Source organism: Vibrio sp. MED222 (assembly GCF_000153005.1).
GTDB classification, from domain to species: Bacteria; Pseudomonadota; Gammaproteobacteria; order Enterobacterales; family Vibrionaceae; genus Vibrio; species Vibrio tasmaniensis_A.
On record NZ_CH902606.1, the window covers coordinates 1,479,004 to 1,594,346 of the forward strand.

At 44.0% G+C, this 115,343-nt stretch carries 90 protein-coding genes, 6 tRNA genes, 3 rRNA genes and 1 riboswitch (2 of these 100 only partly in view); of the genes, 49 read left to right on the top strand and 50 right to left on the bottom strand.

Going from position 1 to position 115,343, the window contains the following annotated elements; all coding sequences use genetic code 11:
• A protein-coding gene (locus tag MED222_RS15230; RefSeq protein WP_009846213.1) for a sigma-54-dependent Fis family transcriptional regulator crosses the window boundary here: on the bottom strand, positions 1 to 652 show its start. 1,088 nt of this gene lie to the left of the window's left edge; only the first 652 of its 1,740 coding nucleotides appear in the window; the start codon lies at positions 650 to 652; its stop codon lies off the left edge, out of view.
• 327 nt (positions 653 to 979) lie between these two features.
• On the opposite strand from MED222_RS15230, the gene exaC reads away from it, so the two are divergent.
• Positions 980 to 2,500 carry an acetaldehyde dehydrogenase ExaC gene (gene exaC, locus MED222_RS15225; protein WP_004732897.1) on the top strand — a complete coding sequence of 507 codons (1,521 nt, stop codon included), beginning with the start codon at positions 980 to 982 and terminating at the stop codon, positions 2,498 to 2,500.
• A gap of 141 nt (positions 2,501 to 2,641) precedes the next feature.
• Here the strand turns inward: exaC and MED222_RS15220 are convergent, their stop codons facing one another.
• The 5 genes from MED222_RS15220 to MED222_RS15200 all read right to left on the bottom strand — a co-directional run bounded on the left by MED222_RS15220 (position 2,642) and on the right by MED222_RS15200 (position 6,803).
• Complete coding sequence (locus MED222_RS15220) at positions 2,642 to 3,379, bottom strand: NUDIX domain-containing protein (RefSeq protein ID WP_009846214.1); 738 nt, start codon at positions 3,377 to 3,379, stop codon at positions 2,642 to 2,644.
• 236 nt (positions 3,380 to 3,615) lie between these two features.
• Positions 3,616 to 4,017, bottom strand: a complete 402-nt coding sequence (locus MED222_RS15215) for a hypothetical protein (protein WP_009846215.1) — start codon at positions 4,015 to 4,017, stop codon at positions 3,616 to 3,618.
• 145 nt (positions 4,018 to 4,162) lie between these two features.
• Positions 4,163 to 4,495 (bottom strand): DMT family transporter, encoded by a 333-nt coding sequence (locus MED222_RS15210; RefSeq protein ID WP_009846216.1) that lies wholly within the window; start codon positions 4,493 to 4,495, stop codon positions 4,163 to 4,165.
• 162 nt (positions 4,496 to 4,657) lie between these two features.
• A complete protein-coding gene (fghA, locus tag MED222_RS15205) occupies positions 4,658 to 5,497 on the bottom strand; it encodes an S-formylglutathione hydrolase (RefSeq protein WP_009846217.1) in 840 nt (279 codons plus the stop codon).
• A gap of 157 nt (positions 5,498 to 5,654) precedes the next feature.
• A complete protein-coding gene (locus MED222_RS15200) occupies positions 5,655 to 6,803 on the bottom strand; it encodes an S-(hydroxymethyl)glutathione dehydrogenase/class III alcohol dehydrogenase (RefSeq protein WP_009846218.1) in 1,149 nt (382 codons plus the stop codon).
• 316 nt (positions 6,804 to 7,119) lie between these two features.
• Here MED222_RS15200 and MED222_RS15195 point away from each other — a divergent pair, with 316 nt between their 5' ends.
• The 5 genes from MED222_RS15195 (at position 7,120) to MED222_RS15175 (ending at position 13,439) form a co-directional block, all read left to right on the top strand.
• Positions 7,120 to 7,464, top strand: a complete 345-nt coding sequence (locus MED222_RS15195; RefSeq protein ID WP_032555173.1) for a DMT family transporter — start codon at positions 7,120 to 7,122, stop codon at positions 7,462 to 7,464.
• Between the two features lie 319 nt (positions 7,465 to 7,783).
• Positions 7,784 to 8,662, top strand: coding sequence for a helix-turn-helix domain-containing protein (locus MED222_RS15190; protein WP_009846220.1), 879 nt, complete (start codon positions 7,784 to 7,786; stop codon positions 8,660 to 8,662).
• Positions 8,663 to 8,795: 133 nt separating this feature from the next.
• Complete coding sequence (locus MED222_RS15185) at positions 8,796 to 10,106, top strand: MFS transporter (protein WP_232281802.1); 1,311 nt, start codon at positions 8,796 to 8,798, stop codon at positions 10,104 to 10,106.
• 89 nt (positions 10,107 to 10,195) lie between these two features.
• Complete coding sequence (locus tag MED222_RS15180) at positions 10,196 to 12,235, top strand: TonB-dependent receptor (protein ID WP_009846222.1); 2,040 nt, start codon at positions 10,196 to 10,198, stop codon at positions 12,233 to 12,235.
• An 85-nt stretch (positions 12,236 to 12,320) separates the two neighbouring features.
• The gene (locus tag MED222_RS15175; RefSeq protein WP_009846223.1) at positions 12,321 to 13,439 is read left to right on the top strand and encodes a siderophore-interacting protein; all 1,119 of its coding nucleotides are present in this window, start codon (positions 12,321 to 12,323) and stop codon (positions 13,437 to 13,439) included.
• An 808-nt stretch (positions 13,440 to 14,247) separates the two neighbouring features.
• Here MED222_RS15175 and mpaA read toward each other — a convergent pair.
• Positions 14,248 to 14,988: a murein tripeptide amidase MpaA gene (gene mpaA, locus MED222_RS15165; protein ID WP_083784022.1), complete on the bottom strand. Its 741-nt coding sequence runs from the start codon at positions 14,986 to 14,988 to the stop codon at positions 14,248 to 14,250.
• Between the two features lie 174 nt (positions 14,989 to 15,162).
• On the opposite strand from mpaA, the gene MED222_RS15160 reads away from it, so the two are divergent.
• Positions 15,163 to 16,788 carry an ABC transporter substrate-binding protein gene (locus MED222_RS15160; protein WP_009846226.1) on the top strand — a complete coding sequence of 542 codons (1,626 nt, stop codon included), beginning with the start codon at positions 15,163 to 15,165 and terminating at the stop codon, positions 16,786 to 16,788.
• A 104-nt stretch (positions 16,789 to 16,892) separates the two neighbouring features.
• Here MED222_RS15160 and MED222_RS15155 read toward each other — a convergent pair whose 3' ends face one another.
• From MED222_RS15155 to MED222_RS15140, 4 genes are all read right to left on the bottom strand, one after another.
• Positions 16,893 to 18,317 (bottom strand): fructose-specific PTS transporter subunit EIIC, encoded by a 1,425-nt coding sequence (locus MED222_RS15155; RefSeq protein ID WP_009846227.1) that lies wholly within the window; start codon positions 18,315 to 18,317, stop codon positions 16,893 to 16,895.
• A 13-nt stretch (positions 18,318 to 18,330) separates the two neighbouring features.
• Positions 18,331 to 18,771 carry a PTS sugar transporter subunit IIA gene (locus MED222_RS15150; RefSeq protein WP_009846228.1) on the bottom strand — a complete coding sequence of 147 codons (441 nt, stop codon included), beginning with the start codon at positions 18,769 to 18,771 and terminating at the stop codon, positions 18,331 to 18,333.
• A 299-nt stretch (positions 18,772 to 19,070) separates the two neighbouring features.
• The gene (gene manA / locus MED222_RS15145) at positions 19,071 to 20,288 is read right to left on the bottom strand and encodes a mannose-6-phosphate isomerase, class I (protein ID WP_009846229.1); all 1,218 of its coding nucleotides are present in this window, start codon (positions 20,286 to 20,288) and stop codon (positions 19,071 to 19,073) included.
• Positions 20,289 to 20,405: 117 nt separating this feature from the next.
• Entirely contained in the window at positions 20,406 to 22,310 is a 1,905-nt protein-coding gene (locus MED222_RS15140; protein ID WP_009846230.1) for a PTS fructose transporter subunit IIABC, read from the bottom strand.
• A 378-nt stretch (positions 22,311 to 22,688) separates the two neighbouring features.
• Between MED222_RS15140 and MED222_RS15135 the strand changes: the two genes are divergently transcribed.
• Complete coding sequence (locus MED222_RS15135) at positions 22,689 to 23,528, top strand: helix-turn-helix transcriptional regulator (protein WP_009846231.1); 840 nt, start codon at positions 22,689 to 22,691, stop codon at positions 23,526 to 23,528.
• A 63-nt stretch (positions 23,529 to 23,591) separates the two neighbouring features.
• Here the strand turns inward: MED222_RS15135 and MED222_RS15130 are convergent, their stop codons facing one another.
• On the bottom strand, positions 23,592 to 24,365 hold the full coding sequence (locus MED222_RS15130; RefSeq protein WP_009846232.1) for a PTS sugar transporter subunit IIA: 774 nt from the start codon (positions 24,363 to 24,365) through the stop codon (positions 23,592 to 23,594).
• A gap of 7 nt (positions 24,366 to 24,372) precedes the next feature.
• The gene (locus tag MED222_RS15125; RefSeq protein ID WP_009846233.1) at positions 24,373 to 24,675 is read right to left on the bottom strand and encodes a PTS fructose transporter subunit IIB; all 303 of its coding nucleotides are present in this window, start codon (positions 24,673 to 24,675) and stop codon (positions 24,373 to 24,375) included.
• A 243-nt stretch (positions 24,676 to 24,918) separates the two neighbouring features.
• Here MED222_RS15125 and MED222_RS15120 point away from each other — a divergent pair, with 243 nt between their 5' ends.
• A complete protein-coding gene (locus MED222_RS15120; protein WP_009846234.1) occupies positions 24,919 to 26,784 on the top strand; it encodes a fructose-specific PTS transporter subunit EIIC in 1,866 nt (621 codons plus the stop codon).
• A 111-nt stretch (positions 26,785 to 26,895) separates the two neighbouring features.
• On the opposite strand, the gene MED222_RS15115 is transcribed toward MED222_RS15120, so the two are convergent.
• Entirely contained in the window at positions 26,896 to 27,480 is a 585-nt protein-coding gene (locus tag MED222_RS15115; protein ID WP_009846235.1) for a TetR/AcrR family transcriptional regulator, read from the bottom strand.
• Positions 27,481 to 27,607: 127 nt separating this feature from the next.
• Positions 27,608 to 27,781, bottom strand: a complete 174-nt coding sequence (locus MED222_RS22185) for a hypothetical protein (protein WP_009846236.1) — start codon at positions 27,779 to 27,781, stop codon at positions 27,608 to 27,610.
• 425 nt (positions 27,782 to 28,206) lie between these two features.
• Here MED222_RS22185 and MED222_RS15110 point away from each other — a divergent pair, with 425 nt between their 5' ends.
• Positions 28,207 to 30,186 (top strand): methyl-accepting chemotaxis protein, encoded by a 1,980-nt coding sequence (locus MED222_RS15110; RefSeq protein WP_009846237.1) that lies wholly within the window; start codon positions 28,207 to 28,209, stop codon positions 30,184 to 30,186.
• 114 nt (positions 30,187 to 30,300) lie between these two features.
• Here the strand turns inward: MED222_RS15110 and MED222_RS15105 are convergent, their stop codons facing one another.
• Positions 30,301 to 30,723 carry an organic hydroperoxide resistance protein gene (locus tag MED222_RS15105; RefSeq protein WP_009846238.1) on the bottom strand — a complete coding sequence of 141 codons (423 nt, stop codon included), beginning with the start codon at positions 30,721 to 30,723 and terminating at the stop codon, positions 30,301 to 30,303.
• A 127-nt stretch (positions 30,724 to 30,850) separates the two neighbouring features.
• Between MED222_RS15105 and MED222_RS15100 the strand changes: the two genes are divergently transcribed.
• A complete protein-coding gene (locus MED222_RS15100) occupies positions 30,851 to 31,288 on the top strand; it encodes a MarR family winged helix-turn-helix transcriptional regulator (RefSeq protein WP_009846239.1) in 438 nt (145 codons plus the stop codon).
• Positions 31,289 to 31,441: 153 nt separating this feature from the next.
• Here MED222_RS15100 and MED222_RS15095 read toward each other — a convergent pair whose 3' ends face one another.
• Together MED222_RS15095 and MED222_RS15090 are read right to left on the bottom strand one after the other, a co-directional pair.
• On the bottom strand, positions 31,442 to 32,605 hold the full coding sequence (locus MED222_RS15095) for an amino acid permease (protein ID WP_032555114.1): 1,164 nt from the start codon (positions 32,603 to 32,605) through the stop codon (positions 31,442 to 31,444).
• 251 nt (positions 32,606 to 32,856) lie between these two features.
• Complete coding sequence (locus tag MED222_RS15090) at positions 32,857 to 34,287, bottom strand: aminotransferase-like domain-containing protein (RefSeq protein WP_009846241.1); 1,431 nt, start codon at positions 34,285 to 34,287, stop codon at positions 32,857 to 32,859.
• 122 nt (positions 34,288 to 34,409) lie between these two features.
• Between MED222_RS15090 and MED222_RS15085 the strand changes: the two genes are divergently transcribed.
• Positions 34,410 to 35,309 (top strand): DMT family transporter, encoded by a 900-nt coding sequence (locus MED222_RS15085; protein ID WP_009846242.1) that lies wholly within the window; start codon positions 34,410 to 34,412, stop codon positions 35,307 to 35,309.
• A 265-nt stretch (positions 35,310 to 35,574) separates the two neighbouring features.
• Here MED222_RS15085 and MED222_RS15080 read toward each other — a convergent pair whose 3' ends face one another.
• Positions 35,575 to 36,000 (bottom strand): DUF3010 family protein, encoded by a 426-nt coding sequence (locus MED222_RS15080; protein WP_009846243.1) that lies wholly within the window; start codon positions 35,998 to 36,000, stop codon positions 35,575 to 35,577.
• Between the two features lie 258 nt (positions 36,001 to 36,258).
• Here MED222_RS15080 and MED222_RS15075 point away from each other — a divergent pair, with 258 nt between their 5' ends.
• Complete coding sequence (locus tag MED222_RS15075) at positions 36,259 to 37,896, top strand: methyl-accepting chemotaxis protein (RefSeq protein ID WP_009846244.1); 1,638 nt, start codon at positions 36,259 to 36,261, stop codon at positions 37,894 to 37,896.
• A 320-nt stretch (positions 37,897 to 38,216) separates the two neighbouring features.
• Positions 38,217 to 39,086 (top strand): LysR family transcriptional regulator, encoded by an 870-nt coding sequence (locus MED222_RS15070; RefSeq protein ID WP_009846245.1) that lies wholly within the window; start codon positions 38,217 to 38,219, stop codon positions 39,084 to 39,086.
• 176 nt (positions 39,087 to 39,262) lie between these two features.
• Here MED222_RS15070 and MED222_RS15065 read toward each other — a convergent pair whose 3' ends face one another.
• Positions 39,263 to 40,924 carry a methyl-accepting chemotaxis protein gene (locus MED222_RS15065; protein ID WP_009846246.1) on the bottom strand — a complete coding sequence of 554 codons (1,662 nt, stop codon included), beginning with the start codon at positions 40,922 to 40,924 and terminating at the stop codon, positions 39,263 to 39,265.
• Positions 40,925 to 41,197: 273 nt separating this feature from the next.
• On the opposite strand from MED222_RS15065, the gene MED222_RS15060 reads away from it, so the two are divergent.
• On the top strand, positions 41,198 to 41,710 hold the full coding sequence (locus MED222_RS15060) for an RNA methyltransferase (protein ID WP_009846247.1): 513 nt from the start codon (positions 41,198 to 41,200) through the stop codon (positions 41,708 to 41,710).
• A gap of 111 nt (positions 41,711 to 41,821) precedes the next feature.
• Here the strand turns inward: MED222_RS15060 and MED222_RS15055 are convergent, their stop codons facing one another.
• Positions 41,822 to 43,882: an alpha-amylase family glycosyl hydrolase gene (locus MED222_RS15055; protein WP_050395120.1), complete on the bottom strand. Its 2,061-nt coding sequence runs from the start codon at positions 43,880 to 43,882 to the stop codon at positions 41,822 to 41,824.
• Between the two features lie 278 nt (positions 43,883 to 44,160).
• Here MED222_RS15055 and MED222_RS15050 point away from each other — a divergent pair, with 278 nt between their 5' ends.
• The 4 genes from MED222_RS15050 (at position 44,161) to dgcA (ending at position 48,189) form a co-directional block, all read left to right on the top strand.
• Complete coding sequence (locus MED222_RS15050) at positions 44,161 to 44,997, top strand: SGNH/GDSL hydrolase family protein (RefSeq protein ID WP_009846249.1); 837 nt, start codon at positions 44,161 to 44,163, stop codon at positions 44,995 to 44,997.
• A gap of 143 nt (positions 44,998 to 45,140) precedes the next feature.
• Entirely contained in the window at positions 45,141 to 46,046 is a 906-nt protein-coding gene (locus MED222_RS15045) for a LysR family transcriptional regulator (protein WP_009846250.1), read from the top strand.
• A gap of 91 nt (positions 46,047 to 46,137) precedes the next feature.
• Positions 46,138 to 47,145, top strand: coding sequence for an N-acetyltransferase DgcN (gene dgcN, locus MED222_RS15040; protein ID WP_009846251.1), 1,008 nt, complete (start codon positions 46,138 to 46,140; stop codon positions 47,143 to 47,145).
• Positions 47,146 to 47,202: 57 nt separating this feature from the next.
• Entirely contained in the window at positions 47,203 to 48,189 is a 987-nt protein-coding gene (gene dgcA / locus MED222_RS15035; protein ID WP_009846252.1) for an N-acetyl-D-Glu racemase DgcA, read from the top strand.
• Between the two features lie 210 nt (positions 48,190 to 48,399).
• On the opposite strand, the gene MED222_RS15030 is transcribed toward dgcA, so the two are convergent.
• Together MED222_RS15030 and MED222_RS22830 are read right to left on the bottom strand one after the other, a co-directional pair.
• On the bottom strand, positions 48,400 to 53,514 hold the full coding sequence (locus MED222_RS15030; protein WP_009846253.1) for a hypothetical protein: 5,115 nt from the start codon (positions 53,512 to 53,514) through the stop codon (positions 48,400 to 48,402).
• A 328-nt stretch (positions 53,515 to 53,842) separates the two neighbouring features.
• Entirely contained in the window at positions 53,843 to 54,064 is a 222-nt protein-coding gene (locus MED222_RS22830; RefSeq protein WP_081324597.1) for an AraC family transcriptional regulator, read from the bottom strand.
• 413 nt (positions 54,065 to 54,477) lie between these two features.
• Here MED222_RS22830 and MED222_RS15025 point away from each other — a divergent pair, with 413 nt between their 5' ends.
• From MED222_RS15025 to phnE (MED222_RS14995), 7 genes are all read left to right on the top strand, one after another.
• Positions 54,478 to 56,451: an ATP-binding protein gene (locus MED222_RS15025; RefSeq protein ID WP_032555115.1), complete on the top strand. Its 1,974-nt coding sequence runs from the start codon at positions 54,478 to 54,480 to the stop codon at positions 56,449 to 56,451.
• Entirely contained in the window at positions 56,448 to 57,800 is a 1,353-nt protein-coding gene (locus tag MED222_RS15020) for a sigma-54-dependent transcriptional regulator (RefSeq protein ID WP_009846255.1), read from the top strand. The genes MED222_RS15025 and MED222_RS15020 overlap by 4 nt, the downstream gene beginning before the upstream one ends.
• A 275-nt stretch (positions 57,801 to 58,075) precedes the next feature.
• Positions 58,076 to 59,296, top strand: coding sequence for a glycerophosphodiester phosphodiesterase family protein (locus tag MED222_RS15015; protein WP_009846256.1), 1,221 nt, complete (start codon positions 58,076 to 58,078; stop codon positions 59,294 to 59,296).
• A 300-nt stretch (positions 59,297 to 59,596) separates the two neighbouring features.
• Positions 59,597 to 60,637, top strand: a complete 1,041-nt coding sequence (gene phnD, locus MED222_RS15010; protein WP_004732989.1) for a phosphate/phosphite/phosphonate ABC transporter substrate-binding protein — start codon at positions 59,597 to 59,599, stop codon at positions 60,635 to 60,637.
• Between the two features lie 129 nt (positions 60,638 to 60,766).
• Entirely contained in the window at positions 60,767 to 61,537 is a 771-nt protein-coding gene (gene phnC, locus MED222_RS15005) for a phosphonate ABC transporter ATP-binding protein (protein ID WP_004732991.1), read from the top strand.
• Positions 61,525 to 62,349: a phosphonate ABC transporter, permease protein PhnE gene (gene phnE / locus MED222_RS15000; protein WP_009846257.1), complete on the top strand. Its 825-nt coding sequence runs from the start codon at positions 61,525 to 61,527 to the stop codon at positions 62,347 to 62,349. Before phnC ends, phnE (MED222_RS15000) begins: the two co-directional genes overlap by 13 nt.
• Positions 62,349 to 63,152, top strand: coding sequence for a phosphonate ABC transporter, permease protein PhnE (phnE, locus tag MED222_RS14995; RefSeq protein ID WP_009846258.1), 804 nt, complete (start codon positions 62,349 to 62,351; stop codon positions 63,150 to 63,152). Before phnE (MED222_RS15000) ends, phnE (MED222_RS14995) begins: the two co-directional genes overlap by 1 nt.
• A 156-nt stretch (positions 63,153 to 63,308) precedes the next feature.
• On the opposite strand, the gene MED222_RS14990 is transcribed toward phnE (MED222_RS14995), so the two are convergent.
• The 3 genes from MED222_RS14990 to glgC form a co-directional block, all read right to left on the bottom strand.
• Positions 63,309 to 64,103, bottom strand: a complete 795-nt coding sequence (locus tag MED222_RS14990; RefSeq protein WP_009846259.1) for an HAD-IIB family hydrolase — start codon at positions 64,101 to 64,103, stop codon at positions 63,309 to 63,311.
• Positions 64,104 to 64,218: 115 nt separating this feature from the next.
• Complete coding sequence (gene hpf / locus MED222_RS14985) at positions 64,219 to 64,575, bottom strand: ribosome hibernation-promoting factor, HPF/YfiA family (RefSeq protein WP_009846260.1); 357 nt, start codon at positions 64,573 to 64,575, stop codon at positions 64,219 to 64,221.
• Between the two features lie 442 nt (positions 64,576 to 65,017).
• Positions 65,018 to 66,238, bottom strand: coding sequence for a glucose-1-phosphate adenylyltransferase (glgC, locus tag MED222_RS14980; RefSeq protein ID WP_032555176.1), 1,221 nt, complete (start codon positions 66,236 to 66,238; stop codon positions 65,018 to 65,020).
• 400 nt (positions 66,239 to 66,638) lie between these two features.
• Between glgC and ompW the strand changes: the two genes are divergently transcribed.
• Positions 66,639 to 67,286, top strand: coding sequence for an outer membrane protein OmpW (gene ompW / locus MED222_RS14975; protein WP_009846262.1), 648 nt, complete (start codon positions 66,639 to 66,641; stop codon positions 67,284 to 67,286).
• A 217-nt stretch (positions 67,287 to 67,503) separates the two neighbouring features.
• On the opposite strand, the gene MED222_RS14970 is transcribed toward ompW, so the two are convergent.
• Positions 67,504 to 68,223, bottom strand: a complete 720-nt coding sequence (locus MED222_RS14970; RefSeq protein ID WP_009846263.1) for an SDR family oxidoreductase — start codon at positions 68,221 to 68,223, stop codon at positions 67,504 to 67,506.
• A gap of 210 nt (positions 68,224 to 68,433) precedes the next feature.
• On the opposite strand from MED222_RS14970, the gene MED222_RS14965 reads away from it, so the two are divergent.
• Positions 68,434 to 69,339, top strand: a complete 906-nt coding sequence (locus MED222_RS14965) for a LysR family transcriptional regulator (RefSeq protein WP_009846264.1) — start codon at positions 68,434 to 68,436, stop codon at positions 69,337 to 69,339.
• A gap of 47 nt (positions 69,340 to 69,386) precedes the next feature.
• Here the strand turns inward: MED222_RS14965 and MED222_RS14960 are convergent, their stop codons facing one another.
• Positions 69,387 to 69,725 (bottom strand): winged helix-turn-helix transcriptional regulator, encoded by a 339-nt coding sequence (locus tag MED222_RS14960; RefSeq protein WP_004733017.1) that lies wholly within the window; start codon positions 69,723 to 69,725, stop codon positions 69,387 to 69,389.
• A 105-nt stretch (positions 69,726 to 69,830) separates the two neighbouring features.
• Between MED222_RS14960 and MED222_RS14955 the strand changes: the two genes are divergently transcribed.
• Both MED222_RS14955 and MED222_RS14950 read left to right on the top strand, forming a co-directional pair.
• Complete coding sequence (locus MED222_RS14955; protein WP_009846265.1) at positions 69,831 to 70,598, top strand: SDR family NAD(P)-dependent oxidoreductase; 768 nt, start codon at positions 69,831 to 69,833, stop codon at positions 70,596 to 70,598.
• 134 nt (positions 70,599 to 70,732) lie between these two features.
• Positions 70,733 to 71,386, top strand: coding sequence for a cupin domain-containing protein (locus MED222_RS14950; RefSeq protein WP_009846266.1), 654 nt, complete (start codon positions 70,733 to 70,735; stop codon positions 71,384 to 71,386).
• A 77-nt stretch (positions 71,387 to 71,463) separates the two neighbouring features.
• Here MED222_RS14950 and MED222_RS14945 read toward each other — a convergent pair whose 3' ends face one another.
• The gene (locus MED222_RS14945; protein WP_009846267.1) at positions 71,464 to 72,102 is read right to left on the bottom strand and encodes an NAD(P)-dependent oxidoreductase; all 639 of its coding nucleotides are present in this window, start codon (positions 72,100 to 72,102) and stop codon (positions 71,464 to 71,466) included.
• A 154-nt stretch (positions 72,103 to 72,256) separates the two neighbouring features.
• On the opposite strand from MED222_RS14945, the gene MED222_RS14940 reads away from it, so the two are divergent.
• On the top strand, positions 72,257 to 73,153 hold the full coding sequence (locus MED222_RS14940; protein WP_009846268.1) for a LysR family transcriptional regulator: 897 nt from the start codon (positions 72,257 to 72,259) through the stop codon (positions 73,151 to 73,153).
• Positions 73,154 to 73,281: 128 nt separating this feature from the next.
• Here MED222_RS14940 and MED222_RS14935 read toward each other — a convergent pair whose 3' ends face one another.
• The 6 genes from MED222_RS14935 to ribB all read right to left on the bottom strand — a co-directional run bounded on the left by MED222_RS14935 (position 73,282) and on the right by ribB (position 80,430).
• Entirely contained in the window at positions 73,282 to 74,145 is an 864-nt protein-coding gene (locus MED222_RS14935) for a hypothetical protein (protein ID WP_009846269.1), read from the bottom strand.
• Between the two features lie 402 nt (positions 74,146 to 74,547).
• Positions 74,548 to 76,008, bottom strand: a complete 1,461-nt coding sequence (locus MED222_RS14930; protein WP_009846270.1) for an ABC transporter ATP-binding protein — start codon at positions 76,006 to 76,008, stop codon at positions 74,548 to 74,550.
• Positions 76,005 to 76,883 (bottom strand): ABC transporter permease, encoded by an 879-nt coding sequence (locus MED222_RS14925; protein WP_009846271.1) that lies wholly within the window; start codon positions 76,881 to 76,883, stop codon positions 76,005 to 76,007. Before MED222_RS14925 ends, MED222_RS14930 begins: the two co-directional genes overlap by 4 nt.
• Positions 76,880 to 77,893 (bottom strand): ABC transporter permease, encoded by a 1,014-nt coding sequence (locus MED222_RS14920; protein ID WP_009846272.1) that lies wholly within the window; start codon positions 77,891 to 77,893, stop codon positions 76,880 to 76,882. The genes MED222_RS14925 and MED222_RS14920 overlap by 4 nt, the downstream gene beginning before the upstream one ends.
• On the bottom strand, positions 77,886 to 79,421 hold the full coding sequence (locus MED222_RS14915; RefSeq protein WP_009846273.1) for an ABC transporter substrate-binding protein: 1,536 nt from the start codon (positions 79,419 to 79,421) through the stop codon (positions 77,886 to 77,888). The genes MED222_RS14920 and MED222_RS14915 overlap by 8 nt, the downstream gene beginning before the upstream one ends.
• A 352-nt stretch (positions 79,422 to 79,773) precedes the next feature.
• Complete coding sequence (gene ribB, locus MED222_RS14910; RefSeq protein WP_004733029.1) at positions 79,774 to 80,430, bottom strand: 3,4-dihydroxy-2-butanone-4-phosphate synthase; 657 nt, start codon at positions 80,428 to 80,430, stop codon at positions 79,774 to 79,776.
• Between the two features lie 348 nt (positions 80,431 to 80,778).
• A riboswitch (FMN riboswitch) is annotated at positions 80,779 to 80,929 on the bottom strand.
• A gap of 382 nt (positions 80,930 to 81,311) precedes the next feature.
• Here ribB and MED222_RS14900 point away from each other — a divergent pair.
• A complete protein-coding gene (locus MED222_RS14900) occupies positions 81,312 to 82,058 on the top strand; it encodes a phosphatase PAP2 family protein (RefSeq protein WP_009846275.1) in 747 nt (248 codons plus the stop codon).
• Between the two features lie 178 nt (positions 82,059 to 82,236).
• Here the strand turns inward: MED222_RS14900 and MED222_RS14895 are convergent, their stop codons facing one another.
• From MED222_RS14895 to MED222_RS14885, 3 genes are all read right to left on the bottom strand, one after another.
• Positions 82,237 to 84,141: a methyl-accepting chemotaxis protein gene (locus tag MED222_RS14895; protein WP_009846276.1), complete on the bottom strand. Its 1,905-nt coding sequence runs from the start codon at positions 84,139 to 84,141 to the stop codon at positions 82,237 to 82,239.
• Positions 84,142 to 84,530: 389 nt separating this feature from the next.
• Entirely contained in the window at positions 84,531 to 85,256 is a 726-nt protein-coding gene (locus MED222_RS14890) for a sulfite exporter TauE/SafE family protein (RefSeq protein WP_009846277.1), read from the bottom strand.
• A gap of 224 nt (positions 85,257 to 85,480) precedes the next feature.
• Positions 85,481 to 86,692, bottom strand: coding sequence for an MFS transporter (locus tag MED222_RS14885; protein WP_009846278.1), 1,212 nt, complete (start codon positions 86,690 to 86,692; stop codon positions 85,481 to 85,483).
• A 639-nt stretch (positions 86,693 to 87,331) separates the two neighbouring features.
• Here MED222_RS14885 and MED222_RS14880 point away from each other — a divergent pair.
• Positions 87,332 to 87,946 carry a YitT family protein gene (locus MED222_RS14880; protein ID WP_009846279.1) on the top strand — a complete coding sequence of 205 codons (615 nt, stop codon included), beginning with the start codon at positions 87,332 to 87,334 and terminating at the stop codon, positions 87,944 to 87,946.
• 149 nt (positions 87,947 to 88,095) lie between these two features.
• Here MED222_RS14880 and sigZ read toward each other — a convergent pair whose 3' ends face one another.
• Both sigZ and MED222_RS14870 read right to left on the bottom strand, forming a co-directional pair.
• Positions 88,096 to 88,713: an RNA polymerase sigma factor SigZ gene (gene sigZ / locus MED222_RS14875; protein ID WP_009846280.1), complete on the bottom strand. Its 618-nt coding sequence runs from the start codon at positions 88,711 to 88,713 to the stop codon at positions 88,096 to 88,098.
• Complete coding sequence (locus MED222_RS14870) at positions 88,697 to 88,993, bottom strand: ArsR/SmtB family transcription factor (protein ID WP_004733042.1); 297 nt, start codon at positions 88,991 to 88,993, stop codon at positions 88,697 to 88,699. The genes sigZ and MED222_RS14870 overlap by 17 nt, the downstream gene beginning before the upstream one ends.
• 233 nt (positions 88,994 to 89,226) lie before the next feature.
• Here MED222_RS14870 and MED222_RS14865 point away from each other — a divergent pair, with 233 nt between their 5' ends.
• From MED222_RS14865 to MED222_RS14850, 4 genes are all read left to right on the top strand, one after another.
• Positions 89,227 to 90,327 (top strand): permease, encoded by a 1,101-nt coding sequence (locus MED222_RS14865; RefSeq protein ID WP_009846281.1) that lies wholly within the window; start codon positions 89,227 to 89,229, stop codon positions 90,325 to 90,327.
• A 412-nt stretch (positions 90,328 to 90,739) separates the two neighbouring features.
• On the top strand, positions 90,740 to 92,095 hold the full coding sequence (locus tag MED222_RS14860) for a diguanylate cyclase (protein ID WP_009846282.1): 1,356 nt from the start codon (positions 90,740 to 90,742) through the stop codon (positions 92,093 to 92,095).
• A complete protein-coding gene (locus MED222_RS14855) occupies positions 92,082 to 93,398 on the top strand; it encodes a glycosyltransferase family 2 protein (protein ID WP_009846283.1) in 1,317 nt (438 codons plus the stop codon). Before MED222_RS14860 ends, MED222_RS14855 begins: the two co-directional genes overlap by 14 nt.
• Complete coding sequence (locus MED222_RS14850; RefSeq protein ID WP_083784025.1) at positions 93,365 to 94,438, top strand: HlyD family secretion protein; 1,074 nt, start codon at positions 93,365 to 93,367, stop codon at positions 94,436 to 94,438. The genes MED222_RS14855 and MED222_RS14850 overlap by 34 nt, the downstream gene beginning before the upstream one ends.
• A 137-nt stretch (positions 94,439 to 94,575) precedes the next feature.
• Here the strand turns inward: MED222_RS14850 and trmY are convergent, their stop codons facing one another.
• On the bottom strand, positions 94,576 to 95,175 hold the full coding sequence (gene trmY / locus MED222_RS14845; protein WP_009846285.1) for a tRNA (pseudouridine(54)-N(1))-methyltransferase TrmY: 600 nt from the start codon (positions 95,173 to 95,175) through the stop codon (positions 94,576 to 94,578).
• 429 nt (positions 95,176 to 95,604) lie between these two features.
• Between trmY and MED222_RS14840 the strand changes: the two genes are divergently transcribed.
• The 10 genes from MED222_RS14840 (at position 95,605) to MED222_RS14790 (ending at position 102,670) form a co-directional block, all read left to right on the top strand.
• Positions 95,605 to 96,129 carry a DUF3087 family protein gene (locus MED222_RS14840; RefSeq protein WP_009846286.1) on the top strand — a complete coding sequence of 175 codons (525 nt, stop codon included), beginning with the start codon at positions 95,605 to 95,607 and terminating at the stop codon, positions 96,127 to 96,129.
• A 611-nt stretch (positions 96,130 to 96,740) separates the two neighbouring features.
• Positions 96,741 to 98,293, top strand: a 16S ribosomal RNA gene (locus MED222_RS14830).
• 123 nt (positions 98,294 to 98,416) lie between these two features.
• Positions 98,417 to 98,492, top strand: a tRNA-Glu gene (locus MED222_RS14825).
• Between the two features lie 20 nt (positions 98,493 to 98,512).
• Positions 98,513 to 98,588: transfer RNA gene (locus MED222_RS14820), tRNA-Lys, on the top strand.
• Positions 98,589 to 98,613: 25 nt separating this feature from the next.
• Positions 98,614 to 98,689 (top strand) — tRNA-Val (locus tag MED222_RS14815).
• A gap of 24 nt (positions 98,690 to 98,713) precedes the next feature.
• A tRNA-Ala gene (locus tag MED222_RS14810) sits at positions 98,714 to 98,789 on the top strand.
• A 68-nt stretch (positions 98,790 to 98,857) separates the two neighbouring features.
• Positions 98,858 to 98,933, top strand: a tRNA-Val gene (locus MED222_RS14805).
• 452 nt (positions 98,934 to 99,385) lie between these two features.
• Positions 99,386 to 102,279: ribosomal RNA gene (locus MED222_RS14800) — 23S ribosomal RNA — on the top strand.
• Positions 102,280 to 102,379: 100 nt separating this feature from the next.
• A 5S ribosomal RNA gene (gene rrf, locus MED222_RS14795) occupies positions 102,380 to 102,495 on the top strand.
• Together the 16S, 23S and 5S rRNA genes with 6 tRNA genes alongside form the textbook arrangement of a ribosomal RNA operon.
• An 84-nt stretch (positions 102,496 to 102,579) precedes the next feature.
• A tRNA-Ser gene (locus MED222_RS14790) sits at positions 102,580 to 102,670 on the top strand.
• Positions 102,671 to 102,868: 198 nt separating this feature from the next.
• Here MED222_RS14790 and MED222_RS14785 read toward each other — a convergent pair.
• From MED222_RS14785 to ppsA, 6 genes are all read right to left on the bottom strand, one after another.
• Entirely contained in the window at positions 102,869 to 104,191 is a 1,323-nt protein-coding gene (locus MED222_RS14785; RefSeq protein WP_009846288.1) for a CoA-disulfide reductase, read from the bottom strand.
• 77 nt (positions 104,192 to 104,268) lie between these two features.
• The gene (locus MED222_RS14780; protein WP_009846289.1) at positions 104,269 to 105,675 is read right to left on the bottom strand and encodes a cation:dicarboxylate symporter family transporter; all 1,407 of its coding nucleotides are present in this window, start codon (positions 105,673 to 105,675) and stop codon (positions 104,269 to 104,271) included.
• Between the two features lie 37 nt (positions 105,676 to 105,712).
• Entirely contained in the window at positions 105,713 to 106,096 is a 384-nt protein-coding gene (locus MED222_RS14775; protein ID WP_009846290.1) for a RidA family protein, read from the bottom strand.
• 23 nt (positions 106,097 to 106,119) lie between these two features.
• Positions 106,120 to 106,785, bottom strand: coding sequence for a helix-turn-helix transcriptional regulator (locus MED222_RS14770; protein WP_009846291.1), 666 nt, complete (start codon positions 106,783 to 106,785; stop codon positions 106,120 to 106,122).
• 489 nt (positions 106,786 to 107,274) lie between these two features.
• On the bottom strand, positions 107,275 to 108,612 hold the full coding sequence (locus MED222_RS14765) for an MATE family efflux transporter (protein ID WP_017096987.1): 1,338 nt from the start codon (positions 108,610 to 108,612) through the stop codon (positions 107,275 to 107,277).
• 202 nt (positions 108,613 to 108,814) lie between these two features.
• A complete protein-coding gene (gene ppsA / locus MED222_RS14760) occupies positions 108,815 to 111,187 on the bottom strand; it encodes a phosphoenolpyruvate synthase (RefSeq protein WP_009846293.1) in 2,373 nt (790 codons plus the stop codon).
• 178 nt (positions 111,188 to 111,365) lie between these two features.
• Here ppsA and ppsR point away from each other — a divergent pair, with 178 nt between their 5' ends.
• The gene (ppsR, locus tag MED222_RS14755) at positions 111,366 to 112,199 is read left to right on the top strand and encodes a posphoenolpyruvate synthetase regulatory kinase/phosphorylase PpsR (RefSeq protein ID WP_009846294.1); all 834 of its coding nucleotides are present in this window, start codon (positions 111,366 to 111,368) and stop codon (positions 112,197 to 112,199) included.
• Positions 112,200 to 112,323: 124 nt separating this feature from the next.
• Here the strand turns inward: ppsR and grxB are convergent, their stop codons facing one another.
• The 3 genes from grxB to MED222_RS14745 all read right to left on the bottom strand — a co-directional run bounded on the left by grxB (position 112,324) and on the right by MED222_RS14745 (position 114,610).
• On the bottom strand, positions 112,324 to 112,956 hold the full coding sequence (gene grxB / locus MED222_RS14750) for a glutaredoxin 2 (protein WP_009846295.1): 633 nt from the start codon (positions 112,954 to 112,956) through the stop codon (positions 112,324 to 112,326).
• Positions 112,957 to 113,304: 348 nt separating this feature from the next.
• Positions 113,305 to 113,466, bottom strand: coding sequence for a hypothetical protein (locus MED222_RS22190; RefSeq protein WP_009846296.1), 162 nt, complete (start codon positions 113,464 to 113,466; stop codon positions 113,305 to 113,307).
• Positions 113,467 to 113,629: 163 nt separating this feature from the next.
• Positions 113,630 to 114,610 carry a Gfo/Idh/MocA family protein gene (locus MED222_RS14745; RefSeq protein WP_009846297.1) on the bottom strand — a complete coding sequence of 327 codons (981 nt, stop codon included), beginning with the start codon at positions 114,608 to 114,610 and terminating at the stop codon, positions 113,630 to 113,632.
• Between the two features lie 604 nt (positions 114,611 to 115,214).
• On the opposite strand from MED222_RS14745, the gene MED222_RS14740 reads away from it, so the two are divergent.
• On the top strand, positions 115,215 to 115,343 hold the start of the coding sequence (locus MED222_RS14740; RefSeq protein WP_009846298.1) for a glycosyltransferase family 25 protein. The gene runs 648 nt beyond the window's last position; only the first 129 of its 777 coding nucleotides appear in the window; the start codon lies at positions 115,215 to 115,217; its stop codon lies off the right edge, out of view.

A 115,343-nucleotide genomic window follows, 5' to 3' on the forward strand; every position in this document is an offset into this window, starting at 1 on the left:
TGGCTATTACTATCCCTTGCCAACCACTGTGTAATAACGATTTCTCGCACGCGAGGTCAATACGAGTGGTGCCTTGTGGGATATGACTTAATAGCTGATTTTCAACAAGCTGAACCATATTTTGAACCAGTAATTGCACCGAACTGTCGTGTTGCTGTTGCTCACTGGTGATGTCCAATACGCCAACCATTTGACCTTGATGATCAAACATAGGGCTTGCGGAACAACTGATAAATCGATGCTGGTGGATGAAGTGCTGTTCGCCAATGATGGATACTGGTTTCGCTTCAACGATGGCGGTGCCAATCGCGTTGGTTCCTTTAAGTTGTTCCTGCCAACATGCTCCCGAACTGAGTGCAATTGATGTCAGTTTCTCCTTAAACCGCTCCTGTCCCCAACTTGCCAGAATTACCCCTTCAATATCCGTCAGAATCAAACGACTGTCAGTGCGTGCAAACATCTGATTAAACAGAGGGAGAGCATTACGTTCGACGATATGAATCAAGTCGGACGATTGATGACGTCGCTGTTTAAGGATCGATTGTGGCAGGCGAATGTCTTCAGGAAGTCGTCTCTGTTTTAGACCCGCTTCTGTGCTGCGGTGCCAAGAGGATGAAAGCCAATCTGAGGTGTTTGCTTGTTGAAGGTGCATGACTGTTCCATGTCGTAACAGTGAGGGTGTACCAATTTGGAACAGTTGAACACTGGAGTGCTTTCCAGACGCCCGTTCAATGCCAACTCACTTTGGGTTGTAAACGTTTGGTAATCATAGTTTTACAATTTATTAACAACAAGTTTTGAAGTTCTGGCGTGTGATTTGCGTTGTTACTGTTGTGAAGAAAACACGAAGTATCAGTGTTTTAAACAGAAAGCATAAACATGGGCGTCTTGTCATGAGTTCTTTTCTCAAGAGGAGCCGCCATAAAAATAAGACAGCTCTCGCTCAATAACGAATAACAAATCTAAGAAGGATCTAACTATGATTTACGCACAGCCGGGTAGTGATAACGCAGTGGTGAACTTTAAAGCGCAATACGATAACTTTATCGGTGGCGAATGGGTGAAGCCTGTTAGCGGTGAGTATTTTGATAACACTTCCCCAGTGAATGGTCAGGTGTATTGCCAAGTGGCACGTTCAACCGAGGCGGACATTAGCTTGGCACTCGATGCGGCGCATGCTGCTCGTGCTAGTTGGGCGGCGACTAGCGTGACAGAGCGCTCCAACATCCTGCTTAAAATTGCCGACCGCATTGAAGCGAATCTAGAAGAAATCGCAGTCGCCGAGACGTGGGAAAACGGCAAGCCTGTGCGTGAAACTTTGGCGGCAGACATTCCTTTGGTTGTCGATCACTTCCGTTACTTTGCGGGTTGTATTCGAGCGCAAGAAGGCAGCGCAGCAGAGCTCGATTCAAACACCGCAAGTTATCACTTCCCAGAACCTATTGGTGTGGTGGGGCAGATCATTCCTTGGAACTTCCCGATTTTAATGGCGGCTTGGAAATTGGCACCTGCACTGGCTGCGGGCTGTTGTGTGGTGATGAAGCCCGCCGAGCAAACACCGACATCGATTTTGGTGATGATGGAGAAGATCGCTGATCTTCTACCTGCAGGCGTAGTCAACATCGTGAATGGTTTTGGTAGCGAAGCGGGTCAAGCGTTAGCAACTAGCGATCGTTTGGCGAAGCTAGCGTTTACCGGTTCAACAGAGGTCGGCCACCATATCCTGAAATGTGCCGCAGAAAGCTTGATTCCATCAACGGTAGAACTTGGCGGTAAGTCTCCAAATATCTACTTCCCAGATATCTTTAACCATGAAGACGAATACCTCGATAAGTGTGTCGAAGGTATGCTGCTGGCGTTCTTCAACCAAGGTGAAGTGTGTACCTGTCCATCACGAGTGTTGATTCATGAATCGGTATACGACAAGTTCATCGCCAAGGTGGTCGAACGTGCTCAAACTATTAAACAAGGTAACCCGTTAGATACCGATACTCAGGTGGGTGCACAAGCTTCTAAAGAACAGTTCGATAAGATCTTGAGCTACCTAGAAATCGGTCGTCAAGAGGGCGCGAAAGTGCTGACCGGTGGTGAAATAGCGCAGCAACCAGATGATCTCGGTAATGGCTATTACATTCAGCCAACCATGCTGGAAGGGCACAATAAGATGCGCGTATTCCAAGAAGAGATCTTCGGCCCTGTTATCGCGGTGACGACGTTTAAAGACGAAGCGGAAGCGCTAGAGATCGCCAATGACACCGAGTATGGCTTGGGTGCAGGCGTATGGACGCGTGATGCAAACCTAGCGTATCGCATGGGTCGTAACATTGAAGCGGGGCGTATTTGGGTGAACTGTTACCACGCTTACCCAGCACATGCGGCATTTGGTGGTTACAAAAAATCGGGCATTGGCCGTGAGACACATAAGATGATGCTCGATCACTACCAAAATACGAAGAACCTGTTGATCAGCTACGATACTAATCCGTTGGGCTTCTTCTAATACAGGTTCGTTCTAAAGTATGAGAATGAATCATGGGTACAAGAATTACTAACAACGCAGTAGGCTTAATTAAGAAAAACAAAGGCTAGAAACCAAAACGCCCAATTCAATTGAGTTGGGCGTTTTTATATCTGAAGCACTTTAGCTTTTCGAAAAGAAGATCTCGGGCTTGTGGGTTGGGCCTGAATTACCTTCTAGCTGAGTAAGCTCCAAACCTTGTTTCCCTATCAGAGAACCGACCAATTGGCGGTTAAACGGGTAACTGCCAGGGTTGTTAATGTACTCTTCAACATCAACCCATTTAGCCTCTGCAATTTCATCGGTGTCTTGAATCGCAATCTCTTGGGTTTGAGCGATAAGGTGGCAAATAAAGTAGAGGTTCGATTTGCCAAACTGATACGGATGTCTCGTCGCCATGCCAACTACAGAAATGAATGTGGCTTTGATACCTGTTTCTTCCAAGGTTTCACGAACAACCGATTCTTCAATGCCTTCACCCAACTCAATATGGCCGCCCGGTAATTTGTAGCCTGTCATACCGTGCTCTTTAATCATCAGCACTTGATTATGTTCGTTGGTGATCAATGCACCTGCGCCCAAGGTGTGGGTCGGAATGAAAGGCACAAACTCTACAATCTCGGATTTGTGGATCAGCGTAATCTCGTCTTCTAGACAGTTGTGAAACACAAAGCCAAGTTCAGTCGCCACTGGAATAAGGTGCGAGAGCGAAATAGGCAAGCTAATCCAAATTATGCCTTTGTTATTCTGCTTTGAAAATTCGGTGATCTCGCTGAGTTCGGCATTGAAAGAGTCAGCATCGTGAGGGGCTGTTGCTGGGTCGATGATGATGCCGTTAAATTTGTCGAGCGTAAATTCCACGGGTGATCCTTTATTATTTTTGATTTATAGGGAGTCGAGCATAGGTGGAGCTTATAACATCTTAAGGGCTTATAAAACCTGCTCTGCTTGTAGCGTTTTTAAGAGCACGGCAGTGATGGGTAAAAACTAAGGGAGAGTGTAAAGCGGGCGGCTTGAAACAAAAATTACGCTAGAAACAAAAACTGCGCTTGGAAGCCAAAGCGCAGTTTTAAAATAGGGTTTATTTGAATTCGACTCTAACGAATATAGTTTGCATCAACACTTACGTACCAGTGCTGAAGCTTGCCGTCAGATTTTTTGATCCACAAATCGTTGGTGTAGCTCTCAATCTTGCCGTTAACCGTTAAACTGAACGTGTTCTCGTCGAATTCGCCAAGCTTCACGAACTGGTCTGTGGTAACTAGGAACGGGTCCATGTCGTCCACGCCAACCACATCTGAAATCACATAGTAGTGGTAAGTCAGCGGCTTGCTCGCATCATTCGGGTTGCTGCGGTACGCCACAAGCTTGAATGGTTCCGTTAATGGAAGGTCGAGCGTTTGCTTGTCCATGATCGCTGGAGTCGGGATAAACAGCCAAGCGGTAAACAGACCGCTTAATAAAACCATCAGGAAGAAAAGAGTCTTAATTGCTTTCATAGCAACCTTCAAAATAGGTGATGTAGAGGACGCTATGGTAACAGGTTTGATTTGCCGATTGTAAGAGTATGAATAAGTGAAGGCGACACCTGTCTGTTAGAAAACTTGAACGAATTGACACACTGTTCATAAGTCACTATCTACACTAGTGCGAGTGACCTTGAGATAGGTTGATCATCACAACACCTGCTGCCACAAATAACATACCAATCCACACCATAGTATCGAGGTGCTGGCGGTAAACAAATGTAGAAATCAAGCTCACGGTTACGATAGCCAAGCCCGCCCATAAAGAGTGAACCACACCTACAGGCATCCCTTTCATTGCTTGGCTCAAAAATAGAAATGCCGCCAAGTGTCCTGAAATCACTAATAGAGCAGGGATGGGTTTAGACAAACTGAAACCGTCGGTTGCTTTAAGTGCTACGTGAGAAAGTGCTTCCGCCATCACGCCCATCATTAAGAAAAACCAGCTCATAGTCGTACCTTTTAGTTGTATTGTTTTTTGTTGGTATAGCGGGGGTATTTGAAAGTGTTAATCGTTGTTGCTGATCTTTAGTCACAGCGTATTTGCCCAAACAGCAGGCACAAAAAAGCCCACACCTCACGCTTTTGCAAGGTGTGGGCTAATTCGGTGTGACTACTTGTTTAGGTAAGCAGCATGGAACTCAATGTGTTCATCAATAAAGCTAGAGATGAAGTAGTAGCTGTGGTCGTAACCTGGCTGCATACGTAGCTCTAAATCGGCATTGGTTGCCTTAGCTGCTTCGACTAATTGCTCAGGCTTAAGCTGTTCAATCAGGAAGTTATCGGCTTCGCCTTGGTCAACCAACATTGGCAGTTTAGTGCCTTTGGTTTTTAGAAGCTCACAGGCATCGTAGTGCTTCCACTCTTCAATATCTAAGCCCAAGTATTGGTTGAAGGCTTTTTGTCCCCAAGGGCATTGCATTGGGTTGGTGATTGGGCTGAATGCCGAGATAGAACGGTAGCTATCTTCGTTCTTAATACCAATCGTTAGGGCACCGTGTCCGCCCATGCTGTGACCAGAAATTGATTTCACTGATGTCACTGGGAAGAAAGACTCAATCAGTGCTGGTAGCTCTGTTACCACGTAATCGTACATGTGGTAATGGCTGTCCCAAGGTGCTTGAGTGGCATTCACATAGAAGCCTGCACCTTGGCCTAGATCGTAGCTTTCATCGTCGGCAACGCCTTCGCCGCGTGGGCTAGTATCAGGTGCAACAATAGCAATGCCTTGCTCAGCCGCAGCTTTGAACGCGCCGGCTTTTTGCATGAAGTTTTCATCGGTACAGGTTAAGCCTGATAACCAATACAAAACAGGAACTGGGTTTTCTTTGCTTGCGTTAGGCGGCAAGAAAATCGCAAAACGCATGTTGCAGTCAAGCGTTGCAGAAAAGTGGGTGTATTGTTTGTGCCAACCACCAGCAACCTTTGCTTGGCTAATGTTTTCGATTGTCATCTATTGTGCTCCGTTAGGTTGATGGTTTTGGGAGTAAATTTGTCTATATCACTTAAAGTTTCACCACCCACCGGGCAGGAGGTGGTGAAGACAGTTTCGCTCTGATGTTTAAGTCAGAACTGTGGTCTCGATACCGAGGTATCGAGACCAAGGAGAATTATTTATCCATGTGTAGAACAGTACGGATAGATTCACCTTTGTGCATTAGGTCGAATGCTTCGTTTACGTCTTGCAGACCCATTGTGTGAGTGATGAACTCTTGAAGACCAAACTCACCTGCCATGTAGCGGTTAACGATTTCTGGAAGCTCAGAGCGGCCTTTTACACCACCGAAAGCAGAACCACGCCATACACGACCAGTCACTAGTTGGAATGGACGAGTTGAGATCTCTTGACCTGCACCCGCAACACCAATGATGACTGATTCGCCCCAACCTTTGTGGCAGCACTCAAGTGCTTGACGCATCACGTTTACGTTACCAATACACTCAAAAGAGTACTCAACACCACCGTCTGTCATCTCAACGATAACGTCTTGGATTGGTTTGTCGAATTTAGTTGGGTTGATGCAGTCAGTCGCGCCAAGCTGTTTTGCTAGCTCGAATTTGCTCTCATTGATATCAACACCGATGATGCGGTCAGCACCAGCCATGCGAGCACCAATGATTGCAGAAAGACCGATACCACCTAGGCCGAATACAGCAACGTTGTCGCCTTTTTCAACTTTAGCTGTGTTTAGTACAGCGCCCATACCTGTTGTTACACCACAACCTAGAAGACAAACTTCTTCAAGTGGTGCTTCTTTGCTTACTTTCGCTAGAGAGATTTCTGGAAGTACTGTGTACTCAGAGAAAGTAGAGCAACCCATGTAATGGAAAATCGTTTCGCCATTGATAGAGAAGCGGCTTGTACCGTCTGGCATTAGGCCTTTACCTTGCGTTTCACGAACGGCTTGGCATAGGTTAGTTTTACCAGATTTACAGAATTTACATTCGCCACATTCTGCTGTGTAAAGTGGGATAACGTGGTCGCCAATCTCAACACTTGTAACGCCTTCGCCGATCATCTCAACGATACCGCCACCTTCGTGACCTAGGATTGAAGGGAAGATACCTTCTGGATCGTCACCTGATAATGTGAATGCGTCAGTGTGACAAACACCAGTAGCAACGATGCGAACTAGAACCTCACCAGCTTTAGGAAGTTGTACATCAACTTCTTCCATTTTTAGTGGCTCGCTAGCTGCCCATGCAACCATGGCTTTTGATTTGATATGAGTTTGACCAGGTTTAATTTCGATTGTCATTGGATGTTTCCTATATATGTCAGTACAGCGGATAACCGTGCAATTAGCTTCAACCCGTTAAGCGTAGTTGAGCTTAATTGTTTCCGCTCTCTCGTTTTGTTGGAGCCAGTATAGGTGCGAGTGCATGTTTTGATAATCCCCTTAAATAGAAAATTATTATTACGTATTTGTAATAATGGGTATATTCAGAAGGATTCGGAGAGGGGTAGTTACTCAGAAAATGTAAGAACATTCTGAGTAGCTTTCTATGAAAGACACTAATAGGAAACAAATGGGGCGTAAGCTTTCCGCCTATTTTCTCGTTCTAGACTCAAACATGCTTTTATCTGTCCCAACTCCAGTGATGCTATCACTCGCCATCATGCTTGAAGTTGTCGCCACTTCTCTATTACCTAAAACGCAGCATTTTACTTCTCTACCTGCCACTGCCGCGGTATTGGCTAGCTACGGCTGTGCCTTTTATCTGTTGTCTCTCACAGTGCAAACCATGTTTTTAGGTGTGGCGTATGCGATTTGGTGTGGGGCAGGGATTGTGTTAGTCGCAGCTCTGTCTTGGCTAGTCTACGGACAAAAACTCGATATCTTCGCGATCATTGGCATCGCTTTGATTCTTGCAGGTGTGGTGATTATCAACCTGTTTTCTAGCTCGGTGAGTCATTAAAAGCTCTAGCTCAGTTTTCCCCTAAATTATTTTAGTTAAAACATTAAATATAAAGACACGGTGTGACCAAGTTAGTCTAATTTTAAGTTTGAATAAAAACGGTGAACCATGAAGTAATTAAACCTCAAAGCATCCTAATTAAGAAACTAGATATTCGGATATTCCATTGATGACGAAAATAGAGTCTGTCCGCTACAATGGAAATCTTGAGTAAACTTTATTAACTAACAATAGAGGTAGATAGCTAGCTCACTAGGTGTAATGATTATTATTATCATATATAATTGTCGGTATTACGACTAATTAATAGGAGTCGGGATTGGTTAATTTATCGATTCAAGACGTCGCTACATATGAATATCAAGAGTTAGACACAGAAACGCAGAGTTGGGTTTGTTGTGTAAACCATTGTTTTACTGAAGATACAGAGGTTGAACATAGTTATGATCTAGGGCTCTATATTTCTGTTATTGGTCAGTGTCAATATCAATCGCTCAATGAAACACCAGAAGAGCAAGGTAACTATACCTATCATTATGCCGTTGCGATTGCCGATGAACCTTGTAAGAGCCATGCTCTATTCCCTGCTGATGCTAGGTGGCAAACACTTTTAATTAAGATCCCGTTAGATCAGTTGCATGTTTATGGAGTGGACTCACTAAATGAGATGACCAGTCATTTTAGACCTGAAGCTAGACTATCTGAACTTGGGACCATTTCTGGGGATATCTTGAAATGCTGTGAACTTGTGTGGTCGTGTGATTTTGTTGGGATTGAGAGGGAGTTATTTATCAAGGCGAAGGCACTTGAGATTCTCTCTTTGTTCCTTCACAAGCGTAGAGAGTCAAGCAAGAATAAGCTTTCAATACGTCTTACATATTTAAGTGATGCCCTTGAACACATTGAAAACAACCTAGATCAAGAATGGAGTCTGTCGGCTGTTGCTCAACTAGCTAGAAGCAATCAAACTTATATAAAAAAAGATGTGAAATTTTTGATAGGTATGAGCTTTCATAAATGGCTAAACAAGAAAAGGCTGAGTGCCGCTGTTGAGCTTCTGTCTAAAGATATTGCGATCAGTCAAATCGCAAGTGATATCGGTTTCAAGAGCCAAGCCCATTTTTCAACCCTTTTCAAAAACGAAATGGGTATGCGTCCTAGTGAATATAGACAGTCACTGACTTCGAACATCTTTTAGATCCCGGAAAAATTGTCGTCTTTCGAAAAAAATGCGCCGTTTTTCGAAAGCGAGACCTCTCGGAATCATTATAATCGCCCAGACATAAATGATATTGCTAATGTAATTCATTATCATTACTCAAAGTGTTTCTATGTTGTATGGAAACACTAAGCTACCTGCTTACTCAGGGGTAAATACTGTCAAAAGTAATCAATTAATGAAAAATAACAAACTTCCTTGGTGCATGTTGGCGAGTCTATACATGACTCAATATGTTGGGCTTGCATTTATTCTGTCTGCTTCTGTTGCGATATTGCGTCATCAAGGAGTTCCCCTCGACAAGCTGGCTTTACTCAATTTGGTCGCACTACCTTTAGCTGGAAAAGTCTTATACGCACCGATTATTGATAAATATCGACCACTGCTAAAAGGGCATTATCGCAGTTGGTTGGTGATCTCCAATGCAAGCATGGCGTTACTTCTTGTCGCCCTTGGGTCTATGAATATTACCGAAAAGTTTATGGGAGTCTTGGGCTTAGTTTGTCTATATACATTTTTTATGAGTATCCAAGATATTTCTGTTGATGGGTTGTCTGTTAAGTTATTTAAGCCAGAGCAAAGGCAGTTTGCTAGCAGCGTGCAATTTTCTGGTAACCTGTTTGGAAATATTATTGGTGGTGGGATTCTTCTAATACTCTATCCATGGCTAGAGTGGCAAGGTTCGTTCGCATTTCTAGCAGTGTTAACATTTTGTTCATTACTCTTTGTTGTTTTTTATAAAGAGCCCGAAAACACTATATATATCGAATTTAAAACATCGAATAATTTATATAGGGAAATAAAAGACTTCCTTATTTCTCAGAAGCATTGGTGTTTGGTACTTGTACTGTATCCATTAATTTCTACTTGGGGATTCGCATTACTCAATCCGATACTTGTTGATAATAACTGGTCGTTGGTAGATATTGGCTTCTCGGTTAAAGTTTTCGGCTCTATCATTGGTGTTTTTTCAGCACTGCTAGCATCACCTTTAATCGCAACATTAGGCCGAAGTCGTTCTTTCATGTTCGTGCTTTGTCTACAGGTCGTTGCGCTATGCTTAATGGTGATCCCAGCTCTAGGCTATACAAATAAAGCGCTTATTTATTTCGTTATTGGTACCCATTTTCTGAGCTTTCCGGCATTGCTGGTGGTTTCTGCAACCATATTTATTGATAAGGCTGCTAAAACTTCACGCAGAGCAACATTTTTTACCTTTCAAGCCAGTTTCGCAACCTTATTTGGATTCGTATATTCATGGGCGACTATGGCTGTAGCAAAATACCTTGGTTATTCAACGACAATAATGGTTGGAGGTATTCTATCAATGATGATTGTGGCATTAATATGGAGCGTAATTAGTAAGTCATCTATTATTAAAACGATGGGAATACGTACAACTGCTTCCCAGTGTAAGCAATAAAATATAAAAATTAAATCTTATAAATTACTTTCTATTAAGATCTGAAGTTTGAGCTAGTAATCATTTTCTTTGAAAAGGAGTTTTCTACAGTGGAATTACCTCACAGTGGTCATTTAAATAATCAGTTATATAGAAAAAACGTATTAGCTATAAGCGTTGCGAGTATCATCGGTCTTCCGGGGTTAGCGATAGCAAATACCGAAATAACAGCCATGGAGACTTATGTTGTTACTGGCGAGAAGTTCGATAAAGATATTAAAGAAGTGACAACGGGGGTTACCGTTGTGACTGAAGATAGATTGGAATCGGGTGAAAACAATCAGGCTAAAGATACGGCGACCCTTGCGCCCAATGTTGTTGCCAGTTCATTTAGTAATATCTCTATTCGAGGGATATCGGGCGGTGGAGCTGCAACAGGAGGATTGGCGTATCTGACTGGAGCTCGAGCTCGTGTAGCCACCGTTGTTGATGGTGTAACTCAAGGATTTTCAGGCTATAACTTTAATCCGATTACCTTGTGGGATGTCGAACAGCTCGAAGTGCTGAGAGGACCACAATCGACGGCACAGGGGTCTAGTGCTATTGGTGGCGCTTTGGTCGTCAATACTAAAGACCCAACTTACCTTAGTGAAGCGGCTGTTCGAGGTGGCTTCGAAAATTATGAAAATGGCAATATGAAATATAACCTCGGTGTTATGTCATCGGGTGCTCTAATTGAAGATGAGTTGGCATATCGCATTGTTATTGATGGTAGCACTGGTGAAGGGTGGCTCAATTACGATACCAACGGTTTTGATACACCTAACTTGAGTGAGTCGGATAGCGTAAATGTACGAGGTAAGCTTTTATGGGAGCCTGCCAATATTCCTGACTTAACAGCCAAGATGACAGTCAATTATCAAAGTAATAGCGGCGAGCACGCCAATTTCGTCAGCAATACTGATGAAGGTATTGCGAGCAAAAAGATGACGTTAGGAGGCAGAAGTGAAGTAAGGATTCAAGATTCAAAAGCAGGGTCTATCGCTGTCGATTTGGATTATAGAATTAATAATGGGTTAACTAACTCTCTATTGGTTAGCTATGTGGGTTCAGACATTCATGAAGACGCTTATTCAACGGGTAATACATATGACATTGACAATAAGAACTATGTCGTAGAGAACCGAGTTTTGTTTGATGAAGTTGGTGCAGACTTGACGGGTGTTATTGGGCTCTATTTCTCAAACAAAGATGCCACTTTGCTCACTTCTAATTTCGATTTGGCGACGGAATATGAGACTCAAACAAATGCAATTTACGGGGAAGGAACTTACTCGCTGTCAGATAAACTGCGTCTTGTAACTGGTTTACGTATAGAGAATGAAGACTCCGACAAAACCAGCTCTACAGCATTTTCTGGTGGTGAATCATCTCAAGACAATAGCGACACCTATTATTTACCAAAACTCAGTGTTCTCTACGACATTGTGAGTTCGACGACCATTGCAGCAACAGCGAGCAAAGGTTATAGCCCAGCAGGCGTTGGTATTGATTTCTTTGGCAATGAATATAGCTATGACAGTGAAACGGTATCCTCATTTGAGTTGAGTAGTAAAAGTGTGTTTGCCGATAGTACGATATTGAACGCAAACGTGTTCTATAACGACTACAAAGATTATCAAGCCGCAGGGGCTGCATTTGATGTTGTAAACATCGACCAGTCTCATACATATGGTTTGGAATTAGAGGGAGTTACTTGGATTGGTGAACACCTCGAATTGAGAGGTACCTTAGGCCTTTTGGAAACCAACATTGATGAAGATACGACTTATAAAGGGAAAGATCTTAGCGATGCACCAAGCTCAAACATTGGCTTTGGCTTCACTCAATATTTAGGAGAAAGCTGGGCTATAGGCGCTGATGCGGTTTACGTAGGTGAGTATTATTCGGACTTAGCGAATACAAAAGATTCAACTGCAGGAGACTATACGTTAGTCGATGCACGTGCGAGTTACACTGTGGGTGAATTTAGCGTGAATGCTTACATTAAGAATCTAACGGATGAAAGTGCTGTGTACTATCGAGCTGGATCTCTCGCGGCGGTATCACCATCTCGTACTATCGGTTTAAACGTTTTATATCGTATGTAGTGACATCCAAACATTTCTTCGTTTTCAGTAGAGATTCCTATGAATCTCTACTTTTCATTCCTCCGGAATTAAGCAGTAAATAATAATGAGCAAGTACACACCCATAAGCGATGTTGACTATAAAATTGATATTGTTGATCACATCAATCAAGACCATTTAGAAGAAACTCTGGCAATAGCTCAAAGCCACGCACCTGCTCTGGATATTGCGACAGCACAGGTGGAAGATATCTTCGAAGAAGGAGTCCATATTGAAGTTAGCTTTAACGATCGAACGGCCAGTGAGGTTATATTTGTCCCCTTTGAAATAGAAGGGAGCTTAGAAGATAAGGTGCTCTATCTAGCGTATGCCAGCATTGTCAAGCAAGGGAGAGATTTTTCAGGAACAGGAAAAAAGTTTTTTGAAGTCATTCAGAAACAAAACGTGACCAAGAATATTATTCGGCTAACTGTAGTAAGTCAGATACCGTTGCCTGAATACTTTCCAGGTTATGCTTATGCATTCGTGCTAAAGAGCATGAAAAAGAAAGCAATCGAAGCTAGAAATAATATTGAAAAGAAACATTGGCTCAAAAACCTCTTTGACCACTTTTTTATTTGGTTAATGAAAAACCTCTCAAACGAAAATCGCGAAAAACTCATTCATGGAGCCAACAAGAATGTTCGTCTTTACACCTTGAGGAAGTCTTGGAGAGGGAGTGAGGACAAATGTGACTGTTACTATGGTCAGATTGATATATATACGCACGGTTCAACGCCAGGAAGCCTTTGGGCAGAGAATTTACGTGTTGGTGACGTGATCATGAGTCGGTCTGAGAATGCAGATAAACATCTTCATTTAGAAGTTGGTCAAGCGTTGTTGATCGCAGATGAAACTGCCTACCCTGCACTGGCAGGTATCCTTGAACGCTGGTGCAATCCAATACCGCCTATAGTAATACTGATTAGCGCTAAGAGAGATGAACAGCGTTATTTTGAAGAAGTCACACTTCCAGCGGGTACCAAAGTACATCGAGTTACTTGTGAAGAGCACCTCCAGGGGGAGAGTGTACTTTCGGTATTGAAGACTTTAGGAGATATCGATGTTACATGGGGGGCACTCGAGTCTTCAGCAGCCAAAATCGTGCGTCATTATTTACGCAATGAACGTCAAGTCAGTGGAAAGAGTAATCATACAAAAGCGTACTGGAAGCTGAAAGAATGACCGAGCCACAGTAGATAATAGCCTGTAAAAACGTGTTTTCATCAATACGTATTGTACTAACTTAGCCAAATCACTAACTCAGTTATGTCCGGAACCTTCAATAAATAGAGATGAGCCTATTAGCTATGAGCTTGTAGGCTCCTTTTTGTTTTTAACTTGTCTACGGACAAAAGCTCGATATCTACGCAGTTATCGACATTGCTTTGATTTGGCTGGTGTGGTGAGCATCAACTTGTTTTCGAGGTTTGTGTGTCACCAACTCAAGTGTGTCACTTGTAGAATCAAAAACATAGTCCGTAATATGGGGAACGAGAACAATTCTCACGATGCCGTCATTTACCAAATTATGTTTAAGGTTATTGATAATAAAAAATAAGTTAACCTCCTCTGTGTTGGATTAGATTCTTCTCAGATAAGCTTTTTACAAAAAAATAGTATTTCACCTATATTTCACCTTTTATTCATTATGATAAAAATTATGGAATTTTTATAGAGATTATGAAATGAGAAAATGCTTATTACCGCTTCTGTTTGTTTTTTCTTTAAGTGGTTGCTCGATAATCGCGCTCCCATTTAAAGCGGTAGGTGCCATTGGAGATATCATTTCCAAGAATGATGAAATTAAAGACGATCATGATATAAAAATATCAACATTGATATCAGTAGCCAGTTTAAACGATGATACTTTAGAAGAGCAGGTCTTATAACTTTAGTTTATCTAAAATGATCTGCACCATTGATATTAGACTTAAAATTAACGACTTTCTATACCTGTATTTATTCATAAATTGCTAATTTAGAGGAAGCGTTAACACCTTTTTATCCAAAAACGAGTTAGCCTAAACAGCTCCCTTCCCCCCAACACAGCCACAAACGCATCCAAATATTGCTCGATAGTCAGATCTGCAGAAACGGGCGGTAGTTCTACGGTAATACACGGTAGGTTTCTTTCTTGGCACCATGTGCCGAATGAGCCTGGGGTTTCGTAATCGACGTCTTCGACGAGTGGTAGGTTGAACTGTTTGCCTAGCCAAGAGGCGAGTTCAGATTGGGTTGGGTCGTCGACCATGGCGAGTGGTTCGTGGAAAGAGATGACGAACTTGGGTTGGCGTTGCTCAATGAGGTTGATGAGCGACTGCACTTCCGGTTCAAGCTGATCGGCTTGCCCCGTTTTTACTTTTACATCTCTGACAGGGGTGTGAGAACTCCAGCGATAGACGGTGCCATTTTCTGTCCAGTTTTGAGTTGGAAAGGCGCGGTTTAAATCGACTTGATTGGCGTTAGCGCGAGTGCCAAGCTGGTTGCCGTCAGGGTTCATCGATAAGATTACATCGTGTCGTAAATTGGCCGCTGGCAAGCTTCTTAGCGCACAAGATAATCCTGCAATAGAAGCGGTCTCATCGCCGTGTGTGCCTGCTAAAATCAGCCCGCGAAATTCACTTTCTATTTGTGCGGGGAAGTAGAGTAAGGGTGCACCCAACACCGATTTTCCATATGACAGCGGCTTTATTGAAAACGCAGCTCTTTCCGTTCTTGGAATTAAACTCACCTTAATCTCCTGATTGATCAAGTACTATCAAGTATTCACTATTGGCTATATTAATCATTAACCAAGTCCATTAGATGAACCCCTTTAAATAAACCATAGCGTCAAAACTCGTCAACCGTCGCATTGTTAATTTTATTACTTTGCTTCAAAGATAGGCTAGGAGAGCAAAAAAACATGGATTTTAAGAAACATTCAACGGCTTTACTCATTTCATCTTTATTGACCCCTTTTATCTCAGTGACTGCCGTTGCTGAAACCTTACCTGCTGGTGTTTCACTGGCAAAAGAGCAACATTTGGTGCGAGCCAATGATGCAGAAGCTGCGACACTCGATCCGGCAAAGGCAGAAGGCTTGCCTGAAATGCACATTCTACGTGACCTCTTTGAAGGTTTAGTTATTCAAGATCGCGATGGCAACATCACTCCAGGTGTTGCGGAATCTTGGGAAACCGAAGACAACCAGACGTTTGTATTCCACTTGCGTAAAGATGCTAAATGGTCGAATGGCGATCCGGTGACAGCCGATGATTTCGTGTATGCGATAAGACGCGCGGTCGATCCGAAACTCGCTTCGCCGAATGTTTGGTATCTTAAGCTGACTCAAATCAACAACATCGCTGATGTGGCAGAAGGTAAGAAGCCCGTTGAAGAGCTCGGTATCTCGGCGGTTGATAAGCACACGGTGAAATTCGAACTCGATAGCAAAGTGCCATACTTTGTGGCGATGACAGGCCACACTTCAATGATGCCCGTTCATAAGGCAACGCTAGAAAACAGCGATAAGCCGTGGAGCGATCCGAAGCAGTTTGTTGGCAATGGTGCGTTTGTTTTAGGCGAGTGGGTGGTTAACGAACGCATTGAACTGGAGAAGAACCCTAACTATTGGGACAGTTCAGATACGCACTTAACCCAAGTGACTTACATTCCGTTTGAGAACCAGAATGCGTCGATTAATCGCTATGCGGTGGGCGAGGTCGATATTACGTCTGATGTGCCGACACACATGGCGCAGCAGCTAAAAATGAAATATCAAGACGCGTATACAGCGGTACCTTTATTGTGTACATACTATTACGCGTTCAATACCACACGCCCTCCGTTTGATGATGCGCGAGTGCGTAAAGCGGTGTCTTATTCCATGATGCGCAATGTGATTACTAATGGAGTGACTCAAGTAGGTAACTTACCGGCTTATACCTTTGCTCATGAATACACGGCAGGTTTTGATGCCACTCAACCTGAGTACAGTACATGGATTCAAAGGGACCGTGACCAAAAGGCGAAAGAGTTGCTGAAAGAAGCCGGATACGATGCTTCTAACCCGCTAGATTTCAAATTGCTTTACAACACCAGTGAATCGAATAAGTCGATTGCGGTGGCGATTGCATCTATGCTGAAAAGCAATCTAGGCGCGCAAGTTGAGTTGGAAAACCAAGAGTGGAAGTCTTACTTAGTGTCACGTCGACAAGGTGATTTTGATGTGATGCGAGCGTCTTGGTGTGGTGATTACAATGAAGCGTCGACCTTCTTAAGCCTTCTGCGTTCTGAATCTTCAGGTAACTTTGCTCGTTACAACAACGACAAGTACGACTCAGCAATGGATAGCGCATTGGCTGCAACTAATGAGCAAGAACGCCAAGGTTTCTATGACCAAGCGGAGCAGTTACTGGCTGAAGATATGCCGATCGCGCCAATCTACTACTACATGCAGGCTCGTCTAGTGCGACCAAGTGTTGGCGGCTTTGCGAAGAATAACGTTGAAGGCCGCATCTATTCTAAGGATCTTTATATCAAGCAGTAAAAAGCTTTGAACATTATATAAACAAATCCCCATTCGCTGACAAAACGAATGGGGATTTTAGTTACTAGGGGGTAGTAATTTTATCTTCTAACTTGTTTCAGGTTTTAGATAGCCACCATAGTCGTGGCTTTCTTCATTGCTTCCTTGGTTGAGCATTCAATCACGTTCGCATTAGCAAAGCGGTGAGCGTCTTTTACTTGAATATCGTGTGCCAAGATAACCAGTCTCGCGTTCGCTACATCTAGGTCGCTGATGCGGTTCTGAATGCCGTTTTGACCTTGTGTTTCTACCTTAATCTTAAGGCCAGCTGCTAAGCCTGCTTTCTCTAGTGCTTTTGCCGCCATGAAGGTGTGTGCAACACCAGAAGGGCAACATGTTACGGCTACGATGTCATACTCGCCTTCGCCTGCTACAGGAGCTGTTTGAGCTTGTACTGGCGCTTCAACCATGTCTTCTTCGGTTTCAACCGCTACAGGTTTCCAGAAACCAACGATAACCGCTGTTGTCAGTGAACCTAGCGCAATACCGACGACGTACATTGGAATATTGCTTGATACTGGCGCAGTGATTAGGCCGCCCCACGGTGCGTGCAGTAGAACGTCTGTCATGAAGCCGAATACACAACCCACGATACCACCGGCAACGATTGACGGAAGTACGCGCATAGGGTCGTTCGCTGCGAATGGGATAGCACCTTCCGAGATACCGATAGAACCCATGATTGCAGCTGCTTTACCTGCTTCTTGCTCTTGTTTAGAGAACTTGTTTTTGAATAGGAAAGTCGCCAATGCCATACCTAGAGGTGGTGTACAAATCGCGATGCCTACACCGCCCATTAACCAAGGTTGAGTGTCTACTTGAGTTTGAGCAAATAGGGTCGCGACTTTGTTGATAGGGCCGCCCATATCAAACGCCGTCATACCGCCAAGGATTGTGCCTAGAACCATCTTAGATGCGCCAGCCATTGAAGCTAGGAACTCGTTCATTGAAGACATGAACAGTTTGATTGGCTCGCCGATGCCCCACAGTACGATGCCGGCAGAGATTAACGTGCCTAGAAGCGGATAGATAAAGTAAGCACCTAGCGCGGTCATGTTGGTAGAAAGTGGGATTTTCTTAAGCTGGAACACCACGCCACCGGCGATAAAGCCAGCTACGATACAACCAAGGAAGCCGCCGCCCATGTCAGCCATGATGCCAGAAGAGATCATCGCAGGTGCCAGTGCCGGTTTATCTGCAATTGAGTAACCAATAAAGCCGCCAAGAATGATTGGGAAAAGAACAAGGCCTTTGATACCGATATTAGAGATGTCTGCTAGCAGGCCGTCTGCAGGTACAGCACCTTTGCCTGATGCCATGACCGCTAAAGCCAATAGAACACCACCGGCTACGATGAAAGGCAGCATGTGTGAGGTTCCGAAAAGCAGGTGACCTTTCATGGTACTTAGGATTTTTTTATAGTCGCTACTACTATTTCTATTATTAGAATTGCTACTGGTATTTGTAGCTTGGTTTGCTAGGGTGCTCATAATTTTCTACGCCTTATGAATTAATTAAAATATTAAGGATTTGTTGTTCGTCTTTTGCGTTATGTATATCTTGAATAAATTCATCGCTGAATTTTCCAAATAATTCTTGTAGTACATAAATATGATGGTCAGCACCGTTATCTGGTGATGCAATCATAAAAAATACCGTTGGGTTAATGCCGTCTTCATCGCCATACTCAATACCTTCACGTTTTACACCGACAGCAATGGCAGGCTCAGTAACCGCTTGGTTTTTGGAGTGAGGGTAAGCGATGCCATCCATCGAGGTGATACTTTGAGATTCACGAATTTCAATACCTGATAGGAAAGTATCTTTGCAATTAATTCGGTTGTTCTCAAATAACATGCCCGCCAATTCTTCAAACAGTTCTTTTTTATTATTCGCTTGAAGATTGTTATTAATTAAGTTGACGTTGGTTAGCTGTGTGATCATTTATTAACTCATTCAATATTGAAGTTCTTGAATTAAAATTAATGGATTAACCCGATTCGCGAAATAGCAAATAAAAGCCCTTCACTGTACATTTGTACCAAGCAAAATTAAGTGTGATTTGCATCATTCATCCAGTGTGAGATGAGTCATATTTGATGGTGTACTTCGGCGTTGAAATAACTTTCTGTAGGAAGAAAAAAGCGGTAGGAACAAAAAGCACTAGGAACAAAAATGCCCCGCAAAGCAGGGCATGATCAATGTTTGTATCTACTCGGGAGAGCTAGATTTACTCGATAGAGCTAGCTGTAAGCACGCGCCACGCGTCCAACGCAATCCAGTTTGTAACTCTCAGCGTAAGCGGGAATGAACACCGACTGGCCTTTCTCTATCACGCAGGTTTCACCACATTGATGGGTTAGCACCATGGATTCGTCGAGTGGCAGTAGGATCTCGGCACCTTCGGTGGTGATCTTCCTTTGATGTGAGTTTTGCACGATCGAGAACTTAAAATCTTCGACCGGAATTTCGTATTCCATCACATCACCTTGCTCAATCGGGCTGAGCAGCAATCTATCCGCAGGCTTTTCATTGAATTGAGTACAAGAGACTAATTCATTGATGTCCATGTACTTAGGCGTCAACCCTGCGCGGAGTACGTTGTCTGAATTCGCCATCACTTCTAAGCCCGTGCCTTTGATGTAAGCGTGCGGTGTCTCGGCATCCAGATACATGGCTTGCCCCGGTTTTAAGGTGATCACGTTCAACAGTAGCGGAGCAAACAAGCCGATATCCCCCGGATATTGATGTTCCAACTCTGAAATCAACTGGAACACAGGAGCATCAGAAAGCTTCGCCTTCATCAACAACATGGTCAGCGCCATGCCTTTTTGTTCACCTTGCAAAGACAATAAGCTCGCGAAGAAGCTGGCTAATCCATTGGGCGTTTGGTCGCCCGCTAGGTCATTAACCATAGAGTTTAGCTCTGGAATATCAAGATAATGGAAGTGTTCAAGGATCTCGCGGATCGACCTAAAACCATTCATCGCGGTGTAGTCGGTTAATGCATACACCAGCTCCGGCTTGTGGTTGGGATCCTTGTAGTTACGGTTGCCAGCTGTCATCGGAATGCCTTGTTGTTCTTCTAGAGCATAGCCAGATTCGGCTTGCTGCTTGTTCGGGTGCACTTGAACAGAGAGTGCTTTCTCCGCCGCTAACACCTTAAACAGATACGGAAGTTCACCAAAACGGCTCGCGACTTTCTCGCTTAGAAACAGGTTTAGGTTCTTGGAAATAAGGTTCGACAACGTGGTTTGCTGACCATTGTCAGTGACCATCGAACAACCATTAGGGTGAGCGCCCATCCAGATCTCCGCTTGCGGCTCACCAGATTGGTTATCAATACCAAACAGTTGGCTGAACGAAGAAGGGCTACCCCATGCGTAGTTCTGAATCACGTTAGTCATAGGGTAGAAAAAGCGTTGTACGAACGAGTCGTTCGCTAAAGAAAAATCAGACATCGAAATCACCATGAAGGGAAACATGGCTTGAGCTGTAATCGACTTATTCGTTGTTAAAAGTATTAGTTACTAAAAACAGTAGGGTCGAAGGGCTCAAGCCATTGGAGTTGAAATGGCTTAAGCCGCTGCTGTCGTTAGCTTGGCTTTGCGTAGATTTTTAAGCGCGATACAAGTCACCGCAGTTACGCCCGCACCTGATGCCATGCACAGCAGTGCCAACATTGGGTAGTTCATTGCACCTAACAGAGCAACTACTGGACCACCATGGGCAACACTGTTGGTGATACCAAATGAGAACGCCATTACCGCAGCAGTCATTGAGCCAAGCACGTTGGCAGGGATAACCGACATTGGATCTTGAGCCGCGAAAGGAATCGCACCTTCAGAGATACCCACTAAGCCCATTGCGCCCGCTGCTTTACCTGCTTCGATTTCAGAAGATTCAAATAGGTCGAACTTTCGGCCAAGTCTGGTCGCGATAGCCATGCCTAGTGGAGCCACAGGAATTGCACACGCCATTGCACCCATGAATTGAGTCTGACCGCTGGCAATCATGCCGACCGAGAATAGGAATGCCACCTTGTTGAATGGGCCGCCCATATCAAAACCAGCCATACCACCCAGTACGATGCCTAGTAGAACCACGTTGCCTGTGCTCATGCTCGTTAGTAGTGCAGTAAGCGCATCCATCAGCCCAGCGATAGGTGCGCCGATAACAAAAATGAACAGACCTGCGATGAACAAAGAGCCAGTGATCGGAGCGATCATGATAGGCACAAGCGGTTGAACGAATTTGTGGTAGTTAAATGAGGTAATCCATTTAACGAAGTAACCCACTAATAGACCGGCGATGATCGCGCCAATGAAGCCTGTACCTGCGTCAGCGCCATAGAAAGAGCCGTTGTTAGCAATCCAACCACCGATAAGGCCAGGGGTTAGGGCAGGGCGGTCAGCAATCGCGTAAGCAATGTAGCCAGCCAAGATTGGGATCATTAATGTGAAGGCAACCACGCCCACTTCTAGGATTTGGTTCCACATGCTGCCAGCAGGAATCGCCATGCCAGATTCGCTTGGCTCACCGCCAATCGCCAGTGCTAGGGCAATCAATAGGCCGCCCGTCACCACGAATGGGATCATGTGTGATACGCCATTCATCAAGTAACGATAAAGATCTGAACGCGCTTGTGAGGCTTTTTCTACAACAGATTGGTTGGTCGGCGTTTGTTCAGCTTGGTAACTAGGTGCATTTAGAGCTTGCTTAATCAAGCCTTGCGCGTCTTTGATTGGTGCTTTTACGTTGGTGCTGATGACGCGTTTTCCGGCAAAGCGAGCCATGTCTACTTGCTTGTCACAAGCGACGACAATCGCATCTGCACGTTCGATCTCTTCTTGAGTCGGGCTGTTTTTAACGCCTATCGAGCCGTTAGTTTCGACCTTGATGTCGTAGCCAAGAGCCGCTGCGCCTTTCTCTAGCGCTTCAGCTGCCAAATAAGTGTGTGCAACGCCAGCTGGGCAGCCTGTCACACCAATGATGAAGCCTTGTTTCTCAACGTTGGTTTCCGTTTCTGAAGGCTCAGGTTTGGTAAGCAGTAGCTCCAATGCCGCTTGTTCAGATTGAGCATTCATAAAGCTTTCTATAAAGCCTTCTTCAATCAGCTTTGAAGAAAGCTCTGCCAGTACTTCGATGTGGTGATCATCGCCGCCATCTGGAGACGCGATCATGAAGAAGAGTTTTGATGGCTGACCGTCATCGGCGCCGTACTCGATACCCTGCTTGTGGACGCCGATAACAACTGCAGGTTTGATCACCGCGCTGCTTTTCGCATGTGGCAGGGCAATGCCCTCTTCAAACCCTGTATTACCTTGTTCTTCACGCGCCTTAATGTCGGCAAGAAACTGTGCTTTGTCTGAGATTCTGCCTTGTGCGTACAGCACGTCTATCAGCTCTTTAAATACGTCTTCTTTTGAATTAGCGCTAAGCGAAAGCTTAATCAAATCTTGATTGATCAATGTCGTGATCATAATGAACCCCTACTCTGTTTTTATTTTGTTAGGGGTATTCTGGAATCTACGGCTTACCTTCTGTAGTGAAGAAAAAACGCATTTACTGGATGATTGTTGCGTTATAAGTGGAGTGTGATTTTGATCGGTCGAGTGGCTGTTTTAAGGGCGGTGTTGACAGAGTTTAAGATGTGTTGAGGCTTTTATTTATAAGGGATGCAGCGTATTTTTTTATTAGATCATGAACGTTCTAGGTCAGTTTCGTTACTGGAAATTTATTTCCGTGACTGGATTTTTGTAGCCTAGATCTCAAATTGTGATTTTGCTCAATAGCGCTATGTTTCACTAAGGGGTATATCTATTCCCGTAGCCTTATTGCTGCCCATTAGAGTTCGAATAATGATATTTCATGACTTAATCTCGTCTGTATTAAATGAGCGAGAACCGTTTCATAACATCTGGTTTGCTGGAGATTTTCACACGCCTTCAGCATGCAGTTATCAGGTGAACTTTCCACGTTTAGAGCTGGTGCTAGACGGAGAGTATATTAATGAAATGGAGAGTCATGATCGCAAAATAACCAACGTTATCGCCAAAGCCGGAGACGCGATTTTCATCCCACCCAACTGCTGGAACAAGCCAAACTGGGATACCGACTGTTCGGTGCTGAGCATGTTGTTTGGTCGTCGTCAGTTGGGTTTAAGTTTGGTGAGTAAGCGCAAAGGCGAGGAGAGCTTTTACGATATTCAAAAGCATAGTATTCAGACTCGTTCTGGGTTTGCGATTGATAACATTTTGGAGGCGCTCAGCTCGTTAGCGAGAGAGAGTAACAAGCAGCCGATGGATGAGTTATTGCTGCAAGCTCTACTGCAATACAGTAAAACCATGTTGGAAGCACCCGTAGAAAAATCTCATAGCCGAGTACAGGATGTGTATCAGGGGATTTGTATCTACATTCAAGAAAACTTCCACCGCCAGATCACCCGAGACAGCATTGCCTCACGCTTTAGTATTTCATCCAATCACTTGTCGCGAATGTTCCGTCAACAAGGCCACATGACGTTGGCAGAATACATCACCCGAGTCCGTGTCGACCGCGCCAAATTCATGCTCAAGAAGTACAATTTCAAGCTCAATGAAGTGGCATTACGTTGCGGCTTTAAGGATGTGAACTACTTCTGTCGAGTATTTAAGAATCGCACCGGTAGAACGCCGACTGAATATCGTGGTTCTATTTAGTTAAGCCGTCTTTTTAAGTCGGAGCGTATTTTGTTGTTGAGCCGTCTTTTGGAGTGAGTAGCCTTACAGCAGGCGAGATGAGATATACATCAGCAAGGCTTGTAAATCGACACTGCTTCGAGTCTTTTGCAAACGCTCGTTGACCTGATCGTGAAGTAGGTTTCTAGTTAGGTTGGTAGCCGCCACAATGTGTTCACGTTGCGGCTTGGTTGGCAGTACTAAAGCGATAGCTACGTGTACTTGGCCAATTTGAGATGCCCAGTCAATCGGGTTGTCACTGACGATGACCGCGATCGAGAGATCTTGAGTAGATTCAAACATCACATGGGGCAGTGCGATACCTGGTGACACGCAGGTTGAAGAGCGTTCTTCTCGCTTAATGAAAGCCAAAATCAGCTCATCTGGGTCTTCTGGATAAACGAGGTGAGCGAGCCCTTTCAAGCACTCAAATTTTGTCAGTTGAGTTTGCGCTTTAGCGTGGTGCCACTTTATGTCACAAGGCGGGCATATCTGCGGCATACGCTGGATTAAATCGTTAGAGAACTCATGATTCACTTGTGAGCCAACCATGTCGTAATGCTCAGCAATCACGTCTTTTATTACAAAACATGCGAGTTCAGCATCAATACCTACTGCGGTGATCTGGCATAAATCGCCACGAAGTAAACCCACTTGTAACATCGCGACAGATTTGGAGAGATCAGCGGTTCGATTTTGAGTGATGTTGATAATGCGGATGTTGCTTTTGAACTTCTTCGCTAAACGAGTCAACGGCTGCGCGACGTGTGAGTTCGCGGCAGGATCGTCAACGAAGAAGGTGATCTGATATTCATTCATGAAAGGTTTAAGTTCGACAATGCTTGATAAAGACTTTATCGACACTCAATAACACCTCTTCCATTGGAATGAATACGGTTTTCGCTGGGTCAAATCGACTTGGTTGTTCGATGTCGATATCAGAGACGATCAACACTTTGTCTGCGAGGGTAATATCCTGGCCTGTCAGTAAGTTTTCAATCCCCATAGCGCCTTGAGTCTCAACCTTGATTGAAACATTGAATTTTGGGGCTGTTTTATTTAGTGCATCAGCTGCCATATAGGTGTGCGCAATGCCTGTAGGGCAGGCAGTTACCGCTACAATTCTCATTATTATTCTCGGTGTGCTTAGATCGACAGTTTATTAGGATCGATGGGACTATCTGAATCTGTGAATTTTATGGATTCCCGTTTTTTATTCAAAGGTGAACGTCACACTCTTGCTTCTTGGTTACAATTATCCAGTTAATGCACCTTTCGTCCTATATATCGAGCGGCCTTGCCTCGTTAGTCTTTTCATATTATTAACCTCTTTATCTCATTTACTTAAATTGGTACTCGGACGAGGCAGCACATGGACATCACTGACATTATAGAGCCGGAGATTGTCTGTCTGGATTTAAAGGCAGACTCTAAACAGGCGGTATTTGAAGAGCTTGTCGAACTGCTTGACCGTGCGGGCAAGCTCTCCAATAAAAGTGAATTCCTTGATGATATCTGGAAGCGTGAGGCCATCGGCAATACGGGCTTTGATGATGGTATTGCGATTCCACACGCGAAAAGCACTGCTGTAGCTAAACCTGCTGTGGCGGTAGGTATTAGCCGAACGGGTATCGATTATGGCGCAGACGGCGGCGAACTGTCGGATGTGTTTTTTATGCTCGCGTCGCCAGACAATAGCGATGATCATCATATTGAGGTTCTGGCTCAGATCTCAACTCGATTGATCGAAGATGGTTTTGTTACAAAATTAAAGGCGGTAGAGTCGGTCGAGGAAGCTCAAGAGCTGTTTCTCGAAGCGAATTCTGAATCTTTCGATAGCTACGCTTCTAGGCATCATGAAGTTTACAGCGAACCATTAAGCCCTTGGGCACAATCTCTTAATCGTCTTAAAGAACACTTGTTGTACGGTACTTCGCACATGATCCCATTTGTGGTCGCGGGTGGGGTGCTTTTGTCTTTGTCGGTAATGATGTCTGGCCACGGAGCAGTACCTGAGAGCGGCGTTCTGGCTGACATAGCACAAATGGGTATCGCGGGGCTAACCCTGTTTACCGCTGTGCTCGGTGGTTACATTGCATATTCAATGGCCGACAAACCGGGCTTAGCTCCGGGCATGATTGGTTCTTGGCTCGCAGTGAATCAGTATAGTACTGGCTTCCTTGGTGCAATTGTGGTCGGATTCTTCGCTGGCTTTGTGGTGAATCTACTTAAGAAGATCAAGCTGCCAGACAGCATGATCTCGCTGAGCTCGATCTTCATCTATCCATTAGTCGGCACCTTTGTAACCTGTGGGGCGGTGATGTGGGTGATTGGCTCTCCTATCGCGTATGTGATGCTTGAGATGAACCAAATGCTGACTGGCATGGCAGGCTCAGGAAAAGTGGTGCTAGGCAGTATTTTAGGGGCGATGACGGCCTTTGATATGGGCGGCCCAATCAACAAAGTGGCGACGCTGTTTGCTCAAACGCAGGTGAACACTCAACCTTGGCTAATGGGCGGCGTCGGTATTGCCATTTGTACGCCACCATTAGGTATGGCTCTTGCCACTTTCATATCACCTAAGAAATTCAAACGAGACGAACGTGAAGCCGGAAAAGCAGCGGGTATTATGGGCATGATCGGCATCAGTGAAGGTGCGATTCCTTTTGCTGCCGCCGACCCTGCGCGAGTTCTGCCTGCTGTTGTTGCTGGTGGCATTGTCGGTAACGTGGTTGGCTTTATGTTCCATGTTATCAACCATGCACCATGGGGCGGCTGGATCGTCTTGCCTGTGGTTGATGGAAAAATTGGCTATATCGTCGGGACATTAGCAGGAGCACTGACTACAGCCCTTATTGTGATACTACTGAAAAAGAACGTGGTCGAAGGCGAAGCAAGTTCTAATCAGTTTACGGGTGGCTCGATAACGGAAGAAGGACAAGCGGATGTATTGGCGATCACTTCTTGTCCATCTGGTGTTGCTCATACGTTTCTTGCGGCTAAGTCTTTGGAAAAGGCGGCTCATCATCTTGGGGTTCGGATTAAAGTCGAAACGCAGGGGGCCAACGGAATTGGCAATCGCATTACACAGAAAGACATTGAGCGGGCGAGGTTGGTGATTTTTGCTCATGATGTGGCAATTAAAGAGATCGAACGCTTTGCGAACATGAAAACCTTAGATGTCAGCACTAAGGAAGCGATGCTTAATGCGCAGGCGTTGATTATGAGGAAAATATAAAAGCAATCGGCTTTAAGATTGGCTGAAAAGCAATAAATAAAAAGACGCCCAAGTATTAGTAGTAATACTTGGGCGTCTTTTTGTAGAGCTGAGCCTATATACGCTCAGTTGCTAAAAAGGGTGGTACTTGAAGATGTCTTCGACCATTGAGTTGAGTAGTTCTGTGTCATCGCAGGTTTTTGCATAAGTGCGTAGCCCTGCAATTTGAACCTGAACGTGGCGAGCAAGTTGAGTAGGTTCGCGTTCTTTGCTGATCTCACCAAGTTCTTGCGCTTCGGCAATCAGTTTGGCGAACTCGCCTTCCATGATTTTCAGTGATTTCTTGGCTTCTTCTAATAATTCAGCGTGCTCATCCGTCAGTTCAGCTACTGTTTTAGCCAGCATACACATGCCGTTAGGCGCGCTTTGTTTCGATTCGACAACGGCACGTTTTACGAAGTTTTCTAGTGCTTTGATTGGAGAGTCGGTTTCGCTGCGTAAGCGGTTCAGGTTGAGAATGCCGAGTTCGGTATAACGAGCTAATGTTTCTTTAAACAAGCCTTCTTTGCTGCCAAAAGCCGCGTAGATGCTGCCCGGACGCATATCAATCACGTCCTGTAGATTGCGCATAGAAGTCGCGTGAAAGCCTTTTTCCCAATACAGGTTAGTCGCTTTATCTACTACGTCTTGTCTATCGAACTTCGCTGTCTTGGCCATAACATCTGCTTCATTAATCTGAACATATGTTCAATATTTTAAGATGAACGCTCGTTCTAGTAAAGGAGTGTCTGGTTAATCTGGCAATCTCGCAAAGATCGAGAGCATCAATCGGTAATAAAAAACTCTAATCATCAACAACTTCTACGGTCTTGTGTTGCGCGCCATAATAGGTGCCTTCATCGATGGTATACATCAGCGTTTCTTCGCACTCTGGGCAGTTGAACTCTTCATTGGGTTCGATAGCTTCCTCTTCTACCCATTCCCAACCAATGTGTTCTTCGCAAGCGGGGCAATCCATAAAAATACCTCTCAGCTGTTGTCGCATATTTACTGCGAGCTTCTACTTAATAAGCTCGGCAGTATACATATTTGAGACTGAACATATAGATGATCGTGAGTGAACAGCTTGGTAAGGGTTACACAGTGAGTGCTGATCTACCACTTTATGACTATGCAATGTGTGTCAATTTTTAGTCACTGCGTCAGAGAAGTGTTGTTACACGTATTTTTCGTCTGGTTAAGTCAGATAGTTAACAGTTTTATTCATAAATCAATGAATTTTATAAGGTTAAATGTTAACGTCCTCTGCGCTGAACTGTGTGGTTAGGTCATGGTTTACATGGGTCAGCTTGAATAATTATAGAGTCACCATTAAGGCGCACCCGTTAGAAGGAAGCCTAATTCGATGACTGAGAAGATTTGTTAGTTGTTAGGGAAATAATAATGAATTTAACCGATATGTCATTTAAGCAAAAAATCATCGCTTTGCTTATCTTACCGATCTTAGGGTTTTTATGGCTTAGTGTTTCTGCCATTTCAAAAGGCGTAGAAACCACCAGTGAAATGTCGTCATTAAACCAACTTACGCGTTTGTCGGTTGTGTACAGTGAGTTGGTGCACGAGTTACAGAAAGAACGTGGTATGACGGCTGGCTTTATTGGCTCACAGGGAAACAAATTTGGCAGTGAGCTAAAAGCACAAAGAATTAACGCAGACAGCAAACGTAATCAAAGAACCGAGTACTGGCAGTCTGAAGAAATCGGTTTATCGCAGATCACGCGTCTGAATACTGAAATCAGCCAAAGTCTCAACCAAATTACTTCGATTCGCAATAGAGTGGATTCTCAATCAATTCCGCTTTCTGAAGCATTAGGTTACTACACCAAACTTAATGCTAAGTTATTGAGTGTATCTGCATTAATTGCTGAGCTAAGTACTGATGCCACCATCACGACAGAAACCATCGCCTACTATAACTTTCTACAAGGCAAAGAGCGTGCGGGTATCGAACGTGCGGTTCTCAACAACACCTTTTCTAAAAATGAATTTGGCCCGGGTATGTTGGTTAAATTCATCTCTTTGGTAACCGAGCAAAATACATATTTTGCGAACTTTGAAGTTTTGAGTAACCCAGATAACGTTGATTTCTTTAAACAGCAACTGAATGATCGCTCGGTGGCTGAAGTGGAAAAACTTCGTGATGTGGCTGAATCGAAAATGAGTGGCTTTGATGTCGATCCTGTTTATTGGTTTGCTCAATCGACGGCACGAATTGTTCAGCTGAAGAAGACTGAAAATCAGTTAGCAGAGTCTCTTATTACACTGACGGATCAGAAAACTCAGCAAGCTCAATCAGCAATGATGGGCAGCATTGTGATGTTTGTTGTGATCACTTTGTTCGCAACTTTTGTTAGCTTCAAAGCCATTACTGATTTAACGACTCGAGTTAAAGATCTAACGCGAGTGCTTTCTAAAGTCCGAAATGACAATGACTTAACCGTTCGTGCGACTTACGAAGGTAACAGCGAGCTGGGTCAAATCTCATCGTCGCTTAATGAAACATTAGAGAAGTTTTCTCAAGTTATCGATAACCTATCTCAATCTAGCCTGACACTTGCTTCAGCAGCAGAAGAGACGGCGCAAACTTGCCAATACAACTCAAGCACCTTAGTTGAACAGCAAGACCAGATTGGCTTGATTGCGACAGCAACAGAAGAGCTATCAGCGACGGTGAATGAAGTCGCGGCTAAAACACAGCAAACGGCAAGCTCAGCGAAGATCGCTGATGAACAATCACAGCAAGGTTTAAGCACGGTTCAACAATCTTATGAGTCGATAGAAACCTTGGCTTCTGAGATTAACGGCCTCGCTGAAAAAATCACTCATCTACACGAAAGCAGCAACAACATTAACAGTGTGATTGATGTGATTAAATCTGTTGCCGAACAAACCAATTTGTTAGCGTTAAATGCAGCGATTGAAGCCGCTCGAGCTGGTGAACAAGGTCGTGGTTTTGCTGTCGTAGCCGATGAAGTTCGTACTTTGGCTCAGCGTACGCAACAGTCCACTTCGGAAATTGAAGGCTTCATTAACTCGCTACAATCTGACGTGCAAACAGCGTTCAATGTGATTGATAACAGCAAGAAGATGTCTTCAAGAGCGGTTGAAGACTCACGAGGAGTAGAACAGACCCTGCAAGATATTTCAGGGGCTGTGAGCGAAATATTCAGCATGGCAGAGCAGATCGCAACCGCAACTGAAGAGCAAGCAGTAGTGACTCAAGATATTGCTCAGAACGTTGTCGCGGTAGAGCAGAAGTCGACAGAATCTACGACAGGCGCAACGCAAATTGCTGCAACAGCGAAAGAGCAGGCTGAGTTGGCAACATCGCTGAAAGAGCTCTCGAATACGTTTAAGAGTTAGCAACTCAGAGCTAGAAGCTTTCTATCTCATATAAAAAATGTCCCGCCTAGTGCGGGACATTTTTTTAGCGGGGTACTTTTTCTTTTTGTTTTCTTGGGGAGGGAGATGAAACCGCTAAACCGCTTGTCCGTTAACCGACAATTTCACGTCAATGTTGCCACGAACCGCGTTTGAGTAAGGGCAAACTTGGTGCGCCGTTTTCACAAGCGTCACAGCTTGTTCTTGCTCTAGATCCAGTTCAATCGATAGAGCAACAGTTAAAGCAAAGCCACCGTTTTCATTTGGTCCAATACCGACTGTTGCAGTCGTTGGCGCCGATGCGATTTTGATTTTCATCTCTTTAGCTACATGAAGTAGAGCATTTGAGAAGCACGCAGAGTAGCCCGCAGCAAACAGTTGCTCAGGGTTGGTCGCTTCACCTGTTCCGCCCATCTCTTTAGGGTAGCTCAACGCTACTGAAAGCAGATTGTCATCAGTAGAAACTTGGCCGTTACGACCCGCAGTAGCAGTCGCAGAAGTTGTGTAGAGTGTTGTCATTGTCTTAGTCCTTGCTTGGGTTGTGTAAAACTAGGTTGCGTACAACTTAATTTTAAAGCTAGCTTAATTGATAAAATTCGAGCGTGCAAGTATATTGTGCACAATTTAATTTATTGGTGAGGTGATCATGAGCGACCAAGATGACTATCTAAAGCTGGATAATCAGGTGTGTTTTGCGCTGTATAGTGCATCGAATGCAATGAGTAGGGCGTATCAACCTTTACTGAAAGCGCTTGACCTTACTTACTTGCAGTACATTGTGATGATGGTGCTGTGGGAAGAAAAAGAGATGAATGTCAAAGCCCTAGGCGCAAAAACGCATTTGGATTCAGGTACGTTGACGCCTTTACTCAAGCGCTTGGAAACGAAAGGTTACGTGCTTAGAACTCGCAGTGCTGAAGATGAACGAGTTCGAGTTATTACACTGACGCCTGCAGGAGTTGAGCTCAAAGAGCAAGCGCAGACCGTGCCAGTAGAAATGCTGTGTCTCTCTCAGATGAATGAAGATGAGCTTAAATCGCTAAAAGCGCAGTGTGAGCAATTGCTTGGCAATTTGACCAAGTAAGCACTTTTTAGTTTTTGGCTATGGTAATCAGAAAATAAGAAAGCCCGTTAGCCCTACTGTTAATTAGTTGCGATTGCTAATTCAAGTAAGACTAACGGGCTTTTTGTATCTGCCGCCTTCTAAATGGCAACAGATAGTCTATTCAATTGGGATTTACCCCATAAACCAAGAGATAAAAATCAACGCACCAAAACCGAATGTTGCCATCAGTGCCGTATCGCCACCGGCTGCTGTATAGCTGCCTTCGGTTTGTAGGTGAGGGAAGTCAGGCCTACGAACCTTAACCACCATTGCGAGTGGTCCCCAGATAGCTAGGAACACCAACACCATGCCTGCATAGTCCAGCATGCTCACGAACTGGCTTGCGAACAGCTCTGCTAATACCAAAGGCAATACAAAGGTCAGAGCATAAGCTAATGCTTTGTTGTTGGTGACTGCGTCTTTGTTTTGGTCATACAACGCCATGGATACACCAAGGAAAGAGGTCACCAGTGCTAGCGCTGAGAACAGCGCAATCACGACTTTTAACCAAGCAGATTGACCGCTAAATGCTGAGATCAGTTCTGAAATGTTGTGGAACTGGCTGATCGCGTCTGTACCAAGGTTACCGATAATCGCGAACAACCAAGTTAGGTAGCAGATTAGTGGTATCACTGAGCCTAGCAGAATCATATTGCGGATCTGCTTTTGAGTCGCTTCGCGGTTGTAGATAACCAGTGACGGGATCACCACCATAGAGGCAAAACTGGTAAAGATAACCGCGCTGTACTGCACCACGTCATTGGCCGTGTATTGGCTAGTTTGAGTTAGGTAATCTAGACGGATATTGCTAAACAGAGAGGCAATTACAATAAACAGCATTACCACCATCATGATGAATAGACCACGGTTTAATTTATCGATATAAGACTTACCCGCGACTACAATCACACCCATCAATAGGCTGAAAACGGTATAAGCAGCGGATGCAGAGATGTCTACGCCGACGTCGAGCAATAGCTTATGAATGATGTCGCCAACACCCAAGATATAGGCGATCAGCATGCATACCAGCAGCAGGTAAAAGAGTGCATTGATAAAGTGTTTACCTTTGCTGCCCAGAGTGAGGTAAGCAACACTGCTCATGCCACTGTTGTCTTTCGTTTTGGTACACGCTTCTGCCAGTAGGAGTGCAGAGTAAGTGGTGCCGATAAAGATAAGTAGCATCAGCACTGAGCTGATCATGAAGCCAAACTGGGCCAACACCATGGGAATAGCAAGCATGCCAGCCCCTAATGCAGTTCCCGAAAGGATTAGGGAACTGCCGAATAATTTCATATTCAAAAAAACAACCTCTAGCGATCCAATTAATTTTTGTTTGGATTGTAAATAATTGTTTCCAAGACTAACAAAATACTCAGTAAAGTTAGGGGTTAAATTCTAATTATTTTTGAATTTTTCTAAAAAACTTACAAAGGTATTTCGGAGTGTTATCTGTGATCGTTTGACGCATTTTCTTGGTGATTGTATTTGTTGTTTTAGTTAACGTTTATTCATTGTTGAATGATCTAGCAGTCAGAAATATTCGATCAGAAAGAAGTATGTTTGGCGATTATTTTCGCTAGTGTCACAACCCCTTCTTTCCACTCTTTACTCTCTTCGATATTCGCTACCGTGAAGCGCAAGCAGTGTTTATATTGATCGTTTGTCCCAAATACTGTGCCAGGTAATATTCCTAATTTTTGCTTCAAACAATCTTGATAAATCGCGTAGCTATCGACCGATTCAGGTAACGTGATCCAGTTTAAAAAAGATCCCTCAGGCTTTGACAGATGGTAGCGGCCAACAAGGTGTTCATAGCCATCAAGCGCTTGTATTAACAGGCTTTGGAATTGCTTTTGATTGATTTGGTAGAGTCGTTTCATTTTGGATAAGTGGCTGCGATATTTACCGGTAGTGAGAAATTGACCCACCGCGGATTGCATTAAATTGGAGCTGCCCATGTTGTCGCATAACAGGTATTTTTCAACTTGAGCTTGGTAACGGCCTGAGAGTAACCAGCCAATACGCAAGCGAGAATCTAAGGTCTTGGACAAAGAGTTGACGTAAATGACTCGATCTTGGTTATCAAGCTCTTTGAGGCTGGCAATGGGTGTGTCGAATGCCAAGCTACCGAATACATCGTCTTCGATAATCGGTAAAGATCCGGAGATATCCAGTAATGCCTTTCGGTTAGCCAATGGCATTCGTGAACCCGTTGGATTGGTAAAGTTTGGTGTTAGCAGTAAGGTTTTTACTTCCCATTTGTTCAACGAACTTTGTAGTGATGGAATATCAATGCCGTGGCTAACACTGCTTGGAATTTCTAGTGCTTGCAAGCCAAGCGATTCAAGTAAAAGCAGATTGCCGAAGTAACAGGGCGACTCGACCGCCACGATGTCTCCCGGTTTGGTTAATGCACGTAAAGCCAGACTGATTGCCTGTTGAGCACCATGTGTAATTGCAATTTCATTCGATCCCGCAGGCACGCCTAGATCATGGGTGATCTTTAACAACTGCTTTACTAATTGATCATCACCGGGAGGTAATTGGTAATAACCGGGAAGCTGAGTTTGCAAACGGCTATGGCGACCGATTTCGGCATACAAGCTACGAATAGCCGGGTTGTTGATATTCGGGTGTGCTGAACCTGCCAACAATTTTAGACGGCCTTTTGGGCGAGAGAGAACCGATTTAGTCACTGAAAGCAGATCGACTTTTTGAGGCTGGCTCGGTGCATCCCAGCTAGTGGTGTTCGGTACTTTTACGCGATAGCCTGATTTAGGCACAGAATAAACCCAGCCCGTCGCTTCCAGCTCTTGATAAGCGCGAATTACGGTGTTTTTGCTCACTCCGAGTTGTTCGCTGAGTTGACGAATGGAAGGCAAGCGGTCGTCTGGGTGGAAGAGCCCTTTATCGATCTGAGCCTTAATGTGTTGTTCTATCGCGAGATATTTATTGCCGCTGAGTTCTGCTTCCATGTTTCCCCCTTGTTACTCACACTTAATCTGTAACCATTTAAAGTGTTATATCTGTATCTTTATTAGTTATCTGTACCCAACTAAGGTAACAGCATTGATGAAGAGTTGACCAGAGGTTTGTAATGCTGATTAAAATGATTCCGTTTGTGTTTGTACTATTGTGGTCGTCAGGCTTTGTTGGCGCCCGTCTTGGTGTTGAATACGCTGAACCCGCAACGTTACTTTCACTTAGGATGGTAGCCAACGTGGCGCTATTCTTGGTTTTGATTTCAATCCTTAAGCGTCGTATTCCTCGTGGTCGAGCATTTTTTCACGCTTGTGTGGTGGGCATTTTGATTCATGGCTTCTACCTTGGTGGCACTTATCTCGCGATTGATATGGGTATGCCTGCCGGGTTGAGTTCTCTGCTTGTTGGCTTACAACCGATTCTGACGGCATTGATAATGATCAGCTGTACCTCGCAGCGTTTTAACTTCGCACAATGGTTAGGTTTAGCTCTTGGTTTCGCAGGTATTAGCTTGGTGCTAATGGGCAATATTGAGTGGCAGTCAGATGACCAAAAAGTCACGGCAACTTTGTTGTGTTTGGTTTCTTTGGTGGGTATTACGGTCGGTACTTTGTATCAGAAGCGCTTTTGTCAGGGTACAGATATGGTCGGTGGCGCGATGGTGCAGTACTTGGCAGCAGCAGCATTGTTCTTACCTTTTGCAATGCGCTACGAAACTATGCAGGTGAACTGGACTATTGAGTTCACGTTGACTCTGGCTTGGCTAGTGATTGTTTTATCGTGCATTGCTATTCTATTGCTGCTTTACATGGTAGAGCATGGCGCTTCTTCAAGTGTGGCATCGGTGTTTTACTTAGTTCCACCCACAACAGCCATTCAAGCGTGGCTCATTTTTGGAGAGTCATTCGACATTTATGGCGCAATAGGCTTCGCGTTGTCAGCGACCGCTGTTTATCTGGTGGTGAAAAAGCCTGAGTTGATTAAGTTCCGTAGACGAACAGCATTAGAGAGGTAATGTGTCTACCAAAATTATACCAATCGTAGTAACTAACTGGTCACCCTAGCTTGTTAAAAATCTCGATAACTTCGTTAGAATTTTTGATTGTAGAATAACTGCTTATCGAAAAATGCTGCCTTGTTCTCAAGCTTTTTTCCTACGCTATTTTTGAACACTTACTTACTGTGATTGGTATAACTCGACTTGAAGTAGATTGCTAGAAACAAAAAAGAGCCTGAATATTCAGGCTCTTTCTGTATCAATATTGGCTAGCGACTATTGATTAGCGCTGCATTAAACAAGCGTAAGCCGTGGTAAACGGTGCTTCTTGGTACTGCTTAAGGCCTGTTTCTTTGAACTTCATCATAAGAGGGTTGCGCTTAAGGCTTTCTTTGATTTCATTCGGAGATACAACGGTTACGTCTAGGCCGTCGATCAACTGAATTGCCGCTTCTAGTTTGAAGCCGAAGCCACCGCCAGCAAATTTGCCTTTAGTTTGGCGTTGACGAATTACCACTTTTTCTACTTGGTAATCTTCCATTAACTTTGCAAAAGAAAATTGAAAATCTTTCATATTCTGTGTGTCGTTTGCGTCACTAATCGCAACTTTAGAAACTCGGCAATCAGGAATGTTAAATACACCGTCTGATAGAGATAGAAGACAGATGACTGCATCGTTACCTTTGATTTCAACACCACAAATTTTCATGTTCTTACCTACTTATTTTAGAGCCCTATATTATGGTGTTATTTCGATGACTTCTCCAGTAATAGAACATGTCTAAGGTAAATAAATTCAATATTGTCCACTTTAACTTTTTCAGGTTGACGTCCGGTTAAATGCGAAGCACTCGTTTTCATCGTCTAGTTTTATATGCGATGAGATTCACAAAACTATAGCTGGCTTTTTTATCGATACTGTATATTATGCGCGCGTCCCTATTTAATGTGTGGTTATAAACCCTCTATGAATATCAAAAACCTTTCTATTAAGAGTAAAATTGCGATCCCTCTAATGGTTATCGTGATTGTTTTCTCAACTGTTACTGTGCTTAACGTGATTAAATCTAACGCGCAAGCAGCGATTAACCATGAGCTCAATAATGTGGTTCAACCGGTTCTCGACAACCTAGAAGATGGGTACCGAGATATCTATCAAGTCATTGCATCTGCCCAAGGCCTGTTGCTTGCGAAAGATCAAAAGGCAATTGAATATCAACAATTCGAATTCAAAGACAACGCTTACAAAGCCGTTCCACGCTTTGAGAGTGTCCAAACTCTATATACCGCAGGTGTCTTAGACTCATCTTCTCAAGACGAGCTAGCGAAACTGGTAAAGGCGATGAAAAAGTGGGTGGCATTGCACGAACCAATGTTCGCTGACCCTGCCAATGCTCTTCAACACAACATAGATTACTCGCCGGCATTGGACGCTGAGTTTTCGATCATTCACGATCAACTCGGCTATATTAGAGAGCTGATTGCAGTAAAACAAAAAGAGCTTCGCCAGCAAGCTAATGACTCGATTGAAGAAAGTAAGCTGATCATCGAAGTAGGTATGGCCGTGGCGGTACTTGCGGCTTTGTTTTCGATGTGGTTATCGAACCGTTTTATCGTTCAGCCGATTCAGAGCGTAGAGAAAGCGATGAATGAAATCGCATCGGGTGACGGTAACTTGGCTCAGCGAATGAAAGTTGAAGGTTCTGATGAGATTGCTCGCTTAAGTTCAGCGTTTAACAAGTTTGTTAGTAAGATACATACCACTGTTGAACAAGTGATTCTGACATCAAATGCCGTACGTGCAGAGATGGAAAACATCAAATCAATAACGCAGAATGTGGCTGAATTTTCTTCGAATCAACAGAAAGAAAGTGAAGTAGTCGCGGCTGCCGTTCATGAAATGCAAGCGACCAGTGAAACGGTAAGTGGTAATGCATTAGATGCGGCAACCGCAAGTAATGTTGCAAACAATGAAGTGGAATCAGCAGACAGCACTTTGGGCTTAACCGTAACTTCAATTGAACGCCTTGCGCAAGATATCGAGAATGCAGGTGGTGTGGTTCAGGAATTGGATACTGATGTGAAGAACATTGCTTCTATTCTTGGCGTGATCAAAGGCATTGCAGAGCAAACCAATCTATTGGCATTAAATGCGGCGATTGAAGCAGCGCGTGCTGGTGAACAAGGTCGTGGTTTTGCGGTAGTTGCTGATGAAGTCCGTGCGCTTGCGAGCAAAACTCAAGACAGTACGGGTGAAATCCAATCAATGATTGAACGCTTAGAAGTTGGCGCCAAACATGCCGTTGGCGTGATGACAGAAAGCAAGGCAAGTGGCGAGAAAACCATTGTTCAAGCGGGCACTGCAGCTTCATCATTGAGCGAGATTCGTAACTCAATCGGCAAGATGAATGAGATGAATACGCAAATCGCAACAGCGGCTTCTCAGCAGTCTCAGGTGTCTGAAGAAGTGAACCAGAATGTTCAACGTATCGCGGAAAGCACCATGAAAATGGTTGAGATGGCAAACAATGCAGAGAACGCATGCATCTCACTAGCAGAACAGTGTGAAGCACTTGATAGCCTAGTTTCTCAGTTTGAAGTGTAATCTTTGAGACTGAACAGGCAAAAGTGAGTGGCTAATCGTTTCTAGTTTTAACCCTCACGCATCTGTAATAGACAATAATAAGGCCCGTACTCAATGAGTGCGGGCTTTCTTTTTTGGTGCGAGTATTTTTTGATAACAGTATTTGTAATACAAGGTCGGTTCGAACTTTGTAGATTAGGTCGATAGGAGCCTTGTGGGGAATGCGATATTAGCTTCAATGAAGGCCTTTGTATGTGCATGGCGCATATTAAGCTAGGTGACACTGATCTATATCTTCAATACACTGTATGGGTAACCATAGTTCAAAATAGGGTAGAGGCATGGCCAATTGGGAAGGGGTAAGTGAGTTTGTTGCAGTGGCAGAGCGCGAAAGCTTTACTGGTGCCGCACAGAAACTCGCTACGTCAGTGGCTCAAATCAGTCGTAGAGTGGCAAATCTTGAGGAACGCCTCGCAGTAAAACTACTCAATCGAACGACTCGTAAGGTTTCTCTAACAGAGGCTGGGCAACTCTATTATCAGCAGTGTAAGTTGTTGGTCGAGGGTTTAGAAATTGCTGAGTTAGCCGTCACGCAGATGCAATCCACGCCGAAAGGTTTGCTGAAAGTAACGGCACCTGTGACTTATGGTGAGCGTCAACTCGCCCCAATACTTCATCAGTTCTTAAAGCTCCACCCACAAGTCGAACTTGAGCTGATGTTGACCAATCAAAAGCTCGACCTTATTGATTCGGGTGTCGATGTCGCTATTCGTCTTGGTCGCTTAGAAGATTCGAGCCTTGTGGCAAAGAAGCTGTCTCAACGTCAACTCTACGTGTGCGCAAGCCCTGAATATATTGAACGTTACGGTGAACCGCATACGCTCTCTGAGTTGAGCAATCATCAATGTTTAGTCGGCGGCTTTGAGCATTGGCGCTTTAAAGAAAATGGGCGACCTCGCTCAGTTCGGGTTAATGGACGCATTAAATGTAACAGTGGCTTAGCCTTACAAGACGCAGCGAAACAGAGTATTGGCTTAGTGCAGCTACCAGAATATTACGTGAGTGAAGATCTTGAGTCTGGTGAATTGGTTGAGGTGTTATCTGATTACCGAGACGATAAAGAGGGGATTTGGGCGCTTTACCCACAGAACCGTAATTTGTCTTCAAAGGTTCGCTTGTTAGTCGACTTCTTGTCTGAGCAATTAGACTAGTTCTATCTGGCAAGACACAATGGACAAGAAAATGGGCTTCAGAACAAAGATTCTGAAGCCCATTTTTATTGATGTTCTATAGCTTTTACTTGCTAAGCATTAAGCATTAAGCATTAAGCATTAAGCATTAAGCATTAAGCATTAAGCATTAAACATTAAACATTAAACATTAAACATTAAACCGTGAAGCGATCAACCAAGTGGTACAACTCGTTTGCTCGGCTGTTTAGGTTTTGGCTACCTGTACGGTTTTGGTTTGCTAGCGATGCCGATTGAGAACTTTGGTCTGAAATCACAACAATGCGTTGAGATATCTCTTGGCCAACAATATTCTGTTGTTCAGTCGCCGTCGCAATCAGTGAGTTCATGTCCATAATGGTATCAATCGAATCTTGAATTTTAGCAAGTGCTGCAGCTGCTGCATTTGCTTCTTCTACCGTTTGAGCACTTCTGCTTTGGCTCGAATCCATTGCTTTCACCGCGGCATCTGAAGCGGATTTTAGCTGTTGGATCATTTTGTGAATGTCGCCCGTGCTCTCTTGTGTGCGGCTTGCAAGCTTACGAACTTCATCCGCAACTACCGCAAAACCTCGGCCTTGATCACCAGCTCGCGCAGCTTCAATCGCGGCATTTAGTGCTAATAGGTTGGTCTGTTCCGCGATATCTTGAATGACAGTCAGTGAAGATGAAATGTTCTGTACATCTCCTTCAAGGCGAGATACCACAGTGTTTGCTTCTGATACTTCACTTGCAAGGTCTGCTACGGAACCTGCAGCAGCATTGACTATTTGCTGAGCTTCTTTTGCATTGTTCTCTGCAAGTTTAGCTGAGTCGGCGGCTTGGCTTGCGTTGCTTGAGATCTCTTGCGCAGTTGTCGTCATCTCGGTCATCGCCGTTGCTACTTGTTCTGTCTCTTCACGTTGACCTGTTGCTATCTCGTCGACCTGAGCTGCGCGAGAAGACATGCTGCTCGTTTCTGATACAACTTGCTGACCCACATCGCTCACGCTACGAATGATGGTCTGTAGGCTAGCAACAAAGGCATTAAAGTTCTCACTAAGTTTGGCGAACTCAGGCGCTTTGAATGTTTCCATTCGAGCCGTTAGGTCGGCCTCACCACTTGCAAAGGCACTGATCGAACGGTCAAATTGCTCGAGTGGTTGCATGATTGTACGGTTCACTGCAACAGCGAAAACCGCTACCACTAAGGCAATCAAGCCACAGAAAATTGCAATGGCAGTCAGTGAGCTTTGTAGCGCAGCATTCGAGCTCTCTTTCATGTCACTGATCACGGCGTCAATATCATCGGTATAAAAACCCGTGCCGAGCATTAAATCCCATTGTGGAATAAAGATTGAGTAGCTGAGTTTTGGTAACGCAATGGATTGACCTGGCTTGGGAAAGTAGTAAGTGGTGAATTCCCCAATTTTTGAGTTCTTAATCAGGTCTTGGATTAGGTAATTGCCTTGTTTGTCTTGAAGGTCGTAGTAATTTTTACCAATGCCATCGGTACCTTGTCCGATGACGATTCTTACACCCTTAGAGCTGTAGCCAAAAATATAACCAGATTCACCATATTCTAGAGTTTTTAATGTGGGTAATGCTTCTTCAAGCGTGGCACCTTTTTCTAAGAAAGGAGTTATCGAAGACTGAGCCATTTGCAGGTACGCTTTGAGTTCCTTTTCTTTCATCGCCATCATATTGCTACGCGTCGATTCTACTTGTTGTGCGGTTAGCTCAGTGCTCTTCATATACGTCACGCTCATCATCCCAATTGCCATTAGTAGCAAAGGGATAAAAGAGAGAATATAAAGGCGGTTTTTGATGGTGAGGGTCATTAGCACTTCCTATGTGATTGTCTCAGGCAATTTTCAACACATTATTAATGTGGTTTCGAAATGTAAACGGACTTGTTGTTGAATTGTTATCCTAAAACCTTTTTGTTTGATAAATATGATGGCGGTTAGGTTTTGAAGTGATAGGTGGTGCAACTAAGTACTTATCTGTAAAAAGAGCCGTTCGTTTCGATGCTTTTGAATTTGGCGCTGCTTTGGTAGAATGCGACGCTTTGTAGCACCCTGCTATGTCTATTCGTTAAGTGAGAAAGATTCATGAACAAAAGCCATGTGACTATTGGTTTAACTAACCCAAAGAGCCCGACAAACGTTGGCGCGGTTATGCGTGCGGCGGGTTGCTACCAAGTCGACGAAGTTAAATACACAGGGCAACGCTACGACAAGGCTGCAAAATTTCACACCGATACCAAGAGTGCAACGCGTACTATCCCGCTTACTGGTGTCGAGTCGTTTTTAGATAACCTTAATTCAGAAACTAAGATCGTATGTGTGGAGTTGGCTGAAGGTGCAACACCACTGCCACGTTTTAAACACCCAGAGAACGCTATCTATATCTTTGGCCCTGAAGATGGTTCTATTTCTCAAGATGTCGCTGACCGAGCTGACCATGTTGTTTATGTACCAACTGTTGGTTGCATGAATCTAGCAGCAACAGTGAATGTGCTACTTTATGATCGCCTTGCTAAGTCAGATGAAATGGACGAGAGCAACGAGCTGATCAAGAAAAGCCGCGATAACCGTAATCACCTGCAAGTGAAGCAGGGGTAGATATCGTTCTAATCGTGTCTGGTCTCTTAATATCCAATGCAGATTAAAGAAAACCCCTTATTCGTAGGAATAAGGGGGGTTTACTTGGTTGATCTCGGATCTTAGGTTTGGCTATTCAGCACATTTGGAAGCCATGATTTGCAGTGGTTGCCCCGCATCATCGAATTGTAAGCTCCATACATACTGCCCAGCATTACGAATAGTTATAGCGGTATCTTGACCGTAACCACCTTTAATTAACGAGTTAAGCTGTCCTAACTTTAGGTTAAGCCCATCCGCTGTGAACTGAGGTGACCAAGCCTTGGATGCATATTGCATGCGATAACTGCCCGGTTTTTCAGTGGTGACGACTTGGTAAGTGTTGTCACCTTTATATTCAAACTCTCGTTGACCCACGTGTTTCCAACCTGAATCAGCAAAATTGCCAACCACATAAAGCGGGCTCGAAATAGGGCCTTCAGCTTTTATTGTTGGATTGTCACATTGAGCCATGAAGCCTTGTCCAACTTCATTTCCTGTCGCTAGTATCGCCGCAATTGGCCCTTTTTCACTTGGCTGTGTTATCGACAAGAAACGAGCTTCAAATGGGCTTAGAACGATAGAGTAGTGACCATCAATAGCTGAGATCGATTGCTTGGATTCAATATCCTTCAGATCAGCTATGGAGCCTGCTTTTTCTTTGGTTAGTTTTATGGTTTGTTCTTTGTTGGTAACGTTCACTGCGTAGACAACAGCATCGCCTTCATAGGCTTTGTGATCGACATACGCGACATCATTGGCCATCAGGTTTGTACGTTTACCCTGTGATAGAGCGGGGTGCGTTTCTCTCAGTTTCATCAAGTTTGTCACGTATTGCTTTAAGTCTTTTTCGTGCGCATTGAGTTGGGCCGTGACACCTTCTACTTTACCGCTAGTACGGGCTACGTGATCATCACACAGACCATTAATAGCACAGTCATCAGTCCATACTTTGTCTGCAAAACCTTCTAGCTGATCGCCAATCTCGTCCCCATAGTAGGTCGTAATTGGGCCGGTATAAGCTGCTTGGAATGAAAATGCCGCTTTATAGCGCTGCCAATACTCTTTGTCTTGTGGAGAAGCGATATCACCGCGCTGTAATAAGTCACCAAAGCGCACAAGGTCATGGTTACCGATCATTAAATTTGGCTTTGCGTGGTCTGGGTATAACGAATGTAAAGACATGCCTTCTGCAAGCCACTCTCCACCTTTGTTCCCCACGCCAGCTTCGTTTACAGCAAAGGTTTCCGTCAGGCGGTAGCGCATAGGGAAATCAAACGCAGAACATAAGGCCGGTGCTTCATTTGAACCGTAGCCTGTTTCAATAATACGGTTCTCACCTGCCCAAATTTCCGCGACCATATAACCCAGAGGGTTCACGGTTTTACCTTCGCTGTTTACGTATTCGACTTGAGAAGAAGCGGTGTCTACCGTTTCTCTGATTTGACTCCAAGCTTCTTTTGGCACTTGATAAGCTTGATCTAAGCGCCAACCATCAATTTTGAGTTCTTTGATCCAATACTCGGCAACTTCTTGATAGAAGGCTAGGCTCTCAGGGTATGAGACTGGATTATCCTCTCCTTGGGGCAGCTTACCTGTTGGTGACGGCACTACGTTTTTTTTGTGGTGGCCAAATACGCCATCAAAGAAGACATAAAGCCCACGAGCATGCGCTTCTTCAACTAAGGTTTTAGCTTCTTCCATCGTTCCGAATCTCGGATCGATATTGAAATAATCGGTGGCAAAATAACCGGTTGCATCCAGTCTATCGGCCCAATGGTCTTGGTTTTCGATAGGCTCTGAATTAAAGATTGGGGTTAGCCAAATACCGTTCATGCCAAGAGATTCAATGTAATCAAGTGAGTCGATAATACCTTGGATATCTCCGTTATGATGACTGGTTCCATAGCCTGTCCCATGACCAATTGAGTCATCGCCACTGACAAAGCTTTCGACCATCACTTGATAGATCCTCAAGTCATTCACGTCGGCATTCGTATTCGTTTGGCATTGGTATGCTGTTGGTTCTTGAACTGATTCAGGTGCAGATTGGCAACCTGCAAGTAGGATGGCGGTAACGGCCAACGCGGTATTGGATAGAGAAAGTTTCACGTAAAGGTCCTTATTATTATGATTTAACCTATTATTCACCATCCTGATATTCTATAAATCCTCCGTTAAATAGTGGCAATAGGAGTAGACGGTAGGCTGAGAGACTGAGGTCACAATATGTGGCTAATTTCTTATACATATTATGATGAAGTGCTGATTTTTGAGTCGGAACGAGATTTGTACCGGAAGATATTTTTATGCGGTATGTAACCAGCCTTGTAGAGATTAAGTCATTCTTTGTTTCTAATGTTATCTATCCCGTAAGCAATCGGATATTATCTTGGGTTCATCATTAGATAATTGAAGGGTTAGATAACACCATGGAAGACAAGCAATTACTTGCCGCGCTGCAGCAACACCCTGTCCTCGATCTTTATCAGTTATTCCAAGAAGTTGGTCAAAACCGCTCTCTGTATGCATTACTAGAGAGGTTATCTTCCCTTAAAGAACACCACCAACTGAGCACTCGTCTTAGCCCTTTTAAGCCTCACATCGAAGGGTTGCTGGCTCAATTTGATAGCACTACACCGGACAGTGATATTCTCAAAGCGGTTGCTGTTCAGTCTGAGATTCAGCAACGAGGCCACAGTATGAGTCGTTACATCATGACATCGGACAATCACCGCCATTTTTCCCCAAATGCAGACCTAGTGATGTTTGGTGATTCGATCACCGAATGGGCACCTTGGGCGGATATCTTTCGCGATGTTTCGATGGTCAACCGTGGCTTAGCGGGTGACACCACAACTGGCATGTTGCGCCGTATTGATACCACGTTGAATGTGAAGCCAAAGCTGGTGTGCTTTATGGCTGGGATAAACGATTTGGCTCAGGGTTATGATGTCGAACATATCTACCAGAACTACATTGATATGCTTGAAGTGTGGCAAGAAAACGATATTCGAATCTTGGCGCAATCAACGCTTTATGTTGGCTCTAAACTGCAAGGTTTGAATTCGTCGGTTGAACTGCTCAATAGCAAGATAAGCGAGTACTGTTCTCAGCAAGGCATTGCGTTCTTAGATGTGAATTCTGTGTTGTCACCAAATAAGCTTTTGTCGAATGAGTACTCGTGTGATGACTTACACTTGAATGCGAAGGCTTACCAAGCTTGGGCTGAGGTGCTTCAACCTACGATAGCTGAGTTACTAAAATAAACTCACGCAAATAGCCAAATAGCCAAATAGCCGAGTAGATAAATAAATAGACAGCTAATTAAACAGCTCGACCGATAAACAGCTTAGCTAATACAAGAAAAGCCAACCCCTAGATTTGTTTCGCGAACCATAAGGACATCAATGTGAACCTAAGACAGTTGGAAGTCTTTTACGCCATCATGCAAACCGGAACCGTATCTGGAGCCGCACGTAATCTGCATGTGTCACAACCTAATGTGACCCGTATTCTGGCACACACAGAGCAACAACTTGGGTTTGGATTGTTCGAGCGTGTCAAAGGTCGGTTGGTGCCAACGGTAGAGGCAAAAACCTTACTGCCCGAAGCGGAAAAGGTGTATCAGCAATTGGGTCAATTTCGATCTCTGACCAACAAAGTAAAGCAAGGACATCAGCATTTACGTATTGGTGCGCCGCCGATACTGGCGACCAAATTGCTGACTCCGGTAATAGCCCAAATGTCTCGCGAACAATATTCCAGTAAACAAGAGCTCTCTTTTGAGTTGCTGACAGCAAACCGTGATGAACTGTGTGCAGGGCTATTAAAGCATGAGCTTGATATTGCTATCGCGTTTGGCGATGAAGCACCGCCTGCGATATTAAGTGAAACGCTATTAGCCGAATCGCTCAAGGTTTTGGTTCCATCCAATATGGTTGAGCAGTTACCGGCAGAATTAACGCTAGATGATCTTATCAATTATCCGCTGCCAATCATCGGGCTTGATAGCCGCGATCCATTAGGCCTCCTGTTACATCAAAGCCTTATTGCACGCGATGAGCATTATCACCACCCTATATCGGTACGTGGATACAGCGCTGCGGCAGAACTGGTGAAGCACCAAGCGGGGTTTGCGATTGTGGATCCGTGGACTGCAGAGCAGTATCAAAATGACGACTCGGTTTGCGTGTTTTCACTGCAGCCGGATATCCAATTCTCGGTATCGATGCTTTGTGCAGAGCACACCCCTCAGTCGATTTCCGTTAAGCAATTTATCGTTTCATTGAAGAGCCACACTCACCCTATAACTTAAGGTTATAGGCTCGTCATAAATAGGTATTCGGCAGCTTCTAAGTTCTTAATTAAAGTAAACCCATACAAGGATTTATTAATTAGGAATACTCATGTCTATCGCTCAACCTTACCTTCTTTTTCTTGGGGATGTTACCGACCCACTTGCCGCAAAAACAGCTCGCGGTATTCATCAATGGCGACCAGAAATTTGCCTAGGTCAGCTTCGTTTAACAGACGTTACCGTTTCACTTGGTTTAACGGATATGACCTTACAAGAGGCGCAAGCACAGGGCGCGAAAACGCTAGTGATTGGCACAGCAAACCCAGGTGGTGTTATTCCTGACTCTTGGCAGCCAACCATAATGGAAGCTGCAGAAATGGGATTTGAGATTGCATCTGGCATGCACCAACGACTGAGTGAATTTTCACCGCTTGCTGACATGCAGCAACGCGGATTGACTAAGCTTCATGATGTACGCCACTTTGATGGTGACCTAAAGGTTGGTAGCGGTAAGCCTCGTCAAGGTAAGCGCCTTCTTACGGTCGGAACCGATTGCTCAGTAGGAAAAATGTTCTCGGCGTTGGCGATTGAAAAGTCCCTTAAAGAGTCAGGTACATCCGCTCAGTTCAAAGCGACAGGGCAGACGGGTATCTTGATTGACGGCAGCGGTATTTCGATTGATGCTGTGGTGGCGGATTTCATTTCTGGCGCGGTTGAAGCGATTAGCCCCGATTTTACTGACTACGAGTGGGACATCATTGAAGGGCAGGGTTCTTTGTTCAACCCTTCGTTTGCAGGCGTGAGTTTGGGGTTATTACATGGCGCACAAGCCGATGCTTTGGTGTTGTGCCATGAAGTCGGGCGACCACATATTCGCAACCTTCCTCATGCGCAATTGCCAACGATTGAACAGACGATCGAAGCTAACTTGCAAGCCGCGCGATTGACGAATCCAGACGTGAAACTGGTTGGCATTTGTTTGAACACGTCGGCGATTAGCACTGAAGACGCTGAGATATTATGCCAAGAATGGACCACACTCTATCAAGTACCCGTGACGGACCCGGTTCGTTTTGGTGTACAAAATATTACTGATCATTTGCGACATTCACTTTAACGATTTCATCATTTCTACGTTTCCATTTGTTAAAGCGAACATCAATCGAGTGAAATTATGAAGATTACAGCAGAACCTATTACTATCGCGATGCAAACACCTTTTCGCATCTCTCGTGGCAGCCGAACTGAGTGTCACGTTGTTCGTGTTTACATTGAACATGGTGGCAAACAAGCTCAGGGCGAATGTACGCCTTACCCACGATACGGCGAGTCATCGGAGTCTGTGTTAGCGCAAATCCAACAAGCGTCTAGCGCACTTGAAGCTATGTTTGCACGAGGCGTTACCGATCCCGCAGAGCTAAGAGAGCATCTTCAGTCTTTATTGACCGGAGGGGCAGCGCGAAACGCGGTCGATTGTGCGCTTTGGGATTTTGAAGCGCAGCAGAACGAACAGACGTTTCCAAATAGCTTGTTTGAGTTACCTGCTCAAATCGTTACTGCAATGACCGTCTCGATTGGTACGCCAGAAGCGATGGCGACCCAAGCTCGAGATTATGTGGCGAATGGTGCGAAACTTCTAAAAGTGAAGCTTGATGGCGAGCAGGTAGTAGAGCGTGTTTGCGCGGTACGAGAAGCTGCGGCAGATGTTCAGATTGTACTGGATGCTAATGAAGCGTGGGCAGGGTTGAATCTCGAAGAGTTGCTCAATCAACTGACTGAGTTTGATATCGCGATGATCGAACAACCTCTTCCACAGCAGCATGATGCCTCACTGGCACATATCAATCACCCGATTCCACTGTGTGCGGATGAAAGCTGTCATACCACTTCGCAACTTTCATCTTTGTTAGGCAAGTATGAAATGGTCAATATCAAGCTCGATAAAACGGGCGGTTTGACCGAAGCATTGGTACTTGCTGAAGAAGCTCAAAGGCTAGGATTTACTCTGATGTCGGGTTGTATGCTAGGCACCTCATTGGCGATGCGAGCGGCGCTGCCTATTGCGGTTCAATCTGAAATCGTCGACCTTGATGGTCCTGTATTACTTGGGCAAGATGTTTCGCAAGCACTGACTTATCAAGATGGGATGATCATTCTTTAAGGTGGCTTAGCGTTCAGTATGGTGATGCAGGTTATAGGTAGGCACGCGAACTTTTGGACAAAAGTGAGTTAGGACTTTTGTCCTATATCTACTAAGTTAGATGAGAGAAATATCGAAGACCTACATTGTAAATATTCAGGCTCAAGTACAGCCACCAAGACGTACTTGATGACTATAAGATCAAGTCTGAGCAAGTGAAAATTAGTATAGCTAAACACGTATTTTTCTCGATCTAATCATGTGCTCTCGTAGATAATAAGCCCTTGCAGAACCAGTTTCTACAATTCCATTAAGTAGCTCAAGGCATGAGTTATACATTTTCCTATTTAATGCACCTCTATTTTCTATTTGAAGATATCGTCCTATCGACATTTCTAAATAATATGCCGTATTAATTTGCTTACCTATAAGTTCTGAGTTCACAGTGAACTTTGAAGTTAGAAGATGAATACCTTTATCAAAGAACACACTATGAAAGTGATATATTAAAGACGCTAAAGCTTCAAAAACGTGGCTATTGCCAGCAGATTGATTAGCAAATTCCAATAAATAGTGTGCCCCAGCCTTCATGTCACGTTCTTCATTAGGATGACCTTGCCAAGGACTATCCGCATACATTAGTCCACGTAATAGCTGATTTAAATCATTCTGTAACCCTACATAACGGTCATTGACATCATTCATGGCTATCTTATGTGCCTCTGGTGCTAATAAACTCCAAAGTGACCAGACTGCGTAATAATCATCTTCTTTTTCCACTACTACATTATATGAGAGTGTTATAGAATAAATAAAGCTGGGGGCTTTTGAACACCCTAAGAGCAATAGCTCTTTAAAGGGCATAAAATTATTATTTCTTGAATAAATAACATGCTCAGAAAGGCAATCTTGCATCTGTTTTTTTATGTCATGATTTATTTTTTCATCACCACTTGAACGATGATTTTGATATTCAGTATCAAATACAAAATTCACTAACCTGTTAACCAACTGGATCTGAACATCATCCATAGTACAATATGGAACCATTAACATTGGTAAATGAAGAAACCATGAACAATGGCTTTCCAAAGAAATATCGTTAACCGAAAGCTTAAATTTTCCATCAACTAATTCATTACGAAATGTTGTTATAAGGGCATTCCATTTTTCGATAGCTGCTTGCAACTCATCACCTTGTAGATGATAAAACCTACGTACCACACTATCTTCTCTTCGTAATCTGGCATACTCAACTATTCCAGCTATACAACTGGATGCTAATTCAGCGTCTCTTGACCAAAGAAATTCCCTTACCCCCTTAGCAGCATCAGCACTAACATTAAGGTTCTCATGGGTTAATGCTGTTGCCAAAGCAAACTTCAAATGCTTTTCTTGTTCTGGATCTAACTCTAAATCAAATAATTTAGGCAAAACAAATGCACACGCTCCAGAGCCATAATAATCAGTCTTATCATGGGCTGTTGTTCCATTCATATTATCTGCGTGCATAAATATTGACTCTAGGATAACTCCTAGGCACCACTCTTTATCTCCATCACTTAAGTTCAAAAGGTCATCTCTAACACAAACAGCAGCAACAGTTGTGATTGTACCAACCGCCATATCGGCAAAGTTGTGAATTTCACCTTTTTGGAGGGAATTGAGTAATTCTTTTGCGGCTATTAATGCATCTTGATATGAAGAGAAATATTTTTCTTCGAGCAATTTCTCTTCGAATAATTTCCGTCCCCATAAATTCAAACTAGTTACAGTGTTATCAATTGCATGTTTTTCATTATACTCTTGCTGATCTTGCTTTAAATCTGCTGGAAGATCAGACGAGCTTTGAAGCAATATTCGATCATTATCTTTATCTTCAACAGCTTCCCAAGTCCTTGTATCAACTCGGTGTACCATATACCGAAGATTTTTTTCATTACGAGCAGTCGCTTCATCTGTCAATTCATCAACAATTTTTAAAGCATCATCTCTTAACTCACTTACGAATTGAAGCCTTGTTAATAAGGTTTCTAACGACTCTTTTCTCCAAGGTCTAAGTGCGGCTTTTCTTCTTTCCTCGATGTAAATTTGTGTCATTACATCTCTTTGATGGTTAAAAAAGTGTAGTTCATTCCCCCCCATTTCTTGCGTCATTCGAATTAAATCTAAATGGTATAAATCAGCAGTTTTCAGTAAAGGAAATGCTGCTTTTCCTACTTTATTAGGGAAACCTGTCGCCACAGAAGATAAAACAGATGTAGGCATTACAGAGTTACTTTTTCTCAACAAGTAATCGTATATCCATTCTATTTCATTGTCTTCACTACACGTATCTACATATTCAACCAACCAATTTTCTAACGCCATAAGCGCACATTGAAGAAGATATGGTAATGTTGACTGACCTCGGTAACCTTTCCAAAGGTGAGGCGAGGCATACTGCTTTATTAATGTTCCATCAGTAAGAATCACACCCACTTGCTTTGCAGCTACTTCATCAGAGAAGTACTTTTCTTGTTCATCCGCAGAAGGAGCGCCAAACTCAGATTCAGCATACTTCTGTGCAGTTAAATTGCATAATTTAATAATAAAATCTAACGCTAATCTAGGTTTTGATTCAAGGAGGTACTTAAAAGGTCCTTTAGAACCACTTGCGGGGAAAAAATCACGTTCTCGATCTAAACCATAGGATTCTTCAACATCAATTCGGCCATAAGAACTATAGCCAAACTCATCTTCTTCTGTTTTTTGCAGTAACCACTCATGCAAAGAAAGCTTAACTACAAAGTCAGGATTACGCTTGCATAACATAGGCACATTAGTGCCTACAAGGGCTAAACTAGTCAGCTCATCAACATAGCTTAACCTTCTAGGCTTTACCTTGGAGATGAAAACATCCTGATCCATTAATTCATCAAATTTTTCTTTGATTGCTGTCGAAACCTTTAATAGGGCATTAAGTATTTTCTTTCTTCGCCCCTCATCACGATAAGAATCTTTAACCTGTTCAAGCAGCCATAAACTTAACAAGCCAACCTTTTGTGATGCATTTGGTAGTTCCTCATATATATTAACGAGTCCACACCATTCATTTATCACCTCAACAACTTGAGTAAGCATAGTGTTACTCAAGTCATGCTTAACCTCATAGATAAAATTAAACAATGCCTCCCAACCGTTACCATAGGGCTGTAAAAACAAAGATTTCAAAATCCCTGATTTTTCGTCTTTAACCAGTAAATTATTATATAGTGAACTTGGTCTTTGACAGGCTATTCTGAGAATAAAGCAAAAGCGGACCAAAAGTGCGCAATCATCCTTTAGAAGCTGAGACTTAAGAGAATATAGAAAATCCTCTGGCGAGCCATGTTGCATAATCGCTGCAATAGCTTCATCCTTCCAGTAACTTTCTATACCATCAGTGGTCAAGACTTCTTCAACAAATTCATTCGTTGCATCATCAAATTTCAATTTTCTGTATAGCCATAACCGAAAGGCTCTACTAATTGCAGGCTCATTACCAATAGTTAATAAAAATTGAACTAAGTCTTGCGAATTTTCAACGAACTCGATCTCTATGTATTCTTCTAATGCCCAGTCCTCTAATACATCATGCATTGGACTTATAGTGGCAGACTTCTGATCACGGTGAATTAAATGATCCTCTTCCAATTTAGCAATGACTTCAGGATCAAACTCACTAGATCTAATACCAAACAACATTTTTTTCGCTCGTTGTTTTGCAATATTAATAAAAGTTGTTCTTCGCTTATCTGGCATTCCTGATTTTCTATCTGCCTCTTTTGAAATCACTGTTGCCCAGACAGTATTTCTAAAATCGACTTCAGTATCACCAGATTTAAATTGTGCACCATTACCAATAGCTCTTACTGCAATCTCGATAAAGAATGGTACTTTAAGCAATTCAGTTAACGAGTCATTAGATATTAGCCCTGTTAACTCAGGAATATGCTCACTGACTTGGACAACTTGATCCGTAGTAAGCCCTTCCACATTCACACTGTCAAACTGGATAGCACTAGGTTGAAGATAATTAAAAGTAAGTTGTTGATATGCATAATCACGGCCCGTTGCAATAATGGTCCAACCCGCTTGTTTTTTTATGTATTGAAGTAAATCAATAAATGCATCTTGATAATTTAGCTCTAAAACTTTTTCTAGAGACTCAATAACAAGTATTTTTTCTTTAAGTAACGAGAAGTACCCTTCAATCTGACCTAACGTAGAGTTCATTCCGATAGATGTAAAGACATCGTTAAGGTGGTTTTTATCTAAGTCTTCAGCTCTTAAATAGAAAACAGGAACATCTTTACCTTTCGTTGAGATAAAGTCTTTAACAACTCCAGATTTTCCAACACCTCTAGCGCCAGTAACAAAAATAAAGTCATTTACCTCGTACAGTTCAGATATTTCTGCTATCTGCTCAGCCCTATCTATATGAAAACCATTAATAGTGTTCGATATTCCATCAAATATATGGTCTCCACGCTCTTTAAGCTTTAAAAAATCATGTTCAAAATTTACTTTACTTGTCGACTCAAATAACAATTTAACTTCTTTAGGTGCATTATCTTGAGTTAGAGTCCCTGCATTCTGGTTAAATTCTTGGGCACAAGTTACTAATTTAGACAAAACAAGAGGTGGTGACTCATCCGAGTAACATTCAATCAAAGAGCACAAAAGATTTGCAACTACTGAGTATTTTGCATCTAAGTCGAATGAAACTAACTGAAAAACTTTTAAGAAAAGCCATAATTCATCATCAGTAATAGCATTCCCACCATTAGCAACGGTTAATTGTGCCCTGAATATATTAAGTTTGTTAACTTTTGCTTCACTAGTGAAGCCTTTCGTTTTAGATTTTTTAATAAAGTCTGCTGAGTTTGACGAATACTTAGCCCATTCCAATATTGGTAGAGTATTATTAACGTCAAGTTTGGGTAACGGGCCAGTTATTAATGCAATTGAATCATTTTCAACATTAAATTCAGTACTTTGAAAATCTTTCCATGCACTATTAATAACTTCAGCAAACATTGAATCAACAGCCCCACTTATAGTGATTTCATGCTTAATCTGAGCAAAAAGCTGACTTTGGTTACTTGCTTTATCAGTCGCAACTAAAACAAAGTCATCCGTATTTACGCCATCATATTTATTCTGAAACTTTAACTCTTTTGCCCTCATATCCTGTGATAAGCAAGGAACACAAGACTTTGTTAGCAATGACAATGCAAAAGCAGCTTGAACTCTAGTTTCAAAGTTAACACCACCACCTCCAGTAGAAAATGGATTGCTCTGTTGTTTGACATCATTACTCATTTCTCATCTCCATAAAGCGCACAATGAAATTCATGAGTTTTTCCGTGCACAAGTCTCACTAATTTTCAACACTTTATCGCAAAAAACGGTAGGATGATATGAGCACAGTCACTTACCCGATACAAGCAATTTAACAATGAATGGTTAAATGTGCTTAGAATTAATTTTGTGACTCAAATGGTCACAAGTTACAAAAATGGCAGCCCAACCTAGTAAAATTTTTAAGCCAGTTATCAGCGTGTGAAATAGCCTGAACTGTCAGTGCTAACGCACTTTGGGGCAAAAATGAGCCAGCCGTGATTGACTGACTCAAGGGAAGCTCTCTTAGTTACTTGATCGGAATATAGATTTCGGTTTTCAAATTCTCAGGTTTAGTTCGTCTTGGGTCTCGATTCAGGTACACCTCAAAGCATGGTTGGTCTCGCAGTTCAAACCCACTGTCTGGTAGCCATTTCAAGAGTAAATAACGGTATGCTTCAGAGAGTTTCTCGTAAGTACCTTTGTGCAAGGCCTTGGCATATTTGCCACCCAAAATTGTCTTGCGATCGATACATCCATCCTATTTCGACATAGGTAGTGTCCTACACTGCGAGACTCCATGATTTTCCATTATTGCTAATTTGTCTGAAAGTTTAGATTCAAGACCGTTTTGCGAATGATAAGCCCAATACGATCAATCTCTATGATAAATGATCAGACTTTATTGGAAGTGCTCGAACTAAAATGCCCTCCGACAGGGATTGATAAAGTAATCACGTTTCTGTCGGTGCGGTCACTTTCTATTATCGCAAAACAGACCATGCAAGCTTTATAAAATAATTGTTATGATATCTTATGTGAAATGTTAATGATTACTCTTCGTTTAATAGCTTCACTAAAGCTATTCGATCTAAGATTAAATAGGTAAATCACCTAACTGATTGAATCATTGACGGATCCTGTTGATTTTATGATGAGAAGAAGGTGGAGCGAGTGAGTAGTCATGTCTCCGAGGTGATAGAAAATAAAGACAGTTTTGAACGCCCGTTTTCGATCAAAATCCCGCGTCGTAAGTGGTTTGGTTGGAAGGGCATTGAACTGCGTTTGGTGTTGGCATTGGCTATGTTATCGATGACCACCATCTTCCTCTCAGTTGTCTCTAGCTTCACCTTTGACGATTTAAACCAACGCCTTGTTGAATTAAAAGAGAGTGAAATCCCCGCCTTAGATAACGCTGCACGCCTCAATGACATGGTGCGTGTGATTATCACGACCTCATCTCAGCTCAGTGACGCTGAATCTAATTTAGAGCGTAAGCAGGCGATGCTCAAAATTGAAGAGGCCATTTCAGTGATGAATAGCGTTATGGTTCAATTCCCTGATTATCACGCCTATTTTAAAGATCTTATCGCCCAGGTTAATAATAGTCTGAGCCTGTTGTATCAAAGTGAGATTGAGTCAGAACAACTCAATCAAGAACTTCGTAATTTGCTTGAAGGCTTTTATCCTCTATTGCAACAAGCCAGTGACTCACTCGATAGTTTGCCTGACCCAGCCAAAGATCAAATCCAATATACTCAGTTGAAATCTCTGCTTTATTATCAATTAGGCTTAGTAGAGAAGCTGTATAACGACTCAAGCTTTAATGAGCTCGATTACACCAGTTACCGTCTAGAACAAGTCGGGGAAGAGTGGTGGAAGCTCTGGGGCAGTGGTGATTTAAGAAGTGATTTTCCTGAGTTAGATCATCAACTCACAGTGATCTATAACCTTGCCTCAAGTGATAGCAGCTTGTATGGGATGAAAAACAAAGCGCTCGATCATCTCTATCAAGAGCAATACTTCCTGCAAAACAGCCGCGAGCATTTGAACCAATTAACCGTGCAGATCGAAAGCAACACTAGCAAGGTGAATAGCAATATTGACCAATCGATTCAGCTGGCGCAGCTGTCTTTACAATCGAACCAACAACTCTCTCTTTTTCTTTCTCTGTTTAGCGTGTTGGCTGCCGCTGCCATTTCATGGTTCTACGTGCGTAAGAGTATTTTAGAAAGGCTTTTACAGCTCAAAGACAACATGTTCGCGATTTCTACCGGTCATCTGGATACCGAAGTTTCTATTCGTGGCAAAGACGAAGTGACGCAAATGGCCAAGTACCTAAAGGTATTCCAGACCACGGCCAAAGTCGTTAAGCAAACCAATCGAAAATTAGAGGCTGAGGTTGAAGAGCGAACCTTAGCCGAAGCCAAGCTACGTGTTACTCAAGATGAACTCATTCAAGCCGGAAAATTAGCCGCGTTGGGACAATTAAGTGTCGGGATCACGCACGAGATCAATCAACCTCTGACGGCAGTAAACAGTCATGTTCGAAGTGCTCAATTATGGTTAGGCAAGCAAAGGCCTGACAGGGCAGAAGAGAATCTGAAAAAAATCGAGGTCTTGTTAGATAAAGTGGCTGCGATTACTCGTCACCTAAAGGCCTTCTCACGTAAGAGTGATGGAAAGATTGATAACGTTGAATTGAATAAGGTGATTGGTGATGCGATTGACCTGTTTGAAACCAGACAGAGCACGGTCTCGATTCAGTATTCACCCCAAAGCGACCAGGTGGTTCGAGCTAACAACATTCGCTTAGAACAGGTACTGGTGAATTTGATCAGCAATGCTTTGGATGCCATTGAGCACAGAGAACAACCAGAGCTCAGCATCTCAACTCAAGAGCATTCGAAGACCATTCAGATTTTGGTGATGGACAACGGGTTAGGGATACCTGAAGAGGACATTCCGCATCTGTTTGACCCATTTTATACCCGCAAGACAACAGGTAAGGGGCTTGGGCTTGGTTTGTCTATCGCATACAACATCATAAAAGACTTTGGCGGCTCGATTCACGTGGAATCGGTTGAACACCAAGGCACCACTTTTATCGTCACTCTACCAAAAGGCATAGCCTCATGACTGCAGAAAAACACATAGTTCTTATCGATGATGAAATCGATGTCGTTGAAGCCGTGAGTGAAATGTTAGAGCTAGAAGGGTTTAGCGTTACCACTTTTACCGACCCTAACCTTGGCCTTAAATCGCTCAAAGCAAACAGCCAGTCGGTTGTATTGTGTGATGTACGAATGCCACAGGTGGATGGGCTTACGTTACTGAGTTCAATTCAACATAGAGCCGCTAACGTCCCTGTATTGTTGATGAGTGGCCATGGCGATATTCCCATGGCGATAGAGGCAATGAAGCTAGGGGCGTTCGACTTTTTAGAAAAGCCACTTAATGCGAGTGAGTTGGTAGAGAAGCTCGATTTAGCGTTGGCACAGTCTCAGCACAATTGCCCAGCAGCTACAGACGGTGATGAGGAAGCTGAGTTACCGATTGAAACGGTGGTTATTGGCCAATCAAAAGCGATGGATACGATACGCAAGCAAGTGCTCGCACTGTCTCATACTGGTGTTGATACCATCATCAACGGCGAAACAGGAACGGGCAAAGAGGTGATTGCTCGCGCGTTGCATCAATTTAGCCGTCGTAAGGCGAAGCCCTTTGTCGCGATTAACTGTGGCGGTATGACAGAAAGCATTATCGAAAGTGAGTTGTTTGGTCATGAAGCGGGTTCGTTTACCAGTGCCAACAAGAAACGCATTGGCAAAATAGAACAAGCCAATGGCGGTACTCTGTTTCTTGATGAAATAGAAAGCATGCCAATTGCGGTGCAAATTAAACTGCTGCGCGTGATTCAAGAGCGAATGATTGAGCGTGTTGGTGGTAACGAGTTAATCCCGGTCGATATTGTGGTGGTAGCCGCCAGCAAAGCCGATCTTGCGAGCTTGAGTGAAAAGGGGGAGTTCAGAGCCGATCTCTTCTATCGTCTTAATATTGCTAGCTTAAACCTTCCCGCATTGCGTCAACGCAAAGAAGACATTCAGGTGTTATTCCGCCATTTTGTGATTCAAGCGAGCCACAAGTACAAGACGCGTCCGTCAACGATCTATCCCGAACAAATACAGCAGCTATGTCGACACGAATGGCCGGGTAACGTGCGTGAGCTGCGTAATGTCGCTGATCGTTTTGTGTTGGGTATTGTGGGTGATGGCTTTGATCTTCAATCGCCGATTTGCGAGTCGTCCGGAGAAGATTTCGCCTTTGAAAAACAGATGGAGCAGTACGAACGAAATGTACTGACCGAAGCGTTGATAGAGAGCGCGGGCAACATCAATGAGGTCTCAAGCAAGCTGAACCTGCCACGTAAAACGCTTTATCGAAAAATGAAGAAACACCAATTGGATAAAGAGAGCTTCAAGGCCTAACTGGTTCATTCATTCGCTTAATAAAAGCACAAGACAACAATGACCCATTTAACTTTTAGTCGAATGGTTAACCGTTTCAAGTAATTGTAATAAAAGGGCTTTAACATTTGGCACAATGCGTGCAATCACTACATTGTGGCATACGTTCACATGAGGTTATTCGGTGCTGAGTCAAAATCTATATGACAGCTATCTATATATGACAGCTATCCAACACCGAATGATCGAATAAAGGAAGTTAGAAAAATAATTGCTTGTTGCAAGGAGATACAAACATGAAGCAAATACTGAAAGGTTCGATTGCTCTGATACTAGGTGTGAGCTCGATGACGGCATGGGCCGCAGCAGAATCAGCCGACTTAGGTCCTCGTCCCCTCTTTTTAGTGAACAATATGGATGAGAGCCCTTTGAAAACCAAGCTGTTGAGTTGCAGTGAAGGACCTTTTCATCGTAGTGATTTTTCTATTGGACATCGCGGAGCTGCGATGCAGTTTCCTGAACACACCAAGGAATCCTACTTAGCGGCGATTCAAATGGGCGCGGGTGTCGTGGAATGTGATGTGACTTTCACTAAAGACAAGGCGTTGGTATGTCGTCACTCGCAAAGTGATCTGCACACCACAACCGATGTTTTGGCGCATCCAGATCTCGCGAAGAAGTGTTCAACACCGTTCACGCCGGCTAACCCAGCGACAGGCGAAGATGCTCAGGTTGAGTGTCGTACCTCTGATTTCACGCTAGCGGAGTTTAAGACCCTGAAAGGGAAAATGGATGGTGCGAATCCAAAAGCAACCACGGTTGAAGAGTACATGAATGGCACACCTGGTTGGAGAACCGATCTTTACAGCCAAAGTGGCACACTGATGACACACGCAGAAAGTGCGGCATTGTTTAAAGAGCACGGCGTGAAGGTGACTCCTGAGCTGAAATCGGCGGCGGTAGAAATGCCTTTCAATGGTTTTAGCCAAGAGATGTACGCGCAGAAGCTGGTGGATGAGCTGAAAGAGGCGGGTTTTGAGCCTTCAGAGACTTACCTACAGTCATTCAACTTGGATGATGTGAAGTACTGGGTTAATGAGACGCCTAAGTTCGGTAAGCAAGCCGTTTACCTTGACGACCGTGTTTACGAGCAAGCGGACTTTGTTGCGTCTGTGGAGAACATGAAAGAACTGCACGATGCGGGTGTGAATATCATCGCGCCACCTCTGTTTGCTTTGGTTGAGCTAGGTGAGAACAACGAATTGGTTGCGTCTAATTACGCGAAACTGGCAAAAGATGCTGAGCTTGAGATTATTGCATGGACACTGGAGCGTTCAGGCCCGCTAGCGCAAGGTGGCGGTTGGTATTACCAAAGCGTGAAAGATGGCATCAACAATGATGGTGACATGATGAAAATGCTTGATGTACTGGCGCAAGATGTTGGTGTTATGGGCGTATTCAGCGATTGGCCTGCAACGGTAACTTACTACGCTAACTGTATGGACAGCGACGCTTAGGCGATTCAGAGCGCGCTGTTACATCGCTAATTATAGCGTTTGTATAGAGAGCGCGTAGCCAAAGAATAATAAGAGAAAAAGCAGTGAACCAAAGGGCCTTCGGGCTCTTTTTTTACCACTGAAATCGATGGGACAGAAATGACCCAAATGATGGGTTTTGAGTTGGACACGAATGACTCAAAAGTAATTTGAAAGTGTGGGTTTTTATTTAAGTGGCTGAAATTAAAGATATAAAAAGGTGGCACAAAGGCTGCAATAGTGAAGGTGACTTTCAACAATAAGTAAAAGTAAGGTTTGAATATGAAAATCAGTGTTAAAGGACTGTTAATCGCTAGCTCATTACTACTTCCTTCAATGGCTATGGCAAGCGACTGCTCTAGCCGTGGTGTGTTAGACGATCGATACTGTGATGAAAACCAAGATTTGGTCGCCGATTCACCAAAGAACCCAGATGAGTGGAACGACCCAAGTACGCTTGTGTTTACTTATACGCCAGTAGAAGACCCTGCGTTGTACAAAGATGCGTTTGCGGATTTCCAAGCTCACCTAAGTAAAATTACGGGTAAGCGAGTGATTTACTACACAGTTCACTCGAACTCTGCGCAAGTAGAAGCGATGCGTTCTGGTCGACTGCACGTTGCAGGTTTTTCTACGGGCCCAACAGGCTACGCAGTTAACCTCGCGGGTTACGTTCCAATCGCTGTGAAGGGCGATGAGTCTGGCTTCCAGGGCTACAACTTAATCACGATTGTGCGTAAAGACAGCGGCATTAACAAAATGTCTGATCTGAAAGGCAAAAAGGTTGCACACACTTCTGCATCTTCCAACTCTGGCAACCTAGCTCCACGTGCGTTATTCCCAGCGAAAGGCCTAGTGCCAGATGAAGATTACAAAGTGCTTTACTCAGGTAAGCATGACCAATCGATTCTCGGTGTGTTCAACGGAGACTATGATGCGGCACCTGTGGCATCTGACGTTTATGACCGCATGGTTGCAGCAGGTCGTGTCGACGATTCTGAACTGAAGATCATCTACCGTAGCCCACGCTTCCCAACGTCTGCGTTTGGCTATGCTTACAACCTAAAACCAGAGCTAGTTGAGAAGATCAACGAGGCTTTCTTTAGCTACCGCTTTACACCAGAAATGAGCGCATCGTTTAAAGGTGCCGACCGTTTCTCGCCAATCAGCTACAAAGAAGAGTGGGATGTAATTCGTGATATCGCTCATGCGACAGGTACGGCTTACACCAAAACTGGCCTGAAGAAGTTAGCTGAGAAAGATGCGGCTAAACGCGCGAAGAAAAAAGCCGCTGAGCTAGCAAAACAAGCAAACAACGGCTAGTTCTTAGTTCTGTTGGAAGGCTAAGTTTTAGAAAGACTTAGCCCTTTAAAAACACCTACTTCAACTAAATATCTATGCCCTCGCGGGTAGGGCATAGATCATTCGAAAATTCGCACAAGGAAATGCAGTATGGCCGTAGCAAGCTATGAAGGAATAAAGATAAACAACCTTTTCCACGAATATGTGGCAGGCAAGCCAATCCTTAAAGGCATTAATATTGATATCGATGAGCCAGGTATCATCGCGATCATTGGTCCATCGGGTACCGGTAAAAGTACGCTTCTGCGCTGTATCAACCGCCTCAATGATCCAAGCCAAGGTGAGATCATATTTGATGGCGCAGACCTGACTCAATTAAAAGGCCAAGCGCTACGTAAACAACGTCGACATATCGGTATGGTGTTTCAAGAATATAACCTTGTCGAACGTTTAACGGTTATCGAGAACGTGTTAAGCGGCCGTTTGGGTTACATGACCGCTTGGAATGCGTGGCGTCGTAACTACTCTGCGCAAGACCTAGCAAAAGCGTTCGAGTTACTTGAATTTGTTGGCCTGCAAGACTTTGCTAACCAACGTGCCGACAGTTTGTCAGGCGGCCAAAGACAGCGTGTCGGTATCGCTCGCGCAGTCATGCAAGACCCATATATCTTATTGGCGGATGAACCGACGTCATCACTCGACCCAAAAACCGCGGTAGAGATCATGGAGTTGATGGAGACATTCGCAGAACAGAAAAACATCCCAGTGTTGGTGAATATCCACGATGTGAACTTAGCCAAGCGTTATGCCAAGCGCATCATCGGCATGTGTAACGGTAAAGTGCATTATGACGGTAGCCCTGAAGGGATCTCAGAAGAAGACCTAAAAATCATTTATGGGGGTGAGTCATGGCTGGATTAAACCCAAGCTCGTCGCCAAGCGTACCGTCAAACCAGTCGCCAGCGAAGCATGAAAACCCGTTCAAAACCTCATGGACTAACCGTGCAATTATCGCTGCAATCATTGGCTACCTGTTTTACAGCTTTTCGACGTTAGGGCTGACCTTTGAGCGTTTGGTCATCGGTTTTGGTGAAAGTGAGCGGCTACTATCAAGAATGTTCCCGCCAGATTTCTCGCGTACTAATCTACTGCTAAGTGGCTTAGCCGAGAGCTTACAGATAGCGATCATTTCGAGTTTCTTCGGCATCATCATCTCATTGTTTCTTGGCTTACTTGCCGCAAGAAACATGATGCCTTCGATTGTATCGACACCTATTCGTGGCTTCATCGCACTGTGTCGCTCTTTCCACCCAGTGATCATTGCCATTCTATTTGTGAAAGCGGTGGGTTTCGGTGCCCTTGCTGGGATCCTGACTTTGGTCTTCGCATCGATTGGTTTTATTGCCAAGCTTTTCGCTGAAGCCATTGAAGAGATCTCTTTTAAACCGGTTGAAGCGATTAAAGCAACGGGGGCGAGCTTTGTCAGCGTCATTCTGTACGCGGTTATGCCACAGGTATTTACTCGTTTCATTGGCTTTGCTAGCTACCAATTGGACTCAAACTTACGTAACTCAACCATGGTTGGCATTGTGGGAGCAGGTGGGCTTGGTGGCACGTTATTCTCGGCATTCCAACGTTTTGATTACGACTTTGTCGCCGCTATTTTGATCACCATTATCGCATTGATTCTTGTGGGTGAATTTCTTTCCAATATTGTTAGGAGAATCTTCTAATGACAACTGCATCTATCGATAGAGAGTGGCAGCGCTTTACACCCAACGAACGTGTGGCTCGATTTGCCGTTTACCTTAGCCTTGTGTGCGCCATCGTGTGGTCTTGGCAAACCGTTGAAGTAATTCCTGAGTTCTTATACGACGCGCCAGCCCAGTTTGCCGACATGTTCGAGCGTATGGTGCCAATGGATTACGCGTTCTATCCTGAGTCGATTCACGCAGCGATGATTGAGACACTGCACATCGCGACGTTAGGTACCTTGTTTACCTTGGTATTTGCTATCCCTTTGGCGCTGATGAACGCGCCAAATATCACTCCGAATAAAGCTTTGAATTGGATTGCTCAATTCTTTCTCGTTTCTTCACGTTCAGTGAACTCATTGGTTTGGGCATTGCTGTTCATCGCACTTTTTGGCCCCGGTGTTCTCGCAGGCATTATGGCAATTGCTATTCGTAGTATCGGCTTTGTAGGGAAGCTGTTAGCGGAAGCAATCGCTGAAGTGAACATGGGGCCTATTGAAGCTTTACGCGCGACAGGCGCTTCTTGGATGAGCGTTTTACTTAAAGGTTATTGGCCACAAGTAATGCCTGCGTTCTATTCCATCGTGCTGTTCCGTTGGGACATCAATGTACGTGAGTCTGCGGTATTGGGGTTAGTGGGCGCTGGTGGTATTGGCGTGGTGCTTAACGATGCGCAGAACCTTTTCGAGTGGCAGAAAGTATCAATGGTGTTGGTGAGTATCTTCGCAGTGGTTATCGTTGCAGAAGCGGTGGTGATCCATATCCGTAATAAACTCATATAAACATATGGTGCAATGCAGCGTGTTTTGTGTGATGTGTCAAAGTTAAGAGCTTATCTAGCATTTTGAAGCTCAAACGACCCTAGGTACTTCGGTCTACCTAGCGGTCGTTTTTTTATGTTGTTTGAATGGGCAGAAAGCTTGTTTAGACAGGGATGGTTAGCTTTTCGCTGTCTCAGTTTTAAGCGTCAGAAGAGCATCCACAAATTCTGCAAACCCATAGCCACCCGGTTGTGACATCACCTTGTTTGGATGATGATCTAGTTTATCCCAATAATGCCGAATGTTAGCCACGCCAACGGTGAGCTGTAGTGATTCGAACACCTGTTGATCATTCATTGAATCGCCGACATAACACGCTTGCTTGTGGATTTGTTCAAGCGATAAGCCTTTATTAGCCAGAAAACGATGTACTGCATTTTTCTTTGAGTGCTCGCCATACCAAGCATTGATATGAATCGAACTTGCCGTCGCGTGTGCGCCTAAAGCATGTATTCTTTTAAGTACCACTTGCACTATTTCAGGGTCAACAGGTTCACGGTTTTGGCCGATATCAATCGCGACCTCACACAAGCGGTAAGATTGATCCAAAGTTAGCGAGAGGTCGGGGTAACTCAACAAGATCGCTTCAACTTCTTGTTTTAGCTTTGCTTGGTTCTGACGCACTTGTTCTAGCGGTGTTTCAGATGAGAGTTGTAATGCACCATCTTGCTTCTCTAGTAAGAAGGCGCCGTTCTCTCCTAGCACTGCATCGACAGGCCAAAGCTGCGCAATATGGTCACACCAACCCGCACAAGCGCCAGTCACCGCGACCACTTTGATTCCATTGTCTCTTAGCTTTTGTAACGCAATCAAGGTTTCAGGAGGGAGTGAGCCTTGCCAAGTGAGCGTGTCATCGACGTCGGTTAATACCCATTCGATGTGCTTCCAGTTATTGCCTAGTTGGTGTTCCATCTAAAAACTCACTATTCCACTGATTGAGGTGTAGATCGAAAAAGCCAGCAACGCATGCTGGCTTTGGAATTCTTGTGCGCTTCTATTCGTGAGTGCGCTTTAACTATTAGTCGAGTTATACCAGTTTCATCTCTTGGATGATGTCTGAAGCAATTTCTGGCTTCGTGCTCGTTGGTTTCTCGTGTAAGTCTGATTTCAATTGTCCCTTACGGTTACTTAGGCCTGCTTCAAGTTTCTTGAGTGCTGAAGCGATAGCTGGATACATAACGTCATCTGTAGCTTTTGCGTTTACACGTACACCTTCGTAGTTGGTGAACACTTCAACCTGGTGTTGACCATGTTCTTTTGTGATGATGATGTCGCAGCTGATCAGTGATGGGAAATGGTTAGATATCTTCTCGAATTTACCTTCGATGTCTTTGCGTGACTCGTCGTTAATTGATACATGATGTGTTTGAACATTTATTTTCATAAATCATACCTTTCCAATGACTGTGTCATTTAAACGTAGCAAACATCGGTTAGTTTAACCAACTGCGAAATAGCACATGTGTGATTCACTTCAGTGTTATCAAATAATCTCCCTTTACTCCCTTGAAAGTCCGAAGAACTGATCGCATATTATGTTTCGTGTTTTCAATACATGTTCAAAAATACCTCACTCGCGAAGCATTCCTCTAATCTACCTTGCCAGCCTAGGTTTTATCGCCTTAACCAAACGTCAGCTCAAATACTTATTCTAGTTTAAGTTTTGTAAATCATTGCTAGTTTGATGCCGATAATGCTTTCTTTTTAAATCACTGCAGTTGATATAAAAAGTGTGGTTTATATAAAAAAGCAAAGCTCCGTGAATGCGACTATTGAATAAGGCAACTCTTGGCTGCCCTTATAGCGCCATCTGGTTTTAGCGATAGCTATTCTTCAAATTGGTAAGAAGAGGGCACCACAATGACGCCTTGTTTCGATATGTGAAAGCGTTTAGCGTCGGCAAGGTTATCAATACCGATTTGGGTGCCATCTGGCACTTTGACGTTCTTATCTATGATGCAGTTTTGAATATGGCAATTTTTCCCAATCTCAACATCTTCAAACAGAATACTATCAATCACAATCGCGGCATTACTGACTTTCACTTTCGGGAAGAAGATAGAGTTTTGCGCAGAGCCACCTTCGATCACTACGCCATTCGCTATCATCGAGTTGATGAATATTCCTTGGTTTCCTTCTACAGAAGCAATGGTGCGTGCAGGTGGCAGTTGCGGCTCGTAGGTGCGAATCGCCCAATCTGGTTGGTATAAATCTATAGGTGAGGCTGGCTTTAACAGATCCATATTGGACTGGTAGTAAGAGTCGATAGTACCGACATCTCTCCAGTACGCATCTTGGGTCACTCGGCCTTCTTCGTCGCCAAACTTATACGCGTAAACACTGTTGTTGCCGACCAATTTAGGAATAATGTCTTTACCGAAATCATGGCTTGAATTCGGATCTTCGGCATCCGCCAGTAGCGCTTGTGTTAACACCTCTTTATCAAAGACGTAAATACCCATTGAAGCCATGCTTCGAGTCGGCCTACCGGGGACACATGCAGGGTAACGTGGCTTTTCGGTAAAGTTATTGATCTCTAGAGATTCATCTATCTCCATCACACCAAATTCTTTGGCTTCATCAATCGAAACCTCCATGCACGCTACGGTTAGATCGGCCTCGTTCTTTTTATGTTGCTTGAGCATTGGCGCGTAATCCATGCGATAGATATGGTCGCCTGATAACACCACTACATGCTTAGCTTCGCTACGAGAAAGCAGATACAAGTTTTGATAAATCGCATCGGCAGTACCGCTATACCAACTATCACCTGTACGCATTTGTGGGGGGACATTGGTGATGTATTCGCCGAGCTCGGGGTTAAGCACCGACCAACCATCTCTTAAATGTTTTTGTAAAGAGTGAGACTTGTACTGAGTCAGCACCAAAATTTGGCGCAGCCCAGAGTGTAAGCAGTTCGCGAGCGTGAAATCGATGATTCGATATTTACCGCCAAAAGGTACCGCAGGTTTTGCACGGTTATCGGTAAGGGGAGAAAGCCGAGAGCCAACACCGCCGGCCAGAACGATTGTAAGAGTGTCTTGCATGGTCAGAACCTCAATGTATTTATGATTATGAACATAGACTTGCAAGCGTTGAGCCAAATGTAACTCATTGAATATTAAACGAGATGAGAATGAATTCTGCGAGATTGCACCAAGTTGATGCGTACGAGGTGTTGGCTTGCTCTATTTTGATCCAAATAGACCCGGGCAAGGTGAAGGGGTTAAATTAACAAAATGACGCACGGGAAAGTTGCATTACAAAACTGTCAATAAAATGAAGCGATAAAGTGATCAAGTCGATGTAAATTTACATAAGTTCTCACAAGTTTTCACAAATTGATTTCCATCAATAAAGTAGGGTTATTATATGCTACCTTGCACGCAAAATAAGAAATGATTACTCATTCACCAATAACGATTAAGCCCTCAAAAGGAAATTATAATGAAAAAAACAGTATGTGGTATTGCGGTTATTGCGGCTCTTATGTCAACTAGTGCTTTTGCTCATAAAGAAGGTGATTTCATCATCCGTGCTGGTGCCGCAATAGTGTCTCCTAACGATAGCAGTGGAGATGTTTTGGAGACATCGGGTTCAAAATTTGGTGTGGATTCAAACACCCAACTTGGATTGACATTTGGCTACATGTTTACAGACAACATCAGTCTCGAGATTCTTGCAGCGACGCCGTTCTCCCATACAATTTCTACAAACCATGGTGGTTTAGGTGATATCGCCGAGACAAAACACTTACCACCAACGTTGATGGTGCAGTACTACTTCGGCGAAGCAAACAGTAAGTTCCGTCCTTACGTAGGTGCTGGTATTAACTACACCGTATTCTTTGACGAAGAGCTTAATGGTGCGGCTAAAGATGCTGGTTTAAGTGACTTGTCCCTTGATGATTCGTGGGGACTGGCTGCGAATGTTGGTATGGATTACATGATCAACGACGACTGGTTTTTAAACGCATCCGTCTGGTACGCAGACATAGATACTACAGCCAAGTACAAGGCTGGTGGGAAACAGTACTCAACAGACGTTGATATTGATCCATGGGTATTCATGATCGGTGGTGGTTACAACTTCTAATCAATATCTTTAGTTTGTTAAAAGCGCTCAAGCTCCAGCCAGCTTGGGCGCTTTTTTCTTTTGATCAACAACGTCACAAACAACGCAAGCAAATCATGCATGAGTAAAAATTGATGTGGCGATTGCAATCATCGTTACCACCAAAACGAAAGCGCCACTACTTGTTAAGTAGTGGCGTTTTTTAGTTCATCGCTTATTTAGTAGCGATAGCAAAGGCCTATGGCTGTTGCTTAGTTGGTGCTAGAGCAATCTCACGGATACATACATTCTGTGGTTGTTGGTAAGCGTACGATACCGCGCGAGCAATATCGTCAGCAGCCAGTACGCCGCCCATGTCTTCTTTCCAAGAATCGTAACCGTCTTTGATTTCTTGAGATGTAGTGTGAGACAGAAGTTCAGTCTCTACAGCACCCGGTGCGATAGTGGTAACACGAACATTTGAAGCAGCAACTTCTTCACGAACGTTCTCAGAAATAGCGTGTACCGCGAATTTAGTACCACAGTAAGCCGCGTGGCTTGGGAATGTTTTCTTACCCGCGATTGAGCTGATGTTGATGATAGTACCTGTATTGCGTTCCATCATAGGAGCAAGTACAGATTGCATGCCGTTTAGAAGGCCAATCACGTTCACGTCGAACATTGTCTTCCACTCTTGAGCGTCTTGAGTATCGATTTGACCAAGAAGCATTGCACCAGCGTTGTTGATAAGCGCGTCTACAGGGCCAAATTTCGCTTCACCTTGTGCGATTGCTGCATCAAAAGACGCTTTGTCTGTTACGTCTACTTTTACTGACAGTGAGTTTGGTAGGTTCAGCGCTTCAAGGCGGTCAACACGACGAGCTAAAAGTAGCAGAGGGTGACCTTCATCGCTTAGACGACGAGCGATTGCTTCACCAATACCAGAGCTTGCACCTGTAATTACGATTAGTTTTTTCATTTTATTTCCTCTGTACTTTAATTGCGTCGGTTGGCTACGACGTGTTGTTTAAGTGCATTCGAATCAAGTGCTTGTTGCCTTGCTTCGTTGCGATGGAAGTATATTAAGGAAAATAGCATTGTTGATATATAGCGCTTTACTTGAAACACTGTTGCTGTGGTGCAACAATAAAGGCGTCTATCTCATAACTTCATTAGTAAGCTGGTGACTATGCTCAATCAAATTAACCTGTCTGATATTCGCTCCTTCGTGCTTATCGCTCGTTTAGGTAATTTCACCAAAGCGGCAGAGGAGTTGGATGTGTCTCGTTCCCACGTATCACGCCAAGTGAGTAGCCTAGAAAAGCAGATGGGTGTAACACTGTTTATCCGCACCACTCGAACCTTGAGGCTGACGCACGCAGGGCAAGATCTGTACGCGAGATGTGAGCAAGCCCTCGATAACATAGACCAAGCTCTGATTGCTGCTGTGGACGATGTCGAAGAAGTACGTGGCGACATAAAAGTAAACTGTGTCGGTGGTTATCTTGGTGAAGTGATCATCGCGGATTTGGTCAATGAGTTCATGCAACTCTACCCAGACATCAGCATTAGCCTTGATTTCAGTAGTAACCGAGTCGACTTGATTGAAGACGCGTTTGATATCGCTTTTCGCATGGGAAGCTTAGAAGACGCGGGCTTTATCGCAAGAAAGCTTTTAGACATTGAGATGGGAACACTCGCGAGCCCTGATTATTTTGCTCGTAAAGGAAAGCCAAGCCATCCTAAGGATCTGATCCACCATGACTGCTTAACGGGATCGGTGCGTAAGTGGAGTTTTCAAGCACTGGACGACACCAAGAAAACGGTCGATGTGCATGTGACGGGCAGACTGCAATGTAAAAATGGGCGAGTGTTGGTGCAGGGCGCGAAGTCGGGCAACGGAATTATTCGTGTACCAACCATCTATTGCTTACAAGAACTGAACGACGGGCAATTACTGCAAGTGTTTGAAGAATGGGTAGTGCCTAAGGTCGACTTTTCAGCGATCTACCATCGAGACCGCTATCAACCAAGCCGAATCCGAACCTTCATTGATTTTGTCAAAGGTCGCTTTGAGCAAATGCCAGTGAGCTAAATAGTGCGTGTTATCCATTATTTGGTATTGAGCGGATTTGCTTGGGCTTACATCTCGTCGATTTCGTTTTGAAGGTTTTCCAGCTGGTCTAGAATCAACAAGAACTTCTCACCGAACGGTGTCACTTGGTACTCCACTCTTGGTGGCAGTTCGTTGAACATTTGCTTATCTAAAATCCCGAATTCTACATTTCGCTTCAAACATTCATTCAATACCTTTGTAGATAGCCCTTCTACTGAGCGCACCATTTCACCGGGGCGATTAATGCCATTTGCCAGTAATTGGTAAACCGTTAGCGACCATTTACAGCCGTAGATGGTTTCTACCATGCGAGCGGAACGCTCTGGTGCTGATTTTCTTGAAAAAAAGTTTTCCTGATTTTTCATAAAGATGTACCAATAAGTACCTACCTAACCGATTTGTACTTACTATTCATAGTGTTAGTTCAAAGCCTAAGATTACCACGTTCACATGACTTAGGAGATAACAAAATGAACTTCACTAAAAATGGTATTGCAGTAGTAATCGGTGGCACAAGTGGTATGGGCTTTGAAACAGCGAAGCAGTTAGTCGCTCAAAACATCCATGTGTTGGTTGTCGGCAATAACCCAACTAAGTTAGATAAAGCGGTGTCAGAATTGCAATCGTTAGGTCACGCTTCAGGCTGGCAAGCTAACCTTTATGATGATGCGAGTGTGTCTCGCCTTATTGCGCATTTAGAGTCGCTCGAAGAAGGCATTGGTTACCTTGTGAATGCGGCGGGTTACTTCAACCCTAAAGCGTTTATCGAGCACCAAGAATCTGATTACGAGCAATACATGCAGCTTAATAAAGCAACCTTCTTCATCACTCAAGCGATAAGTAAATTGATGATCAAGAACGGTGGTGGCAGTGTGGTTAACGTTGGCTCTATGTGGGGGAAGCAGGCAATCAAAGCGACGCCATCTTCTGCCTATTCAATGGCTAAAGCTGGCCTGCACGCATTAACACAGCACATGGCAATGGAACTGGCTGAACATAATATTCGTGTGAATGCGGTTTCTCCGGCTGTGGTTAAAACACCGATTTACGAATCTTTCATTAAACCTGAAGAAGTGGATCAAGCGCTAGAAGGTTTCAACGCATTCCATCCGATTGGCCGAGTCGGTTTGCCGAAAGACATCGCCAATAGCATCTCTTTCTTACTGTCAGACAGTGCAGATTGGGTAACGGGTGCAATCTGGGATGTTGATGGCGGTGTGATAGCTGGCCGCAATTAATTAGGCTTCTGTTAAGGTGGCTGTCGCGCAGGAAAAATGCAGCGAGATGGCCTCCTGGATGAGTATTCGCGTAGAATAAAAGCTAGAAAGATAATAAGAATAATTAAAACGATAACAAGAGTAAGGTCGCCATTATGTTCAACATGGACTTTTCAAAAAAGCTGGTTATTGAAACCGAATCATTAGGCTGGATTGCAAGCCCTGCCAAAGGGGTTTGGCGTAAGCCGCTTGAAAGAGAAGAGAAAGAATCGGGCCACACGACCAGTGTTGTGAAGTACGATCCTGAATCTTCGTTTTCTGAGCACCCGCATCCGCAAGGCGAAGAGATATTCGTATTAGAGGGTGTGTTCTCAGATGAAACTGGAGATTTCCCTGCGGGCACTTATATCCGTAATCCCCCGGGCAGTGCGCATTCTCCATCAAGCAAAGATGGCTGCACGATCTTGGTGAAGCTCAACCAGTTTGATGCGAGAGACTTAACTCAAGTTCGTATCAATACTCTAGAAACGGAATGGCTTCCGGGCATCGGTGGCTTACAAGTGATGCCGCTGCATGGTTTTGAGCACGAAAATGTGGCCTTGGTGAAATGGCCCGTTGGTGAGCGCTTTCAGCCACACCGTCATTTTGGTGGTGAAGAGATCTTCGTGTTGACTGGCACCTTTAAAGACGAACATGGCGAGTATCCAAAACACACATGGATGCGCAGCCCTCATATGAGCGAGCATTTTCCTTATGTGGAAGAAGAGACGGTTATCCTAGTGAAAACGGGGCATCTGCCAGTGGTTTAAAGGAATGCTCAATATAAAGACAAGAAAGCCGCATTGTTTGAACAAGCGGCTTTTTTTAGTTTTTATATATGAGCTGACTAGTAAGCGACACCAATACGTTGACGTGGGAACTTACCAGCTTCGAGCTCATCAATCATCGCAATCGCGTAGTCGCTGACTGATATTTTGCTGTTGCCATCTTCGTCGGAGAGCAGTTGGTCACCACCTGTGCGGTAGGTTGATAGCTTATCGCCCGGGAAAATTTCTGCTGCAGGGCTAATGAACGTCCAGTTAACCTCGCTGTTCGATTGCTTGAACACTTCAAGAGCTTCACCCTGTGCTAGTGCTTCGTTTTTGTAATCTGCAGGGAAATCAGGAACAGTTACTAGTGGTACGTTTGGCGCCACTTCTAATGAACCTGCACCGCCAACCCAAAGTAGGCGCTCGATACCAATGCTTGGCAATGTATCAAGCAACTTATCTGCTGTGTTTTTTACGATGTCGTGATTGCCTAGAGCGCGTCCACCAATCGAAGCAATTACCGCATCAACGCCTGAGAAAGCGGTCGCTAGACTTGCCGCTTCATCTTGTAAATCAAATGAACGAACTTCAACATCGCTGATTTCTACGCGGCTTGCATCTCTTACAACAGCAACAACTTCGTGTCCGCGAGATTGAGCTTCTTGAGCGATGTGACTACCAATCCAACCTGATGCGCCTAATACTGCAATTTTCATAATGTCTCTCCAATTATCTAATTTATTGAGTCTGTTTCTCGACAGCCATTGCAGTCTAATAGCTCACTAGGTTGCGATAAATATCGTAAAATGATGTAGATTGTATCTATACAGTTATCTAATAGGCTTGGTTAAGTCGGCAAGGGAGAGTGTGATGGACAGGTTGACGGCGATGCGTAGCTTTGTTGAAGTCGCAAATTGCGCCAGTTTTACTCAAGCAGCAGAGCATTTGGACATGAGCCGTTTACAGGTTTCACGGCATGTTCAAGAGATCGAAGGGTGGTTAAAACAAAGGTTACTGCACAGAACTACTCGTAAGGTCAGTTTGACAGCGGCAGGAGAGATTGCGCTGCAACGTTGCGAGAAGATACTCCATGAAACCGCAGAGCTAGAAGTCACTTCACTCAATCAAACCGACGATCTTTCAGGGGTAATTCGAATTGCAGCGCCGATTGGTTTAACTCAAAACATGCTGTTGGATGTGGTTGAGCAATTCACAGAGCGTCACCCTAATATCACGGTCGAGTTGTTTGCCTCAGACCGTTTTGCGCAGCTGGTGGATGAGAGAATAGATATTGCCCTTCGCTATACTGACCAACCTGACGATAGTTTGATTGCTCGAAAGCTCATGGAAATTGATTCAGTGGTGTGTGCCTCTCAAGTCTACCTAGACAAGTACGGAGAACCTGAAACGGTCGAAGCACTTCGACAGCATAACTGCTTTCGCCATTTGAGTGTTTCTAAGTGGGATTTCGTTAAGGATAACCAGCACTATTCGGTTGAGGTGTCTGGCACTATCAAGGCTAACGATGTTGGGGTATTAACTCGCGCCGCACAGCATGGAAAAGGGATTGTTCGCTTACCTTGTGATTTAGCCAATCCGTTGATTGCAGAAGGGAAATTGAAACGAATATTGGATGACTTTGTTTCACCCAGCAGTGTGCTTTGGGCGGTGTATCTGTCTCGCAGTTATCAGCTGCCTGTTGTTCGTCAGTTCATTGATTTTGCAGCAGAAGTTTGGTCTAGCGATATTAAGTCTGGTGATGTTTGAGGTTATATATCTTAAGTACACAAGTACACAAGGCATAAACACATAAATACAAAAATCCGATATCAAAGGTGATATCGGATTTGAACTCAATCATTCAGAGTTCCACACGCTCTCCTCTCACGAAGTCTTTACACGTATCTGTGTACCGATAATCGGGTGTTTATCGCCTTATCGTTGATGTCAGGTAAAGGCTGATACAAGTTTCTAGTAATGTCGGATAATACTTGGTCGTAAACTTGCGATACGACGCTAGAAATATCACTGGTTAATTCGTATAAGCTATCTGTAGGTTGGGTTAATTCGTTGCTCGATGCGATTTCTGCGAGTGCATGCATCGCTCGAGTGCAAACTGGTGATCCACTGCTAATAGGGCAGATAATTGATAATTGGTTGAGTTTACGGTGAGTCTGAGATGCATAGAATTTGAATCTCGCATACTCCTCAGGTATTCCCGTATTCGACTTTTCTATCCCAGGGATGGCCATTCTCAACTTGGTAAGGATCTCCATGCAATCCAAGATCTGTTGCCAGTTCATGTGGTACTCACGGCTCATGTCTTCTCGTTCTGATTGAATCAGCCAGATGATCATCACTTCATCCATCAAGAACATGCTGTGACGAATCGTTTTTCCATGAATCGATTGATTACGTACTAAGCTACGGTTTTGCCAGTCATTGTGCATAGCGATGAGTTTGAGATGATAAATGCGATACATCGGACGGCTGTCAAACGACACATGAGATTGAAGCAGTTCAGATACCTCAAGTATGTTGTCGTAAATCTGATTCACTTTTCGAATTGAGTCGCTCGTCAATTGATACGCCAGAGCATAATGCGTTGCCGCGCGATGTTTGCGTGATAGCAACAATAACTGTCTGAGTAGAACTAAGGTTTCAAACCGGTGTGATAGCGCTGTTTGTCTCTTCTTTGAGAAATGAAACAGCGCTGCAAGTACTAATAGGGATAAACCCACTGAAATAACGACCAACATATTCAACTCCTAATATCTGAATACCTACTTAGTGGTAGTTCACGATTTGTACCAAAATTGATAAGCATTATATTTCAACGACTTATATTTTGAGCCCGCTTGTGGATGACCAATACTGGTGCATCACCTCACCATTCGAGTGAGTGCGATAGAAGAGGTTAGAGGTTTTTATAGTTTCTAGACTTTGCTATGGCTTAAGCACAAATAGCTACAATCTGGCTAACCTCTTATGCAAGGTTAGTCAGATTGGGTTACACAGAGATGTACATTCAGTGAGTATATAGTGAAGGTATGACTAAAGATTTACGGCGAATGTACCACTGAGAAGACAGATAACCGCGAAGCTCGTTTAGGTCGATAGCCCAATAAGTCGATCGTTCCAGAAATCAATAGCTCGGTAAATCAATAGCGCGATAAGTCGATCACTTTATGACACAGCTTACTCAAAGCCAGTTGATCATGGCTGATCAAAATTAGGCCGCAGTTAGCTTCTTTCGATACTTCAACAATTAACCTTAGCGTTTGTGCTGCAGTGATGGGGTCTAATCGTGATGAGGGTTCATCTGCAATTAACAGTTTTGGGCTCATCAGTAGCGCTCGTAAAATGGCGAACCTCTGTAATTCTCCTCCGGATACTTGGCTTGAAGGACGTTCAAGCAAAGCAGAGTTAAGGCTCAATCTATCTAGAAGTACGGGTATCTTGGAGCGATTTAGCTTGTGAAGCGCACACAAGTCATCAAGCAACGTTTTTAGTGTTGTGTGAGGGGAGTGCGCACTGGGTGGATCTTGGTAAAGCTTAAGGCGTTGTCCTTTTTCGATTTTTTGAACCCAGTCGATATTGCCGGAAAAGTCGTGATGCAACCCTAGTAAAGTATCGGCGAGAGAAGATTTTCCGCATCCGCTGTCACCATAAACTCCCAGTATTTCACCGTGTGATAATGAGAACGTCAGATCTGAAAAGAGTGTTCTTTGATCGCGGTAAATAGCTAAACCTTCAACTTCAAGAAGTAGCTTCTGCCCGCTTTGTATACCAACCTCTGAGGGAGCAGCGTGACTATTTGATTCATTTGAAGGTTGCGAGGAAGCTGGCTGCTCAAGAGACCAATACTCAGGTTGCGCTTGTATTAGCGCTTTTGTGTAGGCCGCTTGTGGCTGATCTAAAATGGCTTTAGCGTCTCCCCTTTCAACAATTGCCCCTTCTTTCATGACAATGATGTCACCACCTAACATTTTAGCCAGTTTAATGTCGTGAGTGATGGTGAGCAGGCCACCGGGTTTGCCATTTTCAAGTTGTTGGCAGTGAGAAAGGAGAAGTTGCCCAACGTGATCACGTCGGCTTTCGTCTAAGCCTTTTGTGGGTTCATCGGCAATTAACAGTTTGCCTCCAGCTTGTGTCGCACATAAGTACGCAGCACGTTGCGCCATTCCGCCCGAGAGTTCAAATGGGTGTTTATCTCCATCTTTGCCCAGATCCATTTGTTGAAGTGCATGATGGGTGAGTGTGTCACTCTGGGAACGACCTTCGTTTAAAACCAGCTTATGAACTTCGCTTATCTGCGATCCTATAGTCCGAAGCGGATTGAGTGCTAACCAAGGTTCTTGAGGTAGCAAAGCTATTTCTTTGCCCCAAAACCGTTCTCGGTTTAAAGGGTTAAGCTCATCAAACAAAGTAATGTCGCCCTCTGGTTTTAAGGCATCAGGTAATGTGCCGGCGATAGCTGCCGCGATTAGGCTTTTCCCCGCGCCTGTTTCTCCCAAAATGGTGAGCGGACGCTGAGGATATAAATCTAAACTTAAGCTCTGGACTAAGGTTTGAGTATCAGTATGAATCGACAGGTTTTCAATTTTTAACATTGCGTTCATGCTGTTACTCCTTTATCCGTTTGTTTGATTAGTTGGGTTTTTTCTTGTTTAGCTCCCGGTTCTCTATGCGCATGGTTTTTTGAGAATTGCGTGTGACGTTTTCCTTGAGCTAATAAATGAAAGCTTAATACCAGAAGAAAAACGGTCAGTACCGGTTGAATCAAAACCCAAGGGGCTTGGTGGTAGTAACGGAACAGTTCAACCATCATTAAGCCGAGCTCAGCTTCTGGTGGCTTGAGCCCAACATGCAGAAAGCCTAAAGACGCGAGTGCCAGTATTGAATTACCCGTACCAAAACAGAACAGGGTGAATAAATCATTTCGGCAATCTGGCCACAAGTGACGCTTGAATATATACCAGTGGTTGAACCCATAAAGTCGAGACGCTTCTACAGCAGGCGACTGAATGAGTGACAACGTCCGGTTGCGTGATACACGGAAAAAGTCCACCCACAGCATGAGAGATATGGCGATATATAGAATGAGGAATGATCCCGGAACCATAGCCGCAAAAAGTAAAACAAGAATTAAGCCGGGCATGGCGAGTATCATGTTCACGTTGAATGAAAAGATTTTATCCCACCATCCTTGTTTCCAACCAGCGATTACTCCCATTGACGTCCCTAACAACGCTGCGGTGGTAATACTGATTAATGCCATGGAAAGTGAGGTGGTAATGGCGTGGCTTAATCTCGCTAAATTACTGCGCCCAAAATGGTCTCTGCCTAAAGGTTCTTCGACAGAAGGCGTTGTGAATGCAAGGTCTAAATTTTGCTTGGCAATATTACCTTGATAGACAGTCCGTTCTAGCATGACTAGGCATAATAAAGCGGCTAAGATAATCAGACCTAACCATTGCGGTTTTGTTAAATTCATACGATCTTAACCTTCTTTTTTTCGGGTTCTGCTTGTTGTTTATTAGGCGCGAATTTTGAAAATAAAGCAGAGGGTTTATTCGCGCGTTGCCTTGGATCCAATTGGTAGTTAACAAGATCGACTAAGGTATTGATGACCACAAACAAAAGTCCCATCAGCAGAGCAGAACCTTGAATCATTGGAATATCTCGACGGAAAATCGCATGCGCCAATGCATGCCCAATACCTGGCCAGGAGAACAATGACTCGATCATAATGATCCCTTCAATTAACCCGGTTGCTTGAACACCAACAAAAGTAATAACAGGTAAAGCGATGTGTTTATGAGCGTGATGCTGGAAAGCTTGCGCCTCACTGAGCCCTTTTAAACGAGCGAATAAAAAGTGCGGTGCTGTGATGGCATCGTGAGTGGCGTTTCTTATAAGACGACTAGACATTGCAGCCAGCGATAGTGCCAAGGCGAGGGCGGGCAAAATGATAAACTCGACTCGACCAAAGCCTGCCACAGGAAGCCAATTCAGCTGTAACGCAAATATAATCACCAAGGCCAAACCTATTAAAAATACAGGCTGAGCTCTTAAGATGATGGAACCTAATAGCGAGAAATGGTCTGCAAAAGAGTCGGTCCGTTTTCCACAATAAATACCGATTGGGATGGCAATGAGAAGAGAAATGACGGTCGCGACGACTGCCAATAAAATGGAATGCCCGAGCTGGTGGCTGATTTCATCAATGACGGGGGTGCCACTAATCAATGATGTTCCCAAATCAAAATGGAGAAGATCCCATAGCCATTCGAGGTATAGCTGCAAGCCCGAACGATCAAGCCCTAGCTCTTGATAAACCGCTTGTGCCGCATCCGCATCTACATAATCATACCCATAGCGACCCGCTGCAATTCGAAAAGCAAAGTCGCCGGGTAACAAGCGCATTAAAATGAAAGTGAGTGTTCCGATACTCCAAGCCACAAAGCCGGCTTGGAGTACTCTTCGGATTAAGATATTAATCATTAATCGTCATCTCTGAGATGCGATAGTTGATTTCAAATGGGTCAAATGAGAAGTGGTTAACACGTTCATTCACCGCGACTAATTGAGTGTAGAAAGTCACAGGAATCAGCGGCATTTCTTCCGCTAATATGGATGAAGCCTCTTGAGTCATTAGATTATATTGTTCTTGGTTTGGTTCAACCGATAGACGTTGAAGTAAGCTGCTGAACTCATCAGAAGACCAGTTCATTGGTCCCCAGTCACTGCCTTTATGGCTAGCAAAGTCGCGCATTAGTAAGGCTAGGGGATCCGCCGTAGTGCCAAAATTACGCGCCACGAGCGCCATTTCTAATGTGCCGTCTTTGTGCTTTGATGGAATTGCACTTGAGTTATCGATAGAAACATTCACTTGAATACCGACTTCTTTAAGCTGAGCTTGAATCGCGGTTGCTACGATAGGCAGCTCTGGTCTGTCTGAGTAGGTAGTTAAAGTAATATCGAATGGTTTGCCTTCTCGCGAAAGGAGACCTTCCTCATTTTCCTGCCAACCTTGCCCTGCGAGTAATGTTTTCGCTTGGTCGATATTGCGCTGAGTTTGTTCAAGGTTATTGATGTGCCATGCGCCAAGAGAAGGGGCAAACAGTTGATAGGCTTCAGAGCCTGGAACGCGGACGATTTGTTTTGAAATACCCGTTCGGTCCAAAGCTAAACTGATAGCTTGACGCACATCTGAATGATTCAAAAGTGGGTGTTCATTATTCAACTTAATTAGGATCGTTCTTGGGATTGACTCCATCACTAATTCAACATTTTTTGCAGACTCAAGTAGGTCGATACTGGCTGGATCGAGTGTGTAAACCAGATCGGCTTGACCGGTTTGTGCTAACAAAGCACGGCTTTCAGAGCGATGACCTGCAAGGTAGTGAACATGTTCAATCGAGGCTTTTGTGCCCCAGTAGTCCGCATTTTTGACAACATGCGCTTTATGAGGAGCTTGTAATTCTTGGATTTTATAAGGACCTGTACCACTCAGCTGTGCCACGCTCCCTTGTTGATCAAACGAACTTGGTGCTGCAATCGCTGCTGTGTAATGCGCTAACACGGCCAGCAATGGTCGATAAGGTTGAGATAGCTCGATGACTAGAAGGTTGTCTGAAGCTGATATTTCTTTGATGGGTACTCGCTTTAATACGCCAGGTTTATTTAAAGCGTGAGAAAGAGAAGTTTGAACAGCTTGCGCGGTAAGCGGTGAACCATCGTGGAAAACAACGTCTGGGCGCAATGTGAATTCCCAGCGTAGATTGTTTGCGCTAGTTGTCCATTCTTTCGCTAATAAAGGTGTGATGTTGCCTGACTTATCGATAGCAGTAAGCGCTTCAACGACTTGTAACCGTGTAAATAAATAGCCGTTTTTAGATAAATCTTGGTCGGTAAATTCGAAGGGGCCAGAAATGTTTAGCTTTGTTGGTTGTGTTTCGTTTGATGGTAAAAATATCCAAATGAGTAGTGCACTGATGGAAATTAGCGCCAGTGCGGCAAGCTTTTTCATGCTTTTGTCCTAGTTATGAGTAACATTTGCAATGTTATAACATAACAACATTGTATTGTTAATGATAATAGTTGCTAATTGGATCGGTTTTTTATCGGACGTGAGTATGAAAAAAGCCCCACTGAAATCAGTGAGGCTCTAATTTGGGATGCTATTCAGACGCTAACAGGGTTTACTTGACGGTATCAATCAGCTGTAAAAGCTGTTTGAGTGACAGTCACTATACCCTGCTTAAAATAAGCTTTGCTCAATTGGTGAGCCTAGATCTGTTTAGGTCAATGCGCTTGAGTTAATATCGGGATACTAAGCACTAAGCACTAAGCACTAAGCACTAAGCATTAAATATTAAACATTAAGCCAGTTTTAGGTCGAACTCAGTGCGGTACATCACCATATCTTCAATGGTCAGTACAGGCATGTTGTGCATTTTACCGAAAGCAACGATCTCTGGCGCTTTTGCCATCGTGCCGTCTGGGTTGGTAACTTCACACAGTACACCTGCCGATTGAAGACCTGCCATTTGCATTAGATCCACAGTACCTTCTGTGTGACCGCGGCGAGCCAGTACACCACCTTTACGCGCACGTAATGGGAATACGTGGCCAGGGCGAGCTAGGTCAGTAGGTTTAGCCGTTGGGTTTGCTGCTGTCTTGATCGTTGTTACACGGTCAGCGGCAGAAACACCTGTTGTTACGCCGACTTTTGCTTCGATAGTAACGGTAAACGCAGTTTGGTTTGCGCTGTTGTTATCAACAACCATAGGTGGAAGTTCGAGTTGGTTTGCTTGCTCGTCTGTTAAGCATAAGCACACAATACCGCTGCATTCTCGGATCATAAGCGCCATTTGAGCATTCGTTAGGTGTTCTACTGAGTAGATGATGTCGCCTTCGTTCTCACGATCTTCATCGTCAAGTAGAAGCACGCCACGACCTTCGCGCAGAGCTTGCAGTGCGTTTTCAACGCGAGTGATTGGTTCGCCAAATTCGGCAAGTAGTGAAGACTGATTCATGGTTAAACTCCTAAAATATCACCAGAATCAGGGCTGTATGAGGGATCTCAACCGAGCACAACAAAGCAGACTCATTACAAGTCGACTTGTACCAATCGTAGTAAACAACTGGTCATTCTAGCTGGTTAAAACCCTTGATAACGGCGTTAAAATTTTTGACTGTAGAATAACTACTTATCGAAAAATTTTGCCTTGTTCTCAAGCGTTTTTCCTGCGCTATCTCTGATCATTTATTTACTGTGATTGGTATTAGCTCATTATGGTTTTATCCAAAACGAAATGCACCCGTCTAAGTTGGAGGCATGAACCTAATAAATAGGTACATGCCTCCAACTTAAACGAGTGTGTTTTCATTCTCTCTCATCCGGACTATGACCGTCGGCTCTGGCATCTCACCAGATCTGCTGACCTCGACGAATCGAGCGCTCGCGGGCTTATCTTTAGATTTTGCTAAAAACATACCGCCGGTGGGGAATTTCGCCCCGCCCTGAGAATAAAAATTAATAATCTGTTTTGCTTTGAAAGCAGACCAGATGGTAATCCTTTCAATAGTGGATTTAAAGGACTGACAGCAAAGTTTTTCAGATTCCAGCCTTATAATCGGGTAAGTGTTCACTTTATCAGCAGAACGTGTCCGGCAGTCTTTAGTGGGATAATGCCTTTGTCTCAGTTGGTTTGAGTGGTCTTGGTTGCTCTATGAACATAAGTGGATGCTGAACAATTTTGTGCTGGCGTGGCTGTTCACCGAATCAATACTTAAGAGGTTCATCAATCAAACATTGTTAGACCATGACGGCTTAATGACCGTTTTGACATAAAATTGATATTGGCAGTGCTAAGCTGCGCTAGCATCCATCCACTTTATCCAAAAGATCTTAGTCATGACATCTCCGTTCTCTAACAAATCCAAAGGCTTATTACTGCTCGTTTTAAGTTTGTCTTCTCTCGTACCGTTTTTGATCTTTGGATCTAATTTTGACCTTGGGGCTGCGGTTTCGCCTTTCCAAGGCGCCTTCATAACGTTTGTGACTTACTCGGCGGGTAATCAAGGATTCTTGGTAACGCTAGCTGTTTTGTCTTTGGTATTGCTCACGATGAAATTTTCCAAAGCTAAGCTCGTCAGCCTTTGTCTGCAGCTCGGCTTGTTGTTGGTTCTCAGCTTTGCAGCAAAAACTTTCTTAAAGCACTCTACAGAAAGCCCGCGTCCTTATTCTGAGTATTTGGTGACGCAAGAAGTCGTTGACATGCCAGAGCTGTTTTACGAACTGCCATTGGTAGAAAAGAACGCAGCGATTGCATCTGTGAAAGATAAGGTGAGTGAGTGGCGAACGCGTCACTGGTTGGGTGAGACTGACTATTCTTTCCCATCTGGGCACATGATTTTCGTTGGCGTGTGTCTGGCGTTCTTTGGCGGCTTGTTCCTAGAAGCGAAACGTTTTTACTTAGTTGGCGGTTTGCTAGTTTGGGCTGGTGGCGTTGCTTATAGTCGTGTTTGGCTTGGTATGCACCGCCCTGAAGACTTAGCTGCGTCTATCGCCTTTGCCGGTTTGATCTACCTATTGGTGCCACTGATTCCGACGCAAAGAATAGAACCTTTGTTACCGATGTTTCTAAGAGGTAGCAAATGAGTAATAAACTTGCCTAGAAGAGCAATAGTGGGGCTTTTGAGAGAGAGGAATAAAAAACCGCCTTCGGAGAAGGCGGCTATTTTAAACGATGACTGCTATTGAAAAACTATAGACGATATTTGAAATCATAACCGCTACACACTACAAGTTTCATTTTAAATAACTGTTTTAGTATGAATTAACGCAGTTTAAACATACCAACCATTGATGCCAGTCGTTCGTTTACTTGGGAGATATTGTTGGTTTGCACCAAAGCTTGATCTCCATTTTTGTTGAGTTCATTTACAATGTCACTCAGAGCCACCATGTTACGACTAATTTCCTGAGTGACGCTGCTTTGCTCTTCTGCGGCCGTTGCAATTTGAATGCTTAGGTCATTGATACCCGTTACTTGTGACGTTAGCTCATTTAAGCTGCTGCCCACTTTCTCGGTGTTATTAAATGTTTCGTCACAAGTCCCTTTCGTCTTATTCATAGACTCTTCAACATTCTTGTTCACTGAAAGCAAACGAGTCAGCGCTTGTTCAATCTGTTGTGTACTCGCTTGTGTTCGACTCGCTAAGGCTCTCACTTCATCAGCTACTACTGCAAACCCACGACCTTGCTCGCCCGCTCGTGCGGCTTCAATCGCTGCATTTAACGCAAGGAGATTGGTCTGTTCAGCGATTTCACCAATCACTGTCAAAATATCACTGATCCCTTTAGTTTCTTGGCTCATGCTTTCTAGGTTCGATGATGTGTTCTCTATCTCAGAAACTAGTGCATTAACCTTCATTTGTGCATCACCGACAGCATTGAGTGATTGCTCCCCGATATCGGACGCGACTTTAGTTGATTGCGCCGTTTCACCTGCATTTTGGGCAACGGCGTCAGCTGTTGAACTCATTTCTTCAATGGCAGTGACAATTTGTTCAGTTTCTTGCACGTGCTGATTCAAAATGTGGTTATTTTCATCTGATTTATGTTCAAGTTGCTGCACATTTTCTTTCAGTTCAGACGATGCTGCGTCAATCTTTAGCATCAAGTCTTGTATATGCTCGATGAATTGGTTTACACCAGATGCGATTTGCCCTAAATCATCGTGTTTCTTTACTTCGAGTCTCTGAGTTAAATCACCATCACCATTTGATAGCCCTGTAATGGTTTCTTTCAACGCTAGGATGGGTTTGTAAAGAATATTGAGAATGAATAACGTGGCAACTACGCTGATCAATAGGTAGACAATCGTGATCATAATTGCTTGCTGCTGAGCGACTTCTAGCGCTGCGAATACGACGCTTTTGTCTAATCCAACAAGTAGGTACCACTCTTTATCACCATAGCTAACCGCATGGCTGAACATCACTTTCTCAACGCCGTTGATACTATAATTAACGATTGTGCTTTCTGAATTTTGTGCTTTTTTTGCAACGTCTTTCAAAGAAGCGTAATCCGTTAATTTAGTGCCCACCTTAACCACATTGGATGTGCTAGCCAGCACCGTCATGTCATTGGTCATCATCATCGAAATAGCACCGTTGAGGTCGATTTCAGAGACAGTGTCACTTAGAACATCGAGTGGAATGTCTGCCAATACCACACCGTTACCAACATCTTTACCAATGCTCACCATTAAGGTACCTGTTGTGGAGTCTGTATATGGGTCTGTATATACAAGGCTTCCTGAACGCTTACCTTCTTTGTACCAAGCTTTACTGCGAGGGTCGTAGCTTGATGGGCTTTTGTGATTATCCCAGCCCGGGTAATCGAATGAGGCATAAGCATCGCCATTGTCAAAACCTATCATTAAGTTCGCGACATCAGCACCTAATGAGCCCACGCGCATTCGCTCGGCGTGTCTATCTTGATAATTATGTTGACGATAATCAGCAGCTACTTTTGCTACTGCTTGTGTTTTTGCTTCTAGGTAAGTCTCAACCTTATTCCCTTCAATGCGAATACGGTCTTGTGTGCTCTGATAAATATTCTCAGTCAGTGCTTCCTTATTGCTCTGATATGAAAAATAGTTGGCTGAGCCTACACTTATTGCAATTATTGCTGATACGGCGACTAAAAGAACTTGCTTAAACCCAAGTTGTTTCATTTGAAAGTCCTTAATACTGAATGTGTTCATTTTCCTGCTTAATGAATATGCAGTATATAGACGTATTATGAATAGGACTACGCTACCAATTGAACATTCAGCCTGATTTGAACAGTCTCAGCTCTGTATACAAAAAGCTCATGAAAAAATGGTTTATGCAGTAATGGTTCATTGATGGTGAATGAGAGGGAATCGTTACCGCCAGATAGAGATGTTTACGACAGTGTGGTACTGACTTTAAAGCTTAAATAAGGCGCCGCATTAGGGTATTTGAGCATAATGGATAACGTCACTAGTCAGTCATATGAGCTTGCTTATCGAGATGAGTGAGCTGTCATCAAAATAGTTACAAAACGTAAGCAACCTTCAGTACTTACGTTATCTCTATACTAACCAGCTAAGCCTTGCCAAATGGCAGTAAAGCCACTGATAGAACATAACAGTAAAGAACCAATACGTATCTTCTCTTTAGGAATGCTTTGCGTGGTCATTAACGCCACTTTGTAACCCAACCAAGCAGCAGGCAGCAAAGGTATGGTGATGATCAAATGGTGCATAGTGAAGAAGCCAATTGGGATCTGAACAATCAACGAAATGATTGAACTAAAGACAAAAAAGGCAGACAAGTTGCCACGAAGTTGATTGGCATCTTGGTGCTGTAGCAGTAGCGCCATCGGCGGGCCACCAATACCTGAACTGGTGCCAAAGAATCCTGAGAAAAATCCCGCGATGCCCATTTTGGCAGGCGTCGGCTCTAACCTAAACGGAAGCAAGCTGACAATCACTGCAAATACCACTAATAAACCTAACCAAAGTGACAACACGCTCGTTGAAACCATCACCAACAAGGCACCGCCTGCTAGTGAGCCTGGAATGCGTCCTAGTAATGCGATTTTTAATCCGCCAATAGAAATGTTTGCACGGTGTTTAAAGGCGTTGAATAAAGAGATGAACAGGCCAACTAAACAGATAGGCGCAGGTACATAGTCTGGTGAAACCAAAAACAGCAGTGGGGCAGCCACAATGGCCAAACCAAAGCCGATTGCGGTTTGCACAAATGAGCCTGCAAAAATGAGTGCCATTGCGATAAGGGCGGTCTGATCTAGGTATTCCATAAGCCTGCGGATTAGTTTTAAAGGAGCAAGTGAATACTATAAATTAAAACGAAAAGAATAGTCTTATTATTCAGTGAGGTTTATGCAAGTTTCGCTAGTTATAATTTCGATTACAACGGCCAATAAAAAAGAGAGCGAATATCTCAGGATGTGCTCCTTTCAATATCCACTCTCTTATTGGATTGCTTATCGATTTTTGCTGTTGGGGGAGTCAGCGTTAAACGCTAAGCCATTGCAAATTTCAGTCGCTCAATCGGCTTGTCATTGATAGGCAAATGGATCAGTGCTGCTGCAAATGCCAGTACCACCGTTGACCACCAGATTGGCTCGTAAGAACCGTAGTAATCGTAAATACGACCACCAACCCAAGCGCCTAAGAAGCTACCCACTTGGTGAGTAAAGAATACCAAGCCGTACAACGTCGACAGGTAACGAGCACCGAAGATCTGACGAACTAAACCAGACGTTAGCGGAACCGTACCCAACCAACAGAAACCAATCGCCGCACCGAAGATAGCTGCGGTTGACTCAGTCACTGGCAAAGTCACAAACGCACCAATAACTACAGTACGCACTAAGTACAGTGCCGACATTACATGACGTTTGCTGAACTTATCGCCCATCACACCCCAGAAGTAAGACCCGAAGATGTTGAAGATACCTACATAAGCCAGTGCCATTGCTGCGCTGCTTGCTGGTAGGTTTTTGTCGGCTAAGTAACTTGGTAAGTGCGTCGCAATGAACATCACGTGGAAACCACACACGAAGAAGCCGGCGTGAATTAACCAGTAACTTTTGTTCGCAAACGCCTCAGACAACGCTTCTTTTAGCGTTTGGTTCTCTTCAGCTTGCGCTTGTTTGTTTGAGGCTGCTTTAGGTGCTCGCATAAACAGTGCAAATGAGATCATCAAACAACAAAGCACGCCAAAGACTTGCATCGCACTTTGCCAATCAAATTCGTTCAACATGTATTGCGCGCCCGGAATTACCGCGAACATACCAAATGAACCTGCTGCTGTGGTTAAACCAAATGCCTTCGCTGCGTGCTCTGCAGGTACTACTTTTGCTACCGCGCCCAACACGATCACATAGCTCGTCGCACTCAATCCAAGGCCAACTAATGCGCCTAGTGAAACGTAAAGCATGCTTGATTCGGTAGACATTGAGGTAAGAAGTAAACCCAAACCGTAAGCACATGCGCCAGCAATAATGATGCGTCTTGCTCCCCATTTGTCAGCGGCCATGCCCACAAAAGGCTGGAACACACCGAACAGCAGGTTTTGTAGAGCAATGGCGAAGCTGAAAAACTCGCGGCCGGTGCCGAAATGCTCTGAAATTGGCATCATGAAAATGCCGAATGATTGTCTGATCCCTAGACTGATAATAAGTGTGCCGATCCCAAGCCATACCAGTAAAGGAAAACGGAAAATGCTCATTCTAATACTCTTAAATTAATGGTGGTGATGTGAGTGGTCTTGCGCTGACATGTGTTGGTCAGTCATCTTATTATGGTGTTCGTGCCCGGAATGCTCATGCGCTGACTGCTGGTGGCATCCACTGCTAACGGCATGCTGAGCCAAGAGATCAATCAATGGCTGACTGTGATGCACAATTACCAAACTAATAACAAGGAATAGCGTCATTCTGGCGAGTTGGGCAAAAAGAGATTGTGAAAACATAAGGTGTTTACATGCGCTCAATGTTGTAAGAAGTCGCGCATCATAATGACGAGTAGGGTATGTATCAAATGACCTTTTGTGATTTAGTCTATGCGTTTTATGCATAGATTTAAGCATCGCTGGAGTTGGAATGAAACGTAGCTAATAAACAGGAAAACACGAAGCTCGCTGATTATGTGGTAGAAGCGGAGAATTTAGGATGGATATTTAATTTTTTAGATATAACTGCTTGCTTTAGTGAAGTATTTTAAAGCCTGTAAAAACTAGTATACAAATTAATCACTCAGTAACACTGCGCATTTACTCGACTTATCTGTTAAACATCGTAAATTTGTACTTCAATCGTTTCAACGGGACTGAAACGCGATGTTAAAAGATTCAGGGAGAGTCATTCACATGGATAAAGATCATAACCTTCGCGAAAACTTACTGGCACTGCTCTTAGGTAGCGCGCTAGTGTCACTCGGCGTTATCTTTTTCAATCAAGTCGGTTTGCTCACCGGAGGCACGGCTGGTCTAGCGATCTTCATTACCAAAGTGACAGATTTGAGCTTTGGCCAAGTGTTCTTCGCACTTAACTTACCTTTCTATATTTTGTCGGTTGCTCGTATGGGCTGGCGCTTCACCATCAATACGTTTATCGCGGTTTCGATTGTTTCGTTCGCCGTGGATCACTTGTATCACGTGATTCAAATTGCCGAAATTCATGCATTGTATGCAGCTTTACTTGGTGGTGGCTTGATTGGTACCGGCATGTTGGTGATCTTCCGTCATAAAATGAGCTTAGGTGGCTTCAACATTCTGGCGCTGTTCTTACAAGAACGTTTTGGGATTCGTGCGGGTAAGGTTCAGATGGCACTAGATTGTACGATTGTTGTGCTTTCACTGTTTATCGTTGATGTGTCGCTGGTTCTTCTGTCTGTACTGGGTGCGATAGTAACCAACTTGATTTTGGCGATGAACCATAAACCGGGACGCTATCAACCGGTCGTAAAAGCGGAAGCGGCGTAGTTCGGTACGATCAAGCACTAGGTTCGCTTAAGCACTCGATTCGCATAAACAAAGCGTGATTTTCAGATTATGAAAACAACAAAGCCAGCATCAATTGCTGGCTTTGTTCTATTCAAATAATGGGTTTGAGCTAGTTACTATCAGTATTTCTATTGGCACTTACCGCAATCAGCGTCCGACTTGAGCTCACAATCAATCACATTGCCTTGCTTATCCAGTGACAAGTTACAGCATTGTTCGAATAGGTTCTTAAGATCCGCGCGGCTTTTCTGAACACGAGACTTAACGGTTGAGTAGCTGATGTTTTGAGCCTCTGCGATCTCTTTTTGGCTTTGACCTTTGATATCGACAGCAAGCAGTAGCGATGAACTTTGTTCTGGCAGTGCCTGAATAAAAGGTTCAATACACAATGAGAGCTTCTGCTTAAATTCAGAGTCGTGGTCTAAATCGGTAAACCACAGATCTTCAGCATCAATTTGGCTATCGCGTTGTTGGCGTGCATGCTTACGGTAGAAGTCGATAATGGTGTTGTTGGCTAACTGGAATAGCCACGATTTCACACTGCTCGCATCTTGTACCTTGTCTAAGTTCTGATAGGTCTTAATTAAGATATCTTGGAGCAAGTCGTCTACATCCGCAGAGTTGTTGACCTTTGAATGCAGGAATGACTTTAACGCTTGCTGATACTCGGCCCAGACTTGTTCGATCTTTAAAGATGCCTTATTCAAAGGTGCCCCGTTCAAAGGTGCATCAGTTGCACTGTTCATTTACGCAACACTCGTCTTGTAAGAAATCAATCACACCTTCTAGGCACTCATACTCTGCTACACAGAAAAGGGTTCTTCCTTCTCGTCTTTGGCTGATGAGGCCTGCAGACGCTAGGCTTGAAATGTGGTGAGACAAGGTAGAACCGGGAATGCCTAGCTCTTCTTGTAGGCCGCCAACTGCAATGCCTTGGTAGCCAGCTTTAACGACACTCTTATAAATGGTTAGACGAATAGGATGTCCTAACTCTTTAAGTGCTTTCGCAACGACTTCTAAGTTCATATTAACTCCTCAAGATTTAATTTCGATGTTAGTCGAAATGTATGTCGAATTCAAATTAAAAAACGATAGCTGTGTAAGTCATTGAAAAACTGTGTTTTCGAAAATTATTTCGATTTTTACCGAAATAAATGTTGATCTGAAGCTGTTTATTTCTATAATTCGAGAATATTCGAAATTAAGGGTTGGTTACTTTTCTCATAGAGTCTGACCTTCAATCCAGTTTGGAGTTAATTATGAGCAATGAAATGTTAACAATGCTAAAAGACGCACTTGATATGTTCGCCTTCTTAGCAGTAGAGCTAATCATCCTTTTCTTGGCGATCAGCTACATTGTTGGGATTCTGCAAGAGTTTCTTACGCCAGAAAAGATTCAATCGATTCTGAGCTCACGTAACGGCAAGGGTTATGTGGTTGCAGCGCTACTGGGTGCGATTACGCCTTTCTGTTCATGTTCGACCATTCCTTTCTTAAAAGGGTTGCTGCGTGCACGAGCAGGTTTTGGACCAATGATGGTGTTCCTATTCGGTAGCCCACTATTGAACCCAGTGATCATTGGTTTGTTCGTGATTACGTTTGGTTGGCAAGTGGCTGTGTTCTACTTCTTAGTCGCAATGACAGTATCGGTAGTCGCAGGTTACGCACTTGAGAAGCTTGGCTTTGAGCGTTACGTAAAACCTGAAGCGTATGAATCGACAGGTTCTGCTTCAAGCTGTGGCACTAGCTGCGGTGATTCTGCTCCTAAGAAAGCAGCACCTGCTAAAACAGAATCTTCATGTGGTACAAGTGCATGTGGTGAACCTGCGCCAGTAATGGCGAAAGAGACATCTTGCTGCGATTCTAAAAAAGAAGAGCCACAAGTCACGGTTTCATGCTGTTCTGCGGATGGAAGCGCGACTGCTGAGATTGTAGAGAAGAAAGAACCTAGCCGTTGGATGAGAATTTGGTTCTCAACTTGGAAAGACTTCAAACAAGTTTTCCCTTACCTAATGATGGGTATTGCGATTGGTTCATTCATCTACGGCTTCATTCCTACAGACCTAATTGCACAGTACGCTGGTGAAGGTATGTGGTATGCGATTCCAGTAGCAGCCGTGATTGGTATTCCACTGTACATTCGTGCTGAAGCGGTAATCCCATTAAGTGCTGCTCTAGTTCAGAAAGGCATGGCGTTGGGTTCGGTAATGGCATTGATTATTGGTAGTGCAGGTGCAAGTTTAACGGAAGTTATCCTGCTTAAATCAATCTTCAAGAACCAAATGATTGCAGCATTCCTATTCGTTATCCTAAGCATGGCGATGGGGGCAGGCTTCCTATACAGCTTCATCTTTGGTTAATCGGGTCTGATTCCTAGATAACTCCATTGATAGCAAGATATAGATAATAAAAAAGAGCTCACTTAGTTGAGCTCTTTTTGTGTTTAGGAGGTCAAAAAATCATGGGCATTAGGCTTAATTTTTTTGAGAACGCTATTATTCCGGAAGTGCTGCTATCGAAAATAACACTCATCAACCCCTACTTTTAGACTTGAATGTAACCGCTTTGATGCCAAGTATTAACAATATTCATGTTTCGTAGGTGTCAATTAATTGGTGAGCTTATTTAATCTTTTTGGCTGATTATTGGACGGTTTTCATATCGATATCTAGTATTTATGTAAGGGTGAATAATGAAATAGCATCGTTCAAAATTAACGTTTGTTTAGCTTTAATTCAACGATGACAGCGTCAAAAGACTTGGAGTTAATGAATGAAAGATAAGTTGAAAATTTACTGCCTTGGAACCCCTACACTTGAAACCAGAGAATCATTTGAGCTCGTGCCAGTCAGTGACATTAATCAACTCCCTGAATTATTGGGCGGCGTCATAGTTCTAAATGGCGATCTTAGTTCGCAAGACGACGTGATGAGCCAACTCCACCGTAGCAGGAAATTTTGGTCTTGGAAGATTTATATTTTAGAAGATAGTGCATTATCAGAGTGTTTATCAGACGGCACTTTAAATCCAGAAAGTGTTGAAGAAGAGGTGATTCAACACCGCAGAACGTTAGAAAGTATTATCGACACATCGGATACATTAGACCCTCTTGTTGGGTGGTTAGGCTTGGATCAAAGACGTCGATTATCACCTCACAAATATTTGTCTCATAAATCGATATATTCCTATCCGTTAGTGGAGCTTTACTATCCGGAGTTAAGTTCAACTTATCGTTTTGTATTATCAGAGACTAAGCGAGACACTTTTGAAATTGAGGATTTAATCGATCGAGTAAGAGTGTGTCATGAATGTGCCAGTGCCCACTTAAACTACATCGAAGCGTGTCCTTCTTGCAAAGACATTGATATTACTGAGCGTACCTCTCTCCATTGTTTCACGTGTGGCCATGTTGCTGAACAAGGGCTTTTCAAACGCAATCAAAAATTAGAATGCCCGAAATGTTTGACTCAGCTTCGACATATTGGAGTGGATTATGATCGCCCTTTAGAAACTCATACATGTAACTCATGCTCTCACTCTTTTTCTGAGGCGGAGACATTAGCTTCTTGTTTCGAGTGTGGTACAAAAAACGATATTTCAAAGTTGGTTGTTAGGAAGATTTATTCGCTGAAACTTGGAGTTCAGGGAGAGTATATATTCCGTCATGGAGTGAAGCTATCGGCGCCTGAACTGACCTTAAGCGGGAAAGTAGACGGCGGGTATTTTTCTAATCTTCTTAGCTGGGTTAATAGGATTGCACTTCGCCACGAAGAAGAGCACTTATTATTGGGGTTACACCTGCCTGATTTAGCGCAGTATGTGTCTAAAAATGGAGACGCAAAAATGTTTGCTTTGATCGAGCAAATTACAGAGCGTTTAAACGGATTGTTTAGAGATTCTGATATTTGTTGTCAGTTTAAAAGCGATGTTCTTCTTGTATTTATGCCTAAAGCTAAGATGGAACATATAGAAGTATTACGCGAGAAAATAGAAGCACTTTGTTCTTTAATCGAAGATGACGATTTCACGCTGAATGTCTTTGCATGGGGTATACCCGATCCAACAATGAAAGAAGATGTTGGTTATTGGTTAGAAAGTAAAGTCAGTGAAATCTATGCTGTCAGTTAGCCTTGATCTCCAACAGTACTTCTGGGGGATGCTTTTAGAGAACTCTGAGCTTTGGCTAATGCTTTTCCCCATGATGATTATGGTGGAGCTCCCACTCTTTCTGCTTGTGTTAAGTGGAATCTTTCGCTGGTCTTATTCGGCCAGTGACATAGAGATAAAAGAATACCCAAGCATCTCGTTTGTAATTACTTGTTATGGAGAAGGAGATGCAATTGAGATAACGATCGACACGCTTGTTGAACAGCTTTATCCCGGAAAGATTGAGATTTTAGCCGTAGTCGATGGAGCAACTCAAAATGAAGATACCTACTTAGCTGCAATGCGAGGGGAGCAAAGACATAAAACGGTAAGAAACAGAGATGTTCGTGTCATTCCTAAGTGGCAAAGAGGAGGTCGCGTATCAACGTTAAATGCTGGTTTAGATAACGCTACCGGCGATTTTGTTATTAATGTTGATGGTGATACTTCTTTTGATAACGACATGGCGTTACAAATGATGAAGCAATTTACTGATAAGAATGTGATTGCTTCTGGAGGTGCTTTACGCGTTAGAAACTGGCAAGAAAATTTGCTTACGCGAATGCAGTCTCTTGAATATATGTTATCAATGCAAGCTGGTAAGACGGGGCTATCCAACTGGGGTGTTCTCAATAATATATCAGGAGCATTTGGTGCCTTTCGAAAGAACACTCTGAAGCAAGTTGGAGGGTGGGATACCCATACTGCTGAAGATCTCGACTTAACGATGAGGCTCAAACAGTACAAGAAAAGACATCCAAACAATAAACTCGCTTTTACACCCAAAGCTGTGGGCCATACTGATGTACCCAATACACTGAAAGGGTTGGTACAACAAAGGCTAAGATGGGATGGAGACTTATTATTTCTGTTTTTAAGGAAACACAATGAAGGTCTAACCCCTAGATTACTCGGTTGGGGAAACTTTATATTTACTTTAGTTTATGGCGTTCTACAAAACGTATTGCTGCCCATTCTAGTTTCGCTATTCATGTTTTACATATTTTGGGCTTACCCCTTCGATCTTGTTGCTGCACTTCTGATCCTTATCTATTGCGTCTATTTGTCGACAGTGTTGTTGTTTTTTACTGTCTATATTGGGTTGGTTTCCGAAAGAGCGAAAGAAGATCTTAAGATGGCAAAATGGCTAATCTTGTATCCGTTTTATCAGTTCTTTATGCGGTTGATTACGGCGTTCTCTATGGTGAATGAGTTATTTAGAAGAAGTCATGAAGAATCCAGTATGGCTCCTTGGTGGGTATTGAAAAAAGGCAAAAGGTTTTAACAATGAAAGTGAAATTTCATCTTGATAAAAAGAATAACCCTCAATCGGATGATGGTATCAAAGTTGCTTACGGACAAGCGAAAAGAGGAGGCTACCGCTTTCGTTGGTATTTAATCCTAAGCTTAGTGGTTAGCCCTCTATTATTCGTAGCGTATTTTTTCTTAAAGACAAATTTTCTGGTTATTGCTCCGGCAATCATTACCTCGCATCCTGTAACCTTAACCTCTAAAGTTGCAGGAGTAGTCGGCCCAATTCCAGTAGACGATGGAAGTCAAATCCTAAAATCAGAGACAGCGATTCAGTTGACTAATATGGAAGTGGAAGCGCAAATCGAATTTCTTCATGCTGAGTTATTAGATTTAGAAATCAGGTCTCCTGATGATATTGGCTTACTGCACTTGAAAGGCATTGAAGAAACGCGCAGTAATTTAAACACGGTACAGCAAATTCAAACGCGATATGAAGAATATAGGAAAAAAGGTCAGGTATCCGATGTGGACTATGCAAGTATAGTGGGAATGAGTAACTCACTTAATAATCAGCTTAATGGACAAAAACTTGATTATCAAAATGCGAAATTAGCTGAACAAGAAAGAGAATTAGCGGGTCCGGTTAGTCAGGCTCGACGTGCTTTAATGAAAGATCTAGCACTTAAACGTGTTGTTGAACAAGGATTGGCGATTAAGTCTCCCTATGAAGGTCGCGTTGTCGATATCCATGTCGTTGAAGGACAGAGAGTGTTCGAAGGTGACGAGCTTGTAACGATAGCGAAGAATACCATCCCGCAAGTGGTCGCGTATTTAGACCCTAAATATTTAGAGAATGCGATAATAGGAGCTCATACCAAGGTAAGGTTTCCTAATGGTAGTACTTTTGAGGCTGAGATTGCAGATTCGGTAGAAATCGTCAGTAAGTTGCCGACTCAATTAGCAAGCCCTTTTGAAGGGCAGCCAGCATATCTCAAAGTAGCATTGAACTTTACGGCTGATTTGCCTAGAGAATATTGGATTGAAGGGATGACCGTCGAAGTGCGTTTTTAATTAGCACGCTAACTTGACCATAAATGGAGCGTATATCGCTCCATTTATGGTTTTAGGGCTAGCTATTTTTATAGCGAACTGTTGTTTTAGAGTGACCTCTGCTTTAGAGAGAACTATCGTAGAGAGAGCTGTGGATATCAAAAACCACGTACATCCAGTTCATTGTTGATCAATACAACACACTGAGAAGCAAACAACATGTTTGGACCTAAGCTGATTTTCTCTGTCCCTAAACGCTTCAAGCTGTTGTAGCTTTTCTTCGGCATAGGGATATGGTCAGTTAGAAGGAAACATGGGTTTTCCGCAATCTCTGCGTCACGGATAAAGTCGCCTTTCTTATCCATCATGTACAGCTGGTGGTCTTCAGCCAGTTCTTTAACCAACTTTTCAAAACTCATAGTACGAACAGTGATGCCCGGTTCAACCTGACGTGTCTGTTCTTTTATCATGCCTTGAGAAGCATCAACCGCTCTTACTACCGCTGATAACAATGCCGATTCATGAAAGCCACCAATGTTAGTGATCTCATTTGAATCGAAAGTGATCGTACGTGAAAAGTCTTTAGTACTTTCTAATACAAGGTGCACGGTGACATTCTCACGGTGTGATTGAGCAACGAAGATCGTGTTCATCAGAGTATGAGCCAGAATCTCAGTATGAGCGTCTTGCCCAACACCTTCTAAGATAAGTTTGCTCTCTGTAGGGGCTGCGCGAGCGCGTAATACAAATGAACGCATGGGATGTACCTTGTCAGTATGTGATAAAGCGAAATAGGCTTAATCAACATGAATTGATGAATAACTAAAAATTATGGCGGTATGTAACTCTTTTCTATTAATGAAGTCAAATGGAGTTATGTATAGTACTGACCACAAGAACTCTACGTATTAAATAGAGAGTGACCACATTACAAGATGGTAAAGGTTGAAGCTAACCAAGGTTTACATAGATAGTATGCGCAAATTATTAGGTGACTTATACCAATCACAGTAAGTGATCATAAATAGCGCAGGGAAAAGGCTTGAGAACAAGGCGGCTCTATTCGACAAAGAGTTTCGATAAGTAGTTATTCTACTATCAAAATTTCTAACGCAGTTATTAAGCGTTTTAACCAGCTAGGGTGAACAGTTATTTACTACGATTGGTATTACATAAGGAAGTAGTCGATGAAGTTACAGAAGATTAATAAAGAAGAATATAGAAAGAAGATGAACCTACTGTTGGTTTCATTGGTTGGGTCACTAGCCTTGTTTGCCATTGTATTTGGTAGCATTCTGATTGAGCTTTTTGGTTCAGCTGGCTCCGTTACAGGGGAAGCGACGGGTAATTTCCATTTGAATGTACTCGGGGTGATTTTATCAGTCGCCTTGAATGCGTTTATTGCGAGCCGTGTGAAAGGGCATGATTACTTTAAAGAAGCGCTTTATGTGTGGAACCTGAAACAGATTCACAATCAAATCTATCGTAAGCTAAAGCGTATTCAACCAAGAGCTGAGCAAGGCGACCGAGAAGCATTAACTATCCTTTACTTCTATTACACCACGCAAAAACAGGTATACGACCTAGATAACAATACATTGACAATAAAAACGGTTCAGAAATCTCTAGATAACATAATGGAGCTTAGTGAAAAGTGGAGTATCGAACTGGATATAGAGACATTCTCGAAAGATCTAGTCGCGAAATTCTAAGTTATATGCTCTTGATTGTATGAGCTTTGGCCTATGAAAGAGGGTTTTGACGTAAAAGTAGACGCTTAAGCAATTTTTTTGAATTTTTATCAAAAAAGGGGTTGCCATGTTTTCGATGATCTCTATAATGCCGCCTCACTGACACGGCAGTCGCTACAAGGCTTCAGCGGTAATCAGAAAGACGGAAAGTTCGAAAGGAATTAATTTTAAAAAGTGTTTGACACTTAAAATTAAATCGCTAGAATTCACGTCCGCTTTCAAGGGTTTCTTTGTAAAAAGAAAGTTTCGACAAGCAAAGCTCTTTAACAATTTAAACCTATCAATCTGTGTGGGCACTCGTTGATGAATATCAAAACGTTTTATTTCCCTTTTTATAAAGAGAAGTAAAACAGATTCCTCGGAATCAACTTTGGTTTCAATGAACTGAGTGACCAATTCAATTTGGTACAGCCTTGAGCTGTTTGATTTCACTTTTTAAAGTGAAAGCCAAAAAGAGCACAGTCAATTCATTATCTTTCTGTTGGAAAGATAATAGCTTTAGAATTACTTTTTGTAGTTTTGAAGTCAGTATTCGTTGAGTCACACCTATTAAATTAGGTAATCAAAACTTTAAATTGAAGAGTTTGATCATGGCTCAGATTGAACGCTGGCGGCAGGCCTAACACATGCAAGTCGAGCGGAAACGACACTAACAATCCTTCGGGTGCGTTAATGGGCGTCGAGCGGCGGACGGGTGAGTAATGCCTAGGAAATTGCCTTGATGTGGGGGATAACCATTGGAAACGATGGCTAATACCGCATAATGCCTACGGGCCAAAGAGGGGGACCTTCGGGCCTCTCGCGTCAAGATATGCCTAGGTGGGATTAGCTAGTTGGTGAGGTAATGGCTCACCAAGGCGACGATCCCTAGCTGGTCTGAGAGGATGATCAGCCACACTGGAACTGAGACACGGTCCAGACTCCTACGGGAGGCAGCAGTGGGGAATATTGCACAATGGGCGAAAGCCTGATGCAGCCATGCCGCGTGTATGAAGAAGGCCTTCGGGTTGTAAAGTACTTTCAGTTGTGAGGAAGGGTGTGTAGTTAATAGCTGCGCATCTTGACGTTAGCAACAGAAGAAGCACCGGCTAACTCCGTGCCAGCAGCCGCGGTAATACGGAGGGTGCGAGCGTTAATCGGAATTACTGGGCGTAAAGCGCATGCAGGTGGTTCATTAAGTCAGATGTGAAAGCCCGGGGCTCAACCTCGGAACTGCATTTGAAACTGGTGAACTAGAGTGCTGTAGAGGGGGGTAGAATTTCAGGTGTAGCGGTGAAATGCGTAGAGATCTGAAGGATACCAGTGGCGAACGCGGCCCCCTGGACAGACACTGACACTCAGATGCGAAAGCGTGGGGAGCAAACAGGATTAGATACCCTGGTAGTCCACGCCGTAAACGATGTCTACTTGGAGGTGTGGCCTTGAGCCGTGGCTTTCGGAGCTAACGCGTTAAGTAGACCGCCTGGGGAGTACGGTCGCAAGATTAAAACTCAAATGAATTGACGGGGGCCCGCACAAGCGGTGGAGCATGTGGTTTAATTCGATGCAACGCGAAGAACCTTACCTACTCTTGACATCCAGAGAAGCCAGTGGAGACACAGGTGTGCCTTCGGGAGCTCTGAGACAGGTGCTGCATGGCTGTCGTCAGCTCGTGTTGTGAAATGTTGGGTTAAGTCCCGCAACGAGCGCAACCCTTATCCTTGTTTGCCAGCGAGTAATGTCGGGAACTCCAGGGAGACTGCCGGTGATAAACCGGAGGAAGGTGGGGACGACGTCAAGTCATCATGGCCCTTACGAGTAGGGCTACACACGTGCTACAATGGCGCATACAGAGGGCAGCAAGCTAGCGATAGTGAGCGAATCCCAAAAAGTGCGTCGTAGTCCGGATTGGAGTCTGCAACTCGACTCCATGAAGTCGGAATCGCTAGTAATCGTGAATCAGAATGTCACGGTGAATACGTTCCCGGGCCTTGTACACACCGCCCGTCACACCATGGGAGTGGGCTGCAAAAGAAGTGGGTAGTTTAACCTTTCGAGGAGGACGCTCACCACTTTGTGGTTCATGACTGGGGTGAAGTCGTAACAAGGTAGCCCTAGGGGAACCTGGGGCTGGATCACCTCCTTATACGAAGATATCCACGACAAGTGTCCACACAGATTGATTAGGTTTAGAAAAGCAAAGAGAAGAAGAACTCCCAAGGTTCTTCGAAGTTTGTTTCTACTTTTAAAGTGGAGATAAATTAGCAGTGTCCCGTTCGTCTAGAGGCCTAGGACACCGCCCTTTCACGGCGGTAACAGGGGTTCGACTCCCCTACGGGATACCACTTCCTTCAAGAAGTAAAAAGGGTCGTTAGCTCAGTTGGTAGAGCAGTTGACTTTTAATCAATTGGTCGCAGGTTCGAATCCTGCACGACCCACCATTTCCTCCCAAGGAAATAAAATTTGGGGCGATTAGCTCAGTTGGGAGAGCACCTGCCTTACAAGCAGGGGGTCACTGGTTCGAGCCCGGTATCGCCCACCATTTCCTCCCAAGGAAATAAAATATGGGGCTATAGCTCAGCTGGGAGAGCGCCTGCCTTGCACGCAGGAGGTCTGCGGTTCGATCCCGCATAGCTCCACCATTCTTTCTCCATGTAAGGATGGCTTTTATTTTCACTTTTTAAAAAGTGAAGACAAAAGAAACTATCATGGGCGATTAGCTCAGTTGGGAGAGCACCTGCCTTACAAGCAGGGGGTCACTGGTTCGAGCCCGGTATCGCCCACCATCTTTAAATATTCTTTGATGACAAAAGTCTGAAGAGAGTTTTTAAAAATGGTTTTGAAAGTTTAAAACTTGAAAAACTCTTGCTCTTTAACAATTTGGAAAGCTGACTGATTTAAATAACGAAGTTATTTAAATCAAATTTAAAAGTTCTCAATGTTTATCTGCTCTTATTTATTAAGAACGGTATAAACACAACAAACACATTCAAGTGTCTTGTATTCGAATGATCAGAAATGATTGTTCATTTTTTGATTCTACTTTTTATTAAAAAGTGGAAACAAAAAGTAAATTGAGTCCGGCAAACAGTTATCAAGAATTAACCCTTCTTGATGACAACCAAAAACCTTGGTTAGTTGCCATACTAGTTTGTTTTCGCTCCTGTTTGTCTTCACTTTTTAAAAGTGAAAATAAGAAGGAAAGCGAAAGTAAAACAGAGACCCTTTCGGGTTGTATGGTTAAGTGACTAAGCGTACACGGTGGATGCCTTGGCAGTCAGAGGCGATGAAAGGCGTAATAACTTGCGATAAGCCCAGATTAGGTAGTAATAACCTTTTGAGTCTGGGATTCCTGAATGGGGAAACCCACTTACATAAGTAAGTATCCTGTTGTGAATACATAGCAACAGGAGGCAAACCGGGGGAACTGAAACATCTAAGTACCCCGAGGAAGAGAAATCAACCGAGATTCCGAAAGTAGCGGCGAGCGAAATTGGATTAGCCCTTAAGCTTTTAATGATGCAGGTGAAGAGTCTGGAAAGTCTCGCAATAAAGGGTGATAGCCCCGTAACCGACACATCATAATCAGTGAAAACGAGTAGGGCGGGACACGTGATATCCTGTCTGAATATGGGGGGACCATCCTCCAAGGCTAAATACTACTGACTGACCGATAGTGAACCAGTACCGTGAGGGAAAGGCGAAAAGAACCCCTGTGAGGGGAGTGAAATAGAACCTGAAACCGTGTACGTACAAGCAGTAGGAGCACCTTCGTGGTGTGACTGCGTACCTTTTGTATAATGGGTCAGCGACTTAATTTTAGTAGCAAGGTTAACCGTTTAGGGGAGCCGTAGGGAAACCGAGTCTTAACTGGGCGTACAGTTGCTAGGATTAGACCCGAAACCAGGTGATCTAGCCATGGGCAGGTTGAAGGTTGAGTAACATCAACTGGAGGACCGAACCGACTAATGTTGAAAAATTAGCGGATGACTTGTGGCTAGGGGTGAAAGGCCAATCAAACCTGGAGATAGCTGGTTCTCCCCGAAAGCTATTTAGGTAGCGCCTCGGACGAATACTACTGGGGGTAGAGCACTGTTAAGGCTAGGGGGTCATCCCGACTTACCAACCCTTTGCAAACTCCGAATACCAGTAAGTACTATCCGGGAGACACACGGCGGGTGCTAACGTCCGTCGTGGAGAGGGAAACAACCCAGACCGCCAGCTAAGGTCCCAAAGTATAGCTAAGTGGGAAACGATGTGGGAAGGCTCAGACAGCCAGGATGTTGGCTTAGAAGCAGCCATCATTTAAAGAAAGCGTAATAGCTCACTGGTCGAGTCGGCCTGCGCGGAAGATGTAACGGGGCTAAGCTATACACCGAAGCTGCGGCTACGTACCTTAGGGTATGTGGGGTAGGGGAGCGTTCTGTAAGCCGTTGAAGGTGGTCTGTAAGGGCTGCTGGAGGTATCAGAAGTGCGAATGCTGACATGAGTAACGATAAAGGGAGTGAAAAACTCCCTCGCCGGAAGACCAAGGGTTCCTGTCCAACGTTAATCGGGGCAGGGTAAGTCGACTCCTAAGGCGAGGCCGAAAGGCGTAGTCGATGGGAAACGGGTTAATATTCCCGTACTTCTTACAATTGCGATGGGGGGACGGAGAAGGCTAGGTGGGCCTGGCGACGGTTGTCCAGGTTCAAGTACGTAGGCGGAAAGTTTAGGTAAATCCGGACTTTCATTAACGCTGAGATACGATGTCGAGCTACTACGGTAGTGAAGTCATTGATGCCATGCTTCCAGGAAAAGCCTCTAAGCTTCAGATTGTAAGGAATCGTACCCCAAACCGACACAGGTGGTCGGGTAGAGAATACCAAGGCGCTTGAGAGAACTCGGGTGAAGGAACTAGGCAAAATGGTACCGTAACTTCGGGAGAAGGTACGCTCTTATCAGTGAAGTCCCTTGCGGATGGAGCAGACGAGAGTCGCAGATACCAGGTGGCTGCAACTGTTTATTAAAAACACAGCACTGTGCAAAATCGTAAGATGACGTATACGGTGTGACGCCTGCCCGGTGCCGGAAGGTTAATTGATGGGGTTAGACTTCGGTCGAAGCTCTTGATCGAAGCCCCGGTAAACGGCGGCCGTAACTATAACGGTCCTAAGGTAGCGAAATTCCTTGTCGGGTAAGTTCCGACCTGCACGAATGGCGTAATGATGGCCACGCTGTCTCCACCCGAGACTCAGTGAAATTGAAATCGCTGTGAAGATGCAGTGTACCCGCGGCTAGACGGAAAGACCCCGTGAACCTTTACTACAGCTTGGCACTGAACATTGAACCTACATGTGTAGGATAGGTGGGAGACTATGAAACCGCGTCGCTAGATGTGGTGGAGTCGTCCTTGAAATACCACCCTTGTAGTTTTGATGTTCTAACGTTGGTCCCTGAATCGGGATTACGGACAGTGCCTGGTGGGTAGTTTGACTGGGGCGGTCTCCTCCCAAAGAGTAACGGAGGAGCACGAAGGTGGGCTAAACACGGTTGGACATCGTGTGGTTAGTGCAATGGCATAAGCCCGCTTGACTGCGAGAATGACAATTCGAGCAGGTGCGAAAGCAGGTCATAGTGATCCGGTGGTTCTGAATGGAAGGGCCATCGCTCAACGGATAAAAGGTACTCCGGGGATAACAGGCTGATACCGCCCAAGAGTTCATATCGACGGCGGTGTTTGGCACCTCGATGTCGGCTCATCACATCCTGGGGCTGAAGTCGGTCCCAAGGGTATGGCTGTTCGCCATTTAAAGTGGTACGCGAGCTGGGTTTAGAACGTCGTGAGACAGTTCGGTCCCTATCTGCCGTGGGCGTTGGAAAATTGAAAGGGGCTGCTCCTAGTACGAGAGGACCGGAGTGGACGAACCTCTGGTGTTCGGGTTGTCATGCCAATGGCATTGCCCGGTAGCTAAGTTCGGAATCGATAACCGCTGAAAGCATCTAAGCGGGAAGCGAGCCTTGAGATGAGTTTTCCCTGACGCTATAAGCGTCCTAAAGGGTTGTCGTAGACTACGACGTTGATAGGCAGGGTGTGTAAGTGCTGCGAGGCATTGAGCTAACCTGTACTAATTGCCCGTGAGGCTTAACCATACAACACCCAAGGGGTTTTGTGGACTCAAAGAAAGACCAGACCTTGAATGCGTTTGAAGAGACATAACTTTTAGATTAGCTTTCCGAATTTTAAAATTTGCTTGGCGACCATAGCATTGTGGACCCACCTGATTCCATGCCGAACTCAGAAGTGAAACACAATAGCGCCGATGGTAGTGTGGGGCTTCCCCATGTGAGAGTAGGACATCGCCAGGCTTTCTTTATGTTTTCAGTTTTAAAAAACTGAAAGCAAAACTAAAAGCAGCGTACAAGTAAGACTGATTTTAGTGACAATTTGTTGGAGGGATGGCTGAGTGGTCGAAAGCACCGGTCTTGAAAACCGGCAACCGTTAATAGCGGTTCTAGGGTTCAAATCCCTATCCCTCCACCACCATTGAAAAGCCCGCTGAGAAATCAGCGGGCTTTTTTACATCTTGAATTTGCTAAAAGAGAGCTCAAAAACACTAGATAAGTCGTTATATTATCTAGTTATAAGGTTCGTAGAGTTAAGGCATTAAAAAAGCAGAGCGTAATCGCTCTGCTTTGATGTCTCAATGAATACTCTTTGGAATTTGTACAATCAGCTCGCTTATTTAGCGACGTTACCCGCCACGTTTAAAGCATCCCAAGTACGTGAAAAAGGTGGGGCATAACAGAAATCCATGTAGCCTAGTTGTTGAGTAGTCATCTTGGCTGTGATCGCTACGGCCAGTGCATTGATGCGGCCAACGGCTCCTTTCTTACCTACGATTTCACCACCTAAAAGGACCTTAGTTTCTGGGTGATAAACCAACTTCACCTTGATGTCTTCCTGGCCAGGGTAGTAATCGGTTTGGTTCTTATCTGAAATGGTCGATACTTTCACATCCAAGTTATGTTCTTTCGCTAGAAGTTCATTTACGCCAGTACACGCCAGCTCGTAATCGAGTACTTTCAAACAAGACGACCCCAAGAAGCCCGACATGTAGGTATCTTTACCTGCTAGCTTGTCTGCCATCATACGCGCTTGCTTATTGGCTGTGGTTGCTAGAGCAACATAAACAGGTTTGCCTAGTGCCATATGATGGACAACGGCACAGTCACCGACTGCGTGGATGTAAGCATCTACAGTAGCACCATATTCATTTACCAACAGAGCGCCGTTTGCAGCTTTTGGCAGTTCGAATGCTTCCGTGTTTGGTTTGAAACCGAGTGACAGGATCACGACATCGGCTTCTACGTTGCCATTATCGGTTTCTACTATGTAACCACCTTGTTCCGCATCGCGAATTGCAGACACGCTGCACCCTGTTTTAAGGTCTGCACCTGATTCACGAATCGCACCTTCGACTACTTCAATGATTTCTGGGCTGAACTGACGGCTCATGATGTGTTGTTCACGTTCGATGATCGTCACGTGTTTGTCTAAGCCGTGCGCTGCATCGAATACTTCCAGGCCGATAAAACCAGCCCCAATAACACACACACGTTGCTTGTTAACATCCTTTAGCGCTTCTTTAACCGCCAAGCCGTCTTCCATGCTTGTTAGTGTGTATACGTGTTCTGGATTGAATTCACCTAATGGTGGAACGATTGGTCGCGCACCTGTTGCAATGACCAACATATCGTAATCGATGACGCTTTCTTCATTTTGGTGACGTACCGTAATTTGCTTTTCAGTGCGGTCGAATGACACCATTTCTGTTTCTACACGTACATCTAAGCCTGATTTTATGGCTTGATCTGGTGTACGGGAGATCATTCGCTCGGTGTCATCAAACATGCCGCCTGCAAAGTAAGGTAAGCCACAGGCTCCGAAAGAGATGTAGCTACGCTTATCTAAAACGATGACTTCGTCTGATGGTTGATTACGTTTGTATTTTGCTGCGAAACTCATACCCGCGGCGCTACCGCCTATAACAACAACTTTCATATTTACTACCTAAATAACCTGAACTCAGGAAAAACAGAAGAGCACTCACGTGGAGTGCTCTTAATTAAGTTTGAGAATTATACTGCTGCTTCTTTTGATACTGTCGCTGTAACGTCAGCGTCGTATTGTTCAGTATCCAATGAGCCATTCTTCTTCGCTGTAAGAACGCCTGACAACATAGAGCCTGAGATGTTCAGCGCTGTACGAGCCATGTCAATTAGTGCTTCAATAGACACTAAAATCGCGACTACTGTGATGTCTAGACCCATGATGGTGAGTACCGCTACTGCTGCGAACGTTGCACCGCCACCAACACCTGCGATACCGAATGAAGCAATCGCGATAACAGCTATCAGTTGTAGGATAAAGCTCAAGTCTACAGGCATGCCCATGACCTGTGCCGCCATGATTGCTAGCATTGCTGGGTAGATACCGGCACAACCGTTTTGACCGATACTAGTACCGAATGTCGCTGACATGTTTGCTGTTTCTTCGTCTACACCTAGGCGCTGAGTTTGTGTTTCAACGTTTAGTGGGATAGCTGCCATGCTTGAACGAGACCCGAAACCGAACACGAGTACTGGCCAGATTTTCTTCATGAACTTGGCAGGAGAAAGGCCGAACATTGACACCATCACGAAGTGGATGCCGAACATAACGCCAATTGCTACGTAGCTTGCTAGAAGGAAGCGGCCCATCTCTGCAAGTGCGAACAGGTCGTTTGTCATCATGAACGTGGTCATCAGAGCGAATACACCGTAAGGCGTTAGCTTCAGGATTTCACGAACCATTGAAAGCACTACTTCTTTTGCAGAGTTGATGAAATCAACGAAGTTTTGCACTTTCTCAGGCTTACGGTTTTTCACTTGAAGGATGCAGTAACCAAGGAACATACCGAACAGTACAGTTGATAGCGTAGAAGTACGTTGAGAGCCCGTTAGCATGTCGAAGATGTTGGTTGGAATGATAGACAGAGCCATACCAGACAGACCGCTGCTCGCCATCGCATCTTGTGTTGCGACCAGTGAATCACCGCGAGCTTCAATCGCACTGTTTGTGCCGATTGTGCTTACTAGCGCGTTCGCATCGATACCAAATAGGTAAATACTTGCGATACCAACGGCCGCTGAGATAGCACAAGTGAAAAGTAGAATACCGATGATTTTTGGTGCGATTCGAGATAGCGCACCGCCGCCTTCAACGTTCATGATCGAAGAGATCATCGCCACAAACACAAGTGGGATAACGATCATTTGTAGAAGTTTGATGTAGCCTTTACCGAACACCGAAATCAGTTCAGCAAAGCCAGATGTCGCAACGTTGCCGACACCGAAAACAAGTTGAATTGCGCCACCGAACAGTAAGCCAGCAGCAAGCGCACTCAGTACGCGGAAGTTAAAACTTTTCTTTTGCTTTTTGAAGTTCGACAGCAGTGCGTAGAACCCAAAGAACAGTATGCTTAATCCAATAAATGAAACGCTCATGAGAATCTCCTATGATACCCATTAATACCTAAGTCGGTTATTTTTTGTATGCGATGGCTTCAATTTCAACCAGTGCGTCTTTTGGTAGTCGTGCTGCTTCAACACAAGAGCGAGCAGGTGCGTTCTCTGTACCAAACACCTCTGTATACACTTCGTTAAAGGCAACGAAGTTCTCCATGTCTGATAGGAAGCAGGTTGTCTTAAGCACTGTGTCCAGTCCCGCATTACTCGCTTCTAATACAGCTTTTAAGTTTTCCAGAGACTGACGAGCCTGCTCTTTGATGCCGCCCTCAACAAACTGCATGGTTTCTGGAACGAGAGGTAATTGACCTGATGTATAAACCATGTCGCCGTAAGACGTACCTTGTGAGTAAGGGCCGATAGCTGCAGGTGCTTGTTCAGTGGCAATGATCTGTTTCACGATGTAACTCCTAATTATTGGTTTTATTCTGATTTAAATTCACGGATAAACTTGTAAACCGCCTGTCGGCTGATCCCAAGTTGCTCTGATACTTGTGTAGTCGTCTCTTTTAGCTCAAATACGCCGTTATCAAATAAGCAACGGATGATGGCTTTATTACGACCTTTGCAGGAAACCGACTCGTCTTGGTCAACCTCGTTAATGGCTGAACTCAATGCTTGCTGAATCACATCATTTGCATTGTTACTGAAGGTCTCACTGACAATGGTTTGTGGCACATTGCACTGCGGCATCAGCGTCTTGACGATTTCTGGAAATGGGAAAGATAAGTTCATGTTGATACACAGCATACCAATCGGCTTTTGTTGTGGACCAGCCAGTACACAGGTGGTCGATTTAAGTAGGGAACCATCTGCTGAGTTGGTGAAATAGCTTTTCGGAGAAACTTCGCCAGTTTTCTCGAATGTGCTCCACATGCGTAAACCTAAATCGGTGATTGGTGACCCAATTTCACGACCCGTATGATGACCATTGACGATCTTCACGACTGAGTTTTCTAAGCTTTCAAATGAATGGATAACCACTTCGCAGTAAGGACCAATCAAATCGGCGATAGTGTCTGCTAAGCGGAAGTAATTACTTAAGCATTCTCTGTCTTCATCGGTGAATCGAACTTGTTTTACATTCATGATTTCGGTTTACATTTTTGAACTCAATGACTGGAATCTACTCCTTTGGTGGTACTCCCACAAGATGCGGTAAACTTCTGTAAACCTGAAGTGAACGTTCAAAACATCAACAAATCGTAAGTTTTAGACCTATATCACGAGCGGAATTTGAACAAGATCACCAAAGGTAGCCAAATGAGGTTTAATTTCTTAAACCGCATCAAGGTTTACATATTTAAAACCAAAGGTTGCATTTTTGAACCCTTTGATGATCTAGGACAAGTTATAAGGAAAGGCAAAAAATTGAATTAATTGGTATTGTAAATGCATGGCAATCAAGCATTTACCTTGCGAATGTGGTGGTGAGTAAAGATAGGTGGTTAATTGAAAATGAGGTTGTATTAGAGAGTTAAATTCACAAAAAACAGCTTTTTAATAGGATGCAAGCTAGGATTTAGATCCTAAAAAAGCAGCTGAAGTTGCTGCTTTATTTTGGAGTGTTCTGTTTGATTATTCGCTTGGCAGTTTAAGCTCGACTTGTTTTAGCGCGCGCTGATACATAAACCATGCACAGGTGCCGGCAAGCACATTACCTGTCATTGCGCCCCAGAATAGGCCTTCAATACCCGCAAGCTGAGAGCCAACCCACAAGCTAGGTAAGAAGAAGGCGAACAGGCGCAGCGCTGAAATCGTCAAGGCGGTATAGGACTTGCCTAATGCGTTAGAGACGGAAACCATCAGCATACAGATTCCTAATGGCCCTAAGCTAATAGGTACGATCAGTAGGTGATAGTTTAAAATCGTCGAGACTTCGCTTTCACTGGTCATTAGGTTTGCTAGTCCGCCAGAGAATAACCAAGTCACTAGTGCGATCACCAACTGGAAACCCAATACAAACATCACCGCAATCTTAACGAGCTTACGTATGTTTTCGAGATTGTTCTCTCCCAACATGCGGCCAATCATCGGAGGCATCGACATCGTTAGTGCTAGCACAGCGACAATCGAGAAGAATTCAAAACGTGAACCCAATGCCCAAGCTGCAACGGCAGCTGTGCCATAGCCAGCAAGCAGCTTAGTGGCGAACATGGATGAAACAGGAGGCAGCAGCTGACTGATCATCGCAGGCCCCATGATGTTACCAATGGAGCGAACACTCTTGCTGATGTCGAGGTCGTGCCAGTCGAAGGTCATCCAATGCTTCTTGGTGACCTTTGGTGCAACGATAAATATACCCGCACCGAACGCCAAGATGGTCGCAATGGCGGCTCCATTGATGCCCATGTCGAGCGTAAAGATGAAAATCGGGTCCAATATTAAGTTGATGATACTGGTCGCGATCATCATTGAACCGGGCAGCATGGTATTACCATTGGCACGACACACACTGTAGAAAAAGTAGAGCAGTGCACCTGTCCAAGAGCTGGCTAGCCAATAGATCCAATAAGAATCAATGATCGGTAATACCGTCGGTGGCGCATCCAACAATTGTAAAATTGGCCCTCGCAGCAGATAGATGATGACGGAGAAAAACGCGACACTCACGCTGCCCATCGCAATCACTAATCCACCAAGCTGCTTAGCGTAGCGCGTTTCATTCGCGCCAATGGCTCTCGCGATTACCGCGGTTGTCGCGATACCTAACCCGACCTGAATACCGATGATGATCATCTGTATTGGAAGCGTGAAACCTTGAACAGCGAGCGGCAGTACGCCCAGTTGGCCAATAAAAGCACTGTCGACAAGCTGGAAGCTCATTAGGGAAAGTACCCCAAATAGCATTGGCCATGTCATTGTATAGAGTTGTCGGCCAAGAGAAGGCGAGGGAGTTGCGGTAGTAGAATTCATAACACTCTTATCGGTCTTGAAGTTAGGCTTGTTGTGATGACAAACCTCTCAATGAAGAATTGTGTAAAGGATAACGTAAGGTCAGCGCGATACCAATGCTTGTTATGATAGGCAGGTTATCTTTGTTGGCTCTCGGTGAACAAAAAAGCCAGTCGCGATGACTGGCTTTGTTGACTCTATATCTAGTTGTTGACTCTAAGCGTTACTTGTTTGCAACGTTACCAAGCTTCAACCACGTGTCGATAACCGTATCTGGGTTTAGTGAAACAGAGCTGATGCCTTGTTCCATTAACCACTCCGCTAGGTCGTCATGGTCTGATGGGCCTTGGCCACAAATTCCTACGTATTTACCCGCTTTAGCTGCTGCATCGATTGCCATTTTCAGCATCGCTTTCACCGCTGGGTTACGCTCATCGAATAAGTGAGCAACGTCACCTGAATCTCGGTCTAGGCCAAGTGTCAGCTGTGTCATGTCGTTTGAACCGATAGAGAAGCCATCGAAGTACTTCAAGAATTCCTCAGCCAAAATCGCATTCGATGGTAGCTCACACATCATGATGACCTTCAGACCTTGGTCGCCACGACGAAGATCGAACTTAGCCAGAATGTCGATAACCGATGCTGCTTCGCTTGGAGTACGAACGAATGGGATCATGATTTCAACGTTCTTAAGACCCATTTCGTTGCGAACGCGTTTGATTGCTTGAGTCTCTAGCTCGAAACAGTCTTCGAATACTGGTGAGATGTAACGAGATGCGCCACGGAAGCCCAGCATTGGGTTCTCTTCATGCGGTTCAAACGTTTTACCACCGACTAGGTTGCTGTATTCGTTCGACTTGAAGTCAGACATACGTACGATCACACGCTTAGGCCAGAATGCAGAAGCGATTGTAGCAATGCCTTCTGTTAGCTTGCTTACGTAGAAATCGATAGGATCTTTGTAGCCACGAATACGCTGGTTGATTTCTGCTTTGATCTCATCCGTTTGCTCATCGAAGTTCAACAGAGCTTTAGGGTGAATACCAATCATCTTGTTGATGATGAATTCAAGGCGAGCAAGGCCAACACCTTCGTTCGGGATTTGGGCGAAGTCGAAGGCACGATCTGGGTTACCCACGTTCATCATTACTTTGGTTGGCAGCATTGGTAGCTCATCAACCTCAGAACGTTTGATCTCGAAGTCGAGTTCGCCGTTGTAAACGTAGCCTGTTTCGCCTTCTGAACATGACACTGTTACGGTGTCGCCATCATTCAGGCTGCTTGTCGCGGTACCACAACCAACTATGGCAGGAATGCCTAGCTCACGAGCAATGATTGCTGCGTGACAAGTACGGCCGCCACGGTTAGTGACAATCGCAGAGGCTTTCTTCATCACAGGCTCCCAGTCCGGGTCTGTCATGTCAGTGACCAGTACGTCGCCTTCTTGAACCAGTGACATTTGGTCTAGAGAGTCAACCAAGCGAACAGGGCCTGAACCGATACGCTGACCGATAGCGCGGCCTTCAACCAAGACATCCGCCTTGTTGTTTAGCTCGTAACGCTCGATAACGTTTTGGTCGCTCTGAGAACATACGGTTTCAGGACGCGCTTGAACGATGTAAAGCTTGCCGTCGATGCCATCTTTTGCCCACTCAATGTCCATCGGACGTTGGTAGTGCTTCTCGATGATCATTGCTTGTTTTGCAAGTTCTTTGATCTCTTCATCGTTCAATGAGAACTCGTTACGTTCTTTAGTATCTGTATCGATGATATCAACTTGCTTGCCGATCTCTTGGTTGGTTGAGTAGATCATCTTGATCAACTTAGAACCAAACGTCTTTTTAACAACTGGGTAGTGACCCGCTTCTAGCATTGGCTTATGAACGTAGAACTCATCTGGGTTCACCGCGCCTTGTACGACCATTTCACCTAGGCCCCAAGAAGAGGTGATGAATACCACTTGGTCGAAGCCTGACTCAGTATCAAGCGTGAACATCACACCTGAAGAAGCTTTGTCTGAGCGAACCATACGCTGGATACCCGCAGACAATGAAATGCCACGGTGATCAAAGCCTTGGTGTACTCGGTAAGAGATAGCGCGATCGTTAAACAGAGAAGCGAACACGTGTTTCGTTGCTTCGATAACTGCATCGATACCTTTCACGTTAAGGAAGGTTTCTTGTTGGCCAGCAAAAGAAGCATCTGGAAGGTCTTCAGCTGTTGCCGATGAGCGAACCGCAACAGACAATTCTTCGTTGCCTTCAATCAGTTCACGGTAGTTATCACGGATATCTTGCTCTAGTGATTCTGGGAAGGGTGCGTCTAGAACCCATTGTCGAATCGTTGCACCTGTCTTACGCAGTGCGTCAACGTCTTCAACATCAAGTTCATCAAGGAGTTGGTGAATGCGCTCATCAAGACCTTTGTAGTCAAGAAAGTTGTTAAACGCATAAGATGTGGTAGCAAAACCATTAGGTACTGATACGCCAGCGTTGGCTAGGTTAGAAACCATCTCGCCAAGTGAAGCATTCTTACCGCCGACTTTGTCGACATCTTCCATGGAAAGGCCATTGAACCATAGGGTGTTATTTTGCATTTATTTCTCCAGAAACATAGCAAGCATTGTAGGGATTTAAAGGCAAACGATTACGTATCAGTTTAAAAAAATGTAAATTATTTTCTAAAGCTGTGGGGGACGTAATAGTCAGCAGGGTTTCGTTATATATATTATGGTTCCCATCCTACTCAAAATAATTTTAAACATTAAATAAAAAATGCAAATTGATATCCAAAGTCGTGATGTATTCTATGTTTCTGATGGAACGGCCATAACATGTGAGACTTTAGGGCATGTTGTTCTAGGTCAATTCCCATTCGAAGCTAATGAAAAAACCTTCCCGTTTGTCGAAAGTGAAGACAAACTTTCTGATTTATTGAAAGAGATCGAGATTTCATATCGAGCAACAGGCCATGAACCTTTGGTCTTTTTCTCGATTGTGATTCCGGAGATAAAACTCAAGCTGTTAGATGCGCCTGCGCATTGTTATGACGTGTTAGAAAGTATCGTGCAGAAAGTGCAAGATGATACGAAAATGGCGCCTAAGCCGAAGCTGCAGCGTTCTCGTAGCGTTAATAAAGACTCGGACAAATACTTCGACCGTATTGCTGCTATCGAATACACGTTAGCGCACGACGACGGCATTACTTTAAAAGGCTTGGAAGAGGCAGACATTATCTTGTTGGGTGTCTCTCGCAGCGGTAAAACGCCAACGAGCTTGTACATGGCAATGCAGTTTGGTTTACGCGTCGCAAACTATCCGTTTATCCATGATGATATTGCTCGCTTAAGGTTGTTACCGGAGTTTGAGATATATCGCCATAAGTTGTTTGGTTTGACGATCGATGCGGAAAGGCTGACCGAGATCCGTGAGAATCGATTGGCAGGTAGCGAGTACGCAAGTGATTCACAATGTTTGTATGAGCTACAAACGGTTGAAGGGTTGTTCAGACGTGAAGCCATTCCATACATCAACACCTCGTCACTGTCTGTTGAAGAGATTTCGACACGAATCTTGGAACGTACAGGTTTGAGAAGGCGCTTGTTGTAGAAAAAGACAATTGAGTCATAAAAATCGAAGCTCGTACGGACAATGGTTCGGGGAGCTTCGATTTTTCTTTTAGCTGGTTGTTAGCTATTAACTATTAACTATTAACTATTAACGACTCAACAAATTAGCGAAGCAGCATGATGCTAAGCGTTTTGCTCTGTTTTTCGAGCCAATGTTCAAGTGCTGGTGGCCATTCGATACTTGGTTCGACACAGAAACCGCGAAGCATTGAGAAATAAAGAGCTTGATCAACCAAAGGTAGCGATGATTCACCATTCTCTAGTTCCAATAGAAGCTCTGCATCTTTCAGCAATGGGTTAATCAGTTGAACGTATTGTGGGGTCTTTTCTAAGAGCTCTTCAAAATTAAAGCCTTCGGTCTCTTTACTAACACGCCAAGCTTTTTTTGCTCCAGCCGAACGATATTCAGCCAAGTCGAGGTTCCACCAACGTGGGCGTCCGATCTGTTGAGTGAGAGGGAAAGTTCGGCTTTGGAAAAGAGTAGCCTGCTCTGAAGGTTCACGTTGCTCATTATTTGATTTCAAATCCATGAAATAAGCAATGATGTCTAGGCTTTCGGCCATGATAGAACCATCGTCTTTCTGTAAGACGGGCACCATTTTTTTACCGATCAGATCGATAAGGGTTTGGGCATCATCATAATCCACAGAAACAAGTTCGATATTCAAGCCAAGAGATTGAGCAATGTAGGCAACTCTTGCACAGAAAGGGCAGTGGTCGTAAATGTAAAGCTTCATAGCTTCCCTCATTAATGGTCATTACAAGTATAAGATAATGCTAATGTACCAGAAACTCTTACGAATACTAAGCATCAATAAATGCCAAGTTCCAGTAAACGCTTAGCACTAATAAACAGCATGCACTAACAGACAATAAGTATTTAGTGTAGATACTCTTTACTGAATTCTATTGTCCGTTGGATTGGACGTTATTGTAATGAGTAAATTAGAGGGGAAACTGGTGGGTAAATTACAGGCACAAAAAAGGCTCTGGCTGCTCACTCTAATGTAGAAGAATGAAGTCAGCCAAAGCCTCAATTTTGTTACCTTTAGCAGAGTGACTACTAAAAGAGCGGAGCGGTTAAACTATGCTTTTTTAAGGTCTTTTGCAGGGTAAGTAAGCGTCATTATTGCGCCTTCTACTGTTGTAACATGAACGTAGCCACCACCAGCACTTAGGCCAATTACTACCATTTCACCTAGCTCAACACCTTTTGTTGCAACAACGCGATCATCAACTGAAAACACTTTACACACCTTCAATAAAATAAATAAATACGACAGATATCGAACGCGGATTTAAACAGATGGTATCCCAATCAACTAATCCGGTTATTTGTCGTAAAGATTAAATTTAGTTATGCATAAATCGGCATTTCTTAAAAATCAGTTGGTTAACATGCTTGGGGTGTTATTTGTCGGCGGGATAAATGACACCAACTTGCTGACGCATATCTGTAATTAACTTGGCAACGGTTAAAGCACGCAGTTGGGCTTGAGCTTGGGTGCTTTTGTCACCAGCAATGCAGTTTGCAAAGGCTTGGACCTCGTAACTCATGGAGTTTTCGCTTTGTGCTTGAGTAAGGTTTTCTACCGTGCCATCACGATAGCGAATCTTAACGTCGGTGCATTCTGCAATGTGATCGATGATGATCGCTCCCTGTTCGCCTTGGATCTCGCTTGGTACGTAAGAGTCGCTGACTTTAGAGTGCGCAAGGGTTACATCAAATTCTGGATACTGGAAGATCGCACAGCCATGCGCATCCACACCTGAGTCAAGTAGCTTTGCCGAAGCCAGCGCATTCTCAGGTTCACCAAACAGAGCAGAAGTCGCGGCTACGCAGTAGAAGCCAATATCGACTAATGAACCGTTAGAGAAAGCTGGGTTGAAGGTGTTTGGGTTCTCGCCGTTTAGGTATTTCTGGTAACGCGATGAATACTGACAGTAGTTGATGTGCGCTTTATGCACTTTGCCTATCTTTTTTAAGCCGAGTTGAACTTGCTCAAAGTTCGGTAGATACTGAGATTTATACGCCTCAAACAGCACCACCCCGTTCTTCTGAGCGACCTCAAACATGTGTGTTGCTTCTTCAATATTCGATGCGACAGGCTTCTCACAGATGACATGCTTGCCGTGTTCCATCATCAAGATAGATTGCTCGCAGTGCAGTGAGTTTGGTGAAGCGATGTACACGGCTTCAACTGTGTTGTCATTTGCCAATGCGTCGAGTGAGTCATACGTCGTTTCAACGTTAAATTCTTGGGCGAACTGTGCCGCGCTGGCCAGATTTCGTGAATAAACCGCAGCAAGTTGCATCGATTGTGATTCATGAGCAGCTTGAACAAATTTCTTTGTAATCCAATTGGTTCCAATTACAGCGAACTTAATCATAAGGTATCCAATAGTTAGTATATTAATTCTATGAAGATAGTAGCACTCAATGGCTAGCATTGTTTCTGAGATTTGCGGAACAATTCTCCAAGATCTTTAGTCTGATATTAATATTAACTCGTCTATACCTGAGCTTTCTAGAGCATCATAATAGAGTCTTTTGTTGTGCTGGTTCGGAGGTGGGAGGTGCAGGTTTAGTATCAGTGACCGATTGTATTCTCTCAATTGGTGGTTTATTGGAAGTGTTTAATATAAAAGACTCAATACCCAAAGAATGAAGATCTATTGATTATATCCTCTCGTCAATTCTTAAGAAATATTATACAAGCTGAATTGTTGTGCAATTGTATTTATATGCAATCGCGCAATTAACCTATGGTGTTTTAATATCACTTTGTTTAGTAATTGATAACATTTTAAGACAATAAATGTTATCGATTGGGAGCAATTTACGTTACAGAGTCACGAAATTGAACATAATTGGAATAATGAACAACATTTGTTTTAGATTGGTTCTAATTATGAGAAATAGGGGGGTTACTTTTGTTGATATTTATATTAATTTCTTATGGGTTAAATTATTAGCAATAGGTGTTTTTTTACTGTGAAATCTCTTATTATTGCGCTAGAACGTAAATCTGAACGATTTTTATCCAGCCAAAAGCAACTTTTAAATATTAAGTCTCTAGATATTGAAAAGTTGAGTGCTGTTGATGCTATGTCCTCTAAACCT

Bases quoted from the DNA above. Each gene is read 5' to 3' on its own strand.
- MED222_RS15070 (WP_009846245.1), top strand. From the start codon at position 38,217: ATGGCCAATTGGGAAGGGGTAAGTGAGTTTGTTGCAGTGGCAGAGCGC.
- hpf (WP_009846260.1), bottom strand. From the start codon at position 64,575: ATGAAAATAAATGTTCAAACACATCATGTATCAATTAACGACGAGTCA.
- MED222_RS15030 (WP_009846253.1), bottom strand. From the start codon at position 53,514: ATGAGTAATGATGTCAAACAACAGAGCAATCCATTTTCTACTGGAGGT.
- MED222_RS15155 (WP_009846227.1), bottom strand. From the start codon at position 18,317: ATGAGCACCCTAGCAAACCAAGCTACAAATACCAGTAGCAATTCTAAT.
- MED222_RS15110 (WP_009846237.1), top strand. From the start codon at position 28,207: ATGAATTTAACCGATATGTCATTTAAGCAAAAAATCATCGCTTTGCTT.
- MED222_RS14965 (WP_009846264.1), top strand. From the start codon at position 68,434: ATGCTCAATCAAATTAACCTGTCTGATATTCGCTCCTTCGTGCTTATC.
- MED222_RS15050 (WP_009846249.1), top strand. From the start codon at position 44,161: ATGGAAGACAAGCAATTACTTGCCGCGCTGCAGCAACACCCTGTCCTC.
- ppsR (WP_009846294.1), top strand. From the start codon at position 111,366: ATGCAAATTGATATCCAAAGTCGTGATGTATTCTATGTTTCTGATGGA.
- MED222_RS15100 (WP_009846239.1), top strand. From the start codon at position 30,851: ATGAGCGACCAAGATGACTATCTAAAGCTGGATAATCAGGTGTGTTTT.
- MED222_RS15105 (WP_009846238.1), bottom strand. From the start codon at position 30,723: ATGACAACACTCTACACAACTTCTGCGACTGCTACTGCGGGTCGTAAC.
- MED222_RS15085 (WP_009846242.1), top strand. From the start codon at position 34,410: ATGCTGATTAAAATGATTCCGTTTGTGTTTGTACTATTGTGGTCGTCA.
- MED222_RS15185 (WP_232281802.1), top strand. From the start codon at position 8,796: ATGTTGTATGGAAACACTAAGCTACCTGCTTACTCAGGGGTAAATACT.
- dgcA (WP_009846252.1), top strand. From the start codon at position 47,203: ATGAAGATTACAGCAGAACCTATTACTATCGCGATGCAAACACCTTTT.
- fghA (WP_009846217.1), bottom strand. From the start codon at position 5,497: ATGACAATCGAAAACATTAGCCAAGCAAAGGTTGCTGGTGGTTGGCAC.
- MED222_RS14990 (WP_009846259.1), bottom strand. From the start codon at position 64,103: ATGGAACACCAACTAGGCAATAACTGGAAGCACATCGAATGGGTATTA.
- grxB (WP_009846295.1), bottom strand. From the start codon at position 112,956: ATGAAGCTTTACATTTACGACCACTGCCCTTTCTGTGCAAGAGTTGCC.
- manA (WP_009846229.1), bottom strand. From the start codon at position 20,288: ATGTCTGATTTTTCTTTAGCGAACGACTCGTTCGTACAACGCTTTTTC.
- MED222_RS14765 (WP_017096987.1), bottom strand. From the start codon at position 108,612: ATGAATTCTACTACCGCAACTCCCTCGCCTTCTCTTGGCCGACAACTC.
- ribB (WP_004733029.1), bottom strand. From the start codon at position 80,430: ATGAATCAGTCTTCACTACTTGCCGAATTTGGCGAACCAATCACTCGC.
- exaC (WP_004732897.1), top strand. From the start codon at position 980: ATGATTTACGCACAGCCGGGTAGTGATAACGCAGTGGTGAACTTTAAA.
- phnD (WP_004732989.1), top strand. From the start codon at position 59,597: ATGAAAATCAGTGTTAAAGGACTGTTAATCGCTAGCTCATTACTACTT.
- MED222_RS14865 (WP_009846281.1), top strand. From the start codon at position 89,227: ATGAGCAATGAAATGTTAACAATGCTAAAAGACGCACTTGATATGTTC.
- MED222_RS14855 (WP_009846283.1), top strand. From the start codon at position 92,082: ATGCTGTCAGTTAGCCTTGATCTCCAACAGTACTTCTGGGGGATGCTT.
- trmY (WP_009846285.1), bottom strand. From the start codon at position 95,175: ATGCGTTCATTTGTATTACGCGCTCGCGCAGCCCCTACAGAGAGCAAA.
- MED222_RS14930 (WP_009846270.1), bottom strand. From the start codon at position 76,008: ATGAACGCAATGTTAAAAATTGAAAACCTGTCGATTCATACTGATACT.
- MED222_RS15075 (WP_009846244.1), top strand. From the start codon at position 36,259: ATGAATATCAAAAACCTTTCTATTAAGAGTAAAATTGCGATCCCTCTA.
- MED222_RS15065 (WP_009846246.1), bottom strand. From the start codon at position 40,924: ATGACCCTCACCATCAAAAACCGCCTTTATATTCTCTCTTTTATCCCT.
- MED222_RS14745 (WP_009846297.1), bottom strand. From the start codon at position 114,610: ATGATTAAGTTCGCTGTAATTGGAACCAATTGGATTACAAAGAAATTT.
- MED222_RS15120 (WP_009846234.1), top strand. From the start codon at position 24,919: ATGGACATCACTGACATTATAGAGCCGGAGATTGTCTGTCTGGATTTA.
- MED222_RS15095 (WP_032555114.1), bottom strand. From the start codon at position 32,605: ATGAAATTATTCGGCAGTTCCCTAATCCTTTCGGGAACTGCATTAGGG.
- ompW (WP_009846262.1), top strand. From the start codon at position 66,639: ATGAAAAAAACAGTATGTGGTATTGCGGTTATTGCGGCTCTTATGTCA.
- MED222_RS14785 (WP_009846288.1), bottom strand. From the start codon at position 104,191: ATGAAAGTTGTTGTTATAGGCGGTAGCGCCGCGGGTATGAGTTTCGCA.
- MED222_RS15210 (WP_009846216.1), bottom strand. From the start codon at position 4,495: ATGAGCTGGTTTTTCTTAATGATGGGCGTGATGGCGGAAGCACTTTCT.
- MED222_RS14840 (WP_009846286.1), top strand. From the start codon at position 95,605: ATGAAGTTACAGAAGATTAATAAAGAAGAATATAGAAAGAAGATGAAC.
- MED222_RS15150 (WP_009846228.1), bottom strand. From the start codon at position 18,771: ATGATCACACAGCTAACCAACGTCAACTTAATTAATAACAATCTTCAA.
- MED222_RS14900 (WP_009846275.1), top strand. From the start codon at position 81,312: ATGACATCTCCGTTCTCTAACAAATCCAAAGGCTTATTACTGCTCGTT.
- MED222_RS15195 (WP_032555173.1), top strand. From the start codon at position 7,120: ATGCTTTTATCTGTCCCAACTCCAGTGATGCTATCACTCGCCATCATG.
- MED222_RS15130 (WP_009846232.1), bottom strand. From the start codon at position 24,365: ATGAATGAATATCAGATCACCTTCTTCGTTGACGATCCTGCCGCGAAC.
- phnE (WP_009846257.1), top strand. From the start codon at position 61,525: ATGGCTGGATTAAACCCAAGCTCGTCGCCAAGCGTACCGTCAAACCAG.
- MED222_RS14870 (WP_004733042.1), bottom strand. From the start codon at position 88,993: ATGAACTTAGAAGTCGTTGCGAAAGCACTTAAAGAGTTAGGACATCCT.
- phnC (WP_004732991.1), top strand. From the start codon at position 60,767: ATGGCCGTAGCAAGCTATGAAGGAATAAAGATAAACAACCTTTTCCAC.
- MED222_RS14770 (WP_009846291.1), bottom strand. From the start codon at position 106,785: ATGAATGTAAAACAAGTTCGATTCACCGATGAAGACAGAGAATGCTTA.
- MED222_RS15115 (WP_009846235.1), bottom strand. From the start codon at position 27,480: ATGGCCAAGACAGCGAAGTTCGATAGACAAGACGTAGTAGATAAAGCG.
- MED222_RS14925 (WP_009846271.1), bottom strand. From the start codon at position 76,883: ATGAATTTAACAAAACCGCAATGGTTAGGTCTGATTATCTTAGCCGCT.
- MED222_RS14935 (WP_009846269.1), bottom strand. From the start codon at position 74,145: ATGTTGGTCGTTATTTCAGTGGGTTTATCCCTATTAGTACTTGCAGCG.
- MED222_RS14915 (WP_009846273.1), bottom strand. From the start codon at position 79,421: ATGAAAAAGCTTGCCGCACTGGCGCTAATTTCCATCAGTGCACTACTC.
- phnE (WP_009846258.1), top strand. From the start codon at position 62,349: ATGACAACTGCATCTATCGATAGAGAGTGGCAGCGCTTTACACCCAAC.
- glgC (WP_032555176.1), bottom strand. From the start codon at position 66,238: ATGCAAGACACTCTTACAATCGTTCTGGCCGGCGGTGTTGGCTCTCGG.
- MED222_RS14955 (WP_009846265.1), top strand. From the start codon at position 69,831: ATGAACTTCACTAAAAATGGTATTGCAGTAGTAATCGGTGGCACAAGT.
- MED222_RS15060 (WP_009846247.1), top strand. From the start codon at position 41,198: ATGAACAAAAGCCATGTGACTATTGGTTTAACTAACCCAAAGAGCCCG.
- MED222_RS14960 (WP_004733017.1), bottom strand. From the start codon at position 69,725: ATGAAAAATCAGGAAAACTTTTTTTCAAGAAAATCAGCACCAGAGCGT.
- MED222_RS22185 (WP_009846236.1), bottom strand. From the start codon at position 27,781: ATGGATTGCCCCGCTTGCGAAGAACACATTGGTTGGGAATGGGTAGAA.
- MED222_RS14945 (WP_009846267.1), bottom strand. From the start codon at position 72,102: ATGAAAATTGCAGTATTAGGCGCATCAGGTTGGATTGGTAGTCACATC.
- MED222_RS15020 (WP_009846255.1), top strand. From the start codon at position 56,448: ATGACTGCAGAAAAACACATAGTTCTTATCGATGATGAAATCGATGTC.
- ppsA (WP_009846293.1), bottom strand. From the start codon at position 111,187: ATGCAAAATAACACCCTATGGTTCAATGGCCTTTCCATGGAAGATGTC.
- MED222_RS15015 (WP_009846256.1), top strand. From the start codon at position 58,076: ATGAAGCAAATACTGAAAGGTTCGATTGCTCTGATACTAGGTGTGAGC.
- MED222_RS15175 (WP_009846223.1), top strand. From the start codon at position 12,321: ATGAGCAAGTACACACCCATAAGCGATGTTGACTATAAAATTGATATT.
- dgcN (WP_009846251.1), top strand. From the start codon at position 46,138: ATGTCTATCGCTCAACCTTACCTTCTTTTTCTTGGGGATGTTACCGAC.
- MED222_RS15140 (WP_009846230.1), bottom strand. From the start codon at position 22,310: ATGATCACGACATTGATCAATCAAGATTTGATTAAGCTTTCGCTTAGC.
- MED222_RS14920 (WP_009846272.1), bottom strand. From the start codon at position 77,893: ATGATTAATATCTTAATCCGAAGAGTACTCCAAGCCGGCTTTGTGGCT.
- MED222_RS14950 (WP_009846266.1), top strand. From the start codon at position 70,733: ATGTTCAACATGGACTTTTCAAAAAAGCTGGTTATTGAAACCGAATCA.
- MED222_RS15080 (WP_009846243.1), bottom strand. From the start codon at position 36,000: ATGAAAATTTGTGGTGTTGAAATCAAAGGTAACGATGCAGTCATCTGT.
- MED222_RS15200 (WP_009846218.1), bottom strand. From the start codon at position 6,803: ATGACAATCGAAATTAAACCTGGTCAAACTCATATCAAATCAAAAGCC.
- MED222_RS14890 (WP_009846277.1), bottom strand. From the start codon at position 85,256: ATGGAATACCTAGATCAGACCGCCCTTATCGCAATGGCACTCATTTTT.
- sigZ (WP_009846280.1), bottom strand. From the start codon at position 88,713: ATGAACAGTGCAACTGATGCACCTTTGAACGGGGCACCTTTGAATAAG.
- MED222_RS15135 (WP_009846231.1), top strand. From the start codon at position 22,689: ATGATATTTCATGACTTAATCTCGTCTGTATTAAATGAGCGAGAACCG.
- MED222_RS14940 (WP_009846268.1), top strand. From the start codon at position 72,257: ATGGACAGGTTGACGGCGATGCGTAGCTTTGTTGAAGTCGCAAATTGC.
- MED222_RS14885 (WP_009846278.1), bottom strand. From the start codon at position 86,692: ATGAGCATTTTCCGTTTTCCTTTACTGGTATGGCTTGGGATCGGCACA.
- MED222_RS14970 (WP_009846263.1), bottom strand. From the start codon at position 68,223: ATGAAAAAACTAATCGTAATTACAGGTGCAAGCTCTGGTATTGGTGAA.
- MED222_RS14895 (WP_009846276.1), bottom strand. From the start codon at position 84,141: ATGAAACAACTTGGGTTTAAGCAAGTTCTTTTAGTCGCCGTATCAGCA.
- MED222_RS15125 (WP_009846233.1), bottom strand. From the start codon at position 24,675: ATGAGAATTGTAGCGGTAACTGCCTGCCCTACAGGCATTGCGCACACC.
- MED222_RS15215 (WP_009846215.1), bottom strand. From the start codon at position 4,017: ATGAAAGCAATTAAGACTCTTTTCTTCCTGATGGTTTTATTAAGCGGT.
- MED222_RS14780 (WP_009846289.1), bottom strand. From the start codon at position 105,675: ATGAGCGTTTCATTTATTGGATTAAGCATACTGTTCTTTGGGTTCTAC.
- MED222_RS15160 (WP_009846226.1), top strand. From the start codon at position 15,163: ATGGATTTTAAGAAACATTCAACGGCTTTACTCATTTCATCTTTATTG.
- MED222_RS15055 (WP_050395120.1), bottom strand. From the start codon at position 43,882: ATGGTGAATAATAGGTTAAATCATAATAATAAGGACCTTTACGTGAAA.
- MED222_RS15090 (WP_009846241.1), bottom strand. From the start codon at position 34,287: ATGGAAGCAGAACTCAGCGGCAATAAATATCTCGCGATAGAACAACAC.
- MED222_RS14880 (WP_009846279.1), top strand. From the start codon at position 87,332: ATGGATAAAGATCATAACCTTCGCGAAAACTTACTGGCACTGCTCTTA.
- MED222_RS14860 (WP_009846282.1), top strand. From the start codon at position 90,740: ATGAAAGATAAGTTGAAAATTTACTGCCTTGGAACCCCTACACTTGAA.